Source organism: Micromonospora sp. NPDC048909, assembly GCF_040649635.1.
Classification (GTDB): Bacteria; Actinomycetota; Actinomycetes; order Mycobacteriales; family Micromonosporaceae; genus Micromonospora.
Window position 1 is genome coordinate 339,295 of the sequence record NZ_JBEZFU010000004.1, and the last position, 113,832, is coordinate 453,126.

Sequence of the window (113,832 nt, forward strand, 5' to 3'; positions counted from 1 at the left end):
CGACGAGCTCTGCTCGCAGCGGGCCGAGGAGCGGCTCGGCTCGACGGTCGAGGTCCTGGTCGACTCGGTCGACGACGGTGTCGTCGAGGGGCGGGCGGCGCACCAGGCCCCCGAGGTGGACGGCTCCACCACGCTGGTCGCCCCCGAGGGCGGCGGTGTCGATCTCTCCGCGCTGCGTCCCGGCGACCTGGTCCGGGCGACGGTGACCGGTACCGAAGGCGTGGATCTGCTCGCCGTACCGGATGAGATGATCTCGGCGGCGCCCGGCGCGGCACGGTGACGGCGGGCCCGGACGAGGCGGGGAGGGCACGCGGTGGGGTACCGGGAACGCCACGGCGGAGGACGGCGGTGACCGGGGCGACCGAGTCGACGCCGGCCCGGGTGGTCCGTGCGGTTCCGCTGCTCAACGCGGCCAACGCGCTGACCGCGCTGCGCCTGCTGCTGGTACCGGTCTTCGCGGCCACCGTGGTCGCCTCTCAGATGACGCACGCCGGCTGGCAGATGGCGGCCTGTCTGATCTTCGCGATCGCCTCGGCGACCGACCTGGTCGATGGTTGGATCGCCCGCCGCTTCGGGCTGGTCACCTCGGTCGGCAAGGTGGCCGACCCGATCGCCGACAAGGCGCTCACCGGCGCCGCCCTGGTGCTGCTCAGCTGGTACGACCGGCTGCCCTGGTGGGTGACGGCGGTCATCCTGGTCCGCGAACTCGGCATCACCGCGCTGCGGTTCTGGGTGATCCGGCACGGCGTGATTGCGGCCAGCCGTGGCGGCAAGATCAAGACTGCGCTCCAGATCCTCGCCATCGCCTGGTACTTCTGGCCGATGCCCGACGCCCTCGCACCGGTCGGCCCCTGGATCATGGCCGCGGCGGTCCTGGTGACGGTGGTCACCGGTTTCGACTACATCGCTCAGGCCGTCCGCCTGCGCCGCCCGCGCCCCTGACCCGCCTCCAGCGCTGCGTCGCGTCGACCCCGGCGTTGACGTGCGGGAAAACCTGGTTCACCTCATGATCCACCGAACTGGGGCAGGATGGCTGGTCGGGAGCCGGTCGGGTTGATTGGACGCCGGAGGGGGAAGGGCGGGGGCATGGAGAGCGACGCCAACGGCGAGCGGCCGGTCGGCAGCCCGGCGGCGGGAGTGGTGCACAGCCTGGCCGAACGGCACGAGACGCTGGCCACCGTCGAGTCGCTCACCGGCGGGCTGCTCGCCGCCGCCGTCGTGGAGATCGCCGGGGTCAGTGGGGTCTACCGGGGCGGCCTGGTGGTCTACGCGACCGAGCTGAAGGCGGAGCTGGCCGGGGTGCCGACCGGGCTGCTGGTTGAGCGTGGCCCGGTCGACCCGGACGTGGCGGTGGCGCTGGCCGAGGGAGGCCGGCGCCGCTGCGGTGCCGACTGGGGGGTGGCCACCACCGGCGTGGCCGGTCCGGAGCCCCAGGACGGCAAGCCGGTCGGGCTGGTCTACACGGCGGTGGCCGGGCCGCACGGCACCGTCGTCCGGCAGCTCGACCTCGACGGCGGTCGGGACCACATCCGCTCCGCCGCCGTGATCGAGGCGCTGCGGCTGCTGGCCGAGCGGATCCGCGAGGCGGACGTGGCTGACGCCGAGGCGGCCGAGGCCGACCCGGCGGCCGTCGGCCACTGAAGCGGCGCCGGGCGGATCTGACGGGCGGGGCGGGATGTCGGCGGGCCCGGCAACGGGTACGGTTGCGGGAAGGCTCCGGTGGTCGGGGCCGGCGCGGTCCGCCGCGTCCGGTCGTGCGGTCGCCCGGAGCGAGTTCAGCCCTCAGGGGGAGGTGCGATGGTCCTGCTACGCCGGGTGATCGGTGACGCACTGCGGGCGCGCCGGCAGGGGCAGCAGCGCACCCTGCGCGAGGTCTCCTCCGCCGCCAACGTCAGCCTCGGCTATCTCTCCGAGATCGAGCGCGGCCAGAAGGAGCCGTCCAGCGAGCTGCTGGCGGCGATCTGCGACGCGCTCGGCGCGCGCCTCTCCGAGCTGCTGCGTGAGGTCAGCGACACCGTCGCGCTCGCCGAGCAGATGCCCAACGTGCTGGTCCCGGTGCACGACGAGCCGGCCGAGCCCGCCAAGGTGCCGGCGGGTGCGGTGGCCAGGTCCGCCGGCCGGGGCGTCCGCCAGGTCAGCGCGGACGGCAAGGTCGCCGTCTCGGTCCGCCAGGACTCGCCGCTCAAGGCCACCCTGCGAAGCACCCGGGTCCGCTCCGCGAAGCGCGACCGCGACGTGGTCTGCGCCGCCTGATTCCCGCCCGCACGCACGCCATGGCCGGCATCGCCCGGTCCGCGTAGGCTTGATCGCGGAGGGTGTCGGCCCGTCGGCTCGCCGGTACGGGTGCCGGTCTGGCGCTCGGCTGGGACGATGGAGAGGCTGCCGCGCCAGGGCGGGGTCGTCCCACCCGGCATCGTCGAGGCGGAGCGACGTTACTGAGGGGACCGCGGAGATGGCCAACCCGTTCGTCAAGGGGTGGAAGTACCTGATGGCGCTCTTCGGCGCCCGGATCGACGAGCACGCGGACCCGAAGGTTCAGATCCAGCAGGCCATCGAGGAGTCGCAGCGCCAGCACCAGGCGCTCGTCCAGCAGGCCGCCGCGGTGATCGGCAACCAGCGCCAGCTGGAGATGAAGCTCTCCCGGCAGATGTCCGAGGTCGAACGCCTCCAGGCCAACGCCCGGCAGGCGCTGGTCCTGTCCGACCAGGCCCGGACCCGGGGCGACGAGGCCGAGGCGGGGCGCTACGAGCAGTCCGCGCAGACCCTGGCCACCCAGCTGGTCACCGCCGAGCAGGCCACCGAGGACCTGAAGACCCTGCACGACCAGGCGCTCGGCGCGGCAGCTCAGGCCCGCCGGGCGGTCGAGAACAACTCGATGATCCTCCAGCAGCGCCTCGCCGAGCGCACCAAGCTGCTCAGCCAGCTGGAGCAGGCCAAGATGCAGGAGAGCGTGGCCCGCTCGCTGGAGTCGATGTCGGCGCTCACCGCCCCCGGCACCACTCCCTCGCTGGACGAGGTGCGGGACCGGATCGAGCGCCGCTACGCCAACGCGATGGGCCGCGCCGAGCTGGCCGGCAACTCGGCCGAGGGCCGGATGCTCGAGATCCAGAAGGCGACGCTCGACTCGGCCGGCTCGGCCCGGCTGGAGCAGATCCGGTCGAGCATGGCCGGCGAGCAGCTCGGCGCGCAGCAGCGGCCGGCCGCGGAGCAGCCGACGCCGGCCGGGCCGGCCACCGATCCGGCCGCCGCGGCCCGGCTCGACGAGCTCCGGGCCAGCATGGCCCGCGAGCGGGGCACCGGAGACACCACCGCCGCCGGCTGAGCGGCCGGTCCGAGGAGGTCAGGGTGGCAGACGAGCGTACGCGGCACTTCCGGCGGCTGAGCCGGCTGCGCCGCTCCGCCCGGCGGTGGAGCGTGCTGGCCGGCGGGCTCGGCGGCGCGGCGGTCGTGCTGACCCCGTACGCCGGGCTCGGGCTGCCCGACGCGGCCTGGGTGGGTGCCGCGGGCAGCGCGGTGGCGCTCGCCGCCTGGCGCTGGATCGACCTGCGGGCGCTGGCCGCCCAGCCGGCGCCGCCGGCGCTCGACCCGGCGGAGGCCGCCGCCCGCTCCCGGGCCCGGCTGGTCGCCGCCGTCGAACGCCTTCCGATCGGCCCCGGCGTGCTGTCCGAGGTACGGCGGGTCCGTGCCCGGGTGGCGCTGCGTGGCACCGGCGCGGCCGCGTCGTGGGCCCGGCTGGACCGGGCGGCGCTCACCCTCGCCGGGATGGCGAACCGGCTGACCGGGATCGCCGAGCCGGCCGCGCTGGAGGCCGCCGCCGCCGACCGGTCGCTGCGGGACCTCGCCCACCGGGTGGCGAGCGTGGAACGGGCGCTGCGCCTCGCCCCGGTCGACGCCCGGCCGCCGCTGGCCGACGCGCACCGGGTGCTCACCGAGCAGCTGGAGAGCGGCGTCGCCGCGTACGAGCGGCTGGTGGTGGCCGCCGCCGGCTACGTGGCCGAGGACGCCCGTCCCGACGGCCCGCACCCGGCCGCGTCCCGGCTGACCGAGGCGACCGACCTGCTGCACGGCGTGGCCGCGGCGCTGGCCGAGCTGCGCGCGGTCGGTGACACGCTGCGCGCTCCCACCCGCTGACCGTCCGTCCCGGGTCACGGCGGCGTGGTGATCGCGACCGGGGCGGTGAACGGTGAGCTGCCGACCACGTTGAACGCCCGGATCCGGTAGTGGTACGTCACACCGCGGGCCAGCCCCGTGTTGGTGAAGCCGCGTCCGCTCACCGTGAAGGTGGCCACCTCCTGGCCGAACGCCGGGTCCAGCGCCCGCTGCACGATGAACCCCGAGCCCGGCCCGGCGGCGGCGCCGGGCGCCCAGCCCAGGATCACCGTCGCGGTGTCCGGTCCCGGCGTGGCGGCGGTGCCGCTCACCGAGGTCGGCGTGGCCGGCGCCGGTGGCGTGGTCACCGCGGCCACCGTCGACCAGGGTGAGGCCGCGCCGAGGTAGGTGGTCCGCACCCGGTAGTAGTACGTGGTGTCCGGGGCCACGGCGGCGTCCAGGTGGTTGTCGCCGACGCCGATTGCGGTGGTGCCCGGGCCGCTGGTGAAGGTCGGGTTGGTGGCCCGCTGCACGTCGATGCCGGTGGCGAAGGAGCGGTTCGCCCAGCGCACCGAGATTCGCAGCGGTGCGGCCGGCGGTACCGCCGCGGTCACCCCGGCCGGGGCGGTGAGCTGCACCGACGCCGGCACGCTGTTCGACCAGGACGAGCAGCTGACCGCGTTCTCGGCCCGGATCCGGTAGTGGTAGGTGACGCCGGGGGTGACCGTGGCGTCGGTGTAGCGGGTCGCGGTGGCGGCCACGGTGATCGTGGTGAGCCCGTCGGTGAAGGTGGCGTCGGTGGCCCGCTGCAGCAGGTGGCTGGTGGCCGGGGGGCGACCGCCGTTGCCGGTCCAGGCCAGCGCGATCGCCGGCAGCGCGGTGGCCGAGCCGGGGGCGGGGGTGGCGGTCAGCCCGGTGGGTGCCCGGGGCGAGACCCGCAGCACGAGCGGCCGGCTCATCCCCAGGTCACGGTGCCCGGCGAGCTGGGTGTGCCAGCGGTACTCCCAGCCGAGGTTGACCAGCTGGTTGACCACCAGCGCGGGCCGGCCGTCGACCGGGCTGACCGGGGTCGAGCCGGTCCTGGCGCCGGCCGGACGTGACGGGTCGAGCAGCCGGACGCTGTCGCCGACCTTGAACGGCAGGACCGGGGCGATCGGGCGCAGCGCCACGATCACGTCCTCCCGGGGGTTGACCCGGACGACCTCCTTCCAGCCCAGCTCACCGCCGTCGGGCGGCCGGATCGTGCCGTCCCAGCCGACCCGGTTGACCACCTGGAGGTCGCAGCCGTCCAGGCGGATCGGCTCGGTCTGCCGGCTGTTGCCCACGATCCGCCAGAGCTGGGTGCCGTCGGCCGGGGCGCCGACGGGGACCGCTGGGTCGGCGGCGAAGAGGATCTCGGTAGCCGGGTCGGTGGTGCCGAGGGGCAGGGTGGCGGGGGTGAGCGGGCCGGCGTGCGGGTGGGCGACGCCGAGCCGACCGGCGAGCCGGCCGTGGCCGGGCTCGAAGATCTGCTGCACGGCCTTGACGGCGATCGGCACGGTGACCGGGGCGGCGCCGCCGGGCGGGGTGAAGGCGACCGTGGTGGCGTGCACCGGCACCACCGTCGCCATCGTCGTCCGGGTGCCGATCGCCGGGTCGTAGGCCGGCTGCGGCACGATCGGCGGGCGCTGGCTGGCCGCGTACGCGCGGGGCAGCCGTTCCCGGAGCCGGGTCAGGTCATACGGCTGCGCCGGGGTGCCGTTGACCCGGAACTGGAGCAGGGTGCGGGTGTTCGGGCCGTAGCCGGGGCGGGTGGCGGGTGCGCCGCCCTCGACGGTCCGGTCCGGCCCGTCGGTGTGGTGGTCGTAGCGCGGGTCGAAGCCGGGCAGCGGGGCGGGGCAGTCGTTGTAGAGGATCAGGGTGCCGCCCGGGGGCACGGCGGAGAAGTCCACCACGACGTCGGCCCGCTCGCCGGGGGCGAGCAGCAGGGCGTGCCCGTCGACGTTCAGCACGGTGGGGTCACGCCGGTCGTACCGGTAGCCGACCGGCCGGTTCGGGATCACCACCGGGGTGGGCAGCAGCCCACCGTCGTTGCCCACCTGGATCAGCTCGGGCCCGGCCGCGTCCGGGTCCGGCACCCCGCCGTCGCGCCCGTCGACCGGCCACTGTGCGGGCCGGCCGGGGGCCCGCACCGCCGGCACCATCGGCACCTCCCCGGCGTCGGCGTCGAGCAGGTTGCCCTCGTCGTCCCACATCGGCGCGTCCGAGCGGGCCCGGTAGAGCTGGAGGTTGAGGCTGCGGTCCAGGCAGGCGTTGAGGATCCGGAACCGGTACGTGCGGGGCTGCACCTCCAGGTAGGGGTAGGCGACCCCGTTGACCAGCGGGGTGTCACCGAACGTCTCGGGCACCGCGCTGGGGTGCGGCACGCCCGGCGTCAGCGGTGGCTCCTCGGCGGCGGCCACCGGGTCGTGATGCGGGTTCGGCACCGGCCCGGGGTGCCCCGTCCCGGTCCCGTTCGGGTCGGTGGCCGCGCGCGGGTGGCCGTCGAGGTCGGGACCACCGTCCGTCGCGGTACGCGACCACGGCCCGTAGTCCCAGCGGCCGGTCGGGTTGAGCCCGCCGCCGCGGTACGGGTTCTGCCGGGGCTGGTAGACGTGCGGGTGCCAGAGGCTGCCCCGGGAACCCCAGCGGTCCCGGTCCCAGGTCGGATCCTCGCCGGCGAGCTGGGTGTCGTCCGGCACGAAGGTCTTGTCCTGGATCACCAGCGGCAGCTCGTCCTCGGGCAGCACCCCGTCGGCGACGAGCTGCTCCTCGGCCGGGTCGGTGAGCAGGTAGAGCGCGAGCTGTCCGGAGTAGACGGTCAGCCGGGCCAGGCCGACGGTGTTGTCGTGGAACCACATCAGCCGGCCGCTCTGCTCGTTCGGGTAGTAGAGCGTGGTGGCGCCGGCTCCGGGCGGTGGCATGTCCGGGACGTGGGTCAGTCCGGTCCCGTTCGGGTACGGGGTGATCTCGCCGGCCGGGGTGACCCACTGCCACGGGTTGCCCGCGCTGATCCAGCCGGTCTGTGCGCCGGCCAGGTGCAGCACCGCCCGGTTCTGCGGGTACGGCGCCGGGCCGTCCAGCGGCCCGATGCCGGCCCCCTCGACGCTCTCGTCGACCGGCAGGAAGAGTTCGCCGGCCCGGCCGGTGGGGAGCTGGTTGATGAACTTGATCCGGACCGGCCGGCCCCGGCGGGCCCGGATCAGCGGGCCGAGGAACCACGGCCGGCCGGGCGGTGCGACGGTGTTGTGCCCGGCCGGGTCGGTGCCGAGGTTGAGCTGCCGATAGCCGCGCAGCCGGGTGGCCGGCAGGTCCCGGTGCAGCCGCTGGGCGTACTGCTGCAGCCCGATCTCGTAGTAGTCGCAGCCCGGGTAGCTGATGGTGTCGGGCACCGCCACGGGCAGGTAGCCGCCCAGCTCGGTGCGGCCGAGCGGCCCGGGGCGCGGCAGCGCGTCGACGAACTTGCGCAGCCCGGTGCCGGCCAGCACCCGGTCGTCGGCGTCGCAGACCGGCCGCGGGCTGTGGGCGAAGTTCGGCACCGGGCCGAAGCACCGCGGCACGGCGGCGGGGTCCAGGCTCGCCGGTGCCGGGGCGGCAGCGCCCTCGGCGGTCCGGGCGGCCGGTACGGCGGCCGCCGCCCGGTCGGCCTCGACGGTGTGGCCGTTGGCGCCGCGCGCCGCGCGGTCGGTCCAGGTGGCCCGGAGTCTGCGAAACATCGCCATGGCTCTCCCCGGGGTCGGGGCGCGACCGTTGCCACCCCGGCGTGGCGACCCGGTCGGGCCGGCTCTGCTGACGATCGGTGAGCGTCCAAACGCAGCATGCGACGCCGACGGCCGGTTAGGAATTACCCAATCGTCCGTTTCTGGGCGGCGGGTGGGGTGGGCCCGGGCGGTCAGCCGGCCGGGAGTTCCGGTTGGCACCTCGGGCACCAGTAGGTGACCCGTTCACCCAGCTCCTGCTTGCGGATGGCGGTGCCGCAGCGGCGGCACGGCTGGGCGCGTCGGCCGTACACGTAGCTGGTCTGCCCCCGGTGCAGCGAGCCGGTGGTGCTCTGCGTCCAGCGCCCCCGGTTCGCCGCGAGCAGCTTCTGGGCGAGGGTCGCCAGGCCGGGCAGGTCGGGTACCGCGCGCACCGGCGTCCACGGCGAGAGGCCGCGCAGGAAGAGCAGCTCGCACTTGTAGAGATTGCCGATGCCGGCCAGGTTGCGCTGGTCGAGCAGCGCCTCGCCGATGGTGGCGTCCGGGTCGGCGGCCAGCCGACGGGCCGCCTCGGCCACCTCCCAGTCGGGGCCGAGCAGGTCGGGGCCGAGGTGGCCGACCAGGCTCTCCTCCGCCGCGGTGGGCAGCAGCGCCAGCTCGTGCAGGTGATAGCCGACCGCCACCGCCCCGGGGCTGCGCAGCACCACCCGGATCAGGTGCGCCGGCCGGGCGGACCAGCGTTCCCCGGGGGCGTACGCCCGCCAGGCGCCGTCCATCCGCAGGTGCGAGTGCAGCGTCCAGTGCCGCTCCCGCACCGGCTCGCCGGTGCCGGCGTCGGCCGGGGCGGCGTCGGTGGCCGGGGCGGCGTCGGTGGCCGGGGCGGCGGTGGTCGGGGCGGCGGTGGTCGGGGCGGTCAGGCGGAGCAGCAGATGCTTGCCGCGGCTGGCTGACTCACGCACGGTCCAGCCGGTCAGGTCCGTGGTGGCCAGCTGTGGAACCCGGAAGTCGCTCGCGGTCAGCGTCGCACCGGCCAGCGCGCGGTGCAGGACGCGGGCGGTGTTCCAGACGGTGTCGCCTTCGGGCATCCTCCCATCCTCTCTCGTCCGAGCCGCATTCGCATGTATCGCTATTTGTACCGTACTTCCGCTCGATCTCCCGATAAGGGGACTATCAGGGAGTTCTGAGGAGAATGCACATGAAAGTAGCTCGTTGTCGTGTCCGTCCCGCCGTCCTCGCCGCTACCCTCTCCCTCGCTCTCATCGTCGCGCTGGTGCCCGCCGCCGGCCCGGTACCGGCCGCGCCGACCCACGGCACCGCCCTCACCCTCGCTCCCGCCGCACCGACCGTCGACCGGTGGAGCATCGATCTCTCGGTCGTCGACGGCGACGACGTCAACGTGCGGCGTACCCCGGCCGGGCTCCGGCTGCGCGACGCCCGCCCGAGCCCGGCCCGGGCCGCCCGCAGCCCGCACAGCGCGGCAGCCGAGGGGATCCTGCTCACCGCGCCGCGCACCCTGTCGCGGCCGGTCACCCGGGTCCGGGCCGAGGTGACCGCGCGGACCGCCCCGGGCGCCACGGTGGAGGCCCAGGTGCGCGGCTGGCGCGCGAGCGGCTGGACCGAGTGGCGCAGCGCCGCCGCCGGAGCGGTCTTCGACCGGCCGGTCACCCGGGTGCAGACCCGGGTGGTGCTCACCGCCCGCGACGCCCGGGCCGCCGCCACGGTCACCGAGGTCCAGCTCAGCGCGGACTCGCGGGCCGCGGTCTCCGCCACCATCCCCGCGCGCACCTACCGGGTGTACGCGACCCGGATCGGGCTGGTCGGCGAGACCACCGCCAACGGGCGGATCGTCCAACCGCGGGACCACTTCGTCGCGCTGCCGTCCCGGCGCGGGCTCGCGCCGCAGAACAGCGGCGACTACACCGTCCGGGTCTGCACCACCACCGGCAGCCGCTGCGAGTACGCCCCGGTCTGGGACGTCGGGCCGTGGAACACCCGGGACGACTACTGGAACCCGAGCTGGGTCCGGGAGAACTGGAAGGACCTGCCGCAGGGCCGGCCCGAGGCGCAGGCCGCCTACCAGTCCGGTTACAACGGTGGGCGGGACCAGTTCGGCCGTACCGTGCTCAACCCGGCCGGCATCGACCTGGCCGACGGCACCTTCTGGGACGGGCTGCAACTCACCACGAACGCCTGGGTCGACGTGGCCTACCTGTGGACCGGTGGCGGATCGCGTGGCGTGGTCGGCGACGGGCCACTCAACATCCGTAGCGGCGCGGGCACCGGCTACGCGGTCCGGGGACTGGCCGCCCGCTACGCCAACGTGCCGATCGAGTGCTACGTGACCGGCCAGTCGGTCAGCGGGCCGTACCGCACCACCACCCGGTGGAACCGCCTGGCCAGCGGGCAGTACGTCAGCCACGCGTACATCTCGGCCGTCTACGGCGCCACCGTGCCGCGCTGCTGACCCGGGCCCGACCGCCCGGAGCCCTCCGGCGCCGCGGGCGGGTCGGGGGTCAGGGGCGCTCGTCCGGGCGGGCCGGGCGGACCATGTCCTGATAGCGCGGGTGGCTGGCGCCGTAGACGGCGAAGTTGAGTCGGGCGTGGGTCAGGCTCAGGTCGCCGTTGGGGCCGCCGCGAACCACGTCGGCGTCGGTGTCGGACTGACCGTCGTCCGTCCAGAAGCAGACCGGGCAGGTGCCACCACCGGTCCGGGAGGCGCAGCAGGGACAGGCAACGGGAACCCAGTGCTCACCCACCGGGGCAGCATTCCACAGTTGAGAATCAGTCGCCCACCCGCACTCGACCGTGGATGGTCAGCAGGTCACCGGGCGTCACGCCGAGCAGCTCCACCGCCCGACCACGGTTGACCGCCACGGCCACCCGGCCCGCCGAATCGGGGTGCACCACCAGGGCGCCCGGAGGCGCGTCGCCGAACGTCCGGCCGCGTACCGCCGGCCAGTCGGGACCGGAGTCCACGGCCGCTCCGGGCGCCGGCGCGGTGACCCGGACCGCCGGCGGCAGCCCGTCCAGCAGCTCCGCCGCGGCGGCGAGCTGAACGTTGCCGAAGGTGTCCACGGTCAGCACCTCGGCGGTGAAGCCCCCGGCGTGCGCGGTCACCACCGGCGTCGGCAGCCGGACCAGCTCAGTCGGATCGAGCGCGGGACCGGCCTCGGCCAGCGGCGCGCCGAGCGCGAGCCGCGCCGCGACCGGCGCGAAGACGTCCCGGCCGTGGAAGGTGCCGGACACCCGGGGCGCCAGCCAGGCCGGGTCGGTCAGCTCGACCGCGGCGCTCACCCCGCCCAGCGCGTCGGCGGCGTCGAGCAGCAGCCCGTTGTCCGGCCCGACCAGGAACCCGCCCGGGCTGGCCAGGGCGATCCCGCGGCGTGCCGTGCCGACGCCGGATCGACCACCGCCACGTGCACCCCGACCGGCAGGTACGGCACGGTCTGGGCGAGCACCGTCGCGCCGCGCCGGACGTCGGCGGGTGGCACCAGGTGGGTCACGTCGATCACCCGGGCGCCCGGCGCGATCCGGGCGATCACACCGTGGCAGGCGGCCACGAAGCCGTCGGTGAGGCCGTAGTCGGTGGTCAGCGAGATCCAGGGTGCGGCGGGCATGCCGGCAGGCTAACGCCCGAGGCCCGGCCCACGTGGGTTCGCCTCGGGGTGGAGGTCAGGGTGCGGTGCGCAGCTCCAGGATCAGCTCGTCGTGCAGCGGGATGCCGTCCTCGCCGGTCAGCGGGATCTCCGGCTTGAGCCGTCGGGCCCGGTCCACCGCGCCCGGGTCCACCCCGACCAGCCGCAGGCCGCGCCGCTGGTAGAACCGCAGCGCCCGGAGGTTGTCGTTGGAGGTGATCAGCCAGAGCCGGGCCAGCCCCGCCGACCGGGCGGTCTGCGCCGCCGCGGCCAGCAGTGCGGTGCCGACGCCGCCACCGGGCACGCCGGCCACCAGGCTGACCACCTCCAGCCCGTCGCCGTCGCGGTGGTGGGCGAGGGCGCCGAGCAGCGCGCCGGCGGCGTCCACCGCCACCAACGTCGGCAGCGTACGCAGGTCGTAGCGGGTGTCGTGGGCGATGACGTACGGGCCGCCCCATTCCCGCTCGTGCAGCGTGTCCACCGCGGTCCGCTCGCCCGGCCGCGCCGCCCGTACCGTGATCCCGTCCACGTCACCCTCCCTCGCCGGCACCGGATGGTAGCCGGGGGCCACCCCGGCGGCGCGGGTCTTTCGAGCTGGCGGATATGGGACACGGCGACTGGCCGACCGGCCACTGCCGCCGCCCGGGCCGGTTCGGCAGACTGCCCTGGTGACACATCGGAGCCTGCCCGCCGTCGCGGTACTCGTGATCGCCGCCGCCCTCACCACCGGCTGCGGTGGTGCCGACGGCGACCGGCCCGCAGCCGCCCCGCCAGCGGCCAGCCCGTCCGCCGTGGCCAGCCCGTCCCCGCTGGTGTCGCCGACCGCCGCCGACTCGCCCCCGGCGGTTCCCCGGGCCGGGGACGCCCCGGCCGTGCAGCCGCCAACCGAGCGTCGCCCGGCCAGCCCGCCACCGGTGGTGCTGCCCCGCCGCCCGGCCGGCGCGCCCGGAGCCAAGCAGGTGATCGACGCGTTCCGGAGCGCCGGCCTGAAGGTGCCCAACCCCCGCGACCGTTCCGTCGACTGTGGACCCGACGGGCTCGGCCTGGGCTGCTCCGAGCTGATCGCCACCGACGCGGTCACGGTCTACGTCTTCCCCGACGAGACCAGCGCCGGCGATCTCGCCGCGACCTGGGGCGGCCAGTCGTACCGCCGGGGTCCGGTGGTGCTCAACTATCTGGAGGCCCGGACGCCGGCCGCCGACCGCCCCCGCTACGAGCGGGTGCTCGCCGGCCTGTAGCGACCCGACCGGCTGGTCAGCCGCGCAGGCGCAGGCCGCGGGGGGTGGCCCGGAAACCGGCGGCGGTCAACGCGTCGCGCAGCGGCGAGGCGTGCACCGCCTCGCCGTCGGCGCGCTCGACCGAGATGGCACCCAGCGCACCGGAGTGGACCGCGTCGGCCAGCGCCTTGGCGGCCGCGGCGAGCGCGTCGGCGTCGGCGGTGAAGGAGAGCAGCGTGCGGCCACCCCGCTCCACATAGAGCGCCAGGTCGCCGCCGACCAGCGCGACCAGGGCTCCCGCCTTTCGGCCGGCCCGGTGCCCACTGGCCGGTGCGTCGCCGTCACCCGAGTCGACCGCCCGCTCCGGCCAGGGCAGGGCGGCGCCATAGGGATTGGCCGGGTCGGTGGCGGCGAGCACCAGGGGCGCCACGGCCTGCCCCCGGGCGCCGTCGGCGGGCTCGGCCAGGGCCCGGATCCGGTCGACCGCGCCGGGCACGGCGAACTGCGCCGCGCCCAGCCCCTCGACGAAGTAGCCCCGGCGGGCCGCGCCGCGCTCCTCGAGCGCGGAGAGCACCGGATAGACCGCCGCGAAGCCGCCGACAACCTGCTCGGCCACGACCGCGCCCCGGGTGACCACGCCGTGCCGTTCGAGCAGCACGTCGGCCAGGGCGGCGGCCCGTCGGGTCGGGTCGGTGTCGCGTTCGGGCAGCCGTGACCAGCGCCCGGCCACCGTGGGCGGGCCGCTGCGGGTGGGCAGGGCCACCCGGCCGGGCCGGCGGTAGCGGGTCCGCGGCGCGGACGGCCGGGACCGGTGCGCCCCGCCGGCGCCGAGCACCGCCCGCAGCGGGGCGAGGGTGTCGTTGGTGAGGTGCCCGGCCCAGACCAGGTCCCAGACGACGGCGGTCAGCGCGGCGTCGTCGGTGCAGTTGACCCGATCGGCGAGCGGGCGGAAGAAGAGCGCCTGACCGTCGGCGAGGGCGTCGAGCACCGCCTCGTGCAGCGGGGTGAGGGCCAGTGCCTCGTCCGTCGGCGGGAGCAGCAGCGGCGCCGCGTCGGCGTAGGCGAGGGTGACCCAGCCGTCCCCACCGGAGATCGCACCGGAGCCGGCCCAGAGCACCTCGCCGCTGGCGCAGAGCTCGTCGAGCTGGGCGGGGGAGTAGTCGGCGACCCGGCCGGGCAGCACCAGACGCTCCAGCGCCGAGGCCGGCACCGCCGCGCCCTGCAACTGCTCGACCGCCGCGGCCAGCGCCTCCACCCCGCGGGCGGACGAGCCGACCTGCTGCCAGCGGGGCAGGAAGGCGGCCAGCGCCCGGGGTGGCACCGGCTCGATCTCGCGGCGCAGCGCGGCCAGCGAACGGCGGCGCAACAGCCGCAGCACCTCGGCGTCGCACCACTGGCTGCCGGCGGTGTCCGGGGTGAACTCGCCGGAGACCACCCGGCCGGTGGCGGCGAGCCGGCGCAGCGCCTGCTCCACGACGAAGACGCCGAGCCCGAACCGGGCCGCGCAGCTGGCCGCGGCGAACGGGCCGTGCGTGCGGGCGTAGCGGGCGACGAGGTCACCGAGCGGGTCGGCGACCGGCGCGAGATAGGCCTCGGCCACCCCGACCGGCAGCGCCACACCGAGCGCGTCGCGCAGCCGGGCGGCGTCCTCCACTCCGACCCAGCGCTCCTCGCCGGCGATGCGGACCCGCAGCACCCGCCGGGCCGCCTCGAGCTCGGTGAGCCACTCGACCGGCGCTCCGCGCTCAGCCAGCTCGACCGTGCTGAGGTCGCCGAGCACCCGGAGCAGCTCGACGACGTCCTCCGCGTCGCGCGGGCGGCGCTGCTCGGTCAGCCAGCGCAGCTGCCGCTCGGTCTCGACGAGCACCGCCGGGTCGAGCAGCTCACGCAGGTCGACCCGGCCGAGCAGCTCACCGAGCAGGGCGGAATCCAGCGCCAGCGCGGCGGCCCGCCGCTCGGCGAGGGGGGCGTCGCCCTCGTAGAGGAACGCCCCGACGTAGCCGAAGAGCAGCGAGCGGGCGAATGGTGAGGGCTGGCTCGTCTCCACCTCGACCAGCCGGACCTTGCGGGCGGCCAGGTCACCCATCAGCTCGGCAAGTGCCGGCTGGTCGAAGACGTCCTGGAGGCACTCCCGGGCGGCCTCCAGGGTGACCGGGAAGTCGGCGTATTCCCGGGCGACGTCGAGCAGCTGGGCGGCGCGCTGGCGCTGCTGCCAGAGCGGCTGCCGGCGGCGCGGGTCGCGGCGGGGCAGCAGCAGCGACCGCGCCGCGCACTCGCGGAACCGCGAGGCGAAGAGCGCGGAAGTGCCGACCGACTCCTCGACCAGCTGGGCGATCTCGTCGGGCTCGAAGGCGACCACGTCGGCGCCCGGCGGCTCCTCGGCGGTGTCGGGCAGGCGCACCACGATGCCGTCGTCGGAGGGCATCACCTGCGCGTCCACCCCGTAGCGTTCGGCCAGCCGACGCCCGATGGCGAGCGCCCAGGGCCCGTTGACCTTGGCACCCAGGACGCTGTGCACCGCGAGCCGCCAGTCGCCCAGCTCGTCGCGGAACCGCTCGACCACGATCGTCCGGTCGTCGGGCAGTGAGCGGGTGGCCGTCCGCTGCTCGCGCAGGTAGGCCATCAGGTTGCCGGCCGCCCAGTCGTCGAGCCCACCGGCGCGCAGGGCGCTGATCGCCGCCTCGTCGCTCTGCCGCAGCAGCGCGCGGATCCGGGCGCCGATGGCGCGGCCCAGCTCGACCGGCCGGCCCAGCGAGTCGCCCTTCCAGAAGGGCATCCGGGCCGCCTGCCCGGGGGCGGGAGAGACGAGCACCCGGTCGGGGGTGATCTCCTCGATCCGCCAGGAGGAGGAGCCGAGCAGGAAGACGTCGCCGACCCGCGACTCGTAGACCATCTCCTCGTCGAGCTCACCTACCCGGGCGGCGCGTTCGGCGCCGGCCAGGAAGACGCCGAAGAGGCCTCGGTCGGGGATGGTGCCCCCGCTGGTCACCGCGAGTCGCTGCGCGCCGGGACGGCCGGTGAGCAGGTCGGCGGCCCGGTCCCAGACCAGCCGGGGACGCAGCTCGGCGAAGGCGGTCGACGGGTAGCGGCCGGAGAGCATGTCGAGCACGGCGTGCAGCGCGGAGTCGGGCAGCTCGGCGAAGGGCGCGGCGCGGCGCACCAGCACGGCGAGGTCGCCGACCCGCCACGGCTCCAGCGCGACCATCGCGACCACCTGCTGGGCCAGCACGTCGAGCGGATTACGCGGAAAGTGCAGCTCCTCGATCGCGCCGTCACTCATCCGCTCGGCGACCACCGCGCAGGAGAGCAGGTCACCGCGGTGCTTGGGGAAGACCACCCCGCGGGAGACCGCGCCGACCTGGTGCCCGGCCCGGCCGACGCGTTGCAGTCCGGCGGCGACGCTGGGCGGCGCCTCGATCTGCACGACCAGGTCGACCGCGCCCATGTCGATGCCCAGCTCCAGGCTGGAGGTGGCGACGACCGCCGGCAGCTGCCCCGACTTGAGCGCCTCTTCGATGTGCTTGCGCTCCTCGCGGGAGACGCTCCCGTGGTGGGCCCGGGCGATCACCGGCGCCGCGCCGCTGGCCGCCCCGGACTGGGCCATCACCTCGGCCGGCGGCCGGGTGCCGCCGCCTCCGGCGGGCGGGGCGTCACCGACCTCCTCGGCGGCCAGTTCGTTGAGCCGGGCGCAGAGCCGCTCGGCGCTGCGCCGGGAGTTGGTGAAGACGATGGTGGAGCGGTGCGCCCGGATCAGGGCGAAGACCCGCTCCTCCACCGCCGGCCAGATCGACGCGCGGCGGGGCCCCGGCCCGCCCAGGTCGTCCTCCGGCGGCTGCTCGTGCTCGTCGAGGCGGGTCATGTCCTCGACCGGGACCTGGACGGCGACCTCGATGGTCTTCGCGCTGGGCGGCTGCACCACGTCGACCGGCCGCGCGCCGCCGAGGAACTGGGCGCAGCCGTCGATCGGCCGGACCGTCGCGGAGAGGCCGATCCGCTGGGCCGGGGCGGGCAGCAGCTCGTCGAGGCGCTCCAGGGAGAGGGCGAGGTGGGCGCCGCGCTTGCTCCCGGCGACCGCGTGCACCTCGTCGACGATGACCGTCTCGACGCCGCGCAGTGAGTCGCGCGCGGCGGAGGTGAGCAGCAGGAAGAGCGACTCGGGCGTGGTGATGAGGATGTCCGGCGGGGTGCGGGCGAAGGCCCGACGCTCGTCGGCCGGCGTGTCGCCGGTGCGCATTCCGACGGTGATCTCGGGTGGGGCGACGCCGAGCCGGGTGGCGGCCTGCCGGATGCCGGCGAGCGGGGCGCGCAGGTTGCGCTCGACGTCGACCGCGAGCGCCTTGAGCGGGCTGACGTAGAGCACCCGGCAGCGGTGCCGGGCCTCGGCCGGGGCGGGCTCGCGGGCCAGCCGGTCCAGCGACCAGAGGAACGCGGCGAGCGTCTTGCCGGAGCCGGTGGGCGCCACCACCAGCGCGCTGTGGCCGGCGGAGACCGAGCGCCAGGCGCCGGCCTGGGCGGCGGTGGGGGCGGCGAAGGCAGCGCGGAACCACTCCCGGGTCGCCGGGCCGAACCCGGCCAGCACGTCGGTGCCCGCCGCGTCGGGGCCGCCTGTCTTATCCGCCACCTCTCCATCCTGCCGCGCCGGTGTGACAACCCGGCCGGGTGGAGCGCTGTTTGTGTCCGGCAACGGCGCTTACGAGGCGGATATGACGCTTGATGCGTTAAGTCTCACTTAACTGCTTGCTTGTGATGCACAACATAAAGTAACTTCACTCGGGACAAGAATCGGGGCGGAGGGGATCGGATGCCGGTCGAGCGGCGCAACGTCGAGCCCGGCACCGACGTGCTCATCCGCAAGGTCGACAGCCATCTCGCCGCCGTCCGCGTCGGCCTGCACGGGCCCGAGCTGGAACTCGCCGAGCGGCTGGCCCGCTGCCTGCGCGAGCTGGTCGTCACCACCGCCCACGCGAGCGCCGCCGACCGCGGCCAGGTCCGCGCGGCGGTCCACTACTTCGTGCTGCGCCGCGAGAGCCGTGGCCGGCTGCTGTCGGTGCGTTCACTGGCCGCCGCCGAGCGGGTGGTGGACCGGGTCGCCCGCCAGCTCGGCCGCGCCGACCTGCTGGCCGAGCCGCCGCGCCACGACCTGGTCGCCAGCGAGTCGGTCCGCCCCGGGGACGCCGTCTCCCGCTGACCCGCCGCTCCCGAGCCCGGCCGAGGCTCCGCTCAACCCTCGCCGTGAGTCGCCCGCCGCCGTCCGCTTGGCGCGCTCCCCTGATGCCGCCCCGCTGACCGGTCCGGCAAGACCGGCGTTCAGGGTGATTTCCGGAAAAGGTGCCCGAAGGAGAGCGAACTGGCGTCTGATCGCTCCTAGGCGCCGACCGCGCGGGCGGCGTCCGCCACTGCCACCACGACCGGGAGTGCGGGTGCTCGTACTGCTCATCCTCCACCTCGTGGCGGCACTCCTCGCACCGTTCCTCGTCCACTGGTGGGGCCCGCGCGCCTGCTACGTGCTGGCCCTGGCGCCGGCCGCCGCGTTCGGTTGGGCGCTGGCCCGCACTCCCGCGGTCCGCGACGGGTCAGCGGTGGTCGAGACCTACCCGTGGATCGGGCAGTTGGGGCTCGACATCGCGCTGCGGCTGAGCACCCTCTCCTGGCTGCTGACCCTGCTGGTCGGCGGCGTCGGCGCGCTGGTGCTGGTCTACTGCGCCCGGTACTTCACCCCGGGCTCGCTCGGCCTGGCCCGCTTCGCCGGCGTGCTCGTCGGGTTCGCCGGGGCGATGCTCTGCCTCGTCCTCGCCGACGACCTGCTGCTGCTCTACGTCGGCTGGGAGCTGACCACGATCTTCTCGTACCTGCTGATCGGGCACAGCACCGAGCGGCGGTCCAGCAGGTGGGCCGCCGCCCAGGCGCTCACCGTCACCACACTGGGCGGGCTGGCCATGCTGGTCGGCTTCATCATGATCGGCGAGCACGCCGGCACCTACCGCTGGTCGGAGATCGCCGCCCGGCCGTTGCCCGGCGGCGGTTACCTGGTGGCCGCGGTGCTGCTCGTCCTGGTCGGGGCGCTCTCCAAGTCGGCGGTGCTGCCGTTCAGCTCCTGGCTGCCGGTGGCGATGGCGGCGCCCACGCCGGTCAGCGCCTATCTGCACGCGGCGGCGATGGTGAAGGCCGGCGTCTACCTGATCGGACTGCTCGCGCCGATGCTCGCCACGGTCGGGCCGTGGCGACCGGTGGTGGTCGTCGCCGGCCTGGCCAGCATGCTGGCCGGTGGCTGGGCCGCGTTGCGGCAGACCGACCTGAAACTGCTGCTGGCGTACGGCACGGTGAGCCAGCTGGGCCTGCTGGTGGTGCTGATCGGCGCGGGCACCCCGGACGCCGCGCTGGCCGCGGTGGCCATGCTCCTCGCGCACGCCCTGTTCAAGGCGGCGCTGTTCCTGGTGGTCGGGGTGATCGACCACGGTGTGGGCACCCGGGACCTGCGCGAGCTCTCCGGCCTGCGGCACGGCGCCGGCCCGCTGGTCGCCGTCGCGGTGCTCGCCGCCGCGTCCATGGCCGGGGTGCCCCCGCTGGTCGGCTTCGTCGCCAAGGAGGCGGCCTTCGCCGCGTTCACCGACCAGCCGGTGATCCTCGCCGGGCTGGTGATCGGCACGGTGCTCACCGTCGCCTACAGCGCGCGCTTCCTCTGGGGCGCGTTCGCCGACCGCCCCAACGTGGAACCGACCCGGCTCACCCGGATCGCCCCGTCGCTGTTCGTACCGCCGGCGGTGCTCGCCGTGGCCGGGCTGGTGGCGGGTCCGTTCGCCGGCGGGCTGGACGTGCTGCTCCGTCCGTACGCCGAGCTGTTCGGCACCCTCGACGCGCACCTGGCGCTCTGGCCCGGGCCGACCCCCGCGCTCGGCCTCTCCGGCCTGGTGCTGGTCGCCGGTGGGCTGCTCTTCGCGCTTCGCGGCCCGCTCGCCCCGGTGCTCGCCCGGCTCCGCTCGCCCGTCGGCGGCAACGCCGGATACGAGTGGGTCATCGGCCGCTTCGACCGGTTGGCCGTGGAGGTCACCGGCGGCACCCAGCGCGGATCCCTTCCGCAGTACCTCGGCATCATCCTGGTCGCGCTGGTGCTGCTGCCCGGCGGGGCGATGCTCGCCGCCCGCCCCTGGCAGGAGCGGATCGCCGCCTGGGACACGCCGCTGCAACCGGTCGTCGCGCTGGTGCTCGCGGTCGCGGCCGTGCTCGCGGTCCGCGCGCGTCGCCGGTTGACCGCGATGCTGCTGGTCGGGGTGACCGGCTACGGCACCGCCATGCTCTTCGTCCTCTACGGCGCGCCCGACCTGGCGTTGACCCAGTTCCTGGTGGAGACCGCGACCATCGCGGTCTTCGTGCTGGGGCTGCGCCGCCTGCCGGAACGGTTCTCGGCCCGGCCGCTGCGCCGGGCCCGATGGCTCCGGGGGGCGATCGGCGTGGCGGCCGGGCTGGTCACCGCCGGCCTGGCCCTGGCTGCGGCGGGCGCCCGCCAGGCGCCGGCCATCTCCGCCGCCTTTCCGGAGCTGGCACTCGACGAGGGGTACGGCCGCAACGTGGTCAACGTGACCCTGGTCGACATCCGGGCCTGGGACACCATGGGGGAGCTGTCGGTGCTGGTGGTGACCGCGACCGGGGTGGCCAGCCTGATCTTCCAGCGCTCCCGGACCGGGCCACGACCGCGCCGGCCGGAGCCGGCCCGCCGGGCGGACCGACCCGGCCGGCCGGTCTGGCTGCGCGGCGGCGCCCGGCTGCACGAGCGGCGACGCTCCATCGTGCTGGAGGTGGTCATCCGACTGATCTTCCACACCGTGGTGCTGTTCTCCCTGTTCCTGCTCTTCTCGGGACACAACGCGCCGGGCGGGGGCTTCTCCGGTGGGCTGGTGGCGAGTCTCGCGCTGGTCGTGCGCTACCTGGCCGGCGGCCGGTACGAGCTGGCCGAGGCGGCGCCGATCGGGGCCGGCACGGTGCTCGGCGCCGGGCTGGCCGTCTCGATCGGCACCGGCGTGGTCGCCCTGCTCGCCGGCGGATCGCTGCTGCAGAGCGCGCGGATCGACCTCTACCTCCCGCTGATCGGCGACTTCTACGTGGTCACCTCGCTCTTCTTCGACATCGGCGTGTACCTGGTGGTGGTCGGGCTGATGCTGGACATCCTGCGCAGCCTCGGCGCCGAGGTGGACCAGCACATCGAGGTGGCCGGCACCGGCGCGCGCGGCCTGGCCGTCGAGCCGGGGGAGCAGCGGTCATGACCGCGGGGGGCTCGGGGCCGACGCTGGTGCTGGTGATCGCCGTCGGCGTGCTGGTCGCCAGCGGGGTCACCCTGCTGCTGGAGCGGAGCCTGACCCGGATCCTGCTCGGCGTCATCCTGCTGGGCAACGGGGTCAATTTGCTCATCCTGTTGGGCGGCCGGTCGGGTGGCGCCCCGGTGGTCGGCACCGGTCCGGTGGACCGGATGAGCGACCCGTTGGCCCAGGCCATGGTGCTGACCTCGATCGTGATCACCTTCGGGCTGACCGCGTTCCTGCTCGCGGTCAGCTACCGCAGCTGGTATCTGACCGGCGACGACGAGGTGCCGGACGACCTCGAGGACCTGCAGATCATCCGCCGGGCCGAGCGGGACGAGGTGGCCACCACGGACCTCGGCGGGGAGGGCCCGGACGCCGATCCGGAACAGGTCGACCCCGAGCCGGCGCGGCGCCGGCTGCGGCGCGGGGAGGGCGTCGAATGACCGGGTACCCGCGCCCCGGCCCGAACCGGGTGGCCCGGTGAACCGGCTGGTGCCGCTGCCGGTGGTGGTGCCGCTGCTCGGCGCGGCGCTCACCCTGTTGCTGGCCAACCGGCCCCGGCTGCAGCGGAGCGTCAGCGTGGTCGGGCTGACCACCACGCTGGCGGTCGCCGTGGCGTTGCTGGTGCAGGCGTACCGGCACGGGCCTGTGGTGCTGGCGATCGGGGGTTGGCCGGCGCCGGTCGGCATCGTGCTGGTCGCCGACCAGCTCGCCGCGCTGATGGTGGTGGTCTCCTCGGCGGTCACCCTCTGCGTGCTGCTCTACTCGATCGGCCAGGGACAGGGGGAGACCGGCGAGACCGCCCCGGTGACCATCTACCACCCGACCTACCTGGTGCTGACCGCCGGCGTGACCAACGCCTTCCTCGCCGGTGACCTGTTCAACCTCTTCGTCGGCTTCGAGATCCTGCTGGCCGCGAGCTTCGTGCTGATCACCCTGGGCGGCACCGAGACCCGGATCCGGACCGGGTCGACGTACGTGGTGGTGAGCATCCTGTCGTCGATGGTCTTCCTGGCCGCGGTGGGGCTCGTCTACGCGGCCACCGGCACGCTCAACATGGCCCAGCTCGCCCAGCGCCTGGACGCGCTACCGGACGGCGTACGGCTGGCGTTGCAGTTGATGCTGTTGCTCGCCTTCGGGGTGAAGGCCGCGGTCTTCCCCCTCTCGGCCTGGCTGCCGGACAGCTACCCGACCGCGCCGGCCCCGGTCACCGCGGTCTTCGCCGGCCTGCTCACCAAGGTCGGCGTCTACGCGATCATCCGGACCGAGACGCTGCTCTTCCCGGGCGGGCAGGTCGACGAGTTGCTGATGGTGGTGGCCGGACTCACGATGCTGGTCGGCATCCTCGGCGCGGTGGCGCAGTCGGACATGAAGCGACTCTTCTCGTTCACCCTGGTCAGCCACATCGGCTACATGATCTTCGGAGTGGCGTTGAGCACCGTGGCCGGGCTCTCCGGCGCGATCTTCTACGTGGTGCACCACATCACCATCCAGACCACCCTCTTCCTGGTGGCCGGCCTGGTCGAGGAGCGGGCGGGCAGCACCGACCTGCGTCGGCTCGGCGGGCTGGCCCGGGTGACACCGCTGGTCGCCGTGCTCTTCTTCGTACCGGCGATGAATCTCGCCGGCGTGCCGCCGTTCTCCGGCTTCCTCGGCAAGCTGGGGCTGCTCCAGGCCGGCGTGGCGGCCGGTGGACCGCTGCCCTGGGCGCTGGTCGCGGCCGGCGCGGTGACCAGCCTGCTCACCCTCTACGTGGCCTCCCGGGTGTGGAACATCGCGTTCTGGCGGGCGCCGCGGCTGGCCGACGCCGGCGCCGCCCGGCTGCCCGGGCTGATGATCGGGGCCACCGTCGCCCTGGTCGCGTTCGGGCTGGCGCTGACCGTGATCGCCGGTCCGCTCTTCGACGTCACCGCCGACGCCGCCACCGACCTGCGGGACCGGACCCCGTACCTGCGGGCCGTCCTGCCCGGTGGTCCGCCGTGACCCGGCCGGAGCGCAGCCGGATGGGGCGCTGGCGGGACCAGGCGCTGGCGCTCGGCTGGCTGGTGCTGATCTGGAATCTGCTCTGGGGCGATTTCACCTGGGGCAACCTGGCGGGCGGGCTGCTGGTCGGCGGTGCGGTGCTGGTCTTCTTCCCGCTGCCGCCGGTCACGTTCGGCGGCCGGCTGCGCCCCGGGGCGCTGCTGGTGTTCGCCGCGCGCTTCGTCACCGAGCTGGTGGCGGCGAGCGCGCACGTCGCCCGGATCGCGGTGCAGCCCGGCTGCCGGCCGCGCGGCGCGATCATCGCGGTCCAGCTGCGGGTGCGTACCGACCTGAACCTGGCGCTCACCGCCGAGGCGATCTCGCTGGTCCCGGGCACGCTCATCCTCGAGGTGGACCGGGACACCGGAACGCTCTACATGCACGTGCTCGACGTCCGCGGGCCGGCGGACCTGGTCGAGAGCCGGGCCCGGGTGCTCGAGGTCGAACGGCGGATCGTCCGGGCGCTCGGCTCGGCCGCCGAGGTGCGCCGGGTGGAGACCGATCCTGCCGAGAAGGAGAACCGTCCGTGATCACGTTCCTCGCCGTTGTCCTCACCGTCCTGTTCTCGGTGACCGCGCTGCTCGCGCTGGTCCGGCTCTATCGGGGGCCCTCGCTGCTGGACCGGGTGGTCGCCGCCGACATGCTGCTCGCCACCATGGTCGGCGCGGTGGGCGCCGAGGCGGCGGTCAACCGGCACGCCACCACGCTGCCGGTGCTGGTGGTGCTCTCCCTGCTCGGGTTCGTCGGTTCGGTCTCGCTGGTCCGGTTCGCCGTACGGGAGGAGGACACCTGATGCTCGCCACCGTCGCCGACTGGCTCGGCGCCGTCTTCCTGGTCGCCGGCGGGCTGCTCGCGCTCGCCGCCGGGATCGGGGTGCTGCGCTTCCCGGACGTGCTGGACCGGATGCACGCCGCCACCAAGCCGCAGGTGCTCGGGGTGCTGCTCCTGCTGGCCGGGGTCGCGCTGCGGCTGCGTACCGTCGCCGACCTCGGCATGGTGCTGCTGGTCGCGGTCTTCCAGCTGGCCACCGCGCCGGTGGCCGCCCAGATGATCGGCCGGGCCGCGTACCGCGCCGGGCGGGTGAACCGGGACCTGCTCGACGTCGACGAGTTGGCCGACCGATGACCGCGCCCGACCGGGTGAACCGGACAACCGGCGCCTTCGGCCCACCCCCAGCGGACGTACAGCGGACGCCGATAAAATGGCGGCATGATCGACTCTTCTGCCCAGGAGGGCAGCAGTAGCCAGCCGGGTCGTGCCCGGCATCCGATGGCCCCGACCTCGTCGCGGGGAGCCCTGAGCCTCCCGTGTTGATCGTCCTAGGCCTAGTCCTGATCATCGTTCTCACCGCCGCCACCGGCTACTTCGTAGCCCAGGAGTTCGGCTACGTGGCCGTCGACCGGGGCAAGCTCCGGCAACTCGCCGACGACGGTGACCAACCCGCCGCCCGCGCGCTCGAAGTGACCGGTCGGCTCTCCTTCATGCTCTCCGGTGCGCAGCTCGGCATCACCGTCACCGCCCTGCTGGTCGGTTATGCCGCGGAGCCGTATCTCGGCGCCGGTCTCGCCGACCTGCTCGGGCTGGCCGGGGTCGCCGAGTCGCTCAGCCTGCCGCTCTCGGTGGTGCTGGCCCTGCTCATCGCGACCGTGGTGCAGATGGTCCTCGGTGAGCTTGCCCCGAAGAACCTCGCCATCGCCCGCGCCGTCCCGGTGGCCCGGGCGCTGTCCCGTTCCACCCTGATGTACCTGAAGGTGGCCGGTCCCGTGGTCCGGCTCTTCGACCGGTCCGCGGTGCGGCTGCTGCGCCGGATCGGCATCGAGCCGATCGAGGAGCTGCCCAGCGGCGCCACCCCGGAGGACCTGGAGCAGATCATCGCCGAGTCCCGCCAGGAGGGGCACCTGGACGCGGAGATGTCCACCCTGCTCGACCGGGGGCTGGACTTCCGCGAGCTGACCGCCGGCGAGGCCATGGTGCCCCGGGTCGACGTGCACACGGTGCGCGCCCACGAGCCGGTCAGCCGGGTGGTCGAGCTGCTGGACACCGGCCACTCCCGCTTCCCGGTGCGCGGCGCGGAGGGCGTCGACGACCTGGTCGGCGTGGTCGGCATCGCCGACGTGCTCGGCGTGCCCCCGCAGCAGCGCGCCAGCACACCGGTGAGCGCGGTGGCCGTACCACCGCTGCTGGTGCCCGAGACGCTGCCGCTGCCGACCGTGCTCGACCGGCTCCGCTCGGGTCACCGGCAGCTGGCCTGCGTGGTCGACGAGTATGGAGGCTTCGCCGGGGTGATCACCCTGGAGGACATCGCCGAGGAGTTGGTCGGCCCGATCCGGGACGAGGACGATCCGCCCGAGCGGGCGCCGGCCCGGCAGGACGACGGCTCCTGGGTGGTGCCGGCCCGCTGGCGGATCGACGAGGTCGCCGACAGCACCGGCATCACGCTGCCCGAGGCCCCGGAGTACGACACCCTCTCCGGCCTGGTCATGCGGGAGCTGGGCCGGGTGCCCGAAGTCGGCGACCGGCTGGAGATCAGCCTGCTGGCCGACGGCGACGACGGCGAGGCCGACCGGCGCGCCCTGGTCGAGGTGCTCGCCGTCGACCGGCACGTGGCCGACTCCGTCCGGCTCCGGGTCACCGAACCCGGCTCTCCCCGCCGCGAGGTGTCCGCGTGAGCGCGAGGAGTGAGCTTGCGAGCCCCGCAGTCGCGAACGAAAGGCGGGCCCGATGAGCCCCGGGATCGCGCTGCTCACCTCGGTGGTGCTGCTGGCGCTGAACGGCTTCTTCGTGGCCGCCGAGTTCGCCCTGGTGGCGAGCAAGCGGTACCGACTGGAGCAGGCCGCGGCGGGCGGCGGGCGGGCGGCCCGGGCCGCGCTGGACGGCGTGCGCGAGCTGTCGCTGATGCTCGCCGGCGCGCAGCTGGGCATCACCCTGTGCACGCTGGGCCTCGGCGCGCTCGCCGAGCCGGCCATCGAGCACCTGCTCAGTCCGGCGCTGCACGCGGTGGGGCTGCCCGACGCGGCGAGCCACGCGGTGGCGCTGGTCTTCGCGCTGGGCCTGGTCACCTTCCTGCACCTGGTGGTCGGCGAGATGGCGCCGAAGTCGTGGGCGATCACCGACGCGGAGCGCTCGGCCACGCTGCTGGCTCTGCCGTTCCGCGCGTTCGCCCGGGTCTCCCGGCCGGTGCTCTCCGCGCTCAACGCGCTGGCCAACGCGATCCTGCGGCTGGTCCGGGTGAACCCGCAGGACCAGCTGGCCCAGGTGCACGGCCCGGACGAGCTGCGCATCCTGCTGGAGCAGTCCCGCGAGCACGGGCTGCTCGGCGCCGAGCAGCACCAGCTGCTGACCAGCATGCTGGAGTTGCAGGGCACGACCGTGGCCCAGGTGATGGAGCCGTTCGCCACCATGGTGACGGTCCGCCGGGACGATCCCGCCGAGCGGGTCGAGCAGGTCAGCCGGGAGAGTGGCCGGTCCCGGCTGGCGGTGCTGGACGCCGCCGGCGACGTCTGCGGGCTGGTGCACGTCCGGGAGGCGGTGCGGGCGGTCACCACCGGCCAGTCGGCGACCGCCGGTGAGCTGATGAGCAGCGCCTTCACCCTGCCGGCCGCGGCGTCGGTGACCGAGGCGGTGGCCGCGATGCGGTCCCGTCAATCCCAGCTCGCGTTGGTGCGCAACGGCGGTGGGCCGGCCCGGCCGATCGGTTTCGTGGCGCTGGAGGACCTGCTGGAGGAGGTCATCGGCGAGTTCGACGACGAGACCGACCCGGTGCCGCGCGGACGCCGGTTGCGATAAATCGGACGCTTCGCCGAACCCGGGGTGACCACCGGCGCGGTCCGCCAAAGTTGAGGGCGGGCGCGCGTCCGGGGACGGAGGGGGTCCGGTGCGGTACACGGGGGTGTCACCGGAGTCGGGCCGCACCGGCCTGTCGGTGCGTACCGCCCTGACCAACCCGAGCACCCGCCCCGGGCTGCGCCTACCCGGTCGGGTCACGGTCATCGCCGGCGCGCGCGACGTGTCGGTGCGGCATGTCCGGCTCGGCCTGGTCACCACGGCCGAGCCGGACGACCCGTCCGCGCCGCGCCGCCTGGTGCAGTTCCACCAGGCGGAGTTGACCGGCGGGTTCGTGCTGCCCGCCGGCCGGGGCCGGACCATCCCGTTCCAGTTCCCGATGCCGTGGGAGACCCCGGTGAACATCTTCGGCGGGGCGCCGCTGCTCAGCCTGCGGATGGGGCTGCGTACCGAGGTGGCCGTCGAGCCGGAGCTGGACCAGGGCGCGATGGTGCCGGTCTTCGTGCACCCGCTGCCCACCCAGGCGCATGTGCTGGCGGCGCTGGACACCCTCGGCTTCACCCTGCGCCAGGCCGGGCTGGTCGACGCCCGGCTGCCCGGGGTGGCGCAGGCCCTGCCGCTGCATCAGCGGGTCGGCTTCTGGGTGGCGCCGCTCTACGCCGGCCCGATCACCGAGCTGGAGGTCGTCTTCGTGGCCAACTCGGCCGGCCTCGAGGTGATCCTCTGGATGGACCGCCGACTGGCCCTGGCCGGGATCACCCACCAGAGCATCAGCCGGTTCCGGATCTGGCACGCCGACGCCGACCGGCGGGACTGGGTGTCCACCGTGGACGGATGGTTGCGGATGGCGATCAACCGGCACGCGGCGGCCGCCGCGCACGCCGACTGGTCCGCAAAGATCCGCGAGTCGGCGCACGTCAGCCGGCCACCGGACGAGCCGGTGCCGCCCGGGTACGGCCTCGGCGGCACGGCGGGCGGCGCCGGCATCGGCGGTGGCGGTGGCGGAGGCGACGGCACCTGACCCGCCGGCGGCGCAGGGTGACGGCGCCCGATCGGCCGGCGGGCCTAGATGCTGGCGGTGGCGAGTTTGATGCTGAAGCCGAGGAAGAGGGCGGCCACGCCGGTGGTCGCGCCGACCGCGAGCCGGCGGCGCTGACGGAACTGCGCGGCCAGGAAGGTGCCCGCGAAGATCAGCATGGTCAGGTAGAGCGCGCTGGTCACCTGCGCGATCAGCCCGAGCAGCACGAACGACAGCGCCGGCCAGGCGTAGCCCGGGTCGACGAACTGGATGAAGAACGAGATGAAGAAGAGGATCGCCTTCGGGTTGAGCAGGCTGATCACGAGCGCCTTGCGGAACGGGCTGCGCATCGCCGCCGGCTCCGCCGCGTCGATCAGCCGCGGCGTGCTCGGGTCGTTGCGGTCGCGCCAGCGCCGCCACGCGCCGCGCAGCATGGTCAACCCCACGTAGCCGAGGTACGCCGCGCCGGCGTACTTGACCACCAGGAAGAGCGACGGGTACGCCTGCAGCAGCGAGGCCACCCCGGCGGCGGAGAGGACCATCAGCACCCCGTCGCCGAGGAACACGCCGCCGGCGGCCCGGTAGCCGGCCCCCACCCCCCGCTTGGCGGCGGTGGAGAGCACGAAGAGGGAGTTGGGCCCGGGCAACAGGATGATCGCCACGGTGCCCAGCACGTACGTTCCGAGGTCGGTGATGCCCAGCACGCCCGCCATCATCACGCCACCGGTGCCGTCCGGCGAAGCCTTTCCCGCAGCGCGAGCTGTGCGTTGGGCCACTCGTCGACGGTCATCGCGTACTGCACGGTGTCCCGCCACGACCCGTCGGCGCGCTGCCGGTGCATCCGTAGCACGCCCTCGCGGGTCGCGCCGAGCCGTTCGATGGCCCGCTGTGAGCGCTCGTTGCGGATGTCGGTGTGCCAGACGACCCGCAGCGCGCCCAGTTCGTCGAAGGCCCGAGTGAGCAGCAGCAGCTTCGCCTCGGTGTTGATCCCGGTACGCCACCAGGGCCGGCCCAGGAAGGTGTAGCCGATCGCGACCGCCCGCCGCTCCGGATCCACCTCGTAGTAGGAGGTGGTGCCGACCACGGCGCCGGTCACCGCGCAGCGCTGCACCCAGGGCACCCGCTCGTCCCGGTGCTGTGCGGCCAGCGCGGTGGCGACCACCTCGGCGGTCCCGGCCGCGTCGGCGGGCAGGGCGGTGCCGAGGTGCCGCCAGACCTCCTCCTCGGCGGTGGCGGCGTGCAGCTCGTCGGCGTGCGCGAGGTCGAGCGGCTCCAGCACGACGTGTTCGCCGCGCATCGTCGCCGGCTCGTGCCACGGCGACCGGGCCGTCCGCAGGTAGCCGGGGACGGGCGTGGTCACGCCGGCGTCGGGCTCCGGTCGGCCGCTGGTCAGCCGCAGCGGCACCACCCCGGCCCAGTGCGGCAGGACGAGGTCGGCCGGGTCCTCACTGACGCCACCGGTGCGGGTTCGCAGGGAGACCTCGCGCAGCGGCAGCGCCAGCAGCGCGGTCTCGGCCAGCTCCCGGCGGTTCGGCGGTCGGCTCTCCGCGGCGCGTCCGGCGCCGACCTTCTCCACCAGGGCGGTCATCGCGTCGGCCTTCTCCCGCTCGTCGGTGACCAGGTGGGCGGTGCCGTGCGCGACCACCGACCGGTAGTTCGCGCTGTGGTGGAACTGCGAACGGGCGTAGACCAGCCCGTCGAGCAGGGTGACGGCCACGCAGACCGACAGCCCGTCGCCCCGGGCGGCGAGCAGCGGCCGACTGCCGGTCGAGCCGTGCAGGTAGAGGGTGTCGCCGATCCGGACGTGCAGGGTGGGCAGCACCCGTGGCTCGCCGTCGACGGTGAACGCGAGCGCGCAGTGGTACGCCTCGTCCAGCACCTCGTGGGCGACGGCCCGGTCGTAGCTCATCCGGTCCCGGGAGCGGCTCGCCGTCGTTCGCGGCGTCCGGGGATAGGTGCTCCGGTCGACTGGGCGCATCGGGTCCACCTTTGTTCTAGTACAATCTCTTATTTGTGTCAGCACGCTATCAGGTCACCGGGACCACGGCAGTCGAGATTTCGGCCAGCATCGAGTCCGGCATCCGCACCGCCGCCCTGCCGCCGGGGTCGGCGCTGCCGCCCGTCCGGGCGCTCGCGACCGAGCTGGCGGTCAGCCCGGCCACGGTCGCCCGCGCCTACCAGGAGCTGCGCCAACGGGGGCTGGTCGCCACCGCCGGCCGGCACGGCACCCGGGTCCGGTCCCGGCCGCCGGTTGCCGCCTCCCGCGCGGCGCTGGCCCCGCCGCGCGCCCCCGGCCTGCGCGATCTCGCCGCCGGTGAACCGGATCCGGGCCTGCTGCCCCCGCTCGGCCCACACCTGGCCGCCCTCGCCGCCGACGCCGGCCCGCCGGTCAGCTACTCCGGTGCCGGCGTGCTGCCCGAGCTGGCCGAGGCGGCCCGGGCGCGGCTCGCCGCCGACGGCGTACCCGCCGGGGAGTTGACCCTCACCGGCGGCGCGCTCGACGGCATCGAGCGGCTGCTCGGCGCGCACCTGCGCCCCGGTGACGCGGTGGCGGTGGAGGACCCGGGCTGGGCCAACCTGCTCGACCTGGTCGCCGCGCTCGGGCTGCGACCGATCGGCGTACCGGTCGACGACGAGGGGCCGGTGCTGGCCGGGGTGGCGGCGGCGCTCGCGGCCGGGGCGCGGGCGCTGATCGTGACCAGCCGGGCGCAGAACCCGACCGGAGCCGCCGTCTCGGCGGCCCGCGCGGCGGCGCTGCGCGAACTCCTCGCCGACCGGCCGGACCTGCTGCTGATCGAGGACGACCACGCGGCCGAGCTGGCCCGGGTGCCGCTGCACCCGCTGGCCGGGGCGACCCCGAGCTGGGCCTTCCTCCGCTCGGCGAGCAAACCCTTCGGCCCCGACCTGCGGCTGGCGGTGCTGGTCGGCGACGAGACCACGGTCGCCCGGGTGGCCGGCCGGACCCGGGTCGGCGCGGGCTGGGTCTCCACCGTGCTGCAACGGCTCCTGCTCGCGCTCTGGCGCGACCCGGCCGTCGCCGAGCTGGTCGATCGGGCGGCCGACAGCTACGACCGGCGCCGCGACGCGCTGCTCGTCGCGCTGGCCGAGCGCGGGCTTTCCGGGCAGGGCCGCAGCGGCATCAACGTCTGGCTGCCCGTCCCGGACGAGACCAGCGCGGTGACCGCGCTGCGCGACGGCGGCTGGTCGGTGGCGCCCGGCGCGCTCTACCGGATCGCCGGGCCGCCCGGCCTGCGGATCACGGTCAGTTCGCTGGCCGACGCCGACATCGGGCCGCTCGCCGACGCGGTGGCCCGTGCCGTCCGGCCGCCGCGGCCGACCGGGTTCACCGCCTGAGCCGCGCCCACCGGGCCGGCGCGACCGGCTGCCCAGGCGGTCCGGGCGTGGCGGCCGTGCAGGCGGGTAAGCGCGGTGCCGGAGGTGAGCCAGGATGGCTTCGACCGGCACGAAGAGGGGCATCTGGATCGCGATCGCGGTGGCCGTGATCGTGATCATCATCGTGGTGATCGCGCTGATGTCCGGCGGTGGTGGCGGTGGTGGCGGCGGGTACTGACGTGCGGCGGCAGCCGCGGTGCGCCGCGGCCGGGCAGCGCTCCGGCCGTGGCGGCGTACCCGGCGATGCCGCCCGAAGAGGTATATAAAGTCGGCATGGCCGAGCAGACCGAGACCGCCCCCGGCGCCCAGCGGTTCATCCCGCCCGGTGCGGACACCCTCGACGAGTTGCGGGCCGCGGCCGGCGGCTGTCGGGGCTGCGAGCTCTACCGGGACGCGTCGCAGACTGTCTTCGGCCGGGGTGACGAGAGCGCCCGGGTGGTCTTCGTCGGCGAGCAGCCCGGCGACATGGAGGACCAGAAGGGACTGCCCTTCGTCGGGCCCGCCGGCCGGCTGCTGCGCCGGGCGGTCGACGACGCCGGCCTGGATCCGGGGCACATCTACCTGACCAACGCCGTGAAGCACTTCCGCTTCGAGCTGCGCGGAAAGCGGCGCATCCACCAGACCCCGGACCGGGTGCACATCACCGCCTGCCGACCCTGGCTGGTCGCGGAGTTCGCCCGGCTGCACCCCGAGATCGTCGTGGTGCTCGGGGCCACCGCCGCCAAGGCGCTGCTCGGGCCGAACTTCCGGGTCACCCGGCAGCGCGGCGAACTGCTGCCCTGGCCGGCGTCGGCCCAGCACCCGGAGGACTTCCAGCGGGTGCCGGTGGACAGCGCCGGAAAGGTGGCCGACAGCCCGCCGGCCCAGCTGCTCGCCACCATCCACCCGTCGGCGGTGCTGCGCGCCGACGACCAGGACAAGGCGTACGAGGGACTGGTCGCCGACCTCACCGTCGTCGCCGGCGCGCTGGCCTGACAGCCGGCGGCGCTCAGCCGCCCGCCGTGATCTTGCGGAACACGTCCTTGGCGACCGAGCGCCGGGCCAGGCCCCGGGCCGAGCTGGTCGGCGAAGGCGCGGGTCGCCGCGTCACGACCCCGCAGGGGCACCGCCGACCCCGTTTCCGTCGTCCGGGTGGGATCGGCCGACAGCGAAACCGACTGCCGCCGGCCGGCCCGGGTGCGCAAGGATGGGGACGCTCGACACCCCTTACCGGCGAGGAGTTCGCATGGCCACCGACCTCACCGCGCCGGCCCCGGTCCGCCCGGACGTCGCGCCGATCCAGCGGCGTACCCTCCGGCTGCTCTTCGCCACCCAGATCATCGGCGGCGTCGGGGTCACCATCGGCATCGCGGTGGGCGCGCTGCTCGCCGCGCGGATCGCCGGCACGGCGGCGGCCGGCCTCGCGCAGAGCTGCGGCGTGGTCGGTGGGGCCCTGCTCGCGGTCCCGGTCACCCGGATCATGACCGGGCACGGCCGGCGACCCGGCCTGGTGGTCGCCTACCTCGTCGGCGCGGCCGGCGGCGTGCTGGTGGTGCTGGCCGCGGCCACCGGCTGGGTGCCTCTGCTCTTCCTCGGCATGCTGCTCTTCGGCGGCGGGAGCGCGGCCAACCTGCAGGCCCGCTACACCGCGGTCGACCTCGCCGAACCGGCGCGCCGGGGGCGGCAGCTCTCCCTGATCGTCTGGGCCACCACCATCGGCGCGGTGGCCGCGCCGAACTTCGCCGCGCTGGCCGACCACACCACCGGCGGTTGGGGCCTGCCGCCGCTGGCCGGTCCGTTCGCGTTCAGCGCGGCCGCGTTCGTGCTCGCCGCCGCCGTACTGCTGGTGCTGCTGCGGCCGGACCCGCTGCTCACCGCGCGCCGGCTGGCGGCGGCCGACGCCCCGGCCGGCCCGGTCGCCGCACCGGCCGCGACCGCCCGGCGCGGCGCCGGCATGCGGGCTGCCTGGTCGGCGGTACGCGGCCGGCCGGCCGCCCGGCTGGGCATCGCCGCGGTCGCGGTGGGCCACCTGGTGATGGTCGCGGTGATGTCGATGACCCCGGTACGGCTCGGCGAGTCGCACTCCGACGCCGACGTGCTGCGGGTGGTGGGCATCGTGCTGAGCCTGCACATCGCCGGGATGTACGCGCTCGCCCCGCTGGTCGGCTGGTTGACCGACCGGCTGGGACGGCGCCCGGTGATCCTCGGCGGCGTCGGGCTGCTGCTGGCCGCGTGCGCGGTCGCCGGCACCGCCGGGCACCACACGCCCCGGCTCTCCGTCGGCCTGCTCCTGCTCGGTCTGGGCTGGTCGGGGACCATGGTGGCCGGTTCCACGCTGCTCTCGGAGTCGGTGCCGACGGGCATCCGCCCGAGTGTGCAGGGGCTCTCCGACCTGACCATGGGGCTGGCCGGCGCGGGAGCCGCCGCACTCAGCGGGTTTGTCATGCGGATGGCCGGCTATCCGGTCCTCGCCCTGCTCGCGGCGGTCGCGGCCGTGCCCCTGGTGGCGCTAGCGTTGCGGCCGGTGCCGACCGGGGCACCGGACGAGGAGGGCTGATCACGTGCGGCTGACCGACTTCTGGGCGCGGCTGGAGGAGGCGTTCGGCCCCGGCTACGCGGCCAGCATCGCCCGCGACCAGGTGCTCGCCCAGCTCGACGGACGGACGATCGAGCAGGCGCTGGCCTCGGGGGAGCAGACGCACCTGGTGTGGCGGGCGGTCTGCGCCGCGTACCCCGACCGGGTGCCCGCGCGACTACGCTGAGCAGCGATTTCCGTCGCCCCGCGTGTCGCTTGCCGAGTCGTACACCTGTTCGGCTATTGTCCACAGCGGGGTGCTCGTCCACAGCTCGCGGCCCGTCGGCTGGTTTTCTGTCGGACCCAGCGCCTAGCGTGTCCGCGTGACGCGAAGCTCAGCAAAGACGCCGGCGAAGGCAGGGGTGGCAACCATGGCAGCAGGGCCTGACCGGGAGAAGGCACTAGACCTTGCTCTCGCTCAGATCGACAAGCAGTTCGGCAAGGGCTCGGTGATGCGGCTGGGGGAGCGGCCGGTCATCCAGACCGCGGTGATCCCGACCGGTTCCATCGCGCTCGATGTCGCGCTCGGCGTGGGCGGTCTGCCGCGCGGCCGGGTGGTCGAGGTCTACGGCCCCGAGTCCAGCGGTAAGACGACGGTGGCGCTGCACGCGGTGGCCAACGCCCAGCGGGCCGGCGGCATCGCGGCCTTCATCGACGCCGAGCACGCGCTCGACCCGGAGTACGCGAAGGCCCTCGGCGTCGACACCGACGCGATGCTCGTCTCCCAGCCGGACACCGGCGAGCAGGCACTCGAGATCGCCGACATGCTGATCCGCTCCGGCGCGCTCGACATCATCGTCATCGACTCGGTGGCGGCCCTGGTGCCGCGCGCCGAGATCGAGGGCGAGATGGGCGACAGCCACGTGGGCCTCCAGGCCCGGCTGATGAGCCAGGCGCTGCGGAAGATCACAGGTGTGCTCAGCAACACCGGCACCACGGCGATCTTCATCAACCAGCTCCGCGAGAAGATCGGCGTGATGTTCGGCAGCCCGGAGACGACCACCGGTGGTCGGGCGCTGAAGTTCTACGCCTCGGTCCGGCTCGACGTGCGGCGCATCGAGAGCCTCAAGGACGGCACCGACGTGGTCGGTAACCGCACCCGGGTCAAGGTCGTGAAGAACAAGGTCGCGGCGCCGTTCAAGCAGGCCGAGTTCGACATCATGTACGGCAAGGGCATCTCGCGCGAGGGCTCGCTGATCGACGTCGGCGTGGAGCAGGCGATCATCCGCAAGTCCGGCGCCTGGTACACCTACGACGGCGATCAGCTCGGCCAGGGCAAGGAGAAGGCCCGGGAGTTCCTCAAGGAGAACCCGGACGTGGCCGCCGAGATCGAGAAGAAGATCCTGGAGAAGCTCGGCGTCGGGATCGGCGCCGGCGACGCGGCCGGCGGGCCGGAGCTGCCGCCGGTCGACTTCTGATCTGACCCGTGGCAGGACGACGAGCCCGGACGGGGCGGGGCTGGGATGCCAGCCCGCCCCGTTCGGGCGACGCCAACACCCCACCTCCTCCTCGCCGAGGCCGGCGATCCCGCCCCGCAGGCGCCGATGACGCCGGTCCCGACGCGGCCGACGGCGGCGGCTCGCCGACTCCGCCGCGTGACGAGGCGGAGCTGGCGCGGGAGATCTGCCTGCGCCAACTCGCCGTGCGCCCGCGCACCCGGGCCGAGCTGGCCGGTGCGCTCGCGAAGCGGGGCATCTCCGACGAGGTCTCCGCCCAGGTGCTCGACCGCTACGACGAGGTCGGCATCATCGACGACGCCGCGTTCGCCCGGGCCTGGGTCTCCAGCCGCCACAACGGGCGCGGCCTGGCCCGGCGGGCGCTCGCCAACGAGCTGCGCCAGCGCGGTGTCGACGGCGAGGTCGCCAGCGAGGCCCTCGGTGAGCTGAGCGAGGAGACCGAGGCGGAGACCGCTCGCGCCCTGGTCGAGCGGAAGCTGCGTACCGCCCGGGGTGAGCCTGACGCGGTCTTCCGCCGGCTGGTGGGCATGCTGGCCCGCAAGGGCTACCCGCCCGGCGTGGCGATCCGGGCGGTGAAGGACGCCCTCGCGGCGCAGAGCGCCGAGGCCGCCGAGTTCGCCGAGCAGATCGACGCCGACGCGCTCGCCGATGCCGAGGGGGAACTCGACCGCGACAGCCGGCCGGCCGGGTGACCGGCGGCCAGCTCGGCTCGCGGCGAGCCAGGGAAGCCGGTCGACGCCGCAGGTGTCCGTCCGGTGCGCCGAGGCGGTGCGAGCCGTGCTGAAGGCGTGCCTCAACGGCGGGCGGGGTCGTGACGAGCACCCCGCCGTGCCGCTCGCCCCCGTCGAGTTGGCCGCCGACGCGGCCCGCTGCGCCGCGCTCGGCGTGGCGGCCGTGCACGTCCATCCGCGGGACGCCACCGGCGCCGAGTCGCTGCGCCCCGATGTGATCACCGATGCGCTGACCGCGATCCGGGCTGCCCGGCCCGGCCTGGCGATCGGGGTGAGCACCGGCGCCTGGATCGAGCCGGACCCGGGCGCCCGGGTGGCAGCCATCCGGGCCTGGCGAGGGCTGCCCGACTTCGCCTCGGTCAACGCCCGCGAGGAGGGCGCCGAGGCGGTCGCCGCCGTGCTGCACGAGCGGGGCGTCATGGTGGAGGCGGGGCTCTGGATGGTCGACGCGGTTGCCGCCTACCGGCGTTGGCGGGTGCCGGCGGGCCGGATCCTCGTCGAGTGCATGGCCGAGCAGCCAGCGGTGGCGCTGGCCGACGCGGCCCGGATCCTCGCCGCGCTACCGGCCGCCGGCGGAGACGCCCGGCGTACCGGTGGCGACGACACCCCGCCGGTGCTGCTGCACGCCGAGGGGCCGGCCACCTGGCCGGTGCTCGCCGAGGCGGTCCGCCGGGGCCTGCACACCCGTATCGGTCTGGAGGACACGCTCCAGCTGCCGGGCGGCGAGCCCGTCGCGGACAACGCGGCGCTGGTCACCACCGCGCTCGCCGCCGGCGCGCACTGACGGGACCCGGCCCACCGGCGGCGTCGGACGATCCACTTCGCTTCGACGACCGGCGGGATCCACGGCACCGGATGCCGCGATGTCACCGATCGCTGTCGACCGGGCGACCGGCACCGCCGGCTTCCCGCCTCCTGCCCAGCGTCCTGGGCCACTGAACAGGCGCGGGACCGGCATGACGCCGCTCGCCTCGCCGCGTTTGTCCGGTGGTGTCCGAGGCGACATCAGCGGTGAGTGACGTCACAACTTCTCTCCGTTCGGGGGGTTTGATCATGAGTTCTTGACCAGACCACCCCTCGCGACCTAGCCTCGCCATACAGGCTCACATTGCCCGACCAGCGCAGGCTAAGCGCACAACATAGATCTCGTAACAGAACAGCATCACTTTGGCCGACTCATCGGCCTTTGGCGACAGCTCCGGGCAGGCCGGCCCGGAGCTCGCGACAACTGCACCCGGCCGCCGACGATGCCCGAGGGCACCGCCGGCGGAGAAAGCTACCCACCCACGGCCAGCCGCTCCGGTCGGGCGTCCAGAGTCGCGGGAGCGTGCCGTCGGCACGGTCACTGCGGCGCCGACGTTCAGGGGAGGCGGCGATGGCGGGGCGGCACAGGTTAAGCAGCGGTCCGCGCGGGGTGCCGGCATGAGCGAGCGTCAGCGAGTGAATCATCGGCTCAGGGCGGCGGTGCCTCATGGCGGCACGCAGCGCAGCGGGGTGCCGGCATGAGCGAGCGTCAGCGAGTGAATCATCGGCTCAGGGCGGCGGTGCCTCATGGCGGCACGCAGCGTAGCGGAGTGCTGGCATGAGCGCCTTCGACATCGTGCTCCTCGCCGCCGTACTGATCCTGACCGTGGTGGTGGTCGGCGCGGTGCTGTTCGGCATCCGGGCGCTTCGCCAGATCGGTGTGGCTCCGGTTCCGGAGGACCCGGCCTTCATCGCCGAGAAGGACCGCCAGGAGCAGTCCCTTGCCGCGCTGCGCAGCGCGGCCGACCAGGCGAACAGCACCATCGACGTGGCGAAGTCCGCGGCGGCGGCCGCCCGGGCCGAGGCCGCGGCCGCGAACGCGGAGGCGAAGTCGGCGCGGGCCGAGGCCCGGCGGATGCTCGACGACGCCCGCGCCGAGGCCGACACCGTGCTGGAGCGGGCCCACAAGCAGGCGGAGGCCGACGCGGAGCAGTTGCGCACGGCCGCCCGGCGCAGTGGCGAACGCGAGGTCGCGGTGCTCGCCGCGACGACCCGGGAGCAGGCGGCCGAGGTGGAGCGGCGGGCCGCCCGGATGGACGAGCGGGAGCGGCTGCACACCGAGGAGGTGGAGCGGCTCGCCGAGCGGGAGCGGCAGCTCACCGCGGCCAGCGCGGCGCTGGCCGCCCGGGAGACCGCGCTCAACCAGCGGGAGGCCGAGCTGGCCGAGGCGGAGGAGCTGCGCCGCCGGGAGCTGGAGCGGGTGGCCGGGCTCACCGCCGACGCGGCGCGGGCGGAGCTGATCGAGGCGATCGAGACCCAGGCGAAGCGCGAGGCCGCGCTGCTGGTCCGGGACATCGAGGCGGACGCCCGCGGCACCGCCGAACAGCGTGCCCGGCACATCGTGGTCGACGCGATCCAGCGGGTTGCCAGCGAGCAGACCGCGGAGAGCGTGGTCAGCGTCCTGCACCTGCCGGGGGACGAGATGAAGGGGCGGATCATCGGTCGCGAGGGGCGCAACATCCGCGCCTTCGAGTCGGTGACCGGGGTCAATCTGATCATCGACGACACCCCCGAGGCGGTGCTGCTCTCCTGCTTCGACCCGGTCCGCCGGGAGGTCGGCCGGCTCACCCTGGAGAAGCTGGTCCTGGACGGGCGGATCCACCCGCACCGGATCGAGGAGGTCTACGACCTGGCCCGGCAGGAGGTGGAGCAGCTCTGCCGGCGGGCCGCCGAGGACGCGCTGGTCGAGGTCGGCATCACCGAGATCCACCCCGAACTGGTCACTCTGCTCGGCCGGCTGCGCTACCGCACGTCGTACGGGCAGAACGTGCTCAAGCACCTGGTCGAGACCGCGCACATCGCCGGCATCATGGCCGCCGAGCTGCGGCTGGACGTGCCGACCATCAAGCGGTCGGCGTTCCTGCACGACATCGGCAAGGCGCTCACCCACGAGGTGGAGGGCAGCCACGCCATCATCGGCGCCGACCTGGCCCGCAAGTACGGCGAGAGCGAGGACGTGGTGCACGCCATCGAGGCGCACCACAACGAGGTGCCGCCGCAGACGATCGAGGCGGTGCTGACCCAGGCCTCCGACGCCTGTTCCGGCGGACGGCCGGGCGCCCGCCGGGAGAGCCTGGAGGCGTACGTCAAGCGGCTGGAGCGGATCGAGGAGATCGCGGCCAGCAAGCTCGGCGTGGAGAAGGTCTTCGCCATGCAGGCGGGCCGGGAGATCCGGGTGATGGTCAAGCCGGACGACGTCGACGACATCGGCGCGGCCGTGCTGGCCCGGGACGTGGCCAAGCAGATCGAGGAGGAGCTGACCTACCCCGGTCAGATCCGGGTCACCGTGGTCCGCGAGTCCCGGGTCACCGAGATCGCCCGCTGACCCGAACTCTCAGCCCCGTCCCCCGGCCGGGCAACCGGCCGGGGGCAGTTGACCGAAGGGCCGCCCCGAATGTCGGGGCGGCCCTTCGTCGTTCTTGCGGCGTGGCTCAGACGCCGCCGCCCATGCCGCCGCCCTCGGCCTGCGACATCAGCGCTGCCGGCGGCGGGTTCTGCCCCGCGGTCCCGGCGGTCTTGCGGCCCCGGGAGAGCCGGCGCTGGACGTACTGGGCCAGCTTCGACAGCGAGTAGTTGACCGCGATGAAGAGCACCGCGATCACCACGTAGACCTGGATCGGGTTGCCCAGCACACCGATGATCTGCTTGCCGATGTTCAGGGTTTCCTCGTAGCTGATGATGAAGCCGAGCGAGGTGTCCTTGAGCACCACCACCAGCTGGCTGATCAGCGCCGGCAGCATGATCCGGAACGCCTGCGGCAGCAGGATCATCCGGGTGGTCTGCAGCGGGGAGAGACCGATCGCCGCCGCGGCCTCGCCCTGCCCGCCGGGCAGGCCCTCCATGCCGGAGCGGAGGATCTCGGCGATCACCACCGAGTTGTAGATGGTGAGGCCGATGACCAGGTACCAGAGCGTCTCGAAGGTGACGCCGAACTCCGGGAAGCCGCGGGCCACGAAGAAGATGGTGATCACGACCGGGAGGCCGCGGAACACCTCGACGCAGACCCGGGTGACCGCCGACAGCAGCACGCTCAGCCCGCGCAGCAGGTACGACACGGGGGTGGCGAACCCGGTGAACCGGCGCCGGGCCAGGCTCTTGAGCTGGATCCGCAGGACCGCCAGCAGGGTGCCGATCACCAGCGAGGAGATGATCGCCAGCACCGCCGCGATCAGGGTGTTCTTGAGACCGAGCCCGATCCGGTCCCAGACCAGCGAGAAGTTCTCGTTGGCGGGGTCGATCAGCGGCCCCCAGAGCTCCATCGAGAACTGGCCCTTGTCGCTGAGCGGCCGGTAGATCAGGAAGTACGCGCCGACCAGCAACAGCACGGTGGCGACGAGGCTGCTGACGAGGGTGATCCGGCGCTGCCGGGGCCCGGGTACGTCGTAGAGGACGGTCTGCTGGCTCATCGGGCCACCGCCTGCCGCTTCTCGATCCGGTCGAGGAGGGCGCCGAGGGGAACCGTCATGATCAGGTATCCGATCGAGATGCCGATGGCGACGGGGATGAAGGCGTAACCCTCGGCCCCGGTGAGCTGGTCGGCCGTGGCCGACAGGTCACCGACCACGCCGAAGAAGCCGATCAGCGCCGAGTTCTTGATCATCGCGATGATCACCGAACCGAGCGGCACGATCGAGGCCTTCCAGGACTGGGGCAGCACCACGTACCGCAGGTTCTGGCCGAAGGTCAGCCCCAACGACCGCGCGGCCTCGGCCTGCCCGGCCGGCACCGCGTTGACGCCCGAGCGCAACGCCTCGCAGACGAACGCCGCGGTGTAGAGCACCAGGGCGATCAGCGCGAAGCGGAAGTAGGGCAGGTCGGTGTCGAGCCGGCTGAAGACCGCTTCGAGGCCGGGTACGCGGAGGAAGTCCGCGTTCGAACCGAGCGCCGGCAGGCCGAACGCGGCGAAGAACATCACCACGGTCAGCGGCATGTTCCGGAAGATGTTCACGTAGCCGGTGCCGACCGCCCGCAGCGGCGGGACCGGTGAGATCCGGAGCACCGCCACGATGGCGCCCAGGATCAGAGCACCGATCGCGGCGAGCACGCAGATCTGGAGGGTGAGCCAGAAACCACCCGCGAAGACGTCGAACTTGTCGATGAGAACACTCACGGGTCGGTCTTCCTCCCACCCTCCAGATCGGCGGTATCAGATCAGTAGCGGTTGACGGTCGGGGCGCTGCCGAGCTCGGCGCCGAACTTGCCGGCCGTGTCGTCCCACGCCTTCTTCCAGCTGCCGTCGGCGAACGCCTTGTCCAGCGTGTCGTTGACGAAGTTGCGGAAGTCGGTGTCCTCCTTCTTCACCCCGATGCCGTACGGCTCCTTGGTGAAGTTGTCACCGGCGAGCTTGAACGAGGCCTCGTCCTTGGCGATGTAGCCGAGCAGGATCACGTTGTCCGTGGTGACCGCGTCGACCTGGCCGCCCTTGAGGGCGTCCCGGCACTTGTCGTAGGTGTCGAAGAGCACCAGCTGGGTGGCGACGTCCTTGACGTACTGCTTGATCGTCTCGGCCGGGGTCGAGCCGGTCACCGAGCAGACCTTCTTGGTGCCGTCCTTGAAGGAGTCCGGGCCGGTGATCGCGGCGTCGTCCTTCTTCACCATGATGTTCTGGCCGGCCTCGTAGTACGGCCCGGCGAAGGCGATGCGCTCCTTGCGCTTGTCGTTGATCGTGTACGTCGCGGCGACCAGGTCGACAGTGCCGTTGACGATCACGTCCTCGCGGACCTTCGAGGGGGCCTCGACCCACTCGATCTTGTCCTCGGGGATGCCGAGCTCCTTGACGATGATCTTCGCGACCTCGACGTCGAAGCCCTCCGGCTTGCCGGACAGCCCCTTCTGGCCGAAGCCGGGCTGGTCGAACTTCGTGCCGATCTTGATGGCCTGCGCCTTGTTGAGCCGCTCCATCGTGCTGCCGGCGGCGAACGACTTGCTGCCGGCGCCGGTGCCCTCGCCGGCGTCGTCGCCACCGCAGGCGGTCAGGCCGAGCGCCAAGGTGGCGGCCGCCGCGAGCGCCGCTACACGCGTGATACGCATACTCTTCTCCTTCTTCGGTTGGACCCGCCGGGGGATGGCGCGCTCCTGGTACGGACGCCTAGTGCGTGAGGATCTTGGAGAGGAAGTCCCGGGCCCGCTCACTGCGGGGGTTCGCGAAGAACTCGGCCGGCGGAGCATCCTCGACCAACTGGCCGTCGGCCATGAAGATGACCCGGTTCGCCGCGTGCCGGGCGAAGCCCATCTCGTGGGTCACCACGACCATCGTCATGCCGTCGCTGGCGAGCGAGGTCATCACGTCGAGCACCTCGCCGACCATCTCCGGGTCGAGCGCGCTGGTGGGCTCGTCGAAGAGCATCGCCTTGGGCTGCATGGCCAGCGCGCGGGCGATCGCGGCGCGCTGCTGCTGGCCGCCGGAGAGCTGGGCGGGGAACTTGTCGGCCTGGTTGGCGATGCCGACCCGGTCGAGCAGGGCCAGGCCGCGCTCGCGGACCACCGCCGGCTTCTCCTTGCGTACCTTGATCGGGCCGAGGGTGACGTTCTCCAGGATCGTCTTGTGCGCGAAGAGGTTGAACGACTGGAAGACCATGCCGACCTCGCTGCGCAGCTTCGCCAGGGCCTTGCCCTCGGCCGGCAGCGGCTGGCCGTCGAAAGTGATGGTGCCGGAGTTGATCGGTTCCAGGCGGTTGATGGCGCGGCACAGCGTCGACTTGCCGGAGCCGGACGGCCCGATCACCACGACAACCTCGCCCCGGCCGACCGACAGCGAGACGTCGTCCAGCACGTGCAGCGGCCCGAACCACTTGTTGACCGAGTCCAGCACGATGAGCGGTTCGCCCGTCGTCACGTCGTCCACCGTCCCTGTCGTCTCCCGGATAGGGGTGCGATGACCCCCGGTTGGGCAACTGTAGGCGGGGGGATGTGGCGGAACGCAACTCGGTTGGTCACGGAGCGGTAACACCAGCAGCGATCGGCGTCGGGTGTCCGATTTCGACCGCGAATCGGTCTCGTTGCGGTGGCGGTGACGGACCCCGTGCCGGGATCATGGGGGGATGACCGAACCGGTACGGCTGACCCGGTACGCCCGGGGCGGCGGTTGCGCCTGCAAGATCCCGCCGGGCGAGTTGGAGGCGATGGTGGCCGGGCTCGGCCCGGCGACCGGCACCGCGGAGCTGCTGGTCGGCCTGGATCACGGCGACGACGCCGCGGTGGTCCGGCTGGACGAGCGGACCGGCCTGGTGAGCACCGCCGACTTCTTCACCCCGGTCGTCGACGACGCCTACGACTGGGGCCGGATCGCCGCGGCCAACGCGCTCTCCGACGTGTACGCCATGGGCGGCACCCCGCTGGTCGCCCTGAACCTGCTCTGCTGGCCGCGCGACGTGCTCCCGCTGGAGCTGGCCCGGGAGGTGCTCCGCGGCGGGCAGGACGTGGCCCGCGACGCCGGCTGCCACCTGGCCGGCGGGCACAGCGTCGACGACGACGGCCCGAAGTACGGGCTGGCGGTCACCGGAGTGGTCCGCCCGGAGGACCTGATCACCCTGGACGCGGGCCGGGCGGGGCTGCCGCTGTCGCTGACCAAGCCACTCGGCGTCGGGGTGCTGAACACCCGGCACAAGACGACTGGCGAGCGGTTTCCCGAGGCGGTCGCCACGATGAGCGCGCTGAACCGCGACGCCGCCCGGGCGGCGGTGGCCGCCGGCATCCGCTGCGGCACCGACGTGACCGGCTTCGGCCTGCTCGGGCACGCCTCGAAGCTGGCCCGGGCCAGCGGGCTGACCGTGGCGATCGACGCGGCCCAGGTGCCCTACCTGGCCGGGGCCCGGGAGGCGGTCCGGGACGGCCACGTCAGCGGCGGCAGCCGGCGCAACCTGGACTGGGTCAGCCCGTGGACCGACTTCGGCGCCGCCGGGGAGGAGGAGCGGCTCCTGTTGGCCGACGCGCAGACCTCGGGCGGGCTGCTGGTCGCCGGTGAGCTGCCCGGCGCGCCGGTGGTCGGCGAACTGCTCCCGGCCGGCGAGCACCGGGTCGTCATCCGCTGAGAACGGTCGCCCGTGTCGAGCGGCGAAGCGGCACCATACCCGATAATCTGTCATCTTCCCGCTACTAGGAGCAATGCCGGTCCAGTAAATTTTGCCCGGAATGGTCACAGACCGGTAACTTGCCCCCGGCTGGGGTCAAATGCACCTCACCATCGTCAGTAAGGCCCGGTCCGGGGCCGGTGGGACGAACGCAGCGAGGAGGCGGCATGACCGAGCTGTGGAACTGGAGAATCGACCAGGTACGACCCGTGGCGGTCTACCCGGCGTTGGCGGAGGCACTCGGTCGGGTGGTGATGCCGTTGGCAGTCGCCGACCCCGCGCGGCTGCCCACGTACGCGGTGATCTGCGACGTCTGGCAGGCGCCGGGCGAGTTCGCCACGATCGTGGACTGCTACGGGGTGCCCGACCGGCTCTCCGAGCACGCCAGCATCGCCGGGCTGGCCCGGCTGCTGGACCGCAACTGCCTGCTACGCGACGACACCCTCGACGCCGGCCGGCACCTGCTGGTCACCCCGGACGGGACGATCCGCCCGGTGCACTTCGACGTCCAGGAGACCGACGACGGCGAGGTGCTCAGCAACCAGCGGCTCTGCACCGAGGCCGACCCCGGGTGCCGGGGCTGGTCCCAGTGTCACCGCTCGCGGTGGGCCCCCGACACCGTCGCCCCGGTGCTCGCGGCGGCCTGACCGTCCCGTGGCGCGGCCCCGCCGCGCACCACGAGCTGGTCGAGCAGGGTCCGGGTGGCCTCCGCCACGGCGGCCACCGCCGCGTCGAAGGCGGCGGCGTTGTGCGCGGCGGGCGCCCGGAAGCCTGAGATCTTCCGGACGTACTGCAGCGCCGCCGCCTCGACGTCGGCGTCGGTCACCTGCGGGGTGTACGGCTCACGCAGGGTCTTGATGCTCCGGCACACGGCTCCTCCTCGGTTCTGGTCCATCCGGTGGGCCCGGATACGCTGTCCTCGTCATGACTACCGCAGCGGCGGGCAGCCCGCGCACCTACGAGGTGCGGACGTACGGCTGCCAGATGAACGTGCACGACTCCGAGCGCATCTCCGGGCTGCTGGAGCAGGCCGGCTACGTCCGCGCGCCCGAGGCCGACGAGCAACCCGACGTGGTGGTGTTCAACACCTGCGCGGTCCGGGAGAACGCCGACAACCGGCTCTACGGCAACCTCGGTCATCTGCGCCCGGTCAAGGACAAGCACCCCGGGATGCAGATCGCAGTCGGCGGCTGCCTGGCCCAGAAGGACCGCGGCGACATCGTCCGCAAGGCGCCCTGGGTCGACGTGGTCTTCGGCACGCACAACATCGGCTCGCTGCCGGTGCTGCTGGAGCGGGCCCGGCACAACACCGCGGCCGAGGTGGAGATCCTGGAGTCCCTCGACGTCTTCCCGTCGACGCTGCCGACCCGCCGCGAGTCGACGTACGCCGGCTGGGTGTCGATCTCGGTGGGCTGCAACAACACCTGCACGTTCTGCATCGTGCCCTCCCTGCGCGGCAAGGAGAAGGACCGCCGCCCCGGCGACGTCCTGTCCGAGGTCCGCGCGCTGGTCGACGAGGGCGTGCTGGAGGTGACCCTGCTCGGGCAGAACGTCAACTCCTACGGCGTCGAGTTCGGCGATCGGCTCGCCTTCGGCAAGCTGCTGCGCGCCTGCGGCGACATCGACGGTCTGGAGCGAGTCCGGTTCACCAGCCCGCACCCGAAGGACTTCACCGACGACGTGATCGCCGCGATGGCCGAGACGCCGAACGTCTGCCACTCGCTGCACATGCCGCTCCAGTCCGGCTCCGACGACGTGCTGCGCGCCATGCGCCGGTCGTACCGGTCCGACCGCTACCTGGGGATCATCGAGAAGGTCCGGGCGGCGATGCCGGACGCGGCGATCACCACCGACATCATCGTCGGCTTCCCCGGCGAGACCGAGGCCGACTTCGAGCGCACCCTCGACGTGGTCCGCGAGGCCCGGTTCTCCTCGGCCTTCACGTTCCAGTACTCCAAGCGCCCCGGCACCCCGGCCGCCACGATGGACGGACAGCTGCCCAAGCAGGTGGTCCAGGAGCGCTACGAGCGGCTGATCGCCTGCGTCGAGGAGATCACCTGGGCGGAGAACAAGCGCCAGCTCGGGGAAACCGTCGAGGTGCTGGTCGCGGTCGGCGAGGGTCGCAAGGACGAGCGGACCGGTCGGCTCTCCGGCCGGGCCCGCGACGGCCGGCTGGTGCACTTCGCGACGGGCGCGCTCGCCGGGCAGATCCGCCCCGGCGACATCGTGCACACCACCGTCACCTACGCCGCCCCGCACCACCTCAACGCTGACGGTGAACCGCTGTCGCACCGGCGGACCCAGGCCGGCGACGCCGCCGAGGCCGGCCGCTCCCCGCGTACCCCGGGGGTGCTGCTCGGGCTGCCCGGGCTCGGCGCCCCGGCCGCCGCGCCGGCGGCCGACAGCGCCTGCGCCACGCGCTGATCCCGGCTGCCGGCCCGGCAGTCACGCTGGACGCACGGAAGCCCCGGTCCGCACGGACCGGGGCTTCCGACGTACGTCAGCTCAGCCGGACTGCTCGGCGAGCTGGAGGAACTGCCGCTTCGAGGCGAGCGCCTGCTCGGCCTCCCGGACCCGCCGGGCGTCACCGGCCGCCTGGGCGCGGGCCAGCCGCTCCTCGGCCTCGGCGACCTGAGCCCGCATCTGGGCCAGCAGCGGATTGTCGGCCGGGGTGGTCCGGCGCCAGGCCGAGTCCATCACCTCGCGGACCCGGTCGTCGATGACCCGCAGCCGCCGCTCCAGCCCGGCCGCCGCCTCACGCGGCACCCGACCGGCCTCATGCCACTGTGCCTGGATCTCCCGCAGCTTCGCCTGGGCGCCCTTGGGGTCGGCGTCCACGTCGAGCGCCTCCGCCTCGGCGAGCAGCGCCTGCTTGCGCTCCAGGTTGGCGCGCTGCTCGTTGTCGCGCGCCGAGAAGACCTCGCTGCGCCGGGTGAAGAACTCGTCCTGCGCGGCCCGGAACCGGTCCCACAGCTTCTGCTCGGCCTCCTTGGAGGCACGCGGCGCGGCCTTCCACTGAGTCATCAGGTCCTTGAGCTGGTTGGCGGTGGCCGCCCAGTCGGTGGATTCCTTCAGCTTCTCGGCCTCGGCGACCAGTTCCTCCTTCGCCGACTGCGCCTGCTTGCGCTGCGCGTCGAGGGAGGCGAAGTGGGCGCCCCTCCGGCGGGTGAAGCCGTCCCGGGCGGCGGCGAACCGCTTCCACAGCTCGCCGTCGGTCTTCTTGTCGACGCCGCGGATCGTCTTCCACTCGTCGAGGATCTCCTTGAGCCGGTCGCCGGCGGTCTTCCAGCCGGTCGACTCGGCGGCGAGCTTCTCGGCCTCCTCGACCAGGGCCGTCTTGCGGGCCAGCGCCTCGACGCGGGCCGCGTCCCGCGCCGCGCGGGCCTCCCCGGCCTTCTCCTCGGCCACGGTGGCGAGCTTGTCCAGCCGCGCCGCCAGCGCGTCGATGTCGCCCACCACGTGCGCCTCGGCGAGCGAGGCCCGGATCCGGCGGATCGTGGTCAGCGAGTGGCCGGCGTCAGCCGCACCGGAGTTGAGCCGGGCCTCGGTCAGGTCCACCTCGGTCACCAGGTCGGCGAAGCGGCGCGCGAAGTGTGCCAGCCCCTCCTCCGGTGCCCCTGCCTGCCAGGATCCGACCACCCGCTCACCCTCGGCGGTCTTGACGTACACGGTGCCGTCCGCGTCCACCCGTCCGAAGGCAGTCCAGTCGCTCATGTGCCCATCCTCGTTCTCCCGGCGTCGGAAGAGCAGTCTCCCGATCACCGCCACAGCGCAGCCAAGTTTCTCCCGGCATTGTCACAGGTCCGACCCGGTCCCCGTCGAGCGCCTATCGCCGACCGTGACCATACGGTGTCCTAGCGCCCGGATGACCGGATCGGCGCGGAGACTCACCGGGAAGTCCGGCTACGGTGATCGGGTGCCACTGGTCGCCGCCGCTGTCTGCCCGCATCCGCCCCTGCTCGTGCCCGAGGTGGCCGGCGCCGTCGCGCCCGAACTGGACGAGCTCCGCGCCGCCTGCGACAGCGCCGTCGCCGCGCTGCTCGCCCACCGGCCGGACGCCGTGGTGCTGATCGGTGACGGGCCCGTCACCGGCTGGATCGGCCCGCCGGCCACCGGTTCACTGCAACCCTGGGGCGTCGACCTGGCCGTACCGCTCGACCCGACGCTGCCCGACCGCGGCTCGGTGCTGCCGCTGAGCCTGACCATCGGCGCCTGGCTGCTGACCCGCCACGACCCGCGACCGCCGGTGGCCGCGGTCCAGGTCGCCGCCGACGCCGGGCCGGCGCTGCTACGCGACCTCGCCGGGCAGGTGCACGACCACAGCCCACGGGTCGGGCTGCTGGTGCTCGGCGACTCCTCGGCCTGCCGGGGCGAGAAGTCACCCGGCTACCACGACCCGCGCGCCGAGCCGTACGACCGAGCGGTCGCCGCCGCCCTGGCCGGCGCCGACGCCGACGCGCTGCTCGGCCTGGACCCGGTGCTCTCGGCGCAGCTGCGGGTCGCCGGGCGGGCGCCCTGGCAGGTGCTGGCCGGCGCGGCCCGGGCTGCCGGCGGCGACTGGCGCGGCGAACTGCTCTACGACGCGGCCCCCTACGGCGTCGCCTACCTCGTCGCCAGCTGGACCCCGGCGTGACCGGGCCGACCGACCCCGGCGGCAGCCGCCCGCCGGTCGGGACCGTGGTCGCGGTGGTGGGGCCGACGGCGGCGGGCAAGTCCGCGCTGAGCATCGCGCTCGCGCACGCCCTCGACGGGGAGGTGGTCAACGCCGACTCGATGCAGCTCTACCGGGGGATGGACATCGGCACCGCCAAGCTCACCGCGGCCGAGCGGGACGGCGTGCCGCACCACCTGCTGGACATCTGGGCGGTGACCGAGCCGGCGAGCGTCGCCGAGTACCAGCGGCTGGCCCGCGCGGCGATCGACGACATCCTGGCCCGGGGTCGGGTGCCGCTGCTGGTCGGCGGCTCCGGGCTCTACGTCCGGGCGGTGCTGGAACGCTTCGAGTTCCCCGGCACCGACCCGGCGGTACGCGAACGGCTGGAACGGGAGCTGGCCGAGACGGGCCCGGCACCGCTCCACGCGCGGCTGCGGGAGGTCGACCCGTCCGCCGCCGCCGGCATCCTGCCCGGCAACGGTCGGCGGATCGTCCGGGCCCTGGAGGTGATCGAGCTGACCGGGCGGACGTTCACCGCCTCGCTGCCGGCGCCCACCCCGTACTACCCGTCGGTGCAGCTCGGCGTCGACCTGGACACCCCGCTGCTGGACGAGCGGATCGCCCGGCGGGTCGACCGGATGTGGGCCGACGGGCTGGTCGCCGAGACCCGGGAGCTGGTCGGCCACGGCCTGCCGGAGGGCCGCACGGCCAGCCGCGCGCTCGGCTACCAGCAGGTGCTGCGCGTTCTCGCCGGGGAGCTGACCGAAGCCGAGGCGCACGAGGAGACAATTCGCGCGACCCGCCGGTTCGTCCGCCGGCAGCGCTCCTGGTTCCGGCGTGACCCGCGCATCCACTGGCTCGACTCGGCCGCGCCCGACCTGATCGAGGCCGCCCTGCGGTTGGTGCCGGCCGCTGCGCGATGATGGGTACGTGGAGTTCACCAAGGGGCACGGCACCGGCAACGACTTCGTCGTGCTGCCCGATCCGGACAATCAGCTCGAGTTGACCCCGGGCCTGGTTGCCGGGCTCTGTGATCGGCGGCGCGGGATCGGCGCGGACGGCGTGCTGCGGGTGGTCCGGGCGGCGAAGCACCCGGACGGCGCCGGTCAGGCCGGCGAGGCCGAGTGGTTCATGGACTACTGGAACTCCGACGGCTCGTACGCCGAGATGTGCGGCAACGGTGCCCGGGTCTTCGTCCGCTACCTGCTCGACACCGGGCTGGCCACGTCGGACGGCGCGGTGCTGCCGGTGGCCACCCGGGCCGGCGTCGTGCGCGCGCGCGTCGAGGGGGAGGAGACCATCGCCGTCGAGATGCGCCGCCCCCGGCTGTACGACGCCTCCACGGCCATCCTGGGCGGGCTGACGCTGACCGGCACCGCGGTGGACGTCGGCAACCCGCACCTGGTCTGCTCGCTGCCCGCCGGGCTGGACCTGCCCGCGCTGGACCTCACCCGGGCGCCCGGCTTCGACCCGACTGTCTTCCCGGCCGGGGTGAACGTCGAATTCATCACTCCCGGCGACCCGGTCGACGGGGCCGACCGGCACGTGCTGATGCGGGTCTACGAGCGGGGCTCGGCCGAGACGCTCTCCTGCGGCACCGGTGCCTGCGCGGTGGCCGCGGTGGCCCTGCACGACGGCTCCCGGGACACCGGCGTGGTCGCGGTCGACGTCCCCGGCGGTCGTCTCACGGTCACCGTCACCCCGGATTCCTGCTGGCTGGCCGGCCCCGCCGTCCTGCTCGCCACCGGCGAGGTCATCCCCACCGCCCTCCTGCCCTGACCGGCCACCCTCCTGCCCTGACCCGGCCGCGCTGCGGATGACCCGGCCGCCCTGCGGATGATCGACTCTGTTACGCCGACCTGGCGGTGTCCCGGCCGCGCCGCGTGCCGCGATGTCGCCGACATGGCGGTGTCCCGGCCCGCCGCACACCGCGATGTCGCCGACCTGGCGGTGCCACGCCCGTCAGCCGGCGGCCCGCCGCCAACCTTCCCGCAGCCTTCGCTCTGCTGAAGCAGAGGCAACACCCGGCGTCCGCTATCCGGACACCGGGTGTTGCCGTGGCTGAAGCAGAGCAAAGCGTGTGACGGCCTTCCTCTCCCGGGCGGTGCCGGGTGGCTTGTGCCTTCCATTGGCGGCGCCGGGCGGGCCGTGCCGCCCGGCGGGAATGCCGGGCGGCTGGGGCGCCGGAACGGTCAGGGGGTCGCGGAGGCGCCGGCGGCGATCTCGGGGAGGTCGGCGGGGCCGGGGTCGGCGGCGGGGACCGGAGACGGGTTGTTGGCGGCGGCGCGGACCGCTGCCGCCACCGCCGGGGCGACCCGGGAGTCGAAGACGCTGGGCACGATCACCGTGGGGTTGATCTTTTCCTCGCCGACCACGTCCGCGATGGCCCGGGCCGCGGCGATCGCCATCTCCTCGGTGAACTCCTCGGCGTGCGCGTCCAGCATGCCGCGGAACACACCCGGGAAGGCCAACACGTTGTTGATCTGGTTGGGCTGGTCCGACCGGCCGGTGGCGACGACCGCGGCGTACTTGCGCGCCTCGCGCGGGTCGACCTCCGGGTCCGGGTTGGCCAGCGCGAACACGATCGCGTCCTTGGCCATCCTGGCGATGTCGTCACCGGTGAGCAGGTTCGGCGCGCTCACCCCGATGAAGACGTCTGCGCCGTCGATCGCTCCGGGCAGGTCGCCGGCGTAGTTCTCCCTGTTGGTGTTGTCGGCGAGCCACTGCCAGGCCGGGTTCAGGTCGGTCAGTCCGCGGTGCAGGGCGCCCTGCCGGTCGTACGCGATGATGTCGCCGACGCCCTGGCGCAGCAGCAGCTTCATGATCGCGGTGCCGGCCGCGCCGGCGCCGGAGACGACCACCCGGACGTCCGCGAGCTGCTTGCCCACCACCCGCAGCGCGTTGGTCAGCGCGGCCAGCACGCAGATCGCGGTTCCGTGCTGGTCGTCGTGGAAGACCGGGATGTCCAGGGCCTCGCGCAGCCGGGCCTCGATCTCGAAGCACCGCGGCGCGGCGATGTCCTCCAGGTTGATCCCGCCGTACGCCGGGGCGATCGCCTTGACGATGGCGACGATCTCGTCGGTGTCCTGGGTGTCGAGCACCACCGGCCAGGCGTCCACCCCGCCGAAGCGCTTGAACAGCGCGGCCTTGCCCTCCATCACCGGCAGCGACGCGGCGGGCCCGAGGTTGCCCAGGCCCAGCACCGCCGAGCCGTCGCTGACCACGGCGACGGTGTTGCGCTTGATGGTCAGCCGCCGGGCGTCCGCGGGGTTCTCCGCGATCGCCATGCAGACCCGGGCCACCCCGGGGGTGTACGCCCGGGACAGCTCGTCGCGGGTACGCAGCGCGACCTTCGGGGTGACCTCGATCTTGCCGCCCAGGTGCAGCAGGAAGGTCCGGTCGGAGACCTTGCGCACGTCCACGCCGTCGAGCGCGGTCAGCGCCTCGACGACCTGGTCGGCGTGCCCGGCGTCGGCGGTGTCGCAGGTGAGGTCGACGAGCACGTGCGTCGGGTCGGAGTCGACCACGTCCAGCGCGGTCACGATCGCCCCGGCCTCCCCGACGGAGGTGGTCAACCGCCCGATCGACGAGGCGTCCGCCGGTACGGCGATCCGGATCGTGATGGAGAATCCGGCACTCGGCAAGCGGGTGATGGCCACAGTTTTCCCTCCGTCAGCGCTGAGCGGCTCGACTCGCATTTCTACCCGCATGCCCAGCTCGACCGGCATCCGACCCCGCTACCGGTGGGTACGGCCACGGGCATATAGCAGGTGCGTCGGGCGTTGCTACATGTCAGGATTGCTCAGTACCCGGCAGAACGGACAGGAGAACAGCTTGCGAGACCAGGACACCGTCGTCGTTCCCTTCGAGGACGAGGAGCTCGACGCCACCACCGGCGAGTTCGAGCTGTCGGAGCGGCAGGCGCTGCGGCGGGTCCCCGGCCTCTCCACCGAGCTCACCGACGTCACCGAGGTGGAATACCGCCAGCTCCGGCTGGAGCGGGTGGTGCTCGTCGGCGTCTGGACCGACGGCAGCCAGCGCGACGCCGAGAACTCGCTCGTCGAGCTGGCCGCGCTGGCCGAGACCGCCGGCTCTCAGGTGCTCGAGGGGCTCATCCAGCGGCGCAACCGACCCGACCCGGCCACCTACATCGGTCGTGGCAAGGTCGACGACCTGGGCTCGGTGGTGCTCGCCACCGGCGCCGACACGGTCATCTGTGACGGTGAGCTCTCGCCGTCCCAGCTGCGCAACCTGGAGCAGCGCACCAAGGTCAAGGTCGTCGACCGGACGGCGCTGATCCTCGACATCTTCGCCCAGCATGCCAAGAGCAAGGAAGGCAAGGCGCAGGTCGAGCTGGCCCAGCTCGAATACCTGCTGCCCCGACTGCGCGGTTGGGGTGAGACGCTCTCCCGGCAGACCGGTGGTAGCGCCCGCGGCGGTGGCGCCGGCGGTGGCGTGGGTCTGCGTGGTCCCGGTGAGACCAAGCTGGAGACCGACCGACGCCGGATCCGCACCCGCATCTCCCGGCTGCGCCGCGAGATCAAGGGCATGCGGACCGTACGCCAGACGAAGCGCTCCCGTCGCTCCCGTAACGCGATCCCCGCGGTGGCCATCGCCGGCTACACCAACGCCGGCAAGTCCAGCCTGCTCAACCGGCTGACCGGCGCGGGCGTGCTGGTCGAGAACGCGCTCTTCGCCACCCTCGACCCGACCACCCGCCGGGCCACCGCGGCCGACGGGCGGCTCTACACCCTCTCCGACACGGTCGGGTTCGTCCGGCACCTGCCGCACCAGATCGTCGAGGCGTTCCGCTCGACGCTCGAGGAGGTCGCCGAAGCCGACCTGGTGGTGCACGTGGTCGACGGCACCCACCCGGATCCGGAGGAGCAGGTCCGGGCGGTGCACGAGGTGCTCGCCGAGGTGGGCGCCGACCGGCTGCCCGAGCTGCTGGTGGTCAACAAGACCGACGCGGCCGACGAGGAGACCCTGCTGCGGTTGAAGCGGCTCTGGCCGGACGCGATCTTCGCCTCGGCCCGTTCCGGACGCGGCATGGACGAGCTGCGGGCCGCCGTCGAGGCGCGGCTGCCGCAGCCGGCGGTGGAGGTCCGGGCGGTACTGCCCTACGACCGGGGCGATCTGGTGGCCCGGGTGCACCGGCACGGCGAGGTGCTCAGCACCTCCCACCTGCCCGAGGGCACCCGGCTGCACGTGCGGGTCAACGAGGCGCTCGCCGCCGAGCTGGCCCCGTACGAGGAGGGCCGCGCGGTCTCGGCCGGGGCGTGAGCCGTACCGGCGTCACCCGGTGGAAACCTGGGACATGCGACACTGGCGCAATGCGCCGCGCTGTTTCCTCGGTCACGGTCGCCCTCGGAATGCTCGGGGCGACCGTGGCGTTCACTGGAGCCGCACTGGCGGCACCCGCCCCGGCCGCCCCCGCCCCCGAGCCCGTACCGGGCAAGAAGCGGTGCACGATCGCCGACGAGCGACTGCGTGAGCTCTCCGGTCTGGTGGCGACGAAGAGCGGCTACATCGTCATCAACGACGGCACCGAGATCGAGGCTCGCAAGCGGGTCTTCTACCTCGACACCAAATGCAAGATCTCGAAGGACCCGGTCAGCTACTCCGGCGGGGGCCCGTTCGACACCGAGGACCTGGCGCTCTCCCCGGACGCCAAGACGCTCTGGATCGCCGACACCGGTGACAACGTCACGTCGAAGACCCGCCGCGAGCGGGTGGCGGTCTGGACCATGCCGGTCGCCGGCACCAAGCGGCCGGTGCTGCACCGCCTCTCCTACCCGGAGGGCAAGCCGCACGACGCCGAGGCGCTGCTGATCGGCGATGACAACAAGCCGCTGATCATCACGAAGGTGACCTCCGGCAAGGCCGAGATCTACCGCCCGTCGGGCGCGCTCAAGAACGGCGACACCGACCCGGTGCCAATGGCCAAGGTCGGCGAGATCACGCTGCCCAAGACGCAGACGGAGAATCCGCTCAACACCTTCGGCCGGGTCGCGATCACCGGGGCCACCAGGTCGCCCGACGGCGGCAAGGTGGTCCTGCGGACCTACGCCGACGCCTTCGAGTACGACGTCGCCGGCGGTGACATCGTCGGGGCGCTCACCACCGGCAAGCCTCGGGTGACGCCGCTGACCGACCCGTTCGGCGAGGCGATCAGCTACTCGACCGACGGGAAGACCTTCCTCACCGTCTCCGACGGCGGGCAGTTCACCGAGGAAGACCCGGTCGACATCCTCAGCTACACCCCCTCCACCACCGGCGCGGTGCCGGTCGCCGACGAGTCGGCCGCCAAGTCGGCTGCCGGCCCGTCCTGGTTCAGCAGCCTCAGCCTGACCGACCTCACCTATCTGATCGCCGCTGTCGGCGCGGTCGGCGCGCTGCTGGTCGGCGCCGGCATCGTCGGCATCCTGCGGGCCCGGCGCAAGCCGGCCCCCGACGAGGGGCCCGGTGGCTCGGAGCGCGACGACGACCTGCCCGGTGGCCGGGCGGACGACGACCGGGGCGCCCGTGGCGGGGTCTACGGCGGCGCCCCCGCGGGCGGCGGGGTCTACGGCGGCGGCCCGGGCCGCGGCCCTGCGGAGCCGGCCGGTGGTGGCGTCTACGGCGGCGGTCGACCGGCCGGCGGCTCAGGTGGCGGTGGTCGACCGGCCGGCGGCTCAGGTGGCGGTGGTCGACCGGCCGGCGGCTCAAGCGGCGTCTACGGCGGTGCCCGTCCGGCCGGCGGCGGTGGCGTCTACGGCGGTGGGGGTTCCGGCGGGGGCCGCCCGCCCGCTGGCGGGCGACCCGGCAGCGGCGTCTACGGCGGTCAGCCCGGCGGCGGGCAACCGCCTCGAGGTGGCGGCTACGGCGGCGGTCGCGCGGAGCCGCCCCGGCGTGGTGGGCCCGATCCGGACTACCGGGGTCAGCGTGGTGGGCGCCGGCGCGACGACGGGGATCCCTACGACCAGTACCCCGGTGGCGGTCGCGCCTACCGCGGCGACCGTTACTGAGCCTCGCCCGACCGCTGGACGGCATGGCAACGGGTGAGCGCCTGCTCGGCGGTCACCCGTTGCGGCGTCAGATCCGGCGCAGTACCGCGACGACCCGGCCCATGATGGTGGCGTCGTCGCCGGGGATCGGGTCGAAGGCCGGGTTCTGCGGCATCAGCCAGACGTGCCCGTCGCGACGGCGGTAGGTCTTGACGGTCGCCTCACCGTCGAGCATGGCGGCCACGATGTCGCCGGCCTCGGCGGTCGGCTGCTGGCGGACCACCACCCAGTCGCCGTCGCAGATCGCCGCGTCGAGCATCGAGTCGCCCTTGACCTGGAGCATGAAGACCTCGCCCTCGCCGACCAACTCGCGGGGCAGCGGGAAGATGTCCTCCACCGCCTGCTCGGCGAGGATCGGCCCACCGGCGGCGATCCGGCCCAGCATCGGCACGTAGGCCGGGGTGGGGCGCTGGGCGCGGGTCAGCTCGTCGTCGACGATGTCGCTGGGGGCGCGGACGTCGACCGCCCGGGGGCGGTTGGGGTCGCGCCGCAGGAAGCCCTTCTTCTCCAGCTCCTTGAGCTGGTAGGCGACGCTGGACGGCGAGACCAGGCCGACCGCCTCGCCGATCTCCCGGACGCTCGGCGGGTAGCCGTGCCGCTCCACCCAGGTGCGGATGAACTCCAGGATCCGCCGCTGCCGGGCGGTCAGGTCGACCGACGCGGGGTCGGGGAAGGCGCTGACCACCGGAGTGACCGGGCGCACGGCGGGCTGGCCCGTCCGGCTGCGCGCGGCGCTCCGGCGCCGAGTGGCCGGTGGACCCGCCTCGGCGATCTGCTGCGGGTTCTTCGGCCGGCTGGCCCGGTCCTCGGTCACGTCCGTCCTCCCTGGTCGGCGCTGGGTGCCTTGGCGGCTCGTGGTGCGTGCGGCGGTGCGGTTGTGCATGATGGTGCGCTGTCGGGGTGGTGCGGTGGCCGGTGCGGTGAGATCCGCCGCGACCGGTTGTTCTTGACCGTATAGGTGAGATCGGTCATTTTCAAACATCTGTACGACGTCTCACCGGCGTGTCGCGCCGAAAACCGTTCCCCTCGTACGCCTGTTCTGATAGATGATACGTCGGTTGGTACGTGTGTTCGAAGCTTCGCCGCTCCGATCGGCCGCTCCGCCGGACGGTCGGGTGGGCTCGACCGGCCGGACGGTAACCCCGAGAGGGTCCGCCCATTGGGCTTCCCGGCGGGTCGGTCACCGAGGCGCGGCCGGGTCGGGCGGGGCGGATCGGCCGAGGTGCCGGGTGACGCGCCGGACACGCCGGCCAACTTGACCGGGGTCCCTCGGCGACATACGGTCGACCCCTAGATGTAGTAGTCACATGGGCGTAAGTTGCCTATAGGTTGGGTCCGACTACCGACCGCACTCCCGTACAGTCGCACGGCGGGCGGCCATTCGACGATGGCGCCGCCGTGGCCGATCGCGTCCGGGAGTGCCCGGTGCGGCCGCAGTCGATCAAGGAGGTCAGCGATGCGGTGTCCGTACTGCCGGCACGCCGACTCCCGGGTGGTCGACTCGCGGGAGGCCGACGACGGCCAGCTCATCCGGCGGCGACGGTCCTGCCCGGAGTGCGGCAAGCGGTTCACCACGGTGGAGGAGGCCGTCCTCGCGGTGGTCAAGCGCAGCGGGGTGACCGAGCCGTTCAGCCGGACGAAGATCATCGGCGGGGTGCGCAAGGCGTGCCAGGGCCGGCCGGTGGACGACGACTCGCTCGCGCTGCTCGCACAGCGCGTCGAGGAGACCGTGCGGGCCAAGGGCGCCGCCGAGATCCCCAGCCACGAGGTGGGGCTGGCGATCCTGGGCCCGCTGCGTGACCTGGACGAGATCGCCTATCTGCGGTTCGCCAGTGTCTACCGGTCCTTCGACTCGCTCGCCGACTTCGAGCGCGAGATCGAGACGCTGCGGGCCGCGGCCCGCGCCCGGGAGAGCAACGGGGCCGACGCGGTCGAGGCCGCCGGCCGTACCAGCTGATTTTTTGCGAGTTACTGACAGTCGGATCGCGCGGCAGGCGGCCGTGTGGACGAGGGGGCGGATGAGATGCCGGGGGATGGTGTGACAGCGAGCAGGTCACGGAGCAAGGCTGGCGCGGGCCTCAAGATCGAGCGGGTCTGGACGACGGAGGGGGTCCACCCGTACGACGAGGTCAGCTGGGAGCGCCGGGACGTCGTCATGACGAACTGGCGGGACGGCTCGATCAACTTCGAGCAGCGCGGGGTGGAGTTCCCCGAGTCGTGGAGCGTCAACGCGGCGAACATCGTGACCACCAAGTACTTCCGGGGCGCGGTGGGGACCCCGGAGCGGGAGTGGTCGCTCAAGCAGCTGATCGACCGGGTGGTCACCACCTACCGGACCGCCGGTGAGGAGTACGGCTACTTCGCCAACCCGGCGGACGCCGAGGTCTTCGCCCACGAGCTGACCTGGATGCTGCTCAACCAGGTGTTCAGCTTCAACTCGCCGGTCTGGTTCAACGTGGGCACGCCGTCGCCGCAGCAGGTCAGCGCGTGCTTCATCCTCGCGGTCGACGACTCGATGGACTCGATCCTCGACTGGTACAAGGAGGAGGGGCTGATCTTCAAGGGCGGCTCCGGCTCCGGGGTCAACCTGTCCCGGATCCGTTCCTCCAAGGAGCTGCTCTCCTCCGGCGGCACCGCCTCCGGCCCGGTGAGCTTCATGCGTGGCGCCGACGCCTCGGCCGGCACCATCAAGTCCGGTGGCGCCACCCGGCGGGCGGCCAAGATGGTCATCCTCGACGTGGACCACCCGGACATCGAGGAGTTCGTGGTCACCAAGGCGCGCGAGGAGGACAAGATCCGCGCCCTGCGTGACGCCGGGTTCGACATGGACCTCGGCGGCTCCGACATCGTCAGCGTGCAGTACCAGAACGCCAACAACTCGGTGCGGGTCTCCGACGAGTTCATGACCGCGGTGGAGAACGGCGGCGGCTTCGACCTGCGTGGCCGGCTGGACGGCTCGGTCATCAACACCATCGACGCCAAGAAGCTGTTCCGCACCATCTCCCAGGCCGCCTGGGAGTGCGCCGACCCCGGCCTGCAGTACGACGACACGATCAACGACTGGCACACCTGCCCGGAGACCGGGCGGATCACCGCGTCCAACCCGTGCTCCGAGTACCTGCACCTGGACAACTCCTCGTGCAACCTGGCCTCGCTGAACCTGATGAAGTTCCTCCGCGCCGACGGCAGCTTCGAGGTGGAGAAGTTCGTCAAGTCGGTCGAGTTCGTCATCACCGCGATGGACATCTCGATCTGCTTCGCCGACTTCCCGACCGAGAAGATCGGTGAGACCAGCCGGGCCTACCGGCAGCTCGGCATCGGCTACGCCAACCTCGGCGCGCTGCTGATGGCCTCCGGCATGCCGTACGACTCGGAGCAGGGCCGCTCGGTCGCCGCGGCGATCACCTCGCTGATGACCGGCACCGCCTACCGCCGCTCCGCCGAGCTGGCCGGCGTCGTCGGTCCGTACGACGGCTACGCCCGCAACGCGGAGCCGCACAAGCGGGTCATGCGCAAGCACGCCGCCGCCAACGACGAGATCAAGCCGGCCGGCACGGTGGCCACCGCGATCGTCCGCGAGGCCACCAAGCAGTGGACCCAGGGCAACAAGATCGGCGACAAGAACGGCTGGCGCAACTCGCAGGCCAGCGTCCTCGCGCCGACCGGCACCATCGGCTTCATGATGGACTGCGACACGACCGGCGTGGAGCCGGACCTGGCGCTGGTCAAGTTCAAGAAGCTGGTCGGTGGCGGGTCGATGCAGATCGTCAACCAGACCGTTCCGCGCGCGCTGCGCAGCCTCGGCTACCCCGAGGAGCAGGTCGAGGCGATCGTCGAGCACATCGCCGACCACGGCCACGTGGTGGACGCCCCCGGCCTCAAGCCGGAGCACTACCCGGTCTTCGACTGCGCGATGGGCGAGCGTTCCATCGCCCCGATGGGCCACGTGCGGATGATGGCGGCGATCCAGCCGTTCGTCTCCGGCGCCATCTCCAAGACGGTCAACATGCCGGAGGCGGCCACCGTCGAGGACGTCGAGAAGATCTACTTCGAGGGCTGGAAGCTCGGCCTCAAGGCGCTGGCGATCTACCGGGACAACTGCAAGGTCGGCCAGCCGCTCTCGGTGGCCAAGTCCAACAAGGCCACCGAGCCGGCCGCCGTCGAGGCCGCCCCGGCCGCCCCGGCCGCGGTGGAGAAGGTCGTCGAGTACCGGCCGGTGCGCAAGCGGCTGCCGAAGAAGCGCCCGTCGGAGACGGTCTCCTTCTCCGTCGGCGGCGCCGAGGGCTACCTCACCGCGTCGTCCTACCCGGACGACGGCCTCGGCGAGGTCTTCCTCAAGATGTCCAAGCAGGGCTCCACCCTCGCCGGGGTCATGGACGCCTTCTCGGTGGCCATCTCGATCGGCCTCCAGTACGGCGTTCCGCTGGAGACGTACGTCAGCAAGTTCACCAACATGCGCTTCGAGCCGGCCGGTATGACCGACGACCCGGACGTGCGGATGGCCGCCTCGGTGATGGACTACATCTTCCGTCGGCTGGCGCTGGACTTCCTGCCCTACGAGCGCCGTGCGGAGCTGGGCATCTTCACCGCCAGCGAGCGGGCCGCCCAGCTGCGGGCCGAGGCCGAGGCGGAGAGCGCCGCGGTGACCGGTGCCGAGCTCACCGCGATGGCGTCGTCCGCTCCGGTCGAGACCAAGCCGGAGGAGCCGAAGACCGGCCCGGTCGCCCAGCCGGCCAAGGAGACCGTCGACATCGTCGCTGCCAAGCCGGCGCCGTCGGTCGGTTCCAGCACCGAACTGCTCGAGGCCGTGATCGGCAAGGCCGCCGACGCGCCGCTCTGCTTCACCTGCGGTACGAAGATGCGCCCGGCCGGCAGCTGCTACGTCTGCGAGGGCTGCGGCTCCACCAGCGGCTGCAGCTGAAACCGAGCCGTATTGCCTTCAATGCAACGCGGAATTCGTCGATGACGACGGCCGACGGCTGGTGATCCGTGATCATGACGGTTGCGGAGCCAGCCGGCGGCTGAAAGACAGCGACCGCCCGAACCTGTAGGGGTAAGGGCGGTCGCTGCGGCAGAGACGTGGTGGTCGCTGCGCGTCAGAACCAGCATGACACCACATCTCAGGCCGCAGATCAAACTGCGGAGGAGGTGGTGGAACATGACCAAGAACAATCGGCAGACTGGTGCAAAAGCTGCTTCGGCGGCGAGCAAGGTGCTAGCTAACCCGAAGTCGTCCAAGGCGGACAAGACGGCGGCTGCTAGCGCGCTGTCGCAGACTCCGTCGAAGTCAGGTAAGCGCAAGTAGCTCCCGAGCTGCCCAGGTCCTACAGCCTGGGCACTCATTGCTCTTGCCGAGGACTTGCCCGCCGCGATTCTTGATGGTCTCCTCGGTGTGCACATCACTACAGCCGAGAGGTGGGCCAGACTCGCCCGGCGTGACTGGGCCGACTATCTCCAAGCCCGAGCCGCGGATGCGGCTACCAGACCTGACCGGTGAAGGCGGCTCGCGCAGGCCGCGGCCTTGCCGATTGGCGGAGAGCACGGCATCATCACTGCATGATCAAGAGAATCGAACCCAGCACTCCTCGGTGAGCGCCCTTGAGGTCCGGATGGACCGAGTATTGGGCTCTGGCCCGTTTCGCGAAGTCGGTGTACCCCGGGTCGCTGTGAGCACGCCGGATGGACGCCTAGTCGTTGTCGGCGGCGTTTTCGATCGGCCTCAGTGGCATGGTCGCGACGTCTCAAGCCGGCCACGCCGGCAACCAGGCTGGTACCCACTGGCCGTGTACGAATCCGGCAACCTCAGCCTGCTGCACCTCAGTACGACCCGTTGGCCGGCGAACGCGATCGCCTGCCACCCGACGCTGCCGCTGGCGGCCATCGGCACAGGGGCCTACGACGGTGGGTGGTCCTATGAGGGCGAGCTTCTGCTTCTTAACCTCACCACGGGCGTCACCATGTCTCTGCTCGAACATCCGCGCGAGGTACGGCGGATCGTGTGGCGCGATTCGCAAACACTCGACATGGTTCTGGCGATTCCCTGTGACGAAGATGAGGAGCGATTCGGGACCACGTCCCTGGCTTGCTCGATCCGTCGTGACGACTGGGACCACGCAACCGAGAAGATGCTGCGGATGCCGTACGGGGAGACCCCGGTTCCCGACGAACCACGGACCGACCCGGCCAGCGCAGCGGCCGTCATCGAGAAGTTTTGCGATGACCGCGGCTTGCGTTGGGTAGTGCGGCGCGGGGTTTGGGCGGTGGATTCGCTACCCGACGGTCGGATCGTGGCCGCGCTTGAGGGTGTCCGCCTGGAGTGCTGGTCCCCGACGATCGAGGAGCCCTTGTGGCAGCTTCCGGTGGATGGTGTGGGATGCCAGGTCAAGGTTCTACCGGATGAGCGGACGGCGCTGGCACTGACGCAAACGCCGCCCCGGTTCGAGAGCCGGCGGTGGACGCTCGATCCGAGTGTCCTAGCGGAGATCGACATAGACAAGGGCGCGGTCAAGACGCTCCGTGAACTGCAGTTCCCTGCTGTGGTGGTGTCGCGTTCCGATGGCCGATGGGCAATACGAGACACCGAGCACAACACGCGGGTAGGGGCAGGCAGGGCCTTTGTCTGTTCCTCCACGGACGTGGACCCGGCAGCCATCGAGCTCGGGCGATACGACCTTTTTAACCACTTCTTCGACGTCCGGTATGCGCCTGACCTGTTATTTCTTCAAGGCCGGAAGGACGAATCCTGGCGAGGGAAGTGGGTGGTCTCGGTCGATGCGCAAGACGGCTCCATACGACGCCTGTTCCCGCTCGAATGGGACAAGTCGCGGAATGGTCATCTGTTCGGCGGCTGCGGTGCTTACCTCACCGGTCAGTCCGGGCCCGCCCTTGTGCATACCGGGCAAGTCCATGACCGGGCGGGACTGCTGCGTGGGAACGCTTTCGTGGTCCGCCGTGCCTATCCGACCGGTGAGCTGCAATGGGTCTTCAAGGCAGACCACCAGGCCACCGCGCTGGACGCTGACGGCGATTTCGTCTACGTCGCGTTCAACTCGGGGGAACTGGTGATCCTGCGTGCTGAGGACGGGTCTGTGCAAGACCGGCAGCACCTCCAGGTAGACGGCCACCCGGTTGTCCCGCTCTCCATGGTCCGGTTGAGTGACGGCCGCCTTGCGGTCGGCACTTTGGACGGTCGGATACTCGTCTGCGCTGTCACCGCCTCGCCGAACGTGGGCGACAACGGCGAATAGCGCACGCTTCAGATACTGGTACTGCGCCAGTACGTACGCGCAGCGTCTGCTGCGAAGCGGTTGAACACCAGTGACCGCCCGACCCGGTACCGGGTCGGGCGGTCACTGGTATCCGCGGACTCCCGGCTTACTGGTTGGCGCGCTCGGCGGCGCGTACGGCGTTGCGGAACAGCATCGCGACGGTGGTCGGCCCGACCCCGCCGACCCGGGGGGTGATGGCGCCGGCGACCTCGGCGCAGGCCTCGTCCACGTCCGGCAGGAGGCGTCGCCCGTCGTAGCGGACGCCGGCGCCGATGACGACGGAACCCGGCTTGACGTGCTCGGGTCGGACGATGCCGGGTACGCCGGCGGCGGCGACGAGGATGTCGGCGCGGCGGGTGTAGCGCGGCCAGTCGGGGACGCCGGTGTGTACGACGGTGACGGCAGCGTTCGCGGTCGGGCGCTTCTGCGACAGCAGCATCGCCAGCGGCCGCCCGAGGGTGGCGCCGCGGCCGAGGATGACGACCTCACGGCCGGCCACGGGGATGTCGTAGTACGCCAGCAGCGCTTCGATGCCGGCGGGGGTGCACGGCAGCGGGCCGGGCACGCCGACGGCGAGCCGGCCCATGTTGAGCGGGTGCATGCCGTCGACGTCCTTGTCCGGGTCGATGGTCTGCAACGCCGCGTCGTAGTCCAGGTGCGCCGGTACGGGGTACTGCACGAGCAGCCCGTGCACGGCGGGGTCCGCGTTGAAGCGGGCGATGGCCCGGTGCAGGTCGTCCTGGGTGGCGGTGGCGGGCAGGTGCTCGTGCGGGGAGGCGAACCCGAGGGCGGTGGCCTGGCGCTGCTTGATGCCGACGTAGCGCGCGCTGGCGTCGTCGTCACCGACGAGGATGGTGGCCAGGCTCGGGATGATTCCGCGGCTGGCCAGGCGGGCGGCAGCGGCGGAGGTCTCGGCCAGGACGGCCTCGGCGACGGGCGCGCCGGGCAGCAGCCGGGCCGGACCCGACGTGGTGATCTCGGTGGATGCGCTGGTCATCTGGGTAGGGACTCCTCGGCGCGGGCGCCCAGGCGGTCGACGCCCGCGAGAGGCTCCCCGATGGTTCCACCATCCCTGTGCCGCCAGTCGCCGGTAGCTCGATGATGCCGTATCACCAGGGCGGACGGGTGCGCCGGGGTCAGGGCTGGGCGAAGAGCGGGCCGTAGTTCGACCGGAACATCTTCTCGTCGAGGGCGCAGGGCCCGGTGGGAGCTGCGTCACGGACCTGGGACAGCGGCCGGGATCGGTTGCGAGGATCGGAGGATGACGACCGCCGATGCGTACGTCGAGTTCGCCACCCGGGAGACGCGGGACGTCTCACCCTCGTACGAGCGTCTGTCGCTCGCGGTGTCCCGTGACCGCGAGCTGCTGGACCTGCTCGACGAGCTGCCGCCGGCCAAGCGGCAGCCGAACCTGCTCTTCGGCGTCGTACGGCTGCTCGGCGGCCCGCTCGACGACCCGGCCGCCTTCCACGACCACGTGGTGGCGAACTGGCCGGCGATCGCGGCGCAGATGCGGGTGCGGGCCACCCAGACGAACGAGGCCGGGCGGTGCGCCGTGCTGCTGCCGGCGCTCGCCGCGCTGCCGCAGCCGCTCGCCCTGTTGGAGGTCGGCGCGTCCGCCGGGCTCTGCCTCTACCCCGACCGGTACGCCTACCGCTACGGCGAGCGTCAGGTCGGCGCGGGCGAGCCGGTGCTCGACTGCGCCGCGGTCGGGGTGCCGGTGCCGGCCGCGCGGCCCGAGGTGGTGTGGCGGGCCGGTCTGGACCTGAACCCGCTCGACGTGACCGACCCGGCCGACATCGCCTGGCTGGACGCCCTGATCTGGCCGGAACAGACCCACCGCCGGGCCCGGCTGCGCGCCGCGGCCGCCGTCGCCGCGGCCGAGCCACCGCGGCTGGTCCGCGGTGACCTGGTGGACGACCTGCCGGCGCTGGCCGCTCAGGCGCCGGCCGACGCGACGCTCGTGGTGTTCCACACCTCGGTGCTCTACCAGGTGCCCCAGCCACGGCGCGACGCGTTCGTCGAGCTGGTACGCGCACTGCCCGGCCATTGGCTCGCGAACGAGGCGCCGGAGGTGCTGCCCCACGCCTCGCTGCCGGCGTCGCCCGGCGAGGCGATGCACAACGTGCTCGCGCTGGACGGGACGCCGCTCGCCTGGACCCGGGGGCACGGGCAGGCGATGGTCTGGATGGGGTGACGAGGCTCCGGCGTCGGCGCCGAGCCGCCCGCGCGGACCCGAGGGAAGCGGCGGCCGGTCGAGCGGAGGCTCATCGTCACCGGAGTGGGACAGAGCGTGGCATCGATCATCAGTAGGCTCGGGCTCCCGAGGGCCCGACCCTGGTGAGGTGTTCATGGCGAAGCCGTCGTTCCCGCGTCCCACGCCGCGTCTTGTGGCCGCGTTCCTGCCGCCGCTGCTCTGGGGGCTGGTCGTCGGCTACTGGACGCCGCGCGGGCCGGGCACGGGTTTCGAGGCCGTCGCGTCGGTCGCGGTCAGCCTCGCCGTCGGCCTGGTGGCCGGCTGGCTGAGCCGGTCGCGCTGGGCGATGCTCGCCGGGCCCGTGCTCTTCGCGGTGGCGGTGGAACTGGTGCGGATCCGGCTGCGTGGTCCGACCGTGGACGCCCCGCACCTGAGCGGCTTCGGTGTCGCCGCGCTGCTGCTCGGACGGGGCCTGCACGGCCTGTTCACGCTGCTGCCGCTGCTGGTCGGCGCGACCTACGGGGCCGGCCTCGCCCGGCGCGCGACCCGGGCCGGGCGCCGGGCGACCCGGACCGCCGCCGGCCGATCGGCTGTCGCCGGCGAACCCGCCGCCGCCCAGGAACCAACCACTGCGCCGCGCCGGCCGGGGTGGGTGTGGCTGCGCCGGGGTGCGACGGGCCTGCTGGCGGCGGTGGTCCTGCTGGTGGCGGTGGTGGCGGCGCTGCCGGCCCGCACCGACCGGATCGACGGTGGCATCGCCGAGCTGAGCACCATGGACACCGGGTCCCGCTCGCTGGGGTTGATGCTGCGCGGGGCCGACCCGGCCGCACCGGTGCTGCTCTTCGTGCCCGGCGGGCCGGGCTCGTCGGAGATCGGCGCGATGCGTCGGCACCTCGCCGCGCTGGAGCAGCGGTTCGTGGTGGCCACCCTGGATCGGCGGGGGGCGGCGAAATCGTGGGACACCTTCGCACCGTCGTCGTCGTTCACCCTGGACAGTGAGGTCGCCGATCTCGTCGCCGTGGTCGAGCGGCTACGGACGCGCTTCCGGCAGGAGAAGATCTACCTGGTGGCGCACTCCGGTGGCTCGCTGGTCGGGGTCACCGCCGTGCAGCGCCACCCCGAGCTGTTTCACGCCTACGTCGGCGTGGGGCAGGCGGTCGACCTGCGCGAAGCCGACCGCCGCCAGCACGCCGACACCGTCGCCTGGGCCCGCCGCACCGGCCGTGACGGCCTCGCCGATCAGCTCACCGAGCTGGGCCCGCCGCCCTACGACCGGATGTACGCCTACGAGGCGCTGCTCGCCAACGAAGCGGGCGCCTTCGACTACGACCGGCCGGGCGCCGGGACGTCGGGGATCGTCGACGTCCCGGAGTACACGCTGCTGGAGCAGGTGCACGCGCTCGTCGGGCCGCTGGACGGGTTCGACGCGCTCTACCCGAAGCTGCAGGACGTGGACCTCCGGCGCCAGGTGCGCCAGCTCCAGGTGCCGGTCTGGCTGGTCGACGGCGCCCACGAGGTGCCCGGCCGGCTGGCGCTGCTCCAGGAGTGGTACGACCAGCTCCAGGCGCCCCGCAAGGAGCGGGTGGTCCTCGACGGGGCCGGCCACCGGTCACTCTTCGAGCGACCCGGCCCGTTCGCCGACCTGCTGGCCCGGGTCGTCACCGAGACCAGCGGCGTCGGCGTCTGAGCCGCCGCCGGCCAGGGCGCGTCCGCGATCGGGGCGTGGCGCCTCAGCCCACCGCGCGCTCGTGGCGGAGCAGCACCACGCCGTTGTCGAAGACCCGGCTCTCGGCCAGCCGCAGCTGCGTCCGCTCGTCCCGGATGGGAAAGAGCGGGCGGCCCCGGCCGAGCAGCACCGGGTGCACGTAGGTCCGGTATTCGTCGACCAGGTCGTGCCGGGCGAAGGCGGCCAACAGCTCGGCGCCGCTGAGCGCCAGGTCACCGCCGGGCTGGGCCTTGAGCCGGTGCACCTCGTCGGGGTCGACCTCCCGGACGATGGTGGCGTTCCACTCGGCGCGATCGAGCGTGCGTGAGTAGACGATCTTCGGCATGTCGCGCCAGATGGCCGCGAACTCCTTCACCGGGGCCGGGCTGGACGGCTCCTGATCGGCGGTCGGCCAGAACGCGGCCATCAGCTCGTAGGTGGTCCGTCCGTTGAGGAAGGCGCCCATCGTGCGGAGTTCGGCGTTGAAGTGCTCGTGCAGCTCGTCGTCGACCTGGTGCCAGCTGATGTCACCGCCCGGCCCCTCGAAGTAGCCATCAAGCGAGACACTCATCTGGACGATGATCTTTCTCATCCCGGCCCCTTCCGCGGCGTCGATGGTCCCGGTCGAGCTTGCCCGGACCCTACGACGAAACCGCTGCCGACGCGCCCGGTTCGGCCATGTCCCGCATGGTACGCAGCGGGGAGAAGACCACGAAAAGACAGGCGCTCCAGGTGCCGAGCACGCAGATCCAGAGTGCCGTCCGCAGGCCCAGCGCCGTGCCGAGCGTCCCACCGACCAGCGCGCCGAGTGGGATCACCCCGAAGCAGATCCACAGGAAGGCCGCGTTGACCCGGCCCAGGATCGCCGGCGGGGTGATCCGTTGCCGGTAGGTCGTCGACGCCACGTTGAACAGCACCGCGTTCGCGGAGAAGGCCGCCAACCCGACGCCGTAGAGCAGCACGCCCCAGCCCGGGCGGGCCAGCGGCATCAGCAGGTAGAACGGGCCGGGCACGGCCATCGCCACCCAGATCACCCGGGCCGACCCGATCCAGGCGGACAGCCGCCCGGCCAGCGCGCCGACCACCAGCCCGCCGACCGCGCTGACCGAGAAGACCAGGCCGACCTGCACCGGTGCGGCGTGCAGTTCGCGCAGCATGAAGGTGACCTCGATGGAGGCGGACGCCATCACGAAGAAATTCGAGGTGGTGGTGCACGCCAGGATCTTCACCAGGATCGGTTGGCGGCGGATGAAGCCGAGCCCGTCGGTCATCTCCACCCGCAGGGGCACCCGCTCCCGAGGTGCCGGTGGGTTCTCCGGGGCCGCCTCCCGGATCAGCAGCAGGGTGACCGCGCTGAGCAGGAACGCCAGCCCGTTGCTGAAGAACGTCCGGGTCGCGCCGACCAGCCCGATGAGCACGCCGCTGACCGTCGGGCCGACCAACTCGGCGCCGTCCTGGCTCATGATGAGCTTGGCGTTGCCGTCGACCAGTTGCGCCGTCGGCACCAGCCGGGGCAGCAGGCTCTTGTACGCCACGGTGAAGAAGACCGTCAGCACCCCGGAGAGCCCCACCACCGCGTACAGGAAGTTCAGGGTGAGCTGACCGACCAGCGCGGCCACCGGCAGCGCCAGCATCAGCGCGGCCCGGCCCACGTCACAGAGGATCATCAGCCGGCGCTGGTCCACCCGGTCCGCGACGATCCCGGCCGGCAGGGAGAACACCAGGTACGGCAGCCAGGCCAGGAAGGTGAGCAGCGATACCTGGAAGACGCTGGCGTGCAGAGTGTCGGCGGCCAGCAGCGGGACCGCCACGCCGGCGATCCGGGTGCCCAGCTCGCTGACCGTCTGGCCGCTCCACAGCAGCAGGAAGTTCCGGCTCCGCAGCAGCGACGGTGCTCGGGTGGTCGCGGAGGCCGGCGGATCGGCGACATGCTGGCTCACGTGCTTGCCTGTCTGTGCGAAACGGACGCGGTGCCGCACCGGCGGCGATCCGGGCGGCTCGCCCAGGAGGGCCTCGCGGACCCTACCGGCGGGCTCCACGGGCGGGCGCGGCATTTAAGCCGGCGGGAGCGCTCCGGCGTCCAGCCAGGCCGTGGTCGCGCTCGGATCGGCGCCGCTCGCCCCGACCACCGGGAAGCCGAGCCGGCGCAGGTGCGCGGCGGCGTCCAGGTCGGTGCCACCGAGGGCCTGATAGTGGCTGACCAGCAGTCGTCCGCCGGCATAGCGGTCGCGTCGGCCCAGACGTACCAGTGGTCGCCGTCTGCGGCGAACGGGTGCATCCGCTGCCGCCGGAACCCGGCGGTCTCCAAGGGGTCCGCAGGCCCGCGTCGAGCAGCCGGTGCTCGCCGGGCCGCACCGACCCGCCGGGCAGCCGGGGCCGGCCGTCCGCATCGGGTACGGCGGCGCAGCTCCCGTCCGGCAGGAACGCCACCACGGTCAACCGGCCGACCGCGTCCCGCGCGGGGTCGGTCTCGCACAGTCGGTACGGCATCAGGTGAGCCTCCGCCGGACAGGCTGCCGCCGCACCGGTTATCGGCCCCCGCCGCCGGCCGCCGCTGGCCGGACCGTGCGGCACGGGTACGGTCCGGAGGCCGCCCGGCCGGCCGGGCGGCGGAACGGAGGTCGCGGCGGTGTCCATCGCGCTCATCACCCTCGGCGGCACCATCGCGATGGGCGGGGTGGACCGGTCGCGACCCGGCGTGGTTACCCGGCTCACCGGCGCGGACCTCACCGCCGCCGTGCCGGGCCTCGACGAGCTGGGCGTACCCCTGGAGGTCCGCGACGTCCACGCGGTGCCCAGCGCCAATCTCACCTACCGTCAGTTGCTCGACGTGGTCGACGACGCGTCGCGGGCGGTGGCCGGCGGGGCGACCGGGGTGGTGGTCACCCAGGGCACCGACACGCTGGAGGAGTCCGCGTTCCTGACCGACCTGGTGTGGCCGCACGCCGCGCCGCTGGTCTTCACCGGCGCGATGCGCAATCCCACGTTGGCGGGCGCCGACGGGCCGGCGAACCTGCTCGCCGCCGCCCGGGTCGCCGCCGCGCCGGCGGCCCGCGACCTGGGCGTGCTGGTCGTGGTCAACGACGAGGTGCACGCCGCCCGCTGGGTCCGCAAGACGCACAGCACCAGTACCGCGACCTTCGCCTCGCCGAACGCCGGACCGATCGGGCAGGTGATCGAGGGGGAGGTGCGGGTGCTGACCCGGCCGCGGCGTCGCGACCCACTGCCGCCGGTCGACCCGGACCGGCTCGACGCCACCCGGGTCGCCCTCTACCCGGTCACCCTGGACGACGACGGCCTGCTCCTGACAGGGGTCGCCGACACCCACCACGGGCTGGTGGTCGCCGGCTTCGGGGTGGGGCACGTGCCGTCGGCGTTGGCCCCGGTGCTGGGTGACCTCGCCGGGCGGATGCCGGTGCTGCTCACCTCCCGTTCCGGGGCGGGCTCGGTGCTGCGCCAGACGTACGGGGCGGTCGGCTCGGAGACCGACCTGCAACGGCGCGGGCTGCTCAACGGCGGACTGCTCGACCCGTACAAGGCGCGGGTGCTGCTGCGGTTGCTGCTCGCCGCAGGCCTGGAGGGTGCGGCGCTGGTCGACGCGCTGGCCCGGTTCCGCTGACCGCCGGCCGGTGTTCCTAGACTGCGCCGGTGACCGGTGAGCGACGTCCGCTGGCGCCCAGGGCGCTGACCGAGCCGCACCCGTCCCGGCTGCCGCCCGAGCATCCGGACCGGGAGCGGCTGCTCGCCGCGCACGCCGCCGCCCTGACCGCCGGGGAGGCCGGCTACCTCGACCCGGCGACCGGGCTCTTCGTGCTCACCGCCGGTTTCCTGGCCCGCCGGGGCACCTGCTGCGGCCGCGGCTGCCGGCACTGCCCGTACGTCGACGACTGACCCCGGCGCGGTCTTTCGGCGCCACGTCTTCCGTCCGGCGGGGGTTGCCCGTACGGTGTCCGACGGACAACGGCGGGCACCCCCTGCCGACGATCGCGGAGGTTCCATTGCGCGCCCGGATCTGGCTCGTCGCCTCGGCCGTACTGCTGACCGCCGGCTGCGCGTCGGAGCGCGAACCGGTGGCGGTGCCGCCGCCGGCGCCGGTCGCGGTCGACGTGGCCGCCGCCTCCTCCGGAGGCGCCTGCCGGCTGCTGGACTTCGCGGTGATCGAGAAGCACGTCAAGGCCCGGTTCGACGTGGCGGCGGCGAGCGAGCGCGGTGACACGCACAGCTGCGTGGTGCGGGCCGACAAGGCCACCCTGCCGGAGCTGACCCTGACCGTCACCGAGACCTCGATGGACAAGGCCACCTTCGCCGCCGACGTGGTGCCGGACTCGGCCACCAAGGTCACCGGGCTGGGTCAGCAGGCGTTCCGGCGGGCCACCGCCGCGACGGGCGGGCACGGCCCGGTCGCGGAGGTCGGTTGGCTCTCCAGCGACGGTCGGCTGGCCACGCTGAGCTGGGTCAGCCCGCGCGGCACCGCGAAGGCGGCCGTGGACAAGATCGCCGCGGAGCTGGTGGCGTTGGCCAAGAAGCTCAACACCCGCGAGCTGTGACGCACATCGCCCGGCGGCTCCCCGTCCGCGGGACGGGAGGCCGCCGGGTCACGGCTGAGGGTCAGCCGGCGGCGACGAAGACGCGGGACGCGACCTCGCGCGGCAGCCGGATGCGGTCGCCCGACCGGTCGATCGACACCCCGTCGCGCTCCTGGGCCACGGTCACCGTGGCGCCCGGGTCGACGCCCGCGGCGTGCAGCTGGCGCAGCACGTCGGCGTTGGTCTGCACGCTCTCGCAGATCCGCCGGACCACCACCGGCCCGGAGAGGCCGGGGAAGGCCAGGTTGCGCTCGCCCTCGACCACCGAGGTCGCCTCCGGCTCCGGCGAGCCGAGCTCCTCCAACCCCGGGATCGGGTTGCCGTACGGCGAGCGGGTCGGCCGGTTGAGCAGGTCGTAGACCCGCTTCTCGACGGCGTCGCTCATCACGTGTTCCCACCGGCAGGCCTCGTCGTGGGCCTCCTCGTAGGGCATGCCGATCACGTTCACCAGCAGCAGCTCGGCGAGTCGGTGCTTGCGCATCACCGAGACCGCGGTGTTGCGGCCCTGCGCGGTGAGCATCAGGTGCCGGTCGCCCTCGACGGTGAGCAGGCCGTCGCGCTCCATCCGGGCGACCGTCTGGCTCACCGTGGGGCCGCTCTGCTTCAACCGCTCGGCGATCCGGGCGCGCAGCGGCGGCACACCCTCCTCCTCGAGCTCGAGGATGGTGCGCAGGTACATCTCCGTCGTGTCGACCAGGTCGTGTCTGTTCACTTCCGTCCCCTTTCGGCGGCGGAGTCAACTGCGCGATCAGTCGAAACAACCAGGTCGTGTCTCACAGCAGTGGTCCTCCGGTGATCGATGTTACCGCGTTGTACGAGTAACGACCGTCGCCGAACCGCGGGCTTGCCGTGCGGATGGTGTTGACTGGACGCCATGTCCGGTACCGACGATCTGCTGGTCGAGCCCGACCGGCTCGCCGCCGAGCTCGACTCCGCCGATCCGCCCACCCTGCTCGACGTCCGCTGGCGCCTGGTCGGCCCGCCCGGCCGGGACGACTACGCCGTCGGCCACCTGCCCGGCGCGATCTTCGTCGACCTGGACACCGCCCTCTGCGGGCCGCCCGGCGCCGCCGGCCGGCATCCGCTGCCCGACCCGGCGGCGCTGCAGGCGACGCTGCGGGCCGCCGGCGTGCGCGCCGGTCACCCCGTCGTGGTGTACGACGGCGGCGACGGCATGGCCGCGGCCCGCGCCTGGTGGACGCTGCGCTGGGCCGGGCACCGGCAGGTCCGCCTGCTGCACGGCGGCTACCCGGCCTGGGCCGCCGCCGGCCTGCCCGGCACGGCCGAGGTGCCGCAGCCGGAGCCGGGCGACGTCACGGTCCGGCCCGGCGCGCTGCCGGTGCTCGACGCGGCGGCGGCCGCGCGGCTCGCGGCCGGCGACGGGCTGCTGCTGGACGTGCGGGCCGCGCCGCGCTACCGGGGCGAGACCGAGCCGATCGACCCGGTGGCCGGGCACGTCCCGGGCGCGGCGAACCTGCCCGCGCCGGAGTACGTGGGCCCGGGCGGACGTTTCCCGGCCGCCGAGGCGCTGCGCGCGCGGTTCGCCGCGGCCGGGGTGACGGACGAGCGACCGGTGGGGGCCTACTGCGGTTCCGGGGTCACCGCCGCGCAGGCGGTGCTCGCCCTGCACCTCGCCGGCCGGCCGGACGCCGCGCTCTACGTCGGGTCGTGGAGCAGCTGGGTGGCCGACCCGGCCCGCCCGGTCGCCACCGGGCCGACACCCGGGGTCTGAGCAGCGCGTGCGGTGGGTCGCCGCCGGTCCACGTGCGACGATGGGCCCATGTCCGACGACACGGTGGTGGTGTGGGACGAGTCCCTGCTCGCCTACGACATGGGTGACCATCCGCTCGACCCGGTCCGGGTGGAGCTGACCGTCGCGCTCGCCCGCGAGCTCGGCGTCCTGGACCGGCCGGGGGTACGCCTGGTCAAGCCGGAGCCGGCCGACGACGCGCTGCTCACCCGGGTGCACGACCCGCGCTACCTGGCGGCCGTGCGGGCCGCGCCGAGCGATCCGCTCTTCGCGGGTTTCGGCCTGGGCACCTCCGACAATCCGGTCTTCGACGGGATGCACGAGGCCAGCGCGCTGATCACCGGGGCGAGCGTGGCCGCCGCCGAGGCGGTCTGGCGGGGCGAGGCCCGCCGGGCGGTCAACGTGGCCGGTGGGCTGCACCACGCGATGCCGGCCCGGGCCGCCGGGTTCTGCGTCTACAACGACCCTGCCGTCGCCATCGCCCGCCTGCTCGACCTCGGCGCCGAGCGGATCGCGTACGTGGACGTGGACGTGCACCACGGCGACGGCGTGCAGCAGGTCTTCTGGAACGACCCGCGGGTGTTGACGGTCAGCCTGCACGAGACCCCGCTCGCTCTCTTCCCTGGCACCGGCTTCCCGGACGAGACCGGCGGCCCGGGCGCGGAGGGCACCGCGGTCAACATGCCGCTGCCCCCGGGCGTCAACGACGCGGGCTGGCAGCGGGCGTTCCACGCGATCGTCCCGTCGGTGCTGCGCGCGTTCCGCCCGCAGCTGCTGGTCACCCAGTGCGGGGCGGACGGGCACCGGCTCGACCCCCTCGCCGACCTGCACCTCTCCGTCGACGGGCAGCGGGCGACCTACCTGGCGCTGCGGGCGCTCGCCGACGAGCTCTGCGAGGGCCGCTGGGTCGCCACCGGCGGCGGCGGTTACGCGCTGGTCGAGGTGGTGCCCCGGGCCTGGACCCACCTGCTGGCGGTGGCCAGCGGTGAGCCGATCGACCCGGCGACGCTCACTCCACCGGCCTGGCGGGAGCTGGCCGCCACCCGCCGGCCGGGTCGGGAGGTGCCGCTGCGGATGACCGACGACGCCGACCCGGCACACCAGCCGTGGCAGCCGACCGGCGAGCCGAACGCGGTGGACCGGGCGATCGCGGCGACGCGCAAGACGGTCTTCCCGCTGCTCGGGCTCGACCCGTACGACCCGCGCGACTGAGCCGGCCGGAGGAGGACGGCCGGTGACGACCGTGGAGCAACCGGTGGACGTGCTGCTCAGCGACGGCACCACCGTCCAGCTGCGACAGATCCGCCCGCAGGACGCGCCCGCGATCGTGGCGATGCACGCGCGCTTCAGCGAGCGCACCCGCTACCTGCGCTACTTCTCGCCGTACCCGCGGATCCCGGAGCGTGATCTGCAGCGCTTCGTGACCGTCGACCACCACGACCGGGAGGCGTTCGTGGTGCTGGTCGGCGGGCGGATCGTCGCCGTCGGCCGGTACGAGCGGCTCGGGCCGGCGGCGCCCGAGGCCGAGGTGGCCTTCGTGGTGGAGGACGCCTACCAGGGTCGGGGGATCGGCTCGGTGCTGCTCGAGCACCTGGCCGACGCGGCCCGCCGGGTCGGCATCGTGCACTTCGTCGCCGAAGTGCTCCCGGCCAACGGGGCGATGTTGCGGGTCTTCTCCGACTTCGGCTACCAGGTGCAGCGCCAGTTCGCCGACGGCGTGGTGCACCTGACCTTTCCGATCGCGCCCACCGAGGCGACCCTCGAGGTGCAGCGCGGCCGGGAGCACCGCACCGAGGCGCGCTCGATCGCCCGGCTGCTCGCCCCGCGTGCGGTGGCGGTCTACGGTGCCAGCGCCACCGGGCAGGGGGTGGGCGCGGCCGTGCTCGGGCACCTGCGCGACGGCGGCTTCGCCGGCACGCTCGTCCCGGTGCACCCGTACGCGTCGACGGTCGCCGGGCTGCCCGCGTACCCCTCGGCCGCCGATGCGGGGGTGCCGGTCGACCTGGCGGTGGTGGCGGTCCCGCCGGAGGCGGCGCCGACGGTGGTCGCCGACGCGGCCGCCGCCGGGGTGCACGGGCTGGTGGTCATCTCGGCGGGCTTCGCCGAGGCCGGCGCGGCGGGCTCGGCGGCGCAGCGGGCGCTGGTCCGGGCCGCGCACGCGGCCGGCATGCGGGTGGTCGGCCCGAACTGCCTCGGTGTGGCGAACACCGACCCGGTGGTACGCCTCAACGCCACCCTCGCCCCGAGGCTGCCGCCGGCCGGTCGGGTCGGCATCTTCAGCCAGTCCGGCGCGTTCGGGGTGGCCCTGTTGGCCGAGGCGGACCGGCGCGGGCTCGGCCTGTCCAGCTTCGTGTCGGCGGGGAACCGTGCCGACGTCTCCGGCAACGACCTGCTCCAGTACTGGCAGGACGACCCCGGCACCGACGTGATCATGCTGCACCTGGAGACCTTCGGTAATCCCCGCAAGTTCGCCCGGTTGGTCCGGCGGATCGGGCGGGCGAAGCCGGTGGTGGCGCTCGCCTCGCCGGCCCGCCCGGCCGGGGTGGGCGACTCCACCGGCCCGGACGAGGTGGCGGTGGCCGCGCTCTTCGCCCAGTCCGGGGTGATCCGGGTGGACACCGTGGCCGAACTGCTGGACGTCGGCGTCCTGCTGGCCAACCAGCCGCTGCCGGCCGGCCCGCGGGTCGCCGTGGTCGGCAACTCCTCGGCGCTCACCGGGCTGGCCGCCACCGCCTGCGCCGCCCAAGGCCTGACCCTTGCCGACGGCTACCCGCGCGACGTCGGCCCGAGCGCCGGTGCGGTCGAGTTCGCCGCGGCGCTCGCCGGGGCCGCCGCGGACGAGCGCGTCGATGCGATCGCGGTGGTGCTCGCCCCGCCGCTGCCCGGGCAGCCGGCCGACGCCGACCTCACCGCCGCGCTGCCGGCTGTCCTCGGAACCGGCAAACCGGTGGTGACGACGGTCCTGGCTGGACGGATGCCGGCCGGGATGCCGGCGTACGGGGGTGTGGAGGAGGCGGTTCGGGCGCTCGCTCGGGTGCACCGCTACGCGGACTGGCTGCGCCGCCCGTCCGGCAGTCTGCCGGAGCTGCCCGGGATCGACCGTGCCGCGGGACAGGCCGCGCTGCGCCGCGACGGCACGGACGTGGCCGGGCTGGTCGCCGCGTACGGGATCGACGTGGTGGAGTCGGTGCCGGCGTGTTCGGCGCAGGAGGCGGCCGACGCCGCGGAGCGGCTCGGTTTCCCGGTGGCGCTCAAGGCGGCGGCCCCCGGGCTGCGGCACCGGCTCGACCTCGGAGCGGTCCGGCTCGACCTGCCCGACGCGCACGCCGTGCGCCGCGCGTACGCCGAGATGTCCGCGCTGTTCGGCGCGGACGTCCTGGTCCAGCCGATGGTCCCGCCCGGCGTGGCCTGCGTGGTCGAGATGGTCGAGGATCCGGCGTTCGGCCCGGTGGTCGGCTTCGGCCTGGGCGGCGTCGCCACGGAGCTGCTCGGCGACCGGGCGTGGCGGGCGGTGCCGCTGACCGATCGGGACGCCGCGGAGCTGGTCGACGAGCCCCGGGCGGCGCCACTGCTGCGCGGGCACCGGGGTGCGGCGCCGGTGGACCTGGTGGCCCTGACCGACCTGCTGCTGCGGATCGGCCGGCTCGCCGACGAACAGCCACGGGTGCGTGCGCTCACGTTGAACCCGGTGCTCGTCCGCCCCGACGGCCTCTCCGTGTTGCACGCCACGGTGCGAACGGGCTCGGCGACCGATCGCCCCGACACCGGCCCTCGCCGCTTGTGAGGGCCGGCGCCGGCGGTGTGCCGGGTCAGGCGCGGTCGGAGATCTGCTGGACCGCCCAGGAGTTGCCGTCCGGGTCGGTGAAGAAGACGAAGCCGACGTTGTCCAGCGGATGCGGGGTGGGCTGCGGGTTCGCGCCCAGCACCTGGATCTCGCTGACCTCCACGCCTCGCGCGACCAGCTCCGCGCGGGCCTGCTCCAGGTCGGGCACCACCAGTTGCAGCCCCTTGAGCGACCCCGGCGGCATCTCCGGGACGGCGCCCTTGCCGATCACGACGGAGCAGCCCGAGCCGGGCGGGGTCAGCTGCACGATCCGCGCGCCGTCGCCGACGACCGTGTCGTGGTCGACGTTGAAGCCGAGCTGGTCGGCGTAGAACTTCTTCGCCCGGTCCAGATCGGAGACCGGCACGATCACCACTTCCAGCGTCCAGTTCACGGTGTCTCTCCTCGCATCGTCGTTGTCAGGTGCAGCAGTTCGGCCAGTCGGGTGAGGCCCTCGCCGTAGCCCCGGGCCATCGGGTAGCGCAGCACGGTGTTCCGCCCCTCGGCGGTGGCGTAGCGCAGCGTGGTGGTGACGGTGGTGCGCCCGGCCAGCTCGGTGAACTCGTGGCTGACCAGCGTTTCGCCGGGGTAGGACTGGTCGTCGAAGAGCTCGGTGCAGACCAACCGGTGCGCCGGCTCCACCTGCCGGTAGACGCCGGACTGGACCATCCGGTCGCCGTCGGGCCCCTGCGACACGTAGCGCCACCGCCCGCCGACCCGCAGGTCGACGTCGCACTCCACCAGCCGCCAGCCGCGCGCGCCGTACCAGCGGACCAGCAGCTCCGGCCGGGTGAAGGCGGCGAACACCAGGTGCGCCGGCGCCTCGAACACCCGGCTGAGGACGATCTCCCGATCGCCCGGGGTGTGCACGACCAGCGGATCGTCGGGGCTGCTCATCGGCCGCCGCCACCGGGCCGGCCGCCCCGGCCTTCGGTGTTCGCCCGCGCACGGCCGCGCTCGTCGGCCCGCTCGGCGCCACGTTCGTCGGCCCGCTCGACGGCCTGGAGCTCGTCGAGCAGGGCGTCGAGGCGCTGGTAGCTCTGCGCCCAGTAGTCGCGGTAGCCGGCCAGCCAGGCGGTGGCCTCCCGCAGCGGCCGGGCCTCCAGCCGGCAGGGTCGGCGCTGGGCGTCCCGCCCGCGGCTGACCAGGCCGGCGCGTTCCAGCACCTTGAGGTGCTTGGAGATGGCCGGCTGGCTCATCGCGAACGGCGCGGCCAGCTCGGTCACGGTCGCCTCGCCGGCCGCGAGCCGGGCGAGGATCGCCCGCCGGGTCGGGTCGGCCAGCGCCGCGAAGGTCGCGTCCAGCAGATCGGTGCCCACCTCTTGATAACCTCCGGGTTCTATAACCGATTGGTTTGTATCCCGGATCGATGGCTGCGTCAAGCACCTCCACAGCACGGAAGGCCCCGGCGCACCGCCGGGGCCTTCCGTGGAACCAGGTGCGTCAGCAGGCGTACGCCTCCAGACGCTGCGCCCGTTCCGGGGCGCGCAGCTTGAGCAGGGTCACCTTCTCGATCTGCCGGATCCGCTCCCGGGAGAGGCCGAACTCGCGGCCAACCTCGTCCAGGGTGCGCTGCCGGCCGTCGTCGAGCCCGAACCGGAGCCGGATGACCGCCTGCTCACGCTGGGACAGGGTGGCCAACACGATGTGCACCTCGTTGCGCAACTCGCCGTTCGCCGCCGCGTCGCCCGGCTCGTCCCGCGGGTCGACCGCGGCGACGAAGTCGCCCAGCGCGCTCTCGCCGTCCTCGCCGACCGCCTGGTCCAGGCTGACCGGCTCCCGGTCGTACGAGATCAGCTCGATCACCTGGAACTCGGGGATGTCCAGCGCCCGGGCGACCTCGGCGACCGTGGGCTCCCGACCGAGCGTGACCGAAAGCTCGCGGCGGGCCCGGACCATCCGGTTGACCTGCTCGACCATGTGCACCGGGATGCGGATGGTGCGGGCCTGGTCGGCCATCGCGCGGGTGATCGCCTGCCGGATCCACCAGGTGGCGTAGGTGGAGAACTTGTAGCCCTTGGCGTAGTCGAACTTCTCGACCGCGCGGATCAGACCGAGGTTGCCCTCCTGGATCAGGTCGAGGAAGGCCATGCCCCGGCCGGTGTAGCGCTTGGCGATGCTGACCACCAGCCGCAGGTTCGCCTCGAGCAGGTGGTTCTTGGCCGCGCGACCCTCCGTGACGATTAGCGCCAGGTCGGCCCGCAGCTCGTCGGAGACGGGGGTGCAGGTGGCCAGCTTCTCCTCGGCGAACAGCCCGGCCTCGATCCGCTTGGCCAGCTCGACCTCCTGCGCGGCGGTGAGCAGCTTGGTGCGGCCGATCCCGTTGAGGTACGCCCGGACCAGGTCGGTGGAGACACCGCGCTCGTCGGTCGCGTCCAGGTCGATCAGGGTCTCGGTGCCCGGGTCGGTGTCGGTGCCCGCGGCCGGGCGCGTCCGGTGCTCCGTCATCTGCTGGGCCATCGTCTTCTCTCCCCGTGTCCGTGTGGTGCCGTGCCGGCCAAAGTGCCGCCGGTGACAAACAGCTTGGCGGGCGGGGCGTAAAACGGGAGTGAGGCGATCGGGGACCCGACAGGAATCCGGTCGGATCGACGGAGGTTCGCCACCCCGGTCGGTTCGGCCGCGGCTTGCCGTCGCCGAACCGAACGAGGCGTTCCGGGTACGTCGGCCGGGCGGGCCCGCCGGGCCGGGTGTGTCGGCCGGGCGGGCTTGCCGGCCCCGGTTACCGTGCCAGCGGTTGGCCGACTTGGCCGACCGGGACAGGCGACGGAGGGTGTTGTGGTCTTCAAGCGGCTCATGCAGGCGATGGGTGTCGGTGGCCCGTCGGTGGAAACCGTGCTGGCCAACCCGAACTGCCGCCCGGGCGGCCAGTTGGAGGGGCGGATCCAGGTGGTGGGCGGCGACCATGAGGTCGACGTCGAGTACGTGGCGCTGGGGCTGATGACCCGGGTCGAGGTCGAGAGCGGTGACAACGACTACAACACCGACCAGGAGTTCCACCGGCAGCGGGTCACCGGCGCGTTCCGGCTGGCGGCCGGCCAGCGCCACGAGATCCCGTTCCGCTTCGACGTGCCGTGGGAGACCCCGGTCACCGAGCTCTACGGGCAGCACCTGCACGGCATGACCATGGGGCTGCGTACCGAGCTGGAGGTGGCCCGGGCGGTGGACAAGAGCGACCTGGACGCCGTCGCGGTGCATCCGCTGCCGGCGCAGGAGCGCCTGCTGGAGGCGTTGCTGCGGCTGGGCTTCCGGTTCGCCCGGGCCGATGTGGAGCGTGGCCACATCTACGGCGTACGGCAGACGCTGCCGTTCTATCAGGAGATCGAGTTCCACCCGCCGGCGCAGTACGCGCGCGCGATCAACCAGCTGGAGGTCACCTTCATCGCCGACCCGCAGCAGATGCAGGTGGTGTTGGAGATGGACAAGCGCGGCGGCCTGCTCACCGAGGGCCGGGACGCCTTCGGCCGGTTCACCGTCGACTACGCCACCCTGGACCGCACCGACTGGACCGCCCAGCTCGACGGCTGGCTGCGCCAGTCCATCCAACGCCGCGGCCTCTTCTCCTAACCTCCCGACTCCCCGCCCCGCCCCACCTTGCCTTGCCTCGGTGATCAAGAGGTTCGCGTCAGATCGACTGCCGATCCTGACGCGAACCTCTTGATCGACAGGGTCTGGCGGGGGAGGCGGTGGGGATGGGGTTGGTTAGAGGTCCAGGAGGAGGGTGCGGGGGCCGATGTTGACGCTCTCGACCAGCATGTGGGCGCGGAAGCGGCCGGTCTCCACCGTGGCGCCACGGGCGCGCAGCGCCTCGACGACCTCGGTCACCAGCGGTTCGGCCACCTCCGCCGGGGCCGCCGCGGTCCAGCTCGGACGGCGGCCCTTGCGGGCGTCGCCGTAGAGGGTGAACTGGCTGACCACCAGGATCGGGGCGCCGGTGTCGGCCGCGGACCGTTCCTCGTCGAGGATGCGCAGCTCGTGCACCTTGCGGGCCATCGTCCGGGCGGTCTCGACGGTGTCCGTGTGGGTCACGCCGAGCAGCACCAGCAGCCCGTCGTCGATCGCGCCGACGACCTCGCCGTCGACCGTGACGCTGGCCCGGCCGACCGTCTGCACCACCGCCCGCATCAGCCCGTCCTCCGTACGCACCTCGACCGGCCGCCGGCCCCGGTGGCCGTGCAAGCCGCCATCAGCCGGCCACCGGCTCGATGATGCCGCGCTCCACCAGGTGCGCCACGATCGGACCGGCCGCCTCGGCCAACTCGTCGACCGGCACGTCGTGCGCCGCCGCGAGCAGGGCGAGCTGATCGCGTAGCGGCAGCTGACCGTCGGCGCCGCCGACCAGCGCCAGCACCAGCGGGTCGACCTCCTCGGTCCAGCGCAGCCCGCGCGGCATGGCCAGCACCTGCCGGTCCACCGCCCAGCCCTCGTCGCCCATGGTCGCCTCCTGCCGCAGCTGGAGACCCTCGGCGGCCCGGTAGCGCTCGGCGAGCAGCCCTTCGGTGTCGCGTACCCGGAGGAAGTCCTGGCGGTCGAACCACGCGGCGATCTGGTCACCCATCGGCGGCTCCACCCGTTGCCGCAGGTCCTCCACCCGGACCACCGGAGCGGCGTGCCCGCCGCGGCGCAGCGAGACGATGCCGAAGCCGATCGCCTCCACCTTGTGCGCGTCGAACCAGTCCAGCCAGTCGGCCATCCGCTGCGGATCGGCCGTCTCGCCCACGTCGGTCAGCCAGAGGTTCACGTACGCCATCGGGTCGGCCACCTCGCGCTGGATCACCCAGGCGTCCAGGCCGGTGCCGGCGAACCAGCCGGCCACCCGCTCGTCCCACTCCTCGCCGGCGACGTGTACCCAGTTCGCCAGGTACTGCATCGTGCCGCCCTCGGTGAGCAGGTCGGGCGCGGCGGCGGCCAGTTCGGCGCCGATCGCGTCGCCGACCCGGCCGGAGTCGCGGTAGACGTGCGTGGTGGTGCCCGGGCCGACCACGAACGGCGGGTTGCTCACGACCAGGTCGAACCGGCGGCCGGCCACCGGCGCGACCATGTCGCCGCGCAGCAGCTCCCAGTCCTGGCCGTTGAGCGCGGCCGTGGTGGCCGCGAAGCGCAGCGCACGGTCAGAGACGTCGGTGGCGGTGACCCGCTGCGCGTGCGTGCCCAGGTGCAGGGCCTGCACGCCGGAGCCGGTGCCCAGGTCCAACGCTGTGCCCACCGGCCGGCGGACGGCGGCGCCGATCAGCGTCTGGGTCGCGCCGCCGATGCCGAGCACGTGCTCGGCGTGCAGCGGCCGCCCCGGCCGGGCGCTGGCCGGCACGTCGGCGAGCACCCACCAGTCGTCGCCGTACGGCTCCAGGTCCACCCCGGCGCGCAGCCCGTCGCCGTGCCGCTCGACCAGCCCGCCGGCGAGCGCCTCCGCCACGTCCAGCGGCGCGAGCGCGGCGGCCACCGTCGCCTCCGCCTCGGTCTGGTCGCAGATGAACACCCGGATCAGCGTGCCGAGCGGGTCGCGCTCCTCGGTGGCCCGCAGCGCGGCCCGGTAGTCGTTGCGGGCCACCCCGCCGGTGCCCTGCGGGCCGAGCCGGTTGGCGATCCCGTTCGAGGTGAAGCCGGCCCGGGTCAGCGCGGTACGCAACGCCTCGACCCCGGCGGGGGAGAGCAGCATGTCGTGTTCGTCCACGTCGTCATCCTGCCCCCCGCGCCGTCCCGGCCCGGCACCACCCGGGAGATCGGGCGCGGCGTCATGGCCTCACCCGCCGAGCTGGCACGCCGACGTCGGGGTGGCGGTACGCCTGCCGCTCCGGCGACCGGGCAGGATGGGGCACATGACGCTCGTGCTGCCCATCGACCCGGAAGCAAACCGGCTGCTGGAGCGCAGCCCGCTCGCCCTGCTGGTGGGCATGGTGCTCGACCAGCAGGTGCCGATGGAGAAGGCGTTCTCCTCGCCGTACGTGCTGGCTCAACGGCTCGGCCGTGATCTGGACGCCCGGGAGCTCGCCGAACACGACCCGGAGGAGCTGGTCGCCGTCTTCGCGCAGCCGCCGGCGCTGCACCGGTTCCCCAAGGCGATGGCGGCCCGGGTGCAGGAGGTGTGCCGGGTGCTCGTCGAGCGCTACGACGGCGACGCGTCCCGGCTCTGGGCCGACGTCGCCGACGGGAGGGAGCTGCTGGGTCGGATCGCCGAGCTGCCCGGGTTCGGCAAGCAGAAGGCGCAGATCTTCCTCGCCCTGCTGGGCAAGCGGTTCGACGTCCAGCCGCAGGGCTGGCGCGAGGCGGCCGGCGGGTACGGCGACCCGGGCGCGCACCGTTCGGTGGCCGACGTGACCGACGCCGACTCGCTGCGCCGCGTCCGCGAGTACAAGCAGCAGATGAAGGCGGCGGCCAAGGCGAAGGCGACCGGCTGACGCTAGGGTCGAACGCCGGCCGTCAGCTTCCGGCGCACTGCCCGCCAGCGGGGCGGACGCCGGCCGTCGGCTCTCGGCGCACGACCTGCCGAGCAGCGCGGACGCCGGCCGCCGCAGCGGCCGGCGGCACCGGTGGAACGGCGTTCAGGCGGCGGTGGGGTGGGCCAGCGAGGCGATCGCCCGGCGGACGTCGGCGAGCGAGACGGTGGCGGAGTCGTCCAGGTCGGCCAGGCCCGCCTCGATCCACTGGCGCATCAGGGTGGTGACGCCGATGCCGCGGGCGTCGGCCACCGCCCGCACCCGTTCGTACGTCTCGAGCGGCAGCCGGACCGACCGGCTCACCATCGGCACGTCGGTGTCGGGGGTCGGCAGCTCCACCGGCGGGCTCTCGTCGATCAGCTCCGCGAGCCGGTCGTCGCCGCTGTGGAACTGCTTGGTCGCGTCGTTACGGTGCATCGTCACCGCCTCCTCATCGGCGAGATCTCCGCACGGCCTCGTCGTAGCGCTTTGACTCGACGTCGCTCAGCTCGCGGGCGGAGAGGATGTCCCAGTCGTTGTCGGTGCCGTCGGCCTCGGCGAGCAGCACCGCCAGCCGGCGGCCCCGCCGGGCGGCGGCGTAGACGACCATCACGTCGTCGCCCAGGTGACGGATGACCCGCCGGGTGCTGTGCAGCGCCTCCCAGACTTCCCCGGGCGTGACGTCGTAGACCTTCAGGTTGGCCAACGCCTCGTCGGTGAAGCTGAACCTGCTGCCCACGCGCGGAGCGTACCACGAACGTAATACGAGCGCTGCCGCGTCGAATCTCGCTGATCACGGCAGGGGAGTGACAGGATGGGCGTGTCCCCTCGAGGAGGTCCGTGGTGAAGCGTCAGGCCTACCAGCCGATCCTGATCACCGACGCCTCACGCAGCCAGGACGACCAGCTCACCAGTCGCCAGCGCCGCTACATCCTGATGATGGGCGTCCGGGTGGCCTGTGTGGTGGTCGGTGCGATCCTGGTCGGCGCGCAGGCACCCATGCTCTGGCTCTGGTTGTCGCTCTGCGCCCTCGGCATGGTGCTCATCCCGTGGCTCGCCGTGCTGCTGGCCAACGACCGGCCGCCGAAGGAGGAGCACCGGCTCGCCAACCGGTTCCACCCCCGGCACCAGGACGACACCCCGCCGATGAGCCTGACCGCCGAGGAGCGGCCGCACAAGGTCATCGACGCCGAGCCCTGACCGGAGCGGCGTCAGGGGGCGGGGCGGGCGCCGACCGTCGAGACGGCGAGCGCACCGAGGTCGCCGGCCCGGGCCAGCGCCGCCCGTGGGTCCGCGCCGCCCAACCAGGCGGTCAGCAGGCCCGCCGCGAAGGCGTCCCCGGCGCCGGTGACGTCGACCACCGCCACCCGGCGGGCCGGCGCCACGCTGACCGTCGCCGCCCGGTCCACCCAGACCGCGCCGGCCGCGCCCCGCTTCACCACCACCCGCCGGGCCGCGGCCGACAGCGCCCGCGCCTGGGCCGCCGGGTCCAGCCCGCCGGCCAGCACCGTCGCCTCGTCCGCGTTGACCAGCAGCAGGTCGACGTCGCGTACCCAGGCCAGGAAGGCCGCCGCACCGACCCGCCGCAGCGGCGCCGCGGACGCCGCGTCGACGCTGGTGCTCAGCCCGCGCTCGCGGGCGGCGGCCAGCGCGCGCAGCCCGGCCCCGCGCGACCCGGCGTCCAACAGGGTGTACGCGGAGAGGTGCAGATGCCCGGCGTCGGGCACCGCGGCGAGGGCCCGCTCGACGTGCTCGGCGGACAGCCGCAGGTTCGCCCCGCGCTGGCTGATCATGCTCCGCTCGTCGTCGCCGGCCAGCACGATGACCGTGCCGGTCACCTCGCCCGCGACGCGCTGCACCGCGCAGTCGACGCCCGCGTCCGCCAGCTCGGCCACCCGGTCGCGGCCTGCGTCGTCGTCGCCCACCGCGCCGACCAGCGTCACCGGCGCGCCCTGCGCGGCGATCCAGGCGGCGGTGTTGGCCGCCTGCCCGCCACCGCTGAACCGGATCTCTGCCGAGGTGTCCGAGCCGGTGGCGAGCGGCCCGGCCAGCACCGCGACCACGTCGGTGAGCACGTCGCCGACGATGACGACCCGTCGCGGACGGGTCATGCCGGGGTGTCGGTGCGGCGCGCGGCGGCGGCCACCGCGATCCGGGCGGCGAGGTCGGCGTTGCGCAGGATGATCCGTACGTTCACCGTCAGGCTGGCGCCCTCGGTGGCGGAGTGGAAGTGCGCGAGCAGGTACGGGGTGACGGCCTTGCCGGTGATCCCGTCGCGTTCGAGCCGCGCCAGGCCCTCGGCGAGGGTGCGGTCGTGCAACGCCGGGTCGAGCTGCTCGTCGACGGGGAGCGGGTTGGCCACGATCAGTGCGCCGGCGTGCACAGCGTGCTGCGCCCGGGCGGCGAGCACGTCCGCCACCTGCTCGGGGGATTCGATCGACCAGTCCAGGTCGAAGCCGCCGTCGGTGAGGTAGAAGCCGGGGAAGCGTCGGGTGCGGTAGCCCACCACGCCCACCCCGAGCGTCTCCAGCCGCTCCAGCGTGGCGCCCACGTCGAGGATCGACTTCACCCCGGCGCAGACCACCGCGATCGGGGTCCGGGCGAGGGTGATCAGGTCCGCCGACTCGTCGAAGGTCTGGGACGCCTCCCGGTGCACCCCGCCCAGGCCGCCGGTGGCGAAGACGCCGATTCCCGCCGCTTCGGCCACCGCGCTGGTCGCCGCCACGGTGGTCGCGCCGTCCGCGCCGGCCGCCGCCGCCACCGCCAGGTCGCGGACGGAGAGCTTGGCCACGCCGTCGACGGTGGCGAGCCGGGTCAGCTGCGCGTCGTCGAGGCCGACCACCAGCGCGCCGCCGACCATGCCGATGGTGGCCGGGACCGCGCCGGCCGCCCGGACCGTCGCCTCGATCTGCCGGGCCACCCGCAGGTTCTCCGGTCGGGGTAGACCGTGCGAGACGATGGTGCTCTCCAGGGCGACGACGGGTCGCGCGTCGCGCAGGGCCTTGGCCACCTCGGCGCCGTAACGGATGTGAAAGTTGGTCACAACGATCACCGTACGACGCCGTCTCCGGAACGGGTGAAGTGGACCGGACCGCGGCGACCTGCCAGACTTGTCGGTTGGAGGTGCAGACGTGAGTACAGAGGTCCTCGAGCGTCCAGAGCTGAAGGACGCTGACACCGGTCCCGAGATGTTCCACTACGTCCGTAAGGACAAGATTGCCGAGAGTGCCGTGATGGGCACCTTCGTCATCGCGTTGTGCGGCGAGAAGTTCCCGGTGACGAAGGCTGCCAAGCCGGGTTCGCCGGTCTGCCCGAAGTGCAAGGAGATCTACGACTCCTGGGGCGAGTGAACCGGGGCGGCCCTTCCGGCCGCCCACGTAGCCTGCTGCGGTGACCACCTCCACCGCCCTGCTCCTCGCCGACCTGGCCGGTGTCGCGGTCTTCGCCGCCTCCGGCGCCTCCGCCGCGGTGGCCAAACGGCTCGATCTCTTCGGTGTCGTCTTCGTCGGGTTCGTGGCCGCCCTGGGCGGTGGGATCTTCCGTGACCTGGCCATCGACGAGGTGCCCCCGCTCGCCTTCGCCGACTGGCGCTACGCCACCGCGGCGGTGACCACGGCGGCCGCGGTCTTCTGGCTGCATCCCCAGCTGGCCCGGCTGCGCACCACCGTGCTGGTGCTGGACGCGGCCGGGCTCGCGCTCTTCACCGTCACCGGCACCCTCAAGGCCCTCGACGCCCAGGTTCCGCCGGTCGGGGCCTGCGTCATCGGCATGCTCACCGCGATCGGCGGCGGGCTGGGCCGGGACCTGCTCACCGGGGAGATTCCGGTGGTGCTGCGCCGTGAGATCTACGCGGTGGCCGCGCTCGCCGGCTCGATCATGGTGGCGGTGCTGCACGGTCTGGGGCTCGCCGGCACGCTGCCGCTCACCGCCGCCGCGGTCCTGGTCTTCGGGCTCCGGGTGGTGGCGCTGCGCCGCCGTTGGGCCGCGCCGGTGGCGACGCTGCGCCCGCCGCGCACCCGGGGGCCCGGCCCCGGCCCGCTCTGGTGACCGGCCCCGGCCCGCTCCGGCGAGGCTGCCGGCGGAGTTCGTGACCGGCGTCGGCCCGCTCGGCGGGCCGGCCGTGACGGATGGCACTGAGGCGTCGGATGTGACCAGGGTGGTGTCGCCTGGGCCGAGCGGCGCCCGCTGGTTATGCTGAGTCGGCCTTCGCGGCAGGTTCTTGCGCGGAGGCGTTTTCATGGGCGGCGGTACCCGTAGCCCTCGGCCGGGGTCCGCCTTCGTGCGGTCGGAGAGGAGCCCACGCGTGGCAGCCAGGTTGCCGGAGATCGACACCTTTCCGGCCCTACGCGCCTGGCAACGCAAGGCCTTGGTGGAGTACCTGCGCCGCCGCTCAGAGGACTTCACCGCGGTCGCCACGCCCGGCGCGGGCAAGACCACGTTCGCCCTGCGGATCGCCGCCGAACTGCTCGCCGACGGCACGGTCGAGGCGGTCACCGTGGTGGCCCCGACCGAGCACCTGAAGGGCCAGTGGGCGCAGGCCGCCGCCCGGGTCGGCATCCAGCTCGACGCCGCCTTCCGCAACGCCGACCTGCACTCCTCGGCCGACTTCCACGGGGCCGTGGTCACCTACGCCCAGGTCGGGATGGCCCCGCAGGTGCACCGGCGGCGCACCATGACGCGACGCACCCTGGTCATCCTGGACGAGATCCACCACGCCGGCGACTCCCGGTCGTGGGGCGACGGGGTGAAGGCGGCCTTCGAGCCCGCGGTACGCCGGTTGATGCTCACCGGCACCCCGTTCCGCTCCGACGACAACCCGATCCCGTTCGTCAGCTACGAGCGCGGCGGCGACGGACTGCTCCGCTCCCGCGCCGACTCGGTCTACGGCTACGCCGACGCGCTGCGCGACGGGGTGGTCCGGCCGGTGCTCTTCCTCGCGTACTCGGGGGAGACCCGGTGGCGGACCAACGCCGGGGAGGAGTTGGCGGCGCGCCTCGGCGAGCCGATGACGCAGGATCTGATCGCGCAGGCCTGGCGGACCGCCCTGGATCCGGCCGGGGACTGGATGCCGCAGGTGTTGCGGGCCGCCGACGCCCGGCTCAGCGTGCTGCGCGGGGCCGGCATGAGCGACGCCGGCGGACTGGTCATCGCCAGCGACCAGCAGACCGCCCGCTCGTACGCGAAGCTGATCGAGCAGTTGACCGGCGAGCGGGCCGCGGTGGTGCTCTCCGACGACGCAGGCGCCTCCGCGCGGATCGCGACGTTCGCGACGTCCGAGCAGCGCTGGCTGGTCGCGGTGCGGATGGTCTCCGAGGGGGTCGACATCCCGCGGCTCGCGGTCGGGGTCTACGCCACCAGCGCCAGCACCCCGCTCTACTTCGCCCAGGCGATCGGCCGGTTCGTCCGGGCCCGCCGCGAGGGGGAGACCGCGTCGGTCTTCCTGCCCAGCGTGCCGCACCTGCTCGGGCTGGCCAGCGAGATGGAGGCCGAGCGCGACCACGTGCTGGGCAAGCCGAAGGACCGCGAGGGCTTCGACGACGACCTGCTGGAGCGGGCCCAGCGCGACGACCAGGCCAGCGGCGAGTTGGAGAAGCGGTTCGCGGCGCTCTCCGCCACCGCCGAGCTGGACCAGGTGATCTTCGACGGCGCGTCGTTCGGCACGGCTGCCCAGGCCGGCACCCCCGAGGAGGAGGAGTACCTGGGCCTGCCCGGTCTGCTCACCGCCGATCAGGTCAGCATGCTGCTGACCAAGCGGCAGGCCGAGCAGCTGGCCAACCAGCGCCGCAAGGCGGCCGTGCGGGCGGCTGAGCCGGCCGCTGCGGCGTCGACGGCGCCGCCGGCACCGATGAGTGCCGCCCAGCGTCGGGTGGCGCTGCGGCGGCAGCTCAACGCGTTGGTGGCCGCCCGGCACCACCGCACCGGCCAGCCGCACGGCAAGATCCACGCCGAGCTGCGCCGGCTGTGCGGTGGCCCGCCCAGCGCCCAGGCAACCATCGAGCAGCTCGAAGAGCGCATCGCCACCGTCCAGACCCTCTGACCCACCCGGCCGGCTTTCCGCCGGGCGGGTCGATCATGAGGTTTGCGGGCGTTTCGGCGATCGCCTCCGCCGTCGACCTCATGATCACGATGGGCCGACGGGGTGAGTCTGGCGCAGAGGTGGACGCAAAAGCCGGCCGGAGGCACCCCTCGGGTGCCTCCGGCCGGCTATGTCGGGTTAGTTATGGACTCAGTTCGCCACCAGATCGGCGCCACGCCAGCTGAACTCCGGGTCCGTCGCGAACCGCACGGTGATCTTCACGAGATCCTCGGCGTACTTGTTCGCGTGGTGCCCACAGAACACCAGCTCGCTCCCACCCGCCAGAGTGATCCGGAGCTTGCCGGCAGCATTGCAGCGGTCGCACCGTTCATCGGCGGCCGGGGGGCTCACCGTCTCGGGCGGCGGCGTGAGGGTCGGGGTCATCGCCTTCCTCCTCTGGTCGTCACCGATGAACAATCTCTTCGGTCGTTGCTCACCTATCGTGCAACATCCTTGTCGCGCCTGGCCTTCCCTGTGTGCCCGCGGGGGACCGAGGTCACACATGGCAGGGACAGTGTGCCGTGCACCAAGGGTGCCACGTCAACGATCACAATCGTGCAACCGGCGGATCACCATCCGGTGTTGCACGCGTGGTGCTCAGAACGACACACCGAGTTGACGTTTCCGGCTCAGTCCAGGTAATCCCGGAGAACCTGTGACCGGGACGGGTGGCGCAGCTTGGACATGGTCTTCGACTCGATCTGCCGGATCCGCTCCCGGGTCACCCCGTAGACCTGACCGATCTCGTCCAGCGTGCGCGGCTGGCCGTCGGTGAGGCCGAAGCGCAGGCGCACCACGCCCGCCTCGCGCTCGGAGAGCGTCTGGAGCACCTGCTGGAGCTGATCCTGCAGCAGCGAGAACGAGACCGCGTCGACCGCGACCACGGCCTCCGAGTCCTCGATGAAGTCACCGAGCTGGCTGTCGCCCTCGTCACCGATGGTCTGGTCGAGCGAGATGGGCTCCCGGGCGTACTGCTGGATCTCCAGCACCTTCTCCGGTGTGATGTCCATCTCCTTGGCCAGCTCCTCCGGGGTGGGCTCGCGGCCCAGGTCCTGGAGCAGCTCCCGCTGGATGCGGCCGAGCTTGTTGATCACCTCGACCATGTGCACCGGGATGCGGATGGTGCGGGCCTGGTCGGCCATCGCGCGGGTGATCGCCTGCCGGATCCACCAGGTGGCGTAGGTGGAGAACTTGTAGCCCTTGGTGTAGTCGAACTTCTCGACCGCCCGGATGAGACCGAGGTTGCCCTCCTGGATCAGGTCGAGGAAGGCCATGCCGCGGCCGGTGTAGCGCTTGGCCAGCGAGACCACCAGCCGCAGGTTCGCCTCGAGCAGGTGGTTCTTGGCCCGCTCGCCGTCGCGGGAGATCCACATCAGGTCGCGCTGCATCTCGCGGGTGAGCTTCTCCTCGCCCTCGTCGGCGGCGCGCAGCCGCTCGGCGGCGTAGAGCCCGGCCTCGATCCGCTTGGCCAGCTCGACCTCCTGCTCCGCGTTGAGCAGCGGAACCTTGCCGATCTGCTTGAGGTAGGCCCGGACCGAGTCGGCGGAGGCGGTCAGCTCGGCGTCACGCCGGGCCTGCTTGAGCGCCTCGGACTCCTCGTCGTCCCACTCGAAGTCGTTGTCGGTGGCCGAGCTCGCCGCGTCGGCCTCGGCGGCCTTGGTCAGCTCGGCCGGCTCCTCGACCACCACGTCCTCGATCTCGGCGGCCAGCTCCTCCGGGTCGATCTCGCCCTCGGCGCCCTCCGCCCCGGCCTTGCCCGACTTGCCGGCGGTCGCGGCCACGGTCGCCTTGGTGGCGCGGGTCGCCTTCGCCGCCTTGGCCGGTGCTGCCGCCTTGGCGGCCACCTCGGCGGTGGTGCCGGCGGCCTTGCGCGCGGTCGCCTTCCGCGGGGCGGGCGCGGGGGCCTCGTCGGCGGCGGGCGCCTGCTTCGGGGCGGGCGCGGCGGCCTTCTTGGTGGTCTTGGCGGTGGTGGCCCGGGACGCCGGGGTGGCCGAGCGGGCGGCGGCGACCCGGCGGCGGGTGCTCGCCGAGCCGTCCACGACCACGGTCACTCCCGCCTCGGAGAGCGCCCGCAGGATCTTCTTGGCCTGGGCCGGAGTCACCTCGGCGGACTCGACGGTGCGCGCGAGCTGGGCCGACGTGAGCTGGCCGCCGGCGCTCTGCGCGTGGGCGATCAGGGTGTCGGTGAGCGAGCGAACGTCGGCGCCGGTCTGGCGGGGTTCTGTCACGAATGACCTTCCGGAGGCGAAGAGCGAGCACGGCCGGGTCGTCCGGCGCAGCGGGGCCACCGTGCCGAGCGATGTGGTTGAGGAGCCCCCGTGTCCCCGGTCGGCCTGTCGTTCGGCCGCCGGTGGCGCGTGGGCAGGGGTGAATTGTAACGCCGTCTGCGGCGATCATCCTGCGCCGCACGGCGTACCGGGTGCGGGGACCGCCAATTCGACGCAGATGTGGACTTTGTAAGGATGATACTCGCGCGTGAGCGGGAACGCCCCGGTCGTGCGGGAAGGGGACGAAGGATGGACCGTACGACGCCGCCGCCACCCCGGGAGTTGCTGGAGATCGCGATCGAGGTGGCCCGGGACGCCGCCGCGACGGCGCACCGGATGCGGGCCGAGGGCGTCTCGGTGGCCGCCACAAAAAGCACGGTGACCGACGTGGTGACCGCGGCGGACCGGGCGGTCGAGCGGCAGGTGCTGGACGCGCTGCGCCGGGTCCGGCCGACCGACGCGGTGCTCGGCGAGGAGTACGGCGCGGGCGACACCGGGCCGGTCGGCGCCGGCGGCGTGCGCTGGATCGTCGACCCGATCGACGGCACCGTCAACTACCTGTACGGGCTGCCGTACTGCGCCGTGTCGCTCGCCGCCGAGGTGGACGGCGAGGTGGTCGCCGGGGTGGTGCGCAACGTGGCGACCGGCGAGGAGTGGACCGCCACGGCCGGCGGCGGCGCGTGGCGCGACGGCGAGCGGCTGCGTTGCTCCACCGAGACCGACCTGGGCCAGGCGCTGGTCGCCACCGGTTTCGGCTACGACCCGAAGCGACGCGCGCACCAGGCCCGGGTGGTCGCCGAGCTGATCCCACACGTCCGGGACATCCGCCGGCTGGGTGCCGCCGCGCTGGACCTCTGCCTGGCCGCCGAGGGGCGGCTGGACGCCTACTACGAGAAGGGGCTGGCAGCCTGGGACCAGGCCGCCGGGGCGTTGGTGGCCACCGAGGCCGGGCTCCGGGTGGCCGGACTCGACAATCGCCCGGCCGGGCCGGATCTGGTGATCGCCGCCCCGCCGGCGCTCTTCACGCCGCTGCACGACCGGCTCGCCGACCTCGACGCCTCCGGCGGTCCCTGACGACCGCCGGCCGACGTCGACGCCCGCCTGCCTGATCGCCTGCCGACGCCAGCAGGGCCGCCGACCCGGCCGGACGGTACGCCGCCGGGTCGGCGGCGGATCACTGGTCCTTGGACACGGGGCAGGTGCCGGGCGGCGCCTCGGGCGAGCCGAGGTCGCCGAGGGACTGGTTCACCTCGGTCGTGGTGGCGAGCTGCTGGAAGCTGTTGCCGAGCACCACGTCCACCGTGTCGTCGGTCCGCTTCGGGTCGTACTCCCGGTCGGCGTTGTTGAGGAAGAACGCCCGGAGCAGGTGGGCCGACCCCACGCCCTTCGGGCCGAACCGCAGCACGGCCACGTCGTCGACGCCCTTCGGCGCGTCGCTCACCTTCTTGACCTGGAACTTGCGGTTGCGGAAGTCGTCCGCGACGTTGCCGGCGAGCCCTCGGTTGTCGGTGGCGTTCAGCACATTGATCTTGACGTCCTTGTACTCCCGGAGGGTGACGTCGGCGAGCGGCCAGCCCTCCGGGCAGCCCTTGGCGGTGCCGGCGTTGCCCTGGGTGTCGCGGACCACCGCGACGACCACGAAGACCAGGGCGACAGCCGCCAGCAGGCCGACGACAACGAGCGCCCGCACTCGCGCAAAACTCATCTGGGTGCTCCCCGGACTCCAGGTGGGTGGCGGCGACCGCAGGCAGACGCGCCGCACCCCGGCCGCCGGGTACGCCGCTGAGGTTAACTGTTGTCCGGCCGTCGCGTGGAAACAGCCGGACATGCCGGCGCGCCACCCGGGAACCAGGTACTACTACCCCTATCTTCGTGTCGCCTGAGTCACATTGGGAACAACTTCCCGTGCGGGGGCGTACATCTCTGCGCCGAGGGCGGTATACATGCCTCGCCCAAAGGGGGGGTAAGGTACCGCGCTCGCCGGGGGGTTTACCCCGGAGGCTTCGATCGGGACGGAATCCCGGGTCGGGTGACCGACACAACGGGTGGCCGGCCAGCGGAACCGAAACAGCGTCGTCCGGCGTTACAACCGGAAGCGACAACATCGATATGGGAGAGTGAAACCGATGGCCACCGACTACGACGCCCCGCGTCGCGACGAGGTCGACCTCGGCGAGGACAGCCTGGAAGAGCTCAAGGCCCGACGCGTCGACTCACAGTCGGGCGCCGTGGACGTCGATGAGGCCGAAGTGGCCGAGAGCTTCGAGCTGCCCGGAGCCGATCTGGCCGACGAGGAGCTCACGGTCAAGGTGCTGCCGATGCAGCAGGACGAGTTCCGCTGTGCCCGCTGCTTCCTGGTGCACCACCGCAGCCAGTTGGCGGTCGAGCGCAACGGCGAGCTGATCTGCCGCGAGTGCGTCTGACCTTTGTCCAAACCGGCGGCGGCCTCCAGAGCGAGGCCGCCGCTGCCGGCGTCACCGTGCGCCGATCGTGGGGAGCTGCTTGACTCGTAACGGGTAGCCAACGACGGCGTCAGCCACCCGGGAGGTCGAACCGATGAGCGAGCGAGGTGGCGCGCCCGAGCGCGACCCGGCGGAGCTGGGCGCCACCGTGGCGGCCTTGACCGCGGACGACATCGCGCCGGTCCGGCGCCGGCAGCTGCTGGGCCGGCTGGTCGGCCAGGCCCGCGCCCGCGGGCTGGGCGATCTGTTCAAGCCGCGGGCCGCGGTCCGCTGGATGGTCGACACGGTCACCGAGGTCGCGCCGCACGTGCCCGTCCGTGACCTGGCCACGCTGCGCCGGCACTTCGAGGGGCTCGACGACGAGGCGCTGGCCGACCGGCTGGTCCGTAACGCCGCCCGGTCGACCGCCGGGGTGGGCGCGGCCGGCGGCGGGGTCGCCGCGGTGGAGTGGGCGGTCACGCCGACCCTGCTCTCCGCGCCGGTGCTGCTGGCCGCGGAGACGGTCGCCGTGGTGGCGATCGAGCTCAAGCTGATCGGCGAGCTGCACGAGATCTACCGCGTCCCGCTGCCCACCGGCCGGGGCCCGCGCGCGGTCGCCCTGGTGCACGCCTGGGCCACTCAGCGCGGGGTCAATCCGATGATGCCGGGCGCCGGCGTCGGCGCGGTCCTCGGCACCGCCGCCCGCCGGGAACTCCGGGACACCGTGCTGCGCCGCTTCGGGCGCAACCTCACCACGCTGGGGCCCTTCCTCACCGGCGCGGCCGTGGCCAGCTACCTGAACCGACGGGCCACCCGGTCGCTCGGCGACCAGGTCCGCACCGACCTGCGCCGCAAGCGTCCGGTGCTGCCCGGCCCGCCGTCAGCCCTGCCCGGGTCGTCCGACCGGCCCTGAGCGCGGACCGCACCGACCCCGGGGTCGGGCGGGTTACCCGTCAGTGGGCGGCGAGGACCGCCTCGGGCTCGGGTGGACTCCGCCGTCAGCGGGCGTCGCGGGCGGCGAGGACCGCCTCGGCCAGCTCGACCGGGTGGCGGGTGCTGACCACCCAGAACGGGGTCGGGTCGGCCGGATCGTCCAGCACCACCTGGACCGCGCCGCTGACCCATGGCCGCTGGACCACGAACGCCAGCGGGTCGGCGCCGACGCCGAGCACCTCCCGGCGGCCGGCGGCGTCGAGCGGAACCACGTCGGCCACGTACCGCACCGGCAGGTGGGCGTCGTCCACCCACAGCTCGCCGTCGTGGACCGCGACCCGGATCCGGCCCAGCCACCACAGGCCGGCCACGGTGACCGGCAGCAGCACCGCGAACGGCAACCAGGCGCGCAGGCCGGGCGCCCCCATCCAGATCTCGGTGGCGAGCAGCCCGGCGGACGCCAGCCCGGCCAGCCAGAGCCACCAGGGCAGGCTGAGCCGCTCGGAGTGCTCGGCGGGGGCCGGCACGGGCGGTGCCGGGGGTGGCGACGACGGCGACAGGCTCACAGTCCGAGGGTACGGCGGACGGCGGCCCGGGTACCCGGCAGGATGGCAGGGTCACCGCAGATCCGGACGGAAGAGGGGAACCGTGACCGACCTCGTGCCCGTGCCCGTACGGCAGCTCGATCCCGAGCTGCCGCTGCCCGCGTACGCCCATCCCGGCGACGCCGGGGCCGACCTGTTGGCCGCCGTGGACATCGAGCTGCCCCCCGGCGGGCGTGCCCTGGTGCCGACGGGGTTGGCGATCGCGCTCCCGGAGGGGTACGTGGGCCTGGTCCACCCCCGGTCCGGTCTCGCGGCCAGGCTCGGTGTGACGGTGCTCAACGCGCCCGGTACGGTCGACGCCGGCTACCGGGGGGAGATCCTGGTGAACCTGATCAACCACGATCGGTCCACACCGGCGAAGATCTCCCGTGGCGACCGGATCGCCCAGCTCGTTGTGCAGCGGGTGGCGCGGGCGGACTTCCAGCCGGTGGCCGAGCTGCCCCCGTCCCGACGGGGGACCGGCGGGCACGGCTCCACCGGTGGGCATGCCGGGCTGGTGCCGCCGCCGGCGGACCGGCGCAGCGAAGAGGTGACAGGGTGAACGCGAACAGCGGAGGGTGGACGCAGTGATCTTCTCCCGAAAGCGGGCCGGCGACGGGCGGCAGAGCCGTGACGAGCGGGCCGCCGAGGTGGTCCTCGACCTCGAGAGCGAGGAGGCCGCCGTCCCGGTGCTCATCCGTGGCCCGTACGACATCTCGGAGGCCCCGGCCGGCGTGGACCGGCTGGACCTCGGCAGCCTGCACATCCCGGCCGTGCCGGAGGTCGAGGTGCGGGTGCAGGCCGACCAGCAGGGTGTCGTCCAGCAGGTGGTGCTGGTGCACGGGCAGAACGCGCTGCAGCTCGGCGTCTTCGCCGCCCCCCGGTCCGAGGGGATCTGGGACGAGGTGCGCGAGGAGATCCGCCAGTCGCTGCTCAGCGACGGCACCGCCGCCCAGGAGGTCGAGGGCGAGTACGGCACCGAGCTGCGGGCCCAGGTGCGTACCGAGGACGGCGTGACCGATCTGCGCTTCGTCGGCATCGACGGCCCGCGCTGGATGGTTCGCGGCGTCTACCAGGGCACGGTGGCGACCGACCCGGCCGCGGCGGGCCCGCTGGCCGAGTGCCTGGACGGGCTGGTGGTCGACCGGGGCAACGAGGCCAAGCCGGTCCGCGAGCCGCTGCCGCTGCGGCTGCCGCGCGATGTCGCCGAGCAGGCCGAGCAGGCCGAGCAGGCCGGGGCCACGCCGGACGGCGCGCGGCCGCGGCAGGTCTGACCGACGGTCACCGGGCCGTCGGTGTCGACCGGGTCGGCGTACGCTGGCGGGACGGTCCCGGCGACGCCGGGACCGGGCCAGCGCCGGCGCGATGCCGGCCAGCGTGGAGAGGGTGACGCGGAGGTCATGACGACCGACGAGAGCCGGGTGTCGCTGCGGCGCTTCCTGCAACGGCTCACCGCGAGCGAGGCCGAGATCGAAGCGGAGGAGCTGCAACGGGAGAGCACCGAGTCCGGCTGCGTGCCGGCCCGGCAGTGCTCCCGGGGTCAGGTGGTCTCGGTCACCGGGCGGCTGCGCACGGTGGTCTACACGCCGCGGACCAACCTGCCCACGCTGGAGGCCGACCTCTACGACGGCAGCGACGTGGTGACGCTGGTCTGGCTGGGCCGGCGGCACATCGCCGGCATCGAGCCCGGCCGGCACCTCACCGCCCGCGGCCGATGCGCGTTGCGGGACGACCGCAAGGTCATCTACAACCCGTACTACGAGCTGGATTCGCCCAAGTGACGGCGCCGGCAGGGCGGACGGACGGCCGATGACCACAGGACAGGACCGGGCCACCCAGCCGGAGACCGGGCCCGACGACGAGCGGCTACCCACCGTCGCCGAGCAGATGGCCGACCAGCTCGGCGGCTGGCGCGGGCTCGTGGAGTCGAGCATCCCGGTGGTGGTCTTCGTGATCGCCAACATCATCGGTGAGCTGCGCCCCGCGGTGATCGCCTCGGTGGCCGTGGCGCTGCTGATCGCCGGGCTGCGGCTGGCTCAGCGCCGCCCGGTTCGACACGCGGTCAACGGGCTCTTCGGCGTCGCCATCGGCGCCGCGATCGCCTGGCGGACGGGCGACGAGCGCGACTTCTACCTCCCCGGCATCCTCTACGGCATCGGCTACGGGCTGGCCCTGCTGCTCTCCGCGGTCATCCGCCAGCCGCTGGTGGGTTGGATCTGGTCGGTGCTGGTCGCCAAGGGGAAGTCCGAGTGGCGCGACGACCCGCGGCTGGTGCGGACGTTCACCAGGCTGACCGTGCTCTGGGGCGTGGTCTGGCTGGCCAAGGTCGGTGTGCAGGCCGGTCTCTACCTCGCCCACCAGGACACCGCGCTAGGCGTGGCCCGGCTGACGCTCGGCTACCCGCCGTACGCGCTGCTGCTGCTGATCACCGTCTGGACGGTGCGCCGGGTGACCCGGGAGCCCCAGCCGGCCCCGCTGCCGGGCAACTGACCCGCCCCGCGCGGGGCTGAGCGCCGCGCCGCCTGCGCGGCGCGGTGGTCACCTCGACTCGCGGGTGCGCTCCACGCTGTCCGCGCCGAGCACCACCGCGCGGACAGCGTCCTCGACCTCGGCGGTGCAGACGAAGACCAGCTCGTCGCCGGCCTCGATCGGGTCGTCCGGGCTGGGCACCAGGACCCGCTTGCCGCGCAGGATCGCCACCAGCGCGGAGTCGCGGGGCAGCGGTACCGCGCGCAGCGGCTGGCCGACGTAGGGCGCGGTCGGCGGCAGAGTGATCTCCACCAGGTTCGCCTCGCCCTGCCGGAAGGTCATCAGCCGGACCAGGTCGCCGACCGTGACCGCCTCCTCGACCAGGGCGGCCATCACCCGCGGCTTGCTCACCGCGACGTCGACGCCCCACTGCTCGGTGAAGAGCCACTCGTTCTCCGCCCGGTTCACCCGGGCGACCACCCGGGGCACCGCGAACTCGGTCTTGGCCAGCAGCGACACCACGAGGTTGACCTTGTCGTCGCCGGTGGCGGCGACCACCACGTCGCAGCCGGCGAGGTTGGCCTCCTCCAGGCTGGCCAGCTCGCACGCGTCGGCGAGCACCCACTCGGCGGCGGGCACCCGGTCCGGCCGGAGCATCTTCGGCTGCCGCTCGATCAGCATCACCTGGTGGCCGTTCTCGATCAGCTCCTGGGCGATCGACCGGCCGACGTTGCCGGCGCCGGCGATGGCGATCCGCATGGCTCAGTGCCCCCCTTCCGGCGGCGTCGCCGCCGCCGACGTGACCGTCGCCACGATGTCGTCGGTGACCAGCATGAAGACCTGGTCACCCTCCTGGACCAAGCTGGACGCGGTGGGCAGGGTGCCGATGCCGAACCGGGTCAGGTAGGCCAGCCGCGCCCCGGTCGTCTCCTCCAGCGCGCGTACCGACCGGCCGACCCAGTCCTTGTGCAACGGCACCTCGACGATCGACACCGTGCTGGTCGGGTCGCGGAAGATCTCGACGTTCCCCTCCGGCACCAGGTGCCGCAGCATGCGGTCGGCGGTCCACCGGACGGTGGCCACGGTCGGGATACCGAGCCGCTCGTAGACCTGCGCCCGGCGCTGGTCGTAGATGCGGGCCGCCACCCGGGAGACGCCGAACGTCTCGCGGGCCAGCCGGGCCGAGATGATGTTGGAGTTGTCGCCGCTGGAGACCGCGGCGAACGCGTCGGCCCGCTCGATGCCGGCCTGCTGCAGCACGTCACCGTCGAAGCCGGCGCCGGTCACGGTGATCCCGGCGAAGTCCGGGCCGAGCCGGCGGAAGGCGTCGGCGTCGTGGTCGATCACCGCGACCGAGTGCCCGCGGGCCTCCAGGCTGTGCGCGAGGGTCGACCCGACCCGCCCACAACCCATGATCACGACATGCACGCTTCCCTCCCAAGGTGCGTACCCGTCCGCGCCGGACCCGTCGAGTGCGAGCCTGCCACGTCCCGGCCGGGAACGGGGACCGACCGTACCGCGCCGGCACGGCGGCCGATGATCGCCCACCCCACCGATCCCGGCGGGGTGGTCGTACCCTTGGCGTTCGTGGCCAGTCCCACCTCGCTGCTGAAGCGACTCCTCCTCGGTCGACCGTTCCGGTCCGACCGGCTGCAGCACACCCTCCTGCCGAAGCGCATCGCGCTGCCCGTCTTCGCCTCCGACGCGCTCTCCAGCGTCGCGTACGCGCCCGACGAGATCCTGCTGACCCTCTCCATCGCCGGCGCCTCGGCGTACGTGTTCTCCCCGTGGATCGCGCTCGCCGTGGTCGTGGTGATGCTCACCGTGGTGGCCAGCTACCGGCAGAATGTGCACGCCTACCCCTCCGGCGGCGGTGACTACGAAGTTGCCTCGGTCAACCTGGGACCGAAGTTCGGCCTCGGCGTCGCCAGCGCGCTGCTGGTCGACTACGTGCTCACCGTGGCGGTGTCGGTCTCCTCCGGGGTGGCCAACCTCGGCTCGGTGGTGCCCTTCGTGGCGACCCACAAGGTCATGATCGCGGTGATCGCGGTGGTCCTGCTGACCTCGGTCAACCTGCGCGGGCTGCGCGAGTCGGGCACCGCGTTCGCCATCCCCACCTACGGGTTCGTGATCGTGATCGTCGGCATGCTCCTCACCGGCCTCGTCCGGGTCTTCGTGCTCGGCGACGAGCTCCGCGCGCCCAGCGCCGATCTGGTCATCCAGGCCGAGCACAGCGTGACCGGGTTCGCCCTGGTCTTCCTGCTGCTGCGGACGTTCAGTTCGGGTGCCGCCGCGCTCACCGGGGTCGAGGCGATCTCCAACGGGGTGCCCGCGTTCAAGGCGCCGAAGAGCCGCAACGCGGCCACTACGCTGCTGCTGCTCGGTGTGATCGCGGTGAGCATGCTGGTCGGGATCATCTGGCTGGCCCGCCTGACCCACCTGCAGTTCGTCGAGGACCCGGCCGCGCAGATCGTCTCCGGACCCGCCGGCTACGTGCAGAAGACGGTCACCACCCAGCTCGGCGAGACGGTCTTCGGCTCCGGGTCGATCCTGCTCTACGTGGTCGCCGGGATGACCGCGCTGATCCTCTTCCTGGCCGCGAACACCGCGTTCAACGGCTTCCCGGTGCTCGGCTCGATCCTCGCCCAGGACCGCTACCTGCCCCGGCAGCTGCACACCCGGGGCGACCGGCTGGCGCTCTCCAACGGGATCGTCTTCCTCGCCGTCTTCGCGATCGTGCTCATCGTCGGCTTCCAGGCCGAGGTGACCAAGCTGATCCAGCTCTACATCGTCGGGGTGTTCGTCTCGTTCACCCTCTCCCAGGCCGGCATGATCCGGCACTGGAACCGACACCTGCGCACCGAGCGGGACCCGGAGGCGCGCCGCCGCATCTACCGGTCCCGGGCGATCAACACCTTCGGCATGGTGATGACCGGCGCCGTGCTGGTGATCGTCCTGATCACCAAGTTCCTGCTCGGCGCCTGGATCGCGATCGCCGCGATGGCGCTGATCTACGTGGTGATGCTGGGCATCCGCCGGCACTACGACCGGGTCTCGGCCGAGCTGACCCCGCCGGACGAGGGCCGCGCGGTGCTGCCCGCCCGCAATCACGCCATCGTGCTGGTCAGCAAGCTGCACCAGCCGACCCTGCGGGCCATCGCGTACGCCCGGGCCACCCGACCCGACACGATCACCGCGGTGACCGTGAACGTGGACGAGAAGGACACCCGGGACCTGCAGGAGGAGTGGGAGCGGCGGGAGTTGCCGGTGCCGCTGACCGTGGTCGACTCGCCGTACCGGGAGATCACCCGGCCGATCCTGGACTTCGTCGCCAACACCCGCCGGGAGTCGCCGCGCGACGTGGTCACCGTCTTCATCCCCGAGTACGTGGTCGGGCGTTGGTGGGAGAACCTCTTGCACAACCAGAGCGCGTTGCGGCTCAAGACCCGGCTGCTCTTCGAACCGGGGGTGATGGTGACCAGCGTGCCGTGGCAGCTCGCCTCGACCGCGAGGAAGGACCTGGACCGGCTGGACGCCACGCTCTCCCTCGGCCCGGCCCGCGGGCCCCGGGTGGTGCCGCGCAGCGCCCTGCCGCCGGACGTTCCGCCGGTGGTCTCCGCGCCGCCCGGCGAGTCCGGGAGCGGTCGTGACTGAGCCGGTTGCGGGCCCGGGCGGCCCGGAGACGGGTGGCGGGGGCGAGGAGCGTGGGCTGGCCGAGGCGGAGCGGGTCGAGCTGACCGTCGGCCAGGTCGCCCCGGGCGGGCACTGCGTGGCCCGGGTTGACGGGCAGGTGGTCTTCGTCCGGCACGCGCTGCCCGGCGAGCGGGTCGTCGCCGAGGTCACCGAGGTGCACCGCGGCTTCGTCCGGGCTGACGCGGTGACCGTGCTGTCGGCCTCCCCGGACCGGGTCGAGGCGCCCTGCCCGTACGCCCGGCCGGGCCGCTGCGGCGGTTGCGACCTGCAGCACGTCGCGCCCGCGGCGCAACTGGAGTGGAAGGTCGCGGTGGTACGCGAACAGCTGACCCGGCTGGGCGGGCTCACCGACGCCGAGCTGGACCGGCTCGGCGTCCGGGTCGAGGCGTTGCCGGGCGGGCCGCTGGGCTGGCGCTCCCGGGTCCGCTACGCGGTGGACGCGGCCGACCGGGCCGGCCTGCTCAAGCACCGCTCGCACGAGGTGGTGCCGATCGACCGCTGCCTGATCGCCCACCCGGCGATCCAGCAGCTGCCGGTGCTCAGCGCGAGCGGTGCCCGCTGGCCGGAGGCCGAGGCGGTGGAGACGGTCGCCTCGACCGGCGGCGACGTCTCCGTCTCGGCGGTCGTCGACGGCGTCGCCACCGAGGTCGAGGGGCCCACCACCGTCCGCGAGGTGGCCGCCGGGCGGGACTGGAAGCTGCCGGCGACCGCGTTCTGGCAGGTCCACCCCGCGGCGGCGGACACCCTGGTCGCGGCGGTGTTGGAGCTGGTGGACCCGCGCCCCGGGGAGTCGGCCTGGGACCTCTACGGCGGGGCCGGGCTCTTCGCCGCGGCGCTGGCCGCCCGGGTCGGCGACACCGGCCGGATCACCCTGGTCGAGGCGGCCGCGCAGGGTGTCGCGGCGGCTCGGGAGAACCTGCGGGACCTGCCTCGGGTCGAGGTGGTCGCGGCCCGGGTGGAGACCGCGCTGGCCCGCCGGCGGATCACCGGACCGGTCGACGTCGTGGTGCTCGACCCGCCGCGTACCGGCGCGGGGGCCCGGGTGGTCGGCGAGCTGGCCGCCGCGGGGCCGCGGGCGATCGGGTACGTGGCCTGCGACCCGGCCGCCTTCGCCCGGGACGTGCGCACCTTCGCCGACCTGGGCTGGCGGCTCGCCGCGCTGCGCGGGTTCGACCTGTTCCCGATGACCCAGCACGTCGAGCTGGTCGGGCTGCTGCTGCCGGCCGACTGAGTGCTGCTGACGGCCGGCTGAGTGCCGCTGCCGGACTGCCCGGGCCGATCCGGCGGCGCCCCTGTTCGCCGCCTTTGCTCTGCTTCACTCGCGGCAACAGCCGCCGTCCGGTATCCGGACACCGGCCGTCGCCGTGGCTGAAGCAGAGCGTGTTGCCGTGGCCGAAGCAGAGCGTGTTGCCGTCGCTGAAGCAGAGCTGAGGGCGTGGCGGCGAGCTGTCGGGGGCCGACGGTGGGCCGCTAACCTGGCGCGGTGAAGATCGTCGGGTTGATGTCGGGCACCTCGTACGACGGGGTGGACGTGGTTGCCGCCGAGTTCACCGCCGAGGGGGACACCCTGTGGCTGCGACCGCTGGGGCACCGCGGCCTCGACTACGACGCGGAGCTGCGGGCCCGAATCGGCGCGCTGCTGCCCCCGGCGGTCACCACCATCGAGGCGGTCTGCCAGCTGGACAACCGGCTGGGCGAGGTCTTCGCCGAGGCGGCGGCGGTCGGGGTGGAGCTGGCCGGCGGCGCGGCCGACGTGGTGGTCTCGCCGGGGCAGACCGTCTTCCACTGGGTGGCGCAGGGCGTGGCCCGGGGCACCCTCCAACTCGGCGCGGTGGCCCGGGTGGCCGCCCGGGTCGGCGTACCCGTGCTCAGCGACCTGCGCTCGGCGGACATCGCCGCCGGGGGGCAGGGCGCGCCGCTGGTGCCGGCCTTCGACGCGCTGCTGCTGTCCCCGGACGCCGGTGCCCCGGACGCCGATGCGCCGGACGGCGCGGCCGGGCCGCGGGCCCGGGCCGCGCTGAACCTCGGCGGGATCGCCAACCTCACGGTGGTCGCCCCGGGCGCGCCGGTGCTCGGGTACGACATCGGGCCGGCCAACGCGTTGCTCGACGCGGCGGCCCGCCGCTTCCTGGACCGGCCCTGCGACCTCGACGGCGCCCGGGCGGCGGCCGGCCGGGTGCACCCGCGCCTGCTCGACGCGCTGCTCGCCGAGCCGTACTACGCCGCCGCGCCGCCGAAGTCGACCGGCAAGGAGCTGTTCCACGCCGGCTACCTGGACGAGAGGCTGGCCGCGCTCGGCGAGCCGGTCCCGGCCGACGACGTGCTGGCCACGCTGACCGAGCTGACGGCCCGGGTGGTGGCCGCCGAGTGTGACCGGCACCGGGTGGCCGAGGTGATCGCCGCCGGCGGCGGGGTGCGCAATCCCACCCTGTGCGGCCGGCTGGCCGCGCTGGGCGCGGGCCGCTGGCGGCTGCGCACCACCGACGAGCTGGGCGTGCCGGCGCAGGCCAAGGAGGCGTACGCCTTCGCGCTGCTCGGCTGGCTCTCCTGGCACGGCCTGCCCGGCGCGATCCGCTCGGTCACCGGGGCCGCCCGGGCGGCCGTGCTCGGCTCCTGGACCCCTGCCGGGCCGGGCCCGGACGCCGGCCCGGTGGTGCCACCGCGCCGGCTGCGAATCCGCTCCTGACCGGCTGCTCAGCGCCCTGCCGCGCCCCCGGAGGTTGTCGGCCCGGGCTGCGGAGTGCCGAACGGCCGTTAGACTCTGCCCTCATGAGTGTTGAAGAGGACACGGCCAACCACGGCAGGCTGCTGGCCACGGTCCGGGGCCCGCAGGACGTCAAGCGGATGTCCACCGAACAGTTGGACATCCTCGCCGCCGAGATCCGTGACTTTCTGATCGCCAAGGTGTCCCGCACCGGCGGGCACGTCGGCCCCAACCTGGGTGTGGTCGAGCTGACACTCGCCATGCACCGGGTCTTCGACTCGCCGCGGGACCGCCTCCTGTTCGACACCGGCCACCAGGCGTACGTGCACAAGATCGTCACCGGCCGGCAGGCCGGGTTCGACCGGCTCCGCCAGCGCGGCGGCCTCTCCGGCTACCCGAGCCAGGCGGAGAGCGAGCACGACCTGGTCGAGAACTCGCACGCCTCCACCGCCCTCTCGTACGCCGACGGGCTGGCCAAGGCGTACGCGTTGCGCGGCGAGTCGCGCAGCGTGGTCGCCGTGGTCGGCGACGGCGCGCTGACCGGCGGCATGTGCTGGGAGGCGCTGAACAACATCGCCACCGCCGGCAACCCTCTCGTGATCGTGGTCAACGACAACGGCCGGTCCTACGCGCCGACCATCGGCGGGCTCGCCGACCACCTCTCCTCACTGCGGCTCAACCCGGGCTACGAGAAGGTGCTCGACACGGTCAAGGACGCCCTCGGCTCCACCCCGCTGGTCGGCAGGCCGATGTACGAGGTGCTGCACGCGGTCAAGAAGGGGATCAAGGACGCGGTCGCCCCGCAGGCGATGTTCGAGGACCTCGGCATCAAGTACGTGGGTCCGGTCGACGGGCACGACATCGCCGCGGTCGAGTCCTCGCTGCGGGCCGCGAAGAACTTCGGCGGCCCGGTGATCGTGCACGCGGTCACCCGGAAGGGCTACGGCTACCGGCCGGCCGAGGAGGACGAGGCCGACTGCCTGCACGGCCCCGGCAGCGCCTTCGACATCGAGACCGGCAAGCTGGTCGCCGCCCCCTCGGTGAAGTGGACGCACGTCTTCGCCGACGAGCTGGTCGCGATCGCCGACGAGCGGCCCGACGTGGTGGGCATCACGGCAGCGATGGCGGAGCCGACCGGCATCGCCGCGCTCGCCCGCAAGTACCCGGAGCGCACCTACGACGTCGGCATCGCCGAGCAGCACGCGGCCACCTCCGCGGCCGGCCTGGCGCTCGGCGGGCTCCACCCGGTGGTGGCGGTCTACGCCACCTTCCTCAACCGCGCCTTCGACCAGGTGCTGCTCGACGTGGCGATGCACAAGCTGCCAGTGACCTTCGTGCTGGACCGGGCCGGCATCACCGGTCCGGACGGGCCGAGCCACTACGGCATCTGGGACATGTCCGTCTTCGGGGTGGTGCCGGGCCTGCGGATCGCCGCGCCCCGCGACGCCGCCACGCTGCGCGAGGAGCTGCGCGAGGCGATCGGGGTCGACGATGGCCCGACGGTGGTCCGCTTCCCGACCGGCACCGTCGCCGCCGACCTGCCGGCCGTACGCCGGGTCGGCTCGGTCGACGTGCTGGTCGAGTCGGCGCGTACCGACGTGCTGCTGGTCGCGGTCGGTGCCTTCGGCCACCTCGGCATGGAGGTCGCCGCCCGGGTCGCCGAGCAGGGCTACGGGGTCACCGTGGTCGACCCGCGCTGGGTCCGCCCGGTTCCGGCCGAGCTGGTCGAGCTGGCCGCCGGGCACCGGCTCGTGGTCTCCGTCGAGGACGGCGTGCGGGTCGGTGGCGTCGGCGACGCGCTCGGCCAGGCCATGCGCGACGCCGACGTCCGGGTCCCGCTGCGCGACCTGGGCGTACCGGCGGACTGGCACCCGCACGGCACCCGGGCGCAGATCCTCACCGATCTGCGTCTCACCGCGCAGGACGTGGCCCGGGACGTCACCGGCTGGATCTCCGGGCTGGACGGCACGCCGGTCGAGCCGGTCGGGTTCGCCGCCGACGACGCGGCCGCGCAGAACTGACGCGAACGACGGCGGGCGGCCCGGACGGGTCGCCCGCCGTCGCGTCGTGCGAGGCGACCGGTCAGCGACCGCCGACCGACCGGTACTGCGTCTTGCCCGTCCCGGCCAGGCTGAACGTCTCGGCGCGCTCCGGCTCCGGCACGACCACCAGCCCCGGCCGTTCCACCAGCAGCGGCGTGCCCGGCGGCGCCGACAGCGAGCTGTCCCGGTTGGCCCGCCAACTGAGCACCACCAACGGCTGGCCGGGCACCGGCAGCCGGTACGTCTGCAGCGGGGCGGTCCGGTCGGCCGGGGAGACCACCGGGGCGCCGCCGCCGGCCGGCCGGTAGACCACCGCGGTCATCGGGCCGGTGGCGCTCTCCCAGGTGAGCTGCTCCAGCTCGGCCGGTTCGCCGCCACCGAGGGCCACCTCACCGAGCGACCGGACGGCCACCTTCGCCATCGGCCAGGACTCCGGCGCCGACTGCGGGGCGGTCCGGTCGCCCACCCGGCGCGGGAGGCTGCCGAACGGCCCCCGCTCGCCGGCCAGCAGGCAGGTGTCCAACCCGGTCAGCGCCCGCTTGCCGGAGCCGGTCTCGTCGCGGACCAACGGGTAACGCGGGTCGGTGGTGCCGGTGCCCAGGTCGAGCATCCGGTCCGCGACGCGGCCCCGAGGCAGCGACTCGGTGACCCGCAGGGTGGCCGTCACCGGCACCGCCCGGCAGGCCGGCACGTCGACCGCCGCGCTGATGCCGTCGCGGGTCGGCAGGGCCCGACCGTCCGGCCCCAGCAGACGCTCCACCCGGCCCGAGGTGAGGTAGCGGCGTCCGGCGGCGGTCTGCACCGGCAGCACGTCGGAGTAGACGAGGTAGCCGGGGTCGGTGTACTCGGTGGCCCGTCCGACCGTGTAGCGCTCGCCGTCGGGGGTGAGCTGCAACAGCCAGGAGGCGCTCTCGCCGGGGACGTCCGCGGCGACCAGGGCCAGCGGCGCGCCGTCCACCTCGCCGGCGAAGAGGATCCCGGAGGAGGAGAGGTGCACCCGGTCGTCCGCCGGCGACCGCCAGGCCCGCACCGCGGCGGTGACCGCGGCGGTGACCGCCGGGTCGCCGGCCAGGCTCCCGCGGGGCGGCCAGACCGCGAGGTCGCCGTCCAGGCTGTCGTAGCCGACGCGCAGGTCGCCGGGTTGTCGGTCGGCGACCGGACCGCAGGCCGTCGTGGCCAGCAGCACCGCCAGCAGTGCGGTGGCCAGCTTGCCGCGCCCGCGGACTCGAGCCACCTGTACGCCCCCGATCGCTCGACCCTGATGTCGGAAGCGTCATAGTACGAGATGTCCGACCAGGGCGGCGCGGCACCTCGTACCGGGTTGACCGCGCACACCGGACGGTGCACCACAAAGGACCGACGCGGTGGCTTTAGTGCTTTTTCGGCGCTCGGGTAGACTCCGCCGACTGTGACGCCTGCCGAGCCCCGCGCCGAGTCCGTTCCGGAGACCGACGCCGCCGTGGGTGTCCCCACCGCCCTCGCCACGCGGACCGCGACCATCGAGGCGCCGTCGGAAACCGCCGCCGGTAACGGCAGGGCCGCGGTGGACGACGCCGCGCGGTCCGGGGCGGCCCAGACCGCCGACGACGCCGGCACGCCCACCCCCGAGCCCCGACGCCGGTGGACCCGCCGCCGGCAGGACCTCGCGGTCTACGGGCTCTTCCTGCTCGCCGCGCTCTGGGTGACCAGCCGGATCTGGGTGGACCCCGCCGGTCGGGTGGCCTCGCTCTACAGCAGCGACCCGGCGCAGGTGCAGTTCTTCCTCGCCCACTCCGTGCGCGTGGTGCTGCACGGGGAGTTCCCGTTCTACACCGAACAGTTCAACTACCCCGACGGCGTGAACCTGATGGCCAACACCGCCGTCCTCGCGCTCGGCATTCCGATGGTGCCGATCACGCTGCTCTTCGGCCCGGCGGTCTCCTTTGTGCTGCTGGTCACGCTCGGTCTCGCCGGCACGGCCGCCGCCTGGTACTTCGTGCTCTCCCGGCACCTGGTCCGCACCCCACTGGCCGCGGCCGTCGGCGGCTGGTTCTGCGGGTTCTCGCCGGCGATGCTCTCGCACGCCAACTGGCACCCGAACATCATTAGCCAGTTCCTGCTGCCGTTCATCGTGTGGCGGGTGCTGGTGCTCACCCGGTCCCGCCGGCCGCTCCGGGACGGGACGCTGCTGGCCCTGCTGGTGACCGCGCAGGCGTTCATCAACGAGGAGATCCTGCTCTTCACCGCGCTGGCCTGCGGGGTCTTTCTGCTCGCCGTGCTCGTCCAGGAGCCGGCCCGTTGGTCGGCGGCGTGGCGTCCGCTGGGCGCCGGGCTGGCGGCCTGCGCGGTGCTGGCCGGGGCGCTGCTGGCGTACCCGCTCTACATCCAGTTCGCCGGGCCGATGGCCTACCACGGGCTCAGTGACGCGGTGCGGGACTACGGCAACGACATCGCCGCCTTCTTCGCCCCCGGCTCCCCGACGCTCGGCGGCCACCAGCGGGCCAACATCAACCTCGCCCCGAACTACTCCGAGGAGAACGCCTTCTTCGGCTGGAGCCTGGCCCTGCTCTCCGTCGGCATCGTCGCCTGGCTGCGCCGGGAACTGCTGGTCCGGGCCCTCGCCGCGACCGGCGTCTTCTTCGCCGTGCTCTCCCTCGGCGAGCGGGTCTCCTGGTGGGACCGGGAGCTGTTCACCGGCCCGTGGGAGTGGCTGGTCCATCTGCCGCTGCTCGACGCGGTGGTGCCGACCCGGTTCGGCCTGATCACCACCGTGGTGATCGCGATGCTGCTGGCCCTCGCCGTCGAGCGCGCCTGGTCGCTGCGCCCGGCCGACCGGCGTACCGTGCGGACGCTCGCCGTCGCCGGCCTGGTGCTCGCGCTGCTGCCGATCGCACCGATGCCGCTGCGGGTGGTCTCCCGCCCGCCGGTGCCGGACTTCATCACCACCGACCGGTGGCGGGCGTACGTGGGACCGGACCAGACGCTGGTGCCGATCCCGGTGCCCAGCATGGGCAACACCCACGGCATGCGCTGGGCGGCCGCCACCAACCTCGACTTCAAGATTCCCGGCGGCTACTTCCTCGCGCCGCGCAACGGCAACACCGGTGACCCGGGCCGGTTCGGCGGCCGGCCCAGCGGGGTGGGCCAGCTGCTGGAGGAGGTGGCCACCACCGGCCGCACGTCCAAGCTGGACGACCGGCAGCGCCGACGGTCGCTGGACGAGCTGCGGCACTGGCGGGCGGCGATCCTGGTGCTGCCGGTGCGCCAACAGAACGCGGAGCCGTTGCGGCGTACCGTCGAGCAGCTGGTCGGTCCGGGCCGCCGCGAGCTGGACGTCTGGGTCTGGGACGTGCGGGCGCTGACCGACCGCGCGGTCTGATGGCCACCGGGACGACCGCCCGGACCGAGGTCGAGGCGGAGCCGCGCCGACCGCGTGGCCCGGCCTGGACGCCGGGCGCGCTGGTGGTCGCCGGCTACCTCGGCCTGGCGTTGCTGCTGACCAGCGGCCAGTGGCGCCACCCGGGCCGGCTCTTCCACCAGGCGGGCGACCAGGTCCTCTTCGAGTGGATGCTGGCCCGCGCGGCCCGGGCCGTGGTCGGGTTGGAGAACCCGCTGTACAGCACCGCGCTGAACGCGCCGGACGGGGTCAACCTGATGGCGAACACCTCGGTGCTCGGCCTCGGAGTGCCGCTGACCCCGGTCACCCTGCTGTTCGGCTCGCAGGCCGCGTTCACGGTGGCGGTGCTCTGCTGCCTGGCCGGCACCGCCACCGCCTGGTACGTGCTGCTGCGCCGCCGCCTGGTCACCTCCCGGGCCGCCGCCGCGGTGGGCGGACTGTTCTGCGGTTTCGCCCCGGGCATGGTGTCGCAGGCCGGCGCGCACCTGCACATGGCCGCTCAGTTCCTGGTGCCGGCGATCCTGGCCCTGGTCTTCCGGCCCGCGGGCGGCCGGGTGACCCGGCCCGGGATCTGCCTCGGCCTGCTGGTCACCTGGCAGGTCTTCCTCGGCGAGGAGGTGCTGGTCTTCCTGGCCCTCGCCGCCGGGGTGTTCGTCGTCGGGTACGCGCTCGCCGACCCCGCCGCGGCCCGCCGGGCGGCACCCGCACTGCTCGGCCGGGTCGGCGTCGGTGCCGCGGTGGCGGGTGTGCTGCTGGCGTACCCGCTCTGGTTCCAGTTCCTCGGCCCGCAGCACTACCGGGGGATGGCCTTCGACGCGTACGGCTACCAGCTCGACGCCGCGTCGTTCACCGCCGCCGCCCGGCAGACCGTGGTCGGCGACGACTACCTGCCGGGGCTGCTCTCGCCGAACCCGACGGAGGAGAACTCGTTCTTCGGGCCCGGGCTGCTGGTGCTCACCGTGGTCATCGTGATCTGGCTCCGGCGGCGGCCGTTGGTCCGCGCCCTGGCCGGCTGCGGGCTGCTCTTCGCCCTGCTGTCGCTGGGCGCCGAGATCCGGGTGAACGGGGCGGACACCGGCATCCCCGGCCCGTACCGGCTGGTGGCCGGACTGCCGCTGCTCGACCTGGCGGTGCCGGCGCGCTTCCCGCTGGTCTGCGTGCCGGTGCTGGGAATCCTGCTCGCCCTCTCCCTGGAGCGGGTCCGCGAAGTGCGCCCCGCACCGGCACGGCCCGCCGTGCCGGTGCGGCTGCTCTGGGCCGGGGCGGTGGCCGCCGCGCTGCTGCCGCTCACGCCGACCCCGATCCGTACCGTGCCGACCGCCCCGGTCCCGCCGTTCGTGGCCGACGGCGGGTGGCGGGCGTACGTGCCGGCCGGCCGGACGCTGGTCGCGGTGCCGCCGGTCACCGGCGCGGCGTTCAGCCCGGCGATGTTCTGGTCGGCGCGCACCGGGCTGGCGTTCCCGGCTCCGGGCGGTTACTTCATCGGCCCGAGCGCCCGGGACGACCCGTCGGCGCGCTGGGGTGCCCCGGACCGGCCCACCGCCGTGCTGCTGCGGCGGGTCGCCGAGACCGGGGAGGTGCCGGTGATCACCGATGCGGACCGTCAGCAGGCCGTGGCGGACCTGCGGCACTGGCGGGCCGCGGTGGTGGTGCAGGGTGTGCTGGTCCACGGTGATCCGGTCCGCCGGGCCGTCGACGACCTGCTCGGGCCGGGCCGTGAGATCGACGGCGCGCTGGTGTGGGACGTCCGCGACCGGGTGGGCTGAGCGCTTTCCGGTCGACTGCCCCGGCCGCCGGCCCGCCGCGGCCGGCGGCCAGGTGGGGGACCGGCTAGCCGACCAGGGGCCGGACGTCCCAGAGCCAGACGTCGTCGACCCGCTGCGGCGGGCCGAGCAGGCCGGTCATCAACTCCCGCAGCACCGCCTCCCGCGGATGCGCCCCGAGCACCACCACCGACCCCCGCCACCAGCGCAGGTCCTCGACCGCCTGCCGGCGGTTCTCGTCGGTGAGCGGGGGGACGGTGCCGGAGTCCATGGTGGAGTAGATGAGGGTGCTGGTGGGGCGGTTCGGCGCGCCGAAGACGCCCTCGCCCTTCTCGTTCGGGCCGATGAAGTAGCCGCCCGGGACCGGGAACTCCTGCCCGGTCAGTGCGCTCCACCGCAGCGTCGGCAGCCCGTGCACGTTGCTCGGGATCGGCACCGGCACCAGGGTCCGTCCGGCGGGGACGTACGGCCGCCAGCCGCCGGCGGTGATGAAGTGCGGTGGCGGGTCCACCGGCTGGGCGGGCAGCGGCCGGGGCACCAGCGGCAGCACGGCGAGCGTGATCGCCGCGTACCCCACCGGGCGCAGCCAGCGCCGCCCGGTCGACGCGGGCGCGGCGACCTCGGACGAGGGTCCGTCGGCGTCGGCGGGCTCGCCGGTGCGCTGGGCCGGCACCCGCACCCGGCCGGCGGCCGGACGCCCGGCCCGGGACGCCGCGTCCCAGGCCAGCGCGAGCAGCACGCCCACCGCCCCGGCGACCACCAGGGTCAGCCGGGTCGGCATCATCATCTCGACCAGCGGCAGGTCGTCCGAGATGTAGTGCCACGGGCCGTACACCCCGGTCTCCACGCCGCCCAGCCGCACCCGCGGCCCGATCGCCGCGACGCTGAAGACCACCACCAGCACGGCCAGGATCCGGGCCACCAACGACCGGCGGACCAGCAGCACCAGGGCCGTCAGGGCCACCAGCACCAGCGGCCAGCCGAACCAGGTGTTCTGCTCGGTCAGGCCGATGGTCTGCTCGACAGCGGGATCGCCCGCCACGGTGTCCCGGGCGAAGGTGACGAAGGCGGCCAGGTCCTCGCCCCAGTTGTGGAACACCCCGCCCTGCAGCCCCCGGTAGGACTGCGGCCCGTTGAACTGGAACCAGATCGGGTAGGCGGTGAGCAGCAGGGCCAGCCCGCCGCCGACGCCGAGCGCGGCGGCGAAGGGACCGGCCGCGGCCCACGCCGCCCTCGGCCGCTGCACGGCGTACGTCAGCACGACGACCAGGCAGGCCAGCGCGGTCAGCAGCAGCATCTCCTCGTTGATGAAGATCTGGTACGCCACCAGCAGGCCGAGCACCAGCCCGTTGCGCCGCCACCGGCCCGGCTCGCCGAGCCGCAGCACCCGCAGCACGATCAGCGGAAGCAGGAAGTTGGAGACGAAGTTGGGCTGCCCGTTGGCGTGGTGCACGATGCCGGGCGCGAAGCCGAGGAAGGCGCCGCCGACGAAGGCCGCCGCGCGCGAGCGCACCAGGTGCCGGGAGAGCACCCAGTAGCTGGTGCCGGCGGTGGCGGCCAGCGCGCCGCCCAGATAGAGCGCGTACATCACCTGCGGGCCGAGCAGCATGGTCAGCGGCGCCAACGGCAGGGTCACCCCGAGCAGCGAGGTGTTGGCCATCATGTTCACCCCGTCCGGGGCGTTCTGGCGGGCCGTGAAGAGCGGATTCTCCAGGTGCCGCACCGAGTACGCGCCGTGGGCGAAGAGCCACTCGAACCAGCTGTGGTCGGTGGGCAGGTGCGAGGAGACCCGGCCCTGCACGTCTCCCCAGTAGTTGAGGCAGACGAGAACGCCGAGCAGCACATAGGCTCCGAGGGCCAACAGGTCGGCGCGAGCCGGTCGGCGTCGAGGCCGCAGCGACGGCCGGACCTCGACCAGGTCGGCTTCGGCAACGGGATTCAGCGAGGGATCTACCACCGGCACAGCCACGACGCGCCATCGTACAGGCGGTGATGCGTCGCATTTGCCGGGCCGGTACGTCCACGGCCGGTTTGCCGGGGGTG

103 protein-coding genes, 1 pseudogene and 1 riboswitch (1 of these 105 only partly in view) are annotated in these 113,832 nt (G+C 73.5%); of the genes and pseudogenes, 66 read left to right on the top strand and 38 right to left on the bottom strand.

The window, feature by feature from the left end; all coding sequences use genetic code 11:
• The 6 genes from rimO to AB0C04_RS13825 form a co-directional block, all read left to right on the top strand.
• Positions 1 to 280: the end of a 30S ribosomal protein S12 methylthiotransferase RimO gene (gene rimO / locus AB0C04_RS13800; RefSeq protein WP_357053726.1), read on the top strand. The gene continues 1,205 nt to the left of window position 1, outside the view; the window shows 280 of its 1,485 coding nt (coding positions 1,206–1,485); its start codon lies beyond the left edge, outside the window; the stop codon is at positions 278 to 280.
• A gap of 68 nt (positions 281 to 348) precedes the next feature.
• Entirely contained in the window at positions 349 to 942 is a 594-nt protein-coding gene (gene pgsA, locus AB0C04_RS13805) for a CDP-diacylglycerol--glycerol-3-phosphate 3-phosphatidyltransferase (RefSeq protein WP_350869840.1), read from the top strand.
• 144 nt (positions 943 to 1,086) lie between these two features.
• Positions 1,087 to 1,641, top strand: a complete 555-nt coding sequence (locus AB0C04_RS13810; RefSeq protein ID WP_357053079.1) for a CinA family protein — start codon at positions 1,087 to 1,089, stop codon at positions 1,639 to 1,641.
• Between the two features lie 156 nt (positions 1,642 to 1,797).
• Positions 1,798 to 2,253 carry a helix-turn-helix transcriptional regulator gene (locus tag AB0C04_RS13815; RefSeq protein WP_350869843.1) on the top strand — a complete coding sequence of 152 codons (456 nt, stop codon included), beginning with the start codon at positions 1,798 to 1,800 and terminating at the stop codon, positions 2,251 to 2,253.
• 199 nt (positions 2,254 to 2,452) lie between these two features.
• On the top strand, positions 2,453 to 3,322 hold the full coding sequence (locus AB0C04_RS13820; RefSeq protein ID WP_357053083.1) for a PspA/IM30 family protein: 870 nt from the start codon (positions 2,453 to 2,455) through the stop codon (positions 3,320 to 3,322).
• 23 nt (positions 3,323 to 3,345) lie between these two features.
• Positions 3,346 to 4,131, top strand: coding sequence for a hypothetical protein (locus tag AB0C04_RS13825; protein WP_357053086.1), 786 nt, complete (start codon positions 3,346 to 3,348; stop codon positions 4,129 to 4,131).
• A 14-nt stretch (positions 4,132 to 4,145) separates the two neighbouring features.
• On the opposite strand, the gene AB0C04_RS13830 is transcribed toward AB0C04_RS13825, so the two are convergent.
• Both AB0C04_RS13830 and AB0C04_RS13835 read right to left on the bottom strand, forming a co-directional pair.
• Positions 4,146 to 7,829 carry a hypothetical protein gene (locus AB0C04_RS13830; protein ID WP_357053090.1) on the bottom strand — a complete coding sequence of 1,228 codons (3,684 nt, stop codon included), beginning with the start codon at positions 7,827 to 7,829 and terminating at the stop codon, positions 4,146 to 4,148.
• Between the two features lie 170 nt (positions 7,830 to 7,999).
• Complete coding sequence (locus AB0C04_RS13835; RefSeq protein ID WP_357053093.1) at positions 8,000 to 8,890, bottom strand: zinc finger domain-containing protein; 891 nt, start codon at positions 8,888 to 8,890, stop codon at positions 8,000 to 8,002.
• 110 nt (positions 8,891 to 9,000) lie between these two features.
• On the opposite strand from AB0C04_RS13835, the gene AB0C04_RS13840 reads away from it, so the two are divergent.
• Positions 9,001 to 10,269, top strand: coding sequence for a hypothetical protein (locus AB0C04_RS13840; RefSeq protein ID WP_357053096.1), 1,269 nt, complete (start codon positions 9,001 to 9,003; stop codon positions 10,267 to 10,269).
• A 49-nt stretch (positions 10,270 to 10,318) separates the two neighbouring features.
• Here AB0C04_RS13840 and AB0C04_RS13845 read toward each other — a convergent pair whose 3' ends face one another.
• The 3 genes and pseudogenes from AB0C04_RS13845 to AB0C04_RS13855 form a co-directional block, all read right to left on the bottom strand.
• Complete coding sequence (locus AB0C04_RS13845; protein ID WP_350869854.1) at positions 10,319 to 10,561, bottom strand: CPCC family cysteine-rich protein; 243 nt, start codon at positions 10,559 to 10,561, stop codon at positions 10,319 to 10,321.
• Positions 10,562 to 10,586: 25 nt separating this feature from the next.
• A pseudogene (locus AB0C04_RS13850) lies at positions 10,587 to 11,422 on the bottom strand (SAM-dependent chlorinase/fluorinase).
• A gap of 55 nt (positions 11,423 to 11,477) precedes the next feature.
• Positions 11,478 to 11,969, bottom strand: a complete 492-nt coding sequence (locus AB0C04_RS13855) for a GNAT family N-acetyltransferase (protein ID WP_357053099.1) — start codon at positions 11,967 to 11,969, stop codon at positions 11,478 to 11,480.
• Between the two features lie 139 nt (positions 11,970 to 12,108).
• On the opposite strand from AB0C04_RS13855, the gene AB0C04_RS13860 reads away from it, so the two are divergent.
• The gene (locus AB0C04_RS13860; RefSeq protein WP_357053102.1) at positions 12,109 to 12,678 is read left to right on the top strand and encodes a hypothetical protein; all 570 of its coding nucleotides are present in this window, start codon (positions 12,109 to 12,111) and stop codon (positions 12,676 to 12,678) included.
• Between the two features lie 16 nt (positions 12,679 to 12,694).
• Here the strand turns inward: AB0C04_RS13860 and AB0C04_RS13865 are convergent, their stop codons facing one another.
• Positions 12,695 to 17,278: an ATP-dependent helicase gene (locus tag AB0C04_RS13865; RefSeq protein WP_357053105.1), complete on the bottom strand. Its 4,584-nt coding sequence runs from the start codon at positions 17,276 to 17,278 to the stop codon at positions 12,695 to 12,697.
• A 180-nt stretch (positions 17,279 to 17,458) separates the two neighbouring features.
• Here AB0C04_RS13865 and AB0C04_RS13870 point away from each other — a divergent pair, with 180 nt between their 5' ends.
• The 10 genes from AB0C04_RS13870 (at position 17,459) to AB0C04_RS13915 (ending at position 27,777) form a co-directional block, all read left to right on the top strand.
• A complete protein-coding gene (locus AB0C04_RS13870; RefSeq protein ID WP_357053108.1) occupies positions 17,459 to 17,845 on the top strand; it encodes a hypothetical protein in 387 nt (128 codons plus the stop codon).
• Between the two features lie 232 nt (positions 17,846 to 18,077).
• On the top strand, positions 18,078 to 20,915 hold the full coding sequence (locus AB0C04_RS13875) for a Na+/H+ antiporter subunit A (RefSeq protein ID WP_357053111.1): 2,838 nt from the start codon (positions 18,078 to 18,080) through the stop codon (positions 20,913 to 20,915).
• Positions 20,912 to 21,394 (top strand): Na(+)/H(+) antiporter subunit C, encoded by a 483-nt coding sequence (locus tag AB0C04_RS13880; RefSeq protein WP_357053114.1) that lies wholly within the window; start codon positions 20,912 to 20,914, stop codon positions 21,392 to 21,394. Before AB0C04_RS13875 ends, AB0C04_RS13880 begins: the two co-directional genes overlap by 4 nt.
• Before the next feature lie 37 nt (positions 21,395 to 21,431).
• Complete coding sequence (locus tag AB0C04_RS13885; RefSeq protein WP_357053117.1) at positions 21,432 to 22,934, top strand: Na+/H+ antiporter subunit D; 1,503 nt, start codon at positions 21,432 to 21,434, stop codon at positions 22,932 to 22,934.
• 20 nt (positions 22,935 to 22,954) lie between these two features.
• Entirely contained in the window at positions 22,955 to 23,503 is a 549-nt protein-coding gene (locus AB0C04_RS13890) for a Na+/H+ antiporter subunit E (protein ID WP_357053729.1), read from the top strand.
• Positions 23,500 to 23,766, top strand: a complete 267-nt coding sequence (locus tag AB0C04_RS13895) for a monovalent cation/H+ antiporter complex subunit F (protein ID WP_357053120.1) — start codon at positions 23,500 to 23,502, stop codon at positions 23,764 to 23,766. Before AB0C04_RS13890 ends, AB0C04_RS13895 begins: the two co-directional genes overlap by 4 nt.
• Positions 23,766 to 24,098: a monovalent cation/H(+) antiporter subunit G gene (gene mnhG, locus AB0C04_RS13900; protein ID WP_357053123.1), complete on the top strand. Its 333-nt coding sequence runs from the start codon at positions 23,766 to 23,768 to the stop codon at positions 24,096 to 24,098. The genes AB0C04_RS13895 and mnhG overlap by 1 nt, the downstream gene beginning before the upstream one ends.
• Before the next feature lie 182 nt (positions 24,099 to 24,280).
• Positions 24,281 to 25,642 carry a hemolysin family protein gene (locus AB0C04_RS13905; RefSeq protein WP_357053127.1) on the top strand — a complete coding sequence of 454 codons (1,362 nt, stop codon included), beginning with the start codon at positions 24,281 to 24,283 and terminating at the stop codon, positions 25,640 to 25,642.
• Positions 25,643 to 25,694: 52 nt separating this feature from the next.
• A complete protein-coding gene (locus AB0C04_RS13910) occupies positions 25,695 to 26,759 on the top strand; it encodes a hemolysin family protein (RefSeq protein ID WP_357053130.1) in 1,065 nt (354 codons plus the stop codon).
• Between the two features lie 88 nt (positions 26,760 to 26,847).
• Positions 26,848 to 27,777, top strand: a complete 930-nt coding sequence (locus AB0C04_RS13915; protein ID WP_357053133.1) for a sporulation protein — start codon at positions 26,848 to 26,850, stop codon at positions 27,775 to 27,777.
• Positions 27,778 to 27,821: 44 nt separating this feature from the next.
• Here the strand turns inward: AB0C04_RS13915 and leuE are convergent, their stop codons facing one another.
• Together leuE and AB0C04_RS13925 are read right to left on the bottom strand one after the other, a co-directional pair.
• Positions 27,822 to 28,490 carry a leucine efflux protein LeuE gene (gene leuE, locus AB0C04_RS13920; RefSeq protein ID WP_357053136.1) on the bottom strand — a complete coding sequence of 223 codons (669 nt, stop codon included), beginning with the start codon at positions 28,488 to 28,490 and terminating at the stop codon, positions 27,822 to 27,824.
• Positions 28,490 to 29,752: a bifunctional pyridoxamine 5'-phosphate oxidase family protein/GNAT family N-acetyltransferase gene (locus tag AB0C04_RS13925; RefSeq protein WP_357053139.1), complete on the bottom strand. Its 1,263-nt coding sequence runs from the start codon at positions 29,750 to 29,752 to the stop codon at positions 28,490 to 28,492. Before AB0C04_RS13925 ends, leuE begins: the two co-directional genes overlap by 1 nt.
• Before the next feature lie 35 nt (positions 29,753 to 29,787).
• On the opposite strand from AB0C04_RS13925, the gene AB0C04_RS13930 reads away from it, so the two are divergent.
• From AB0C04_RS13930 to rny, 9 genes are all read left to right on the top strand, one after another.
• Positions 29,788 to 31,128 carry an aminotransferase class I/II-fold pyridoxal phosphate-dependent enzyme gene (locus AB0C04_RS13930; protein WP_357053142.1) on the top strand — a complete coding sequence of 447 codons (1,341 nt, stop codon included), beginning with the start codon at positions 29,788 to 29,790 and terminating at the stop codon, positions 31,126 to 31,128.
• Between the two features lie 94 nt (positions 31,129 to 31,222).
• Positions 31,223 to 31,345: a hypothetical protein gene (locus AB0C04_RS13935; RefSeq protein WP_350869885.1), complete on the top strand. Its 123-nt coding sequence runs from the start codon at positions 31,223 to 31,225 to the stop codon at positions 31,343 to 31,345.
• 95 nt (positions 31,346 to 31,440) lie between these two features.
• On the top strand, positions 31,441 to 32,142 hold the full coding sequence (locus AB0C04_RS13940) for a UdgX family uracil-DNA binding protein (RefSeq protein WP_357053147.1): 702 nt from the start codon (positions 31,441 to 31,443) through the stop codon (positions 32,140 to 32,142).
• Between the two features lie 250 nt (positions 32,143 to 32,392).
• A complete protein-coding gene (locus AB0C04_RS13945) occupies positions 32,393 to 33,703 on the top strand; it encodes an MFS transporter (protein ID WP_357053150.1) in 1,311 nt (436 codons plus the stop codon).
• A 4-nt stretch (positions 33,704 to 33,707) separates the two neighbouring features.
• A complete protein-coding gene (locus AB0C04_RS13950) occupies positions 33,708 to 33,908 on the top strand; it encodes a DUF3046 domain-containing protein (protein WP_357053153.1) in 201 nt (66 codons plus the stop codon).
• A gap of 184 nt (positions 33,909 to 34,092) precedes the next feature.
• Positions 34,093 to 35,139 carry a recombinase RecA gene (gene recA, locus AB0C04_RS13955; RefSeq protein ID WP_121677980.1) on the top strand — a complete coding sequence of 349 codons (1,047 nt, stop codon included), beginning with the start codon at positions 34,093 to 34,095 and terminating at the stop codon, positions 35,137 to 35,139.
• Between the two features lie 8 nt (positions 35,140 to 35,147).
• Positions 35,148 to 35,870, top strand: a complete 723-nt coding sequence (locus tag AB0C04_RS13960) for a regulatory protein RecX (RefSeq protein WP_357053156.1) — start codon at positions 35,148 to 35,150, stop codon at positions 35,868 to 35,870.
• Between the two features lie 85 nt (positions 35,871 to 35,955).
• A complete protein-coding gene (locus AB0C04_RS13965; protein WP_357053159.1) occupies positions 35,956 to 36,693 on the top strand; it encodes a 3-keto-5-aminohexanoate cleavage protein in 738 nt (245 codons plus the stop codon).
• Positions 36,694 to 37,491: 798 nt separating this feature from the next.
• The gene (gene rny, locus AB0C04_RS13970; RefSeq protein WP_357053162.1) at positions 37,492 to 39,258 is read left to right on the top strand and encodes a ribonuclease Y; all 1,767 of its coding nucleotides are present in this window, start codon (positions 37,492 to 37,494) and stop codon (positions 39,256 to 39,258) included.
• Between the two features lie 106 nt (positions 39,259 to 39,364).
• On the opposite strand, the gene AB0C04_RS13975 is transcribed toward rny, so the two are convergent.
• Genes AB0C04_RS13975 through AB0C04_RS13990 form a run of 4 tightly spaced genes read right to left on the bottom strand, consistent with a single transcriptional unit; the run spans position 39,365 to position 42,777 of the window.
• Positions 39,365 to 40,339, bottom strand: a complete 975-nt coding sequence (locus AB0C04_RS13975; protein ID WP_357053165.1) for an amino acid ABC transporter permease — start codon at positions 40,337 to 40,339, stop codon at positions 39,365 to 39,367.
• A complete protein-coding gene (locus AB0C04_RS13980) occupies positions 40,336 to 41,043 on the bottom strand; it encodes an amino acid ABC transporter permease (RefSeq protein WP_350869900.1) in 708 nt (235 codons plus the stop codon). The genes AB0C04_RS13975 and AB0C04_RS13980 overlap by 4 nt, the downstream gene beginning before the upstream one ends.
• A gap of 41 nt (positions 41,044 to 41,084) precedes the next feature.
• Positions 41,085 to 41,963, bottom strand: coding sequence for a glutamate ABC transporter substrate-binding protein (locus AB0C04_RS13985; RefSeq protein ID WP_357053169.1), 879 nt, complete (start codon positions 41,961 to 41,963; stop codon positions 41,085 to 41,087).
• A 58-nt stretch (positions 41,964 to 42,021) separates the two neighbouring features.
• A complete protein-coding gene (locus AB0C04_RS13990; protein WP_357053172.1) occupies positions 42,022 to 42,777 on the bottom strand; it encodes an amino acid ABC transporter ATP-binding protein in 756 nt (251 codons plus the stop codon).
• Between the two features lie 196 nt (positions 42,778 to 42,973).
• Here AB0C04_RS13990 and selD point away from each other — a divergent pair, with 196 nt between their 5' ends.
• Entirely contained in the window at positions 42,974 to 43,963 is a 990-nt protein-coding gene (selD, locus tag AB0C04_RS13995) for a selenide, water dikinase SelD (RefSeq protein ID WP_357053175.1), read from the top strand.
• A gap of 206 nt (positions 43,964 to 44,169) precedes the next feature.
• On the top strand, positions 44,170 to 44,649 hold the full coding sequence (locus AB0C04_RS14000; RefSeq protein ID WP_357053178.1) for a hypothetical protein: 480 nt from the start codon (positions 44,170 to 44,172) through the stop codon (positions 44,647 to 44,649).
• On the opposite strand, the gene AB0C04_RS14005 is transcribed toward AB0C04_RS14000, so the two are convergent.
• Positions 44,595 to 44,873 (bottom strand): DUF2277 family protein, encoded by a 279-nt coding sequence (locus AB0C04_RS14005; protein ID WP_357053181.1) that lies wholly within the window; start codon positions 44,871 to 44,873, stop codon positions 44,595 to 44,597. The genes AB0C04_RS14000 and AB0C04_RS14005 overlap by 55 nt on opposite strands.
• A gap of 53 nt (positions 44,874 to 44,926) precedes the next feature.
• Between AB0C04_RS14005 and miaB the strand changes: the two genes are divergently transcribed.
• The gene (gene miaB, locus AB0C04_RS14010) at positions 44,927 to 46,426 is read left to right on the top strand and encodes a tRNA (N6-isopentenyl adenosine(37)-C2)-methylthiotransferase MiaB (RefSeq protein WP_357053184.1); all 1,500 of its coding nucleotides are present in this window, start codon (positions 44,927 to 44,929) and stop codon (positions 46,424 to 46,426) included.
• A gap of 81 nt (positions 46,427 to 46,507) precedes the next feature.
• Here the strand turns inward: miaB and AB0C04_RS14015 are convergent, their stop codons facing one another.
• Positions 46,508 to 47,716, bottom strand: a complete 1,209-nt coding sequence (locus tag AB0C04_RS14015) for a DUF349 domain-containing protein (protein WP_357053187.1) — start codon at positions 47,714 to 47,716, stop codon at positions 46,508 to 46,510.
• A gap of 151 nt (positions 47,717 to 47,867) precedes the next feature.
• Between AB0C04_RS14015 and AB0C04_RS14020 the strand changes: the two genes are divergently transcribed.
• The 3 genes from AB0C04_RS14020 to dapF are packed head-to-tail and all read left to right on the top strand — an operon-like array spanning position 47,868 to position 50,435.
• The gene (locus AB0C04_RS14020) at positions 47,868 to 48,635 is read left to right on the top strand and encodes a hypothetical protein (protein ID WP_357053190.1); all 768 of its coding nucleotides are present in this window, start codon (positions 47,868 to 47,870) and stop codon (positions 48,633 to 48,635) included.
• The gene (gene miaA, locus AB0C04_RS14025) at positions 48,632 to 49,579 is read left to right on the top strand and encodes a tRNA (adenosine(37)-N6)-dimethylallyltransferase MiaA (RefSeq protein ID WP_357053193.1); all 948 of its coding nucleotides are present in this window, start codon (positions 48,632 to 48,634) and stop codon (positions 49,577 to 49,579) included. The genes AB0C04_RS14020 and miaA overlap by 4 nt, the downstream gene beginning before the upstream one ends.
• Before the next feature lie 7 nt (positions 49,580 to 49,586).
• Positions 49,587 to 50,435 carry a diaminopimelate epimerase gene (dapF, locus tag AB0C04_RS14030; protein WP_357053196.1) on the top strand — a complete coding sequence of 283 codons (849 nt, stop codon included), beginning with the start codon at positions 49,587 to 49,589 and terminating at the stop codon, positions 50,433 to 50,435.
• 413 nt (positions 50,436 to 50,848) lie between these two features.
• On the opposite strand, the gene AB0C04_RS14035 is transcribed toward dapF, so the two are convergent.
• Positions 50,849 to 52,315 (bottom strand): NAD-dependent malic enzyme, encoded by a 1,467-nt coding sequence (locus tag AB0C04_RS14035; RefSeq protein ID WP_357053199.1) that lies wholly within the window; start codon positions 52,313 to 52,315, stop codon positions 50,849 to 50,851.
• A gap of 175 nt (positions 52,316 to 52,490) precedes the next feature.
• On the opposite strand from AB0C04_RS14035, the gene hflX reads away from it, so the two are divergent.
• Both hflX and AB0C04_RS14045 read left to right on the top strand, forming a co-directional pair.
• Positions 52,491 to 53,939 (top strand): GTPase HflX, encoded by a 1,449-nt coding sequence (gene hflX, locus AB0C04_RS14040; protein WP_357053202.1) that lies wholly within the window; start codon positions 52,491 to 52,493, stop codon positions 53,937 to 53,939.
• A 50-nt stretch (positions 53,940 to 53,989) separates the two neighbouring features.
• Positions 53,990 to 55,663 carry a hypothetical protein gene (locus tag AB0C04_RS14045; protein WP_357053205.1) on the top strand — a complete coding sequence of 558 codons (1,674 nt, stop codon included), beginning with the start codon at positions 53,990 to 53,992 and terminating at the stop codon, positions 55,661 to 55,663.
• 67 nt (positions 55,664 to 55,730) lie between these two features.
• On the opposite strand, the gene lexA is transcribed toward AB0C04_RS14045, so the two are convergent.
• A complete protein-coding gene (gene lexA / locus AB0C04_RS14050; RefSeq protein WP_357053208.1) occupies positions 55,731 to 56,516 on the bottom strand; it encodes a transcriptional repressor LexA in 786 nt (261 codons plus the stop codon).
• 642 nt (positions 56,517 to 57,158) lie between these two features.
• Here lexA and nrdR point away from each other — a divergent pair.
• The 4 genes from nrdR (at position 57,159) to AB0C04_RS14070 (ending at position 62,949) form a co-directional block, all read left to right on the top strand.
• Positions 57,159 to 57,659 (top strand): transcriptional regulator NrdR, encoded by a 501-nt coding sequence (nrdR, locus tag AB0C04_RS14055; protein ID WP_350869931.1) that lies wholly within the window; start codon positions 57,159 to 57,161, stop codon positions 57,657 to 57,659.
• 66 nt (positions 57,660 to 57,725) lie between these two features.
• Entirely contained in the window at positions 57,726 to 60,623 is a 2,898-nt protein-coding gene (locus AB0C04_RS14060) for a vitamin B12-dependent ribonucleotide reductase (protein WP_357053211.1), read from the top strand.
• Between the two features lie 237 nt (positions 60,624 to 60,860).
• Positions 60,861 to 61,007, top strand: a complete 147-nt coding sequence (locus AB0C04_RS14065; RefSeq protein ID WP_357053214.1) for a hypothetical protein — start codon at positions 60,861 to 60,863, stop codon at positions 61,005 to 61,007.
• Positions 61,008 to 61,485: 478 nt separating this feature from the next.
• Complete coding sequence (locus AB0C04_RS14070; protein ID WP_357053217.1) at positions 61,486 to 62,949, top strand: hypothetical protein; 1,464 nt, start codon at positions 61,486 to 61,488, stop codon at positions 62,947 to 62,949.
• Between the two features lie 127 nt (positions 62,950 to 63,076).
• On the opposite strand, the gene AB0C04_RS14075 is transcribed toward AB0C04_RS14070, so the two are convergent.
• The gene (locus tag AB0C04_RS14075) at positions 63,077 to 63,967 is read right to left on the bottom strand and encodes a bifunctional 5,10-methylenetetrahydrofolate dehydrogenase/5,10-methenyltetrahydrofolate cyclohydrolase (protein WP_357053220.1); all 891 of its coding nucleotides are present in this window, start codon (positions 63,965 to 63,967) and stop codon (positions 63,077 to 63,079) included.
• A 19-nt stretch (positions 63,968 to 63,986) separates the two neighbouring features.
• Positions 63,987 to 64,068: riboswitch (ZMP/ZTP riboswitch) on the bottom strand.
• A gap of 163 nt (positions 64,069 to 64,231) precedes the next feature.
• Here AB0C04_RS14075 and AB0C04_RS14080 point away from each other — a divergent pair.
• Both AB0C04_RS14080 and AB0C04_RS14085 read left to right on the top strand, forming a co-directional pair.
• Positions 64,232 to 65,167: a DUF2332 domain-containing protein gene (locus AB0C04_RS14080; protein ID WP_357053223.1), complete on the top strand. Its 936-nt coding sequence runs from the start codon at positions 64,232 to 64,234 to the stop codon at positions 65,165 to 65,167.
• 154 nt (positions 65,168 to 65,321) lie between these two features.
• Positions 65,322 to 66,854, top strand: coding sequence for an alpha/beta hydrolase (locus AB0C04_RS14085; RefSeq protein WP_357053732.1), 1,533 nt, complete (start codon positions 65,322 to 65,324; stop codon positions 66,852 to 66,854).
• Positions 66,855 to 66,897: 43 nt separating this feature from the next.
• Here the strand turns inward: AB0C04_RS14085 and AB0C04_RS14090 are convergent, their stop codons facing one another.
• Both AB0C04_RS14090 and AB0C04_RS14095 read right to left on the bottom strand, forming a co-directional pair.
• Positions 66,898 to 67,464, bottom strand: coding sequence for a dihydrofolate reductase family protein (locus tag AB0C04_RS14090; protein ID WP_357053226.1), 567 nt, complete (start codon positions 67,462 to 67,464; stop codon positions 66,898 to 66,900).
• A 49-nt stretch (positions 67,465 to 67,513) separates the two neighbouring features.
• Positions 67,514 to 68,812 (bottom strand): MFS transporter, encoded by a 1,299-nt coding sequence (locus AB0C04_RS14095; protein ID WP_357053229.1) that lies wholly within the window; start codon positions 68,810 to 68,812, stop codon positions 67,514 to 67,516.
• Between the two features lie 689 nt (positions 68,813 to 69,501).
• Here AB0C04_RS14095 and AB0C04_RS14100 point away from each other — a divergent pair.
• From AB0C04_RS14100 to AB0C04_RS14110, 3 genes are all read left to right on the top strand, one after another.
• Entirely contained in the window at positions 69,502 to 70,491 is a 990-nt protein-coding gene (locus tag AB0C04_RS14100; protein WP_357053232.1) for an asparaginase, read from the top strand.
• 29 nt (positions 70,492 to 70,520) lie between these two features.
• Entirely contained in the window at positions 70,521 to 70,763 is a 243-nt protein-coding gene (locus AB0C04_RS14105; protein ID WP_357053235.1) for a DUF5522 domain-containing protein, read from the top strand.
• Between the two features lie 107 nt (positions 70,764 to 70,870).
• On the top strand, positions 70,871 to 71,419 hold the full coding sequence (locus tag AB0C04_RS14110; RefSeq protein WP_357053238.1) for a hypothetical protein: 549 nt from the start codon (positions 70,871 to 70,873) through the stop codon (positions 71,417 to 71,419).
• 61 nt (positions 71,420 to 71,480) lie between these two features.
• Here the strand turns inward: AB0C04_RS14110 and AB0C04_RS14115 are convergent, their stop codons facing one another.
• On the bottom strand, positions 71,481 to 72,170 hold the full coding sequence (locus tag AB0C04_RS14115) for a metal-dependent transcriptional regulator (protein WP_357053241.1): 690 nt from the start codon (positions 72,168 to 72,170) through the stop codon (positions 71,481 to 71,483).
• A 162-nt stretch (positions 72,171 to 72,332) separates the two neighbouring features.
• On the opposite strand from AB0C04_RS14115, the gene AB0C04_RS14120 reads away from it, so the two are divergent.
• The 3 genes from AB0C04_RS14120 to AB0C04_RS14130 are packed head-to-tail and all read left to right on the top strand — an operon-like array spanning position 72,333 to position 76,992.
• Positions 72,333 to 73,190: a sulfurtransferase gene (locus AB0C04_RS14120; protein WP_357053244.1), complete on the top strand. Its 858-nt coding sequence runs from the start codon at positions 72,333 to 72,335 to the stop codon at positions 73,188 to 73,190.
• A gap of 48 nt (positions 73,191 to 73,238) precedes the next feature.
• Positions 73,239 to 74,420: an acetoin utilization protein AcuC gene (locus AB0C04_RS14125; RefSeq protein ID WP_357053247.1), complete on the top strand. Its 1,182-nt coding sequence runs from the start codon at positions 73,239 to 73,241 to the stop codon at positions 74,418 to 74,420.
• Between the two features lie 22 nt (positions 74,421 to 74,442).
• Positions 74,443 to 76,992: a GNAT family N-acetyltransferase gene (locus AB0C04_RS14130; protein ID WP_357053250.1), complete on the top strand. Its 2,550-nt coding sequence runs from the start codon at positions 74,443 to 74,445 to the stop codon at positions 76,990 to 76,992.
• A 25-nt stretch (positions 76,993 to 77,017) separates the two neighbouring features.
• On the opposite strand, the gene AB0C04_RS14135 is transcribed toward AB0C04_RS14130, so the two are convergent.
• The 4 genes from AB0C04_RS14135 to sigB form a co-directional block, all read right to left on the bottom strand.
• Positions 77,018 to 77,425 (bottom strand): VOC family protein, encoded by a 408-nt coding sequence (locus AB0C04_RS14135; RefSeq protein ID WP_357053253.1) that lies wholly within the window; start codon positions 77,423 to 77,425, stop codon positions 77,018 to 77,020.
• Entirely contained in the window at positions 77,422 to 77,928 is a 507-nt protein-coding gene (locus AB0C04_RS14140) for an SRPBCC family protein (RefSeq protein WP_357053256.1), read from the bottom strand. Before AB0C04_RS14140 ends, AB0C04_RS14135 begins: the two co-directional genes overlap by 4 nt.
• The gene (locus AB0C04_RS14145; protein WP_357053259.1) at positions 77,925 to 78,350 is read right to left on the bottom strand and encodes a metalloregulator ArsR/SmtB family transcription factor; all 426 of its coding nucleotides are present in this window, start codon (positions 78,348 to 78,350) and stop codon (positions 77,925 to 77,927) included. Before AB0C04_RS14145 ends, AB0C04_RS14140 begins: the two co-directional genes overlap by 4 nt.
• A gap of 124 nt (positions 78,351 to 78,474) precedes the next feature.
• Positions 78,475 to 79,479, bottom strand: coding sequence for an RNA polymerase sigma factor SigB (sigB, locus tag AB0C04_RS14150; protein WP_357053735.1), 1,005 nt, complete (start codon positions 79,477 to 79,479; stop codon positions 78,475 to 78,477).
• Between the two features lie 327 nt (positions 79,480 to 79,806).
• Here sigB and AB0C04_RS14155 point away from each other — a divergent pair, with 327 nt between their 5' ends.
• Positions 79,807 to 80,595 (top strand): sporulation protein, encoded by a 789-nt coding sequence (locus AB0C04_RS14155; RefSeq protein WP_357053262.1) that lies wholly within the window; start codon positions 79,807 to 79,809, stop codon positions 80,593 to 80,595.
• Positions 80,596 to 80,730: 135 nt separating this feature from the next.
• Here the strand turns inward: AB0C04_RS14155 and dtd are convergent, their stop codons facing one another.
• Positions 80,731 to 81,153, bottom strand: a complete 423-nt coding sequence (gene dtd, locus AB0C04_RS14160; protein WP_357053738.1) for a D-aminoacyl-tRNA deacylase — start codon at positions 81,151 to 81,153, stop codon at positions 80,731 to 80,733.
• Positions 81,154 to 81,214: 61 nt separating this feature from the next.
• Complete coding sequence (locus AB0C04_RS14165; RefSeq protein ID WP_357053265.1) at positions 81,215 to 82,699, bottom strand: methyltransferase; 1,485 nt, start codon at positions 82,697 to 82,699, stop codon at positions 81,215 to 81,217.
• A gap of 145 nt (positions 82,700 to 82,844) precedes the next feature.
• Between AB0C04_RS14165 and AB0C04_RS14170 the strand changes: the two genes are divergently transcribed.
• A complete protein-coding gene (locus tag AB0C04_RS14170) occupies positions 82,845 to 83,423 on the top strand; it encodes an HhH-GPD-type base excision DNA repair protein (protein ID WP_357053268.1) in 579 nt (192 codons plus the stop codon).
• A gap of 144 nt (positions 83,424 to 83,567) precedes the next feature.
• On the opposite strand, the gene AB0C04_RS14175 is transcribed toward AB0C04_RS14170, so the two are convergent.
• Positions 83,568 to 83,879, bottom strand: coding sequence for a hypothetical protein (locus AB0C04_RS14175; RefSeq protein ID WP_350875436.1), 312 nt, complete (start codon positions 83,877 to 83,879; stop codon positions 83,568 to 83,570).
• A gap of 13 nt (positions 83,880 to 83,892) precedes the next feature.
• Positions 83,893 to 84,180 (bottom strand): hypothetical protein, encoded by a 288-nt coding sequence (locus AB0C04_RS14180; protein WP_357053271.1) that lies wholly within the window; start codon positions 84,178 to 84,180, stop codon positions 83,893 to 83,895.
• A 104-nt stretch (positions 84,181 to 84,284) separates the two neighbouring features.
• Here AB0C04_RS14180 and AB0C04_RS14185 point away from each other — a divergent pair, with 104 nt between their 5' ends.
• Entirely contained in the window at positions 84,285 to 84,641 is a 357-nt protein-coding gene (locus tag AB0C04_RS14185) for a DUF3099 domain-containing protein (RefSeq protein WP_350875438.1), read from the top strand.
• An 11-nt stretch (positions 84,642 to 84,652) separates the two neighbouring features.
• Here AB0C04_RS14185 and AB0C04_RS14190 read toward each other — a convergent pair whose 3' ends face one another.
• On the bottom strand, positions 84,653 to 85,552 hold the full coding sequence (locus AB0C04_RS14190; RefSeq protein ID WP_357053274.1) for a PfkB family carbohydrate kinase: 900 nt from the start codon (positions 85,550 to 85,552) through the stop codon (positions 84,653 to 84,655).
• Positions 85,549 to 86,484, bottom strand: coding sequence for a pseudouridine-5'-phosphate glycosidase (locus tag AB0C04_RS14195; RefSeq protein WP_357053277.1), 936 nt, complete (start codon positions 86,482 to 86,484; stop codon positions 85,549 to 85,551). Before AB0C04_RS14195 ends, AB0C04_RS14190 begins: the two co-directional genes overlap by 4 nt.
• Positions 86,485 to 86,572: 88 nt before the next feature.
• Between AB0C04_RS14195 and AB0C04_RS14200 the strand changes: the two genes are divergently transcribed.
• The 3 genes from AB0C04_RS14200 (at position 86,573) to AB0C04_RS14210 (ending at position 89,478) form a co-directional block, all read left to right on the top strand.
• Positions 86,573 to 86,791 carry a DUF3039 domain-containing protein gene (locus AB0C04_RS14200; RefSeq protein WP_350875132.1) on the top strand — a complete coding sequence of 73 codons (219 nt, stop codon included), beginning with the start codon at positions 86,573 to 86,575 and terminating at the stop codon, positions 86,789 to 86,791.
• A 40-nt stretch (positions 86,792 to 86,831) separates the two neighbouring features.
• Entirely contained in the window at positions 86,832 to 87,488 is a 657-nt protein-coding gene (locus tag AB0C04_RS14205) for a trimeric intracellular cation channel family protein (protein WP_357053281.1), read from the top strand.
• Positions 87,489 to 87,744: 256 nt separating this feature from the next.
• Positions 87,745 to 89,478, top strand: coding sequence for a DEAD/DEAH box helicase (locus AB0C04_RS14210; protein ID WP_357053284.1), 1,734 nt, complete (start codon positions 87,745 to 87,747; stop codon positions 89,476 to 89,478).
• A 189-nt stretch (positions 89,479 to 89,667) separates the two neighbouring features.
• Here AB0C04_RS14210 and AB0C04_RS14215 read toward each other — a convergent pair whose 3' ends face one another.
• Positions 89,668 to 89,901, bottom strand: a complete 234-nt coding sequence (locus AB0C04_RS14215) for a hypothetical protein (RefSeq protein ID WP_350875138.1) — start codon at positions 89,899 to 89,901, stop codon at positions 89,668 to 89,670.
• A 245-nt stretch (positions 89,902 to 90,146) separates the two neighbouring features.
• Positions 90,147 to 91,745 (bottom strand): RNA polymerase sigma factor, encoded by a 1,599-nt coding sequence (locus AB0C04_RS14220; protein ID WP_357053289.1) that lies wholly within the window; start codon positions 91,743 to 91,745, stop codon positions 90,147 to 90,149.
• Between the two features lie 288 nt (positions 91,746 to 92,033).
• Here AB0C04_RS14220 and AB0C04_RS14225 point away from each other — a divergent pair, with 288 nt between their 5' ends.
• Positions 92,034 to 92,858 (top strand): inositol monophosphatase family protein, encoded by an 825-nt coding sequence (locus AB0C04_RS14225; RefSeq protein ID WP_357053292.1) that lies wholly within the window; start codon positions 92,034 to 92,036, stop codon positions 92,856 to 92,858.
• A gap of 100 nt (positions 92,859 to 92,958) precedes the next feature.
• On the opposite strand, the gene AB0C04_RS14230 is transcribed toward AB0C04_RS14225, so the two are convergent.
• On the bottom strand, positions 92,959 to 93,474 hold the full coding sequence (locus tag AB0C04_RS14230; RefSeq protein WP_350875439.1) for a LytR C-terminal domain-containing protein: 516 nt from the start codon (positions 93,472 to 93,474) through the stop codon (positions 92,959 to 92,961).
• Between the two features lie 436 nt (positions 93,475 to 93,910).
• Here AB0C04_RS14230 and AB0C04_RS14235 point away from each other — a divergent pair, with 436 nt between their 5' ends.
• Together AB0C04_RS14235 and AB0C04_RS14240 are read left to right on the top strand one after the other, a co-directional pair.
• Complete coding sequence (locus tag AB0C04_RS14235; RefSeq protein ID WP_007075406.1) at positions 93,911 to 94,207, top strand: DUF4193 domain-containing protein; 297 nt, start codon at positions 93,911 to 93,913, stop codon at positions 94,205 to 94,207.
• Between the two features lie 133 nt (positions 94,208 to 94,340).
• Complete coding sequence (locus AB0C04_RS14240; RefSeq protein WP_357053295.1) at positions 94,341 to 95,138, top strand: hypothetical protein; 798 nt, start codon at positions 94,341 to 94,343, stop codon at positions 95,136 to 95,138.
• A gap of 85 nt (positions 95,139 to 95,223) precedes the next feature.
• On the opposite strand, the gene AB0C04_RS14245 is transcribed toward AB0C04_RS14240, so the two are convergent.
• The gene (locus AB0C04_RS14245) at positions 95,224 to 95,718 is read right to left on the bottom strand and encodes a DUF3093 domain-containing protein (protein WP_357053743.1); all 495 of its coding nucleotides are present in this window, start codon (positions 95,716 to 95,718) and stop codon (positions 95,224 to 95,226) included.
• A gap of 88 nt (positions 95,719 to 95,806) precedes the next feature.
• Between AB0C04_RS14245 and dut the strand changes: the two genes are divergently transcribed.
• The 4 genes from dut to AB0C04_RS14265 all read left to right on the top strand — a co-directional run bounded on the left by dut (position 95,807) and on the right by AB0C04_RS14265 (position 98,232).
• Positions 95,807 to 96,304: a dUTP diphosphatase gene (gene dut / locus AB0C04_RS14250; protein ID WP_357053298.1), complete on the top strand. Its 498-nt coding sequence runs from the start codon at positions 95,807 to 95,809 to the stop codon at positions 96,302 to 96,304.
• A 25-nt stretch (positions 96,305 to 96,329) separates the two neighbouring features.
• Positions 96,330 to 97,016 carry a DUF3710 domain-containing protein gene (locus AB0C04_RS14255; RefSeq protein WP_357053301.1) on the top strand — a complete coding sequence of 229 codons (687 nt, stop codon included), beginning with the start codon at positions 96,330 to 96,332 and terminating at the stop codon, positions 97,014 to 97,016.
• A gap of 126 nt (positions 97,017 to 97,142) precedes the next feature.
• Complete coding sequence (locus AB0C04_RS14260) at positions 97,143 to 97,523, top strand: OB-fold nucleic acid binding domain-containing protein (protein ID WP_357053304.1); 381 nt, start codon at positions 97,143 to 97,145, stop codon at positions 97,521 to 97,523.
• Positions 97,524 to 97,551: 28 nt separating this feature from the next.
• Positions 97,552 to 98,232 (top strand): DUF3159 domain-containing protein, encoded by a 681-nt coding sequence (locus AB0C04_RS14265; protein ID WP_357053307.1) that lies wholly within the window; start codon positions 97,552 to 97,554, stop codon positions 98,230 to 98,232.
• Between the two features lie 48 nt (positions 98,233 to 98,280).
• Here AB0C04_RS14265 and AB0C04_RS14270 read toward each other — a convergent pair whose 3' ends face one another.
• Entirely contained in the window at positions 98,281 to 98,970 is a 690-nt protein-coding gene (locus AB0C04_RS14270; RefSeq protein ID WP_350875159.1) for a TrkA family potassium uptake protein, read from the bottom strand.
• Between the two features lie 3 nt (positions 98,971 to 98,973).
• Positions 98,974 to 99,639: a TrkA family potassium uptake protein gene (locus tag AB0C04_RS14275; RefSeq protein WP_357053310.1), complete on the bottom strand. Its 666-nt coding sequence runs from the start codon at positions 99,637 to 99,639 to the stop codon at positions 98,974 to 98,976.
• Positions 99,640 to 99,798: 159 nt separating this feature from the next.
• Between AB0C04_RS14275 and AB0C04_RS14280 the strand changes: the two genes are divergently transcribed.
• The 4 genes from AB0C04_RS14280 (at position 99,799) to dxs (ending at position 106,629) form a co-directional block, all read left to right on the top strand.
• Positions 99,799 to 101,865: an APC family permease gene (locus AB0C04_RS14280; RefSeq protein ID WP_357053314.1), complete on the top strand. Its 2,067-nt coding sequence runs from the start codon at positions 99,799 to 99,801 to the stop codon at positions 101,863 to 101,865.
• Positions 101,858 to 103,135 (top strand): TRAM domain-containing protein, encoded by a 1,278-nt coding sequence (locus AB0C04_RS14285; protein ID WP_357053317.1) that lies wholly within the window; start codon positions 101,858 to 101,860, stop codon positions 103,133 to 103,135. Before AB0C04_RS14280 ends, AB0C04_RS14285 begins: the two co-directional genes overlap by 8 nt.
• Before the next feature lie 252 nt (positions 103,136 to 103,387).
• Entirely contained in the window at positions 103,388 to 104,590 is a 1,203-nt protein-coding gene (locus tag AB0C04_RS14290) for an anhydro-N-acetylmuramic acid kinase (protein WP_357053320.1), read from the top strand.
• An 83-nt stretch (positions 104,591 to 104,673) separates the two neighbouring features.
• A complete protein-coding gene (gene dxs, locus AB0C04_RS14295; protein WP_357053323.1) occupies positions 104,674 to 106,629 on the top strand; it encodes a 1-deoxy-D-xylulose-5-phosphate synthase in 1,956 nt (651 codons plus the stop codon).
• 61 nt (positions 106,630 to 106,690) lie between these two features.
• Here the strand turns inward: dxs and AB0C04_RS14300 are convergent, their stop codons facing one another.
• Entirely contained in the window at positions 106,691 to 107,884 is a 1,194-nt protein-coding gene (locus tag AB0C04_RS14300) for a hypothetical protein (RefSeq protein WP_357053326.1), read from the bottom strand.
• A 264-nt stretch (positions 107,885 to 108,148) separates the two neighbouring features.
• On the opposite strand from AB0C04_RS14300, the gene AB0C04_RS14305 reads away from it, so the two are divergent.
• The gene (locus AB0C04_RS14305; RefSeq protein WP_357053746.1) at positions 108,149 to 110,008 is read left to right on the top strand and encodes a hypothetical protein; all 1,860 of its coding nucleotides are present in this window, start codon (positions 108,149 to 108,151) and stop codon (positions 110,006 to 110,008) included.
• Positions 110,008 to 111,792, top strand: coding sequence for a hypothetical protein (locus AB0C04_RS14310; RefSeq protein ID WP_357053329.1), 1,785 nt, complete (start codon positions 110,008 to 110,010; stop codon positions 111,790 to 111,792). Before AB0C04_RS14305 ends, AB0C04_RS14310 begins: the two co-directional genes overlap by 1 nt.
• Positions 111,793 to 111,856: 64 nt before the next feature.
• Here the strand turns inward: AB0C04_RS14310 and AB0C04_RS14315 are convergent, their stop codons facing one another.
• A complete protein-coding gene (locus AB0C04_RS14315; RefSeq protein ID WP_357053749.1) occupies positions 111,857 to 113,752 on the bottom strand; it encodes a hypothetical protein in 1,896 nt (631 codons plus the stop codon).
• Between the last annotated feature and the right edge of the window lie 80 nt (positions 113,753 to 113,832).

Bases quoted from the DNA above. Each gene is read 5' to 3' on its own strand.
- AB0C04_RS14020 (WP_357053190.1), top strand. From the start codon at position 47,868: ATGACCGGATCGGCGCGGAGACTCACCGGGAAGTCCGGCTACGGTGAT.
- AB0C04_RS13985 (WP_357053169.1), bottom strand. From the start codon at position 41,963: ATGCGTATCACGCGTGTAGCGGCGCTCGCGGCGGCCGCCACCTTGGCG.
- AB0C04_RS13830 (WP_357053090.1), bottom strand. From the start codon at position 7,829: ATGGCGATGTTTCGCAGACTCCGGGCCACCTGGACCGACCGCGCGGCG.
- AB0C04_RS14240 (WP_357053295.1), top strand. From the start codon at position 94,341: ATGAGCGAGCGAGGTGGCGCGCCCGAGCGCGACCCGGCGGAGCTGGGC.
- AB0C04_RS14090 (WP_357053226.1), bottom strand. From the start codon at position 67,464: ATGAGAAAGATCATCGTCCAGATGAGTGTCTCGCTTGATGGCTACTTC.
- AB0C04_RS14140 (WP_357053256.1), bottom strand. From the start codon at position 77,928: ATGAGCAGCCCCGACGATCCGCTGGTCGTGCACACCCCGGGCGATCGG.
- AB0C04_RS14225 (WP_357053292.1), top strand. From the start codon at position 92,034: ATGGACCGTACGACGCCGCCGCCACCCCGGGAGTTGCTGGAGATCGCG.
- AB0C04_RS14015 (WP_357053187.1), bottom strand. From the start codon at position 47,716: ATGAGCGACTGGACTGCCTTCGGACGGGTGGACGCGGACGGCACCGTG.
- AB0C04_RS13815 (WP_350869843.1), top strand. From the start codon at position 1,798: ATGGTCCTGCTACGCCGGGTGATCGGTGACGCACTGCGGGCGCGCCGG.
- AB0C04_RS13940 (WP_357053147.1), top strand. From the start codon at position 31,441: ATGGCCGAGCAGACCGAGACCGCCCCCGGCGCCCAGCGGTTCATCCCG.
- AB0C04_RS14000 (WP_357053178.1), top strand. From the start codon at position 44,170: ATGACCGAGCTGTGGAACTGGAGAATCGACCAGGTACGACCCGTGGCG.
- AB0C04_RS14045 (WP_357053205.1), top strand. From the start codon at position 53,990: ATGCGCCGCGCTGTTTCCTCGGTCACGGTCGCCCTCGGAATGCTCGGG.
- AB0C04_RS13835 (WP_357053093.1), bottom strand. From the start codon at position 8,890: ATGCCCGAAGGCGACACCGTCTGGAACACCGCCCGCGTCCTGCACCGC.
- AB0C04_RS14125 (WP_357053247.1), top strand. From the start codon at position 73,239: ATGTCCGACGACACGGTGGTGGTGTGGGACGAGTCCCTGCTCGCCTAC.
- AB0C04_RS14065 (WP_357053214.1), top strand. From the start codon at position 60,861: ATGACCAAGAACAATCGGCAGACTGGTGCAAAAGCTGCTTCGGCGGCG.
- AB0C04_RS14265 (WP_357053307.1), top strand. From the start codon at position 97,552: ATGACCACAGGACAGGACCGGGCCACCCAGCCGGAGACCGGGCCCGAC.
- AB0C04_RS14060 (WP_357053211.1), top strand. From the start codon at position 57,726: ATGCCGGGGGATGGTGTGACAGCGAGCAGGTCACGGAGCAAGGCTGGC.
- AB0C04_RS13890 (WP_357053729.1), top strand. From the start codon at position 22,955: ATGGGGCGCTGGCGGGACCAGGCGCTGGCGCTCGGCTGGCTGGTGCTG.
- dtd (WP_357053738.1), bottom strand. From the start codon at position 81,153: ATGCGGGCGGTGGTGCAGACGGTCGGCCGGGCCAGCGTCACGGTCGAC.
- selD (WP_357053175.1), top strand. From the start codon at position 42,974: ATGACCGAACCGGTACGGCTGACCCGGTACGCCCGGGGCGGCGGTTGC.
- AB0C04_RS13870 (WP_357053108.1), top strand. From the start codon at position 17,459: ATGCCGGTCGAGCGGCGCAACGTCGAGCCCGGCACCGACGTGCTCATC.
- AB0C04_RS14085 (WP_357053732.1), top strand. From the start codon at position 65,322: ATGGCGAAGCCGTCGTTCCCGCGTCCCACGCCGCGTCTTGTGGCCGCG.
- AB0C04_RS13820 (WP_357053083.1), top strand. From the start codon at position 2,453: ATGGCCAACCCGTTCGTCAAGGGGTGGAAGTACCTGATGGCGCTCTTC.
- AB0C04_RS13925 (WP_357053139.1), bottom strand. From the start codon at position 29,752: ATGCGCCCAGTCGACCGGAGCACCTATCCCCGGACGCCGCGAACGACG.
- leuE (WP_357053136.1), bottom strand. From the start codon at position 28,490: ATGATGGCGGGCGTGCTGGGCATCACCGACCTCGGAACGTACGTGCTG.
- sigB (WP_357053735.1), bottom strand. From the start codon at position 79,479: ATGACGGAGCACCGGACGCGCCCGGCCGCGGGCACCGACACCGACCCG.
- AB0C04_RS14170 (WP_357053268.1), top strand. From the start codon at position 82,845: ATGACGCTCGTGCTGCCCATCGACCCGGAAGCAAACCGGCTGCTGGAG.
- AB0C04_RS13880 (WP_357053114.1), top strand. From the start codon at position 20,912: ATGACCGCGGGGGGCTCGGGGCCGACGCTGGTGCTGGTGATCGCCGTC.
- AB0C04_RS13810 (WP_357053079.1), top strand. From the start codon at position 1,087: ATGGAGAGCGACGCCAACGGCGAGCGGCCGGTCGGCAGCCCGGCGGCG.
- miaB (WP_357053184.1), top strand. From the start codon at position 44,927: ATGACTACCGCAGCGGCGGGCAGCCCGCGCACCTACGAGGTGCGGACG.
- AB0C04_RS13945 (WP_357053150.1), top strand. From the start codon at position 32,393: ATGGCCACCGACCTCACCGCGCCGGCCCCGGTCCGCCCGGACGTCGCG.
- AB0C04_RS13935 (WP_350869885.1), top strand. From the start codon at position 31,223: ATGGCTTCGACCGGCACGAAGAGGGGCATCTGGATCGCGATCGCGGTG.
- AB0C04_RS14190 (WP_357053274.1), bottom strand. From the start codon at position 85,552: ATGACCCGTCCGCGACGGGTCGTCATCGTCGGCGACGTGCTCACCGAC.
- AB0C04_RS14075 (WP_357053220.1), bottom strand. From the start codon at position 63,967: ATGACCAGCGCATCCACCGAGATCACCACGTCGGGTCCGGCCCGGCTG.
- AB0C04_RS14120 (WP_357053244.1), top strand. From the start codon at position 72,333: ATGTCCGGTACCGACGATCTGCTGGTCGAGCCCGACCGGCTCGCCGCC.
- mnhG (WP_357053123.1), top strand. From the start codon at position 23,766: ATGCTCGCCACCGTCGCCGACTGGCTCGGCGCCGTCTTCCTGGTCGCC.
- AB0C04_RS14175 (WP_350875436.1), bottom strand. From the start codon at position 83,879: ATGCACCGTAACGACGCGACCAAGCAGTTCCACAGCGGCGACGACCGG.
- AB0C04_RS14215 (WP_350875138.1), bottom strand. From the start codon at position 89,901: ATGACCCCGACCCTCACGCCGCCGCCCGAGACGGTGAGCCCCCCGGCC.
- AB0C04_RS14270 (WP_350875159.1), bottom strand. From the start codon at position 98,970: ATGCGGATCGCCATCGCCGGCGCCGGCAACGTCGGCCGGTCGATCGCC.
- AB0C04_RS13840 (WP_357053096.1), top strand. From the start codon at position 9,001: ATGAAAGTAGCTCGTTGTCGTGTCCGTCCCGCCGTCCTCGCCGCTACC.
- nrdR (WP_350869931.1), top strand. From the start codon at position 57,159: ATGCGGTGTCCGTACTGCCGGCACGCCGACTCCCGGGTGGTCGACTCG.
- dxs (WP_357053323.1), top strand. From the start codon at position 104,674: ATGAGTGTTGAAGAGGACACGGCCAACCACGGCAGGCTGCTGGCCACG.
- rny (WP_357053162.1), top strand. From the start codon at position 37,492: ATGAGCGCCTTCGACATCGTGCTCCTCGCCGCCGTACTGATCCTGACC.
- AB0C04_RS14260 (WP_357053304.1), top strand. From the start codon at position 97,143: ATGACGACCGACGAGAGCCGGGTGTCGCTGCGGCGCTTCCTGCAACGG.
- AB0C04_RS14235 (WP_007075406.1), top strand. From the start codon at position 93,911: ATGGCCACCGACTACGACGCCCCGCGTCGCGACGAGGTCGACCTCGGC.
- AB0C04_RS13910 (WP_357053130.1), top strand. From the start codon at position 25,695: ATGAGCCCCGGGATCGCGCTGCTCACCTCGGTGGTGCTGCTGGCGCTG.
- recA (WP_121677980.1), top strand. From the start codon at position 34,093: ATGGCAGCAGGGCCTGACCGGGAGAAGGCACTAGACCTTGCTCTCGCT.
- AB0C04_RS14080 (WP_357053223.1), top strand. From the start codon at position 64,232: ATGACGACCGCCGATGCGTACGTCGAGTTCGCCACCCGGGAGACGCGG.
- AB0C04_RS13975 (WP_357053165.1), bottom strand. From the start codon at position 40,339: ATGAGCCAGCAGACCGTCCTCTACGACGTACCCGGGCCCCGGCAGCGC.
- AB0C04_RS14310 (WP_357053329.1), top strand. From the start codon at position 110,008: ATGGCCACCGGGACGACCGCCCGGACCGAGGTCGAGGCGGAGCCGCGC.